This window comes from Nocardioides lianchengensis (assembly GCF_900101465.1).
Taxonomy (GTDB): Bacteria; Actinomycetota; Actinomycetes; order Propionibacteriales; family Nocardioidaceae; genus Nocardioides; species Nocardioides lianchengensis.
Genome location: NZ_FMZM01000003.1, coordinates 1 through 112,239 on the forward strand (window position 1 = coordinate 1; position 112,239 = coordinate 112,239).

Consider the following 112,239-nt stretch of genomic DNA (forward strand, 5'->3'; position numbering starts at 1 on the left):
AGGGCTCGATCAGCTCTCGCGGGCGCCGTCCGCAGCGTCGTACGCCGGCGTGTCGAGGGCTCGATCAGCTCTCGCGGGCGCCGTCCGCAGCGTCGCACGCCGGCGTGTCGAGGCCTCGATCAGCTCTCGCGGGCGCCGTCCCGCCGGCGTCGTACGTCGGCGCGCAGCGAGGCGCCGGAGACCAGCGCCCCGAACGCGGTGAGGACGGCACCCAGACCGCCCACGACCACGCCCACCCAAGCCGAGGCGTCACCGCGACGGGTGCCGCCGCGGCCGCTCACGCCCACCCGGACGCCGCCGTCCTCGGCCAGCGCGAGGGCGGCGTCGAGAGCGCTCCAGGTCAGCAGCACCGCCACCAGGACGCAGAACAGCAGCATCAGGACCCGCCACCAGGGGGCGTGCGGACGGTCCTCGCTCAGAGCGCCATCGCCTGCGCGCGCCGCTTGACCTCGGTGCCGCGGTTCTCGCGCAGCGCGTCGATCGGCCGGCCGGGGTAGTCGTCGTCGGTGAACAGCCAGGCGATGATCTCGCGGTCGTCGTACCGGCCGTCGTGGAGCATCGTCAGCAGGCCACCGAGGCCCTTGACGACCAGGCCGTCCTGGAGGAAGTCGGCCGGCACCTGCTGGCCCGCGCCCGGCCGCGGGACCGCGGCGGCGAGCTCGTGCTCGCGGATCATCGTCTTCACCTTGGCGACGGTGACGCCCAGCAGCTTGGCGGTCGCGGCCCAGTCGAGCCACTCCGGGACCAGGGTGTCGAGGTCGGCGTCGGCGAGTCGGTCGGTCATGGCTCCCACTGTCCCACGCGCGGGCCCGCGCGCCACGCCGGGGACGGGTGAACCGGCCCGGGACGGCGCCCGATCCGTACGATTGGCCCGACGGATCCTTCCCCATCCGTCTCGCAGGAGGGTCGTTGTGGCGTCGGACGGGCACACCCGCACGCCTGCTGGCGCGCCCGCAGACGCCCTGACCGGTCGGCTCCTCGACGGCCGCTACCGCGTCGGGCCCCGGGTCGCGCGCGGCGGCATGGCCAGCGTCTACGAGGCCACCGACATCCGGCTCGACCGCACGGTCGCGGTCAAGGTGATGCACCCCGGACTGGGCGACGACGACGAGTTCGCGGCCCGCTTCGTGCGCGAGGCCCGGGCCGCCGCCCGGCTCTCGCACCCCAACGTCGTCTCCGTCCACGACCAGGGCGAGGACGACGGCGTCGTCTTCCTCGCGATGGAGCTGGTCCCGGGCCACACCCTGCGCGACACCATCGGCAAGGAGAGCCCGATGTCGCCGCTGCGGGCGCTCGCGCTGCTCGAGCCGGTGCTCTCGGCGCTCGCCGCCGCCCACCGCGCCGGGCTGATCCACCGCGACGTGAAGCCCGAGAACGTCCTGATCGCCGACGACGGCCGGGTCAAGGTCGCCGACTTCGGCCTGGCCAAGGCGGTCAGCGCCGACACGCAGCACACCGCCACCGGCGGCGTCCTGATCGGCACCGTGTCCTACCTCGCCCCCGAGCTGGTCGTCGACGGCCGGGCCGACGCCCGCGCCGACGTGTACGCCGCCGGGGTGCTGCTCTACGAGCTGCTCACCGGCCGCAAGCCGCACGAGGGCGAGTCACCGATCCAGGTCGCCTACAAGCACGTCCACGAGGACGTGCCCCCGCCGAGCGCGATCGCGCCCGGGCTGCCGGCGTACGTCGACGCCCTGGTCGCCCGCGCGACCGCCCGCGACCGCGGCCAGCGCCCGGCCGACGCCGCGGTCCTGCTCCACCACGTGCACCGGGTCACCCAGGCCCTGGCCGACGGGGTCCGCGAGGACGACGAGCTGACCGCCGACCTGCTCCCCCGCCCCGTGGTCGCCGACGGCCCCGAGCCGACGGTCGCGCTCGAGCGCCGCCCCGGCGACACCGCCCCCGAGATCTGGGACGCCGAGGAGCTCGGCCGGATCCTGGGCCCCCCGGCCACCGAGCCGACGCGGGTCCGGACCCCGACGCCGCCCGCCGGTCCCCCGACCGCCCGCGCCCCCCGCCCCGCTCCCGAGCCGCAGCCCTCGCGGCCCCGTCGACCGCGCCGCTCCCGGCGCGGGCTGGTGCTGCTGGTCGTGGCTGTCCTGCTCGCCTGCGGCGTCGGCGCGGGCGCCTGGTGGTTCGGCTCCGGGCGCTACACCGCGGTCCCGGGCGTGGTCAGCCTCCAGCAGGCGGCCGCGGTCGAGAAGCTGGAGGCCGCCGGGCTCGAGACCGAGGTCGGCGACCCGGCGTACTCCGAGACCGTGCCGGCCGGCGTCGTCATCGCCACCGACCCCGGCGCGGGCGAGCAGGTCCTCGACGGCGGCACCGTGACGATCACCGTCTCGCGCGGCAAGGAGCGCTACACGCTGCCGGCCCTGGCCGGACTCACCCTCGACCAGGCGACGGCCCAGATCGCCGACCTGAACCTGTCCCTCGGCACGGTCAAGGAGCGCTGGTCCGAGACCGTCGCCGCCGGCACCGTGATCGCCAGCTCCCCGGGCGAGGGCAAGGTGCTCGCCCGTGGCGCGAACATCGACCTCGCGGTCAGCAAGGGCCGGCGGCCGATCAAGGTCGGCGACTGGGCCGGCAGGTCGTACGACGACGCGCGGGCCGCGCTCGAGAAGCGCGGCCTGGTCGCGAAGGTCGGCGACGAGCAGTACTCCGACGACGTGCCCGAGGGCGACGTGATCGGGCAGGACCCCCGCGAGGGCACCCTCTTCAAGGGCGAGACCGTCACCTTCACCGTCTCCCTCGGCCCCGAGCTGGTCGAGGTGCCCAACGTCCGCGCCTCCGGCGTCGAGGACGCCCGCGAGCGGCTCGAGGACCTCGGTTTCGTGGTCCGGACCACCGAGGCGGCCGGCTACCTCGGCCTCGGCTACGTCTTCTCCACCGACCCCGGCGCGGGCGAGATGGTCGCCAAGGGCAGCACGATCACGCTCTCGCTCATCTGAGCGTCTAGCCTCGGGCGGTGCGCACGTCCCACGGCCAGCTCCGCAACCCCGTCGGCACCCACGTCACCGTCGGCAAGGGCCTGGTGGCCGGTGCCCTCGCCTCCGCCGAGGAGCTCGGCTGCGAGGCGTTCCAGATCTTCGTGGGCAACCCCCGCGGCTGGGCCCTGTCGGCCGGCAAGCCCGCCGAGGACGCGGCGTTCCGGGCGGCGACGGCCGAGCGTGGCCTGCGCGTTTTCGTGCACGCGCCGTACCTGGTGAACCTCGGCTCGCCGACCCCGGCGACCTACGAGAGGTCGGTCGCCTCGGTGGCCCACAACCTGCGTCGCGCGGCTGAGATCGGCGCCGAGGGCGTCGTCGTGCACACCGGCTCGTTCGTCGACCCGGGCAAGGGCTCGGCCGAGCGGTACGACGCCGCGATGCGCCAGGTCCGCGAGGGCCTGCTGCCGCTGCTCGACGGGCTCTCCGAGGACTCCCCCTGGCTGCTGCTGGAGCCGACCGCCGGGCAGGGCCGGTCGCTGTGCGCGGGCGTCGAGGACCTGGCGCCGTACCTCGCCGCGCTCGACGACCACCCGAGGGCCGGGATCTGCCTGGACACCTGCCACGTCTTCGCCGCCGGCGCTCCGCTGGACGAGCCGGGCGGCACCACCGCCACGGTCGACCGGATCGTCGAGATCGGCGGCCCCGGACGGCTCCGGCTGGTGCACGCCAACGACTCGATGGACGTGCGGGGTGCGTTCAAGGACCGGCACGAGAGGCTCGGCGAGGGACACATCGGGCTGCTCGCGTTCGAGGAGCTGCTGGCCCACCCGGCCACCGCGGGCGTGCCGTTCGTGCTGGAGACGCCGGGCTCGCGCGACGCGGGCGACCCCGGGATCGAGCTGCTGAAGAAGATGCGGTGACGAACCGCCGTACCTCCCTGCTCGCCACGCTGGTCCTGCTCGCCATGACGGCGAGCTGGGGCTCGACGTTCTTCCTCATCAAGGACCTGCTCGACCGGGTGCCGACGCTGGACTTCCTGGCGGTGCGGTTCGCGATCGCCGGCGTGGTGATGGCCCTGGTCGCACCCCGGGCGCTGGCGCGGCTCTCGGCCGAGTCGCGGCGGCGGGCAGTGGTCCTCGGCGGCGTGTACGGCGTCGCCCAGATCCTGCAGACCGCCGGCCTCGCGCACACCCCGGCATCGGTCTCCGGCTTCATCACCGGCATGTACGTCGTCTGCACCCCGCTGCTCGCCGCCGTGCTGCTGCGGACCCGGATCACCGGCCTGGCCTGGGCGGCGGTCGCGCTCGCGACGACCGGCCTCGGCGTCCTCACCCTGGACGGGCTGTCGATCGGGTACGGCGAGGCGATCACCCTCGTCGCGGCCGTGCTCTACGCGCTGCACATCGTCGCGCTCGGCGCCTGGGCCAACGCCCGCGAGGCGCTCGGGATGTCGATCGTGCAGCTGCTGGTGATCGCCGTGATCTGCCTGGTCGCGACGGCGCCGGACGGGATCGTGCTGCCGTCGACCGGGGCGGACTGGCTGTCGGTCGTCTACATGGCCCTGGTCGCCGGCGCCCTCGCGCTGATCGGCCAGACCTGGGCGCAGTCCCACCTGCCCCCGACCCGCAGCGCGATCGTGATGAGCATGGAGCCCGTGTTCGCGGCGTTCTTCGCCGTACTGCTCGGGGGTGAGGCGGTCACCGGGCGGATGGCCGTCGGCGGGCTGCTCGTGCTCGCCGCGATGCTCGTCGTCGAGGCGGCTCCGCGGCGGAAGGTCGAGGGCGAGGTCCAGCACCTGGCGGTGTGAGGAGGGTCCGCGCGGCACCGGGATCGGCGTCGGAGAAGGTGACCGCTCAGCACGATCCGGCCCCGGCGTGTCGGGGTGCTGGCCCGTCACTTTCTCCCCTCCCGGGCAGGCCCGACCACCCCACCGACCGAGTGGCTGTCCGCACTCTGAAAACCGGCGGCGGCACGAGGCCCGGTCGCCTACGGTTCCTCACGTGGCGCCGACCTACTTCTTTCGACACCTGCCGGGAGCTCCCGTGCAGGCCGTCGTGACGTAGACGCGCCGCACACCACCAACGCCCCCGGCTCACGGCCCGGGGCGTTTCGTCTGTCCGGGGCCGCGCCGGCCAGAGAAGGGAAGCACCAGCATGGTCGTCGTCATGTCCCCGGACGCCACCGACGAGGATGTCGCGCACGTCGTCGCCCGGGTCGAGGGAGTCGGGGGCGAGGCCTTCGTCAGCAAGGGCGTCGTCCGCACCATCATCGGGCTCGTCGGTGACATCGACTCCTTCCACCACCTCAACCTGCGCACCCTGCGCGGGGTGGCGGACGTGCACCGCATCTCCGACCCCTACAAGCTGGTCAGCCGCCAGCACCACGCCGACCGCTCCACGGTCTGGGTGGGTCGCGAGGGCCGCCAGGTGCCGATCGGCCCCGACAGCTTCACGTTCCTGGCCGGTCCCTGCGCGGTCGAGACGGCGGAGCAGACCCTGGAGTCGGCGCAGATGGCCAAGTCGGCCGGAGCGACGATCCTGCGCGGCGGGGCCTACAAGCCGCGGACGTCGCCGTATGCCTTCCAGGGGCTGGGGGTCCCCGGGCTGGAGATCCTGGCCGGCGTCGGCGAGGCCACCGGTCTCCCGGTGGTGACCGAGGTCGTCGACGCGCGCGACGTACCGGTGGTGGCGGAGTACGCCGACATGCTGCAGATCGGCACCCGCAACATGGCCAACTTCGGGCTGCTCCAGGCCGCCGGCGACGCCGGCAAGCCGGTGCTGCTGAAGCGCGGGATGACGGCCACCATCGAGGAGTGGCTGATGGCGGCCGAGTACATCGCCCAGCGCGGCAACCTCGACGTCGTCCTCTGCGAGCGCGGCATCCGCACCTTCGAGCCGTCGACCCGCAACACCCTCGACATCTCGGCCGTCCCGGTCGTCCAGGCGACCAGCCACCTGCCGGTCATCGTCGACCCGTCGCACGCGTCGGGCCGCAAGGACCTGGTCGTGCCGCTGTCGCGCGCGGCGATCGCGGTCGGGGCCGACGGGGTCATCGTCGACGTCCACCCGGACCCCGAGACCGCGCTCTGCGACGGGCCGCAGGCGCTGCTCGGCAGCGAGCTGCGCGAGCTCGCCCAGGCGGTACGACGGCTGCCCCCGATCGTCGGCCGGGTGGACGCGGGGAGCCTGGTCAGGACCGTCTGAGCCGGTTTCGCCTAATCTTTCGCACGCGAGACCCGCGACGGGCCGGCGAAGGAGCGAGATGACCACCTGCACGAGGTGCGGCCACCGGATCGAGGTGGGCAGGTTCTGCACCAACTGCGGCGCGCCGGTCGGCCCGGCGGGCGCCGGGCCGACCGACACCGCCGAGCGGCCCGCCGTACCGACGGCCGGTCCGACGTCGCCCCCGCCCCCGCTGCCGCCCGCGCCGACCACCGCCAGGTTCCCGCTCTTCGCCGACGAGGTCGGGGCGGCCGGACCGCCTCCGCCGCCCCCGCCGCCGCCCTCGGAGCCGCCCAGCGGGCCTCCGACGACGCCACCCGCCGGCCGGCCCGCGCACCGTCGCCGTACCGGCTGGCTGGTGTGGGTGGTGACGGCGGCCGTGCTGGTGGTCGTCGCGCTCGCGGGCGCGAGCCTGCTGCTCGCGGGCGGTGGCGACGACGACGACCGCGCCGACGACCCCGCGGGCTCGTCGAGCACGGAGCCGGCCGAGGAGACGACCCCGGCCGACCCCGGTGCGGACCCACCGACCGAGGAGACCCCGGCCGAGGAGGCACCCGCCGGCGAGCCCGAGGACGTGGCCGGCGCCGCGACGGCCGAGGTCCCCGCGACCGCTCCCCCGGGCACCGACGTCGACGGCGCGCGGATCCGCTACGACGCCGACAAGATGCTGGACGGCGACCCGACGACCTGCTGGCGGATGACCGGCGACGGCACCGGTCGCGAGATCGTCCTGACCCTGGCCGAGCCCACCACGGTCTCGGCGCTGGGGCTGATCAACGGCTACGCCAAGACGGCCCGCGACGGCCGCGACCGCCCGCTCAACTGGTACGCCGGCAACCGCCGGATCCTGGCCGTCGAGTGGGAGCTCGACGACGGCACCGTCGTCCCGCAGGACCTCCGGGAGACCCGCGATCTGCAGGCGGTCGAGATCGACCCGGTCGAGACCTCCCGGATCGTGCTGCGGCTCGTCAAGGTCAGCAGTCCCGGCAAGGGCCGGGCCAAGCGCGACAACACCGCCGTCAGCGAGGTCGCGGTGGTGGGCACGCCGGCCGGCTGAGCCCGGCCTCCGTCAGGAGGTGCGCTGGCGCTGCGGTGCCCGGGCCAGCGCGGCGGTGAGCGCGTCGAGCACGACCGGCTTGCTGAGGTAGTCGTCCATGCCTGCGGCCAGGAACCGCTCCCGGTCACCACCGAGGGCGTTGGCGGTCAGCGCGACCAGCCACGGTCGGTCCTCGCCCGCCTGCTCGCGGATCAGGCTGGCGGCGCGCAGACCGTCCATGACCGGCATCTGGATGTCCATGAGGACCAGGTCGAAGGAGCCCAGGCGTACGGCGTCGACGGCCTGCTGGCCGTTGACGACCACCGTCGGCACGATGCCCAGCCGGTCCAGCATCCGGGTGATGACCTTGCGGTTGACCGGGTCGTCCTCGACCACCAGCACCGCCTGACCGTCGGGCGGCGGCGGGGACTCGATCGTCGCGGGTGGCTCGCGGGTGCAGGAGCCGTGCACCATCCGGATCTCGACGCGGGTGCCCTCGCCGACCGAGGAGGTCAGGTCGATGCGGCCGCCCATCGCCTCGACCAGCCGGCGCGAGATCGCCAGGCCCAGGCCGGTGCCGCCGTGCTCGCGGGTGGGTGAGGCGTCGACGCGCACGAACGAGCGGAAGAGCTCGGGGACCCGCTCCGCGGGGATCCCGATGCCGGTGTCGCGCACCGTGGTGACCACCTCGTGCCGGCCGTCGGGCAGCTCGCGGGCCGAGCAGTCGATCTCGACGGCGCCGTGCTCGGTGAACTTCACCGCGTTGCCGACGACGTTGACCAGCACCTGCCGGAGCCGGGTCGTGTCGCCGCGGAGGCTGGCGGGGATGTCGGCGGCGCAGCGCAGCACCAGGTCGATGCCCTGGTGGTCGGCGGCCGGGACGAACATCCCGACCGTCTCGTCGAGCAGGTCGCGCATCGAGAACGGCTCGTCGGCGTAGGCCATCCGACCGGACTCGAGGCTGGAGTAGTCGAGGACGTCGTTGATCAGGGCGAGCAGGTGGCTGCCGCTGCGGTGCGCGGTGAGCACGAAGTCGCGCTGCTCGTCGTCGAGCTCGGTGAGCAGCAGCAGGTCGGTGAGGCCGAGGACCGCGTTGAGCGGAGTCCGGATCTCGTGGCTCATGGTGGCCAGGAAGGTGGCCTTCTCCTGCGCCGCGAGCTCGGCCGCCTGCCGGGCCGCCGTGTGCAGCTGCTCCAGCTCGTGGCGCTCGGTGATGTCGGTCATCACCGCGAAGTAGCCCTCGGTCGTGCCGTCCGGCGCGTGCAGCGGCGAGGCGTCGACGCTCAGCCACGACTCGCGCCCGTCGGCGCCCTGCAGCACGACCTCGACCTGCATCCGCTCGCCGCGCTCCATCGCCGAGCCGAGGAGCGCGATGCTCCGCGGGTCGGTGGCCGGGCCCTGGAGGAACTCCATGGCGTGTCGCCCGCGCATCACCTCCAGCGTCCAGCCGGAGGCCCGCTCGAAGGCCTCGTTGACCCACAGGATCAGTCCGTGCTCGTCGGTCGCGGCCAACGCGCTGTCGGTGGCCCGGACCACCCGGGAGTAGAACGACAGGTCGTCGTTGACCTCCTGCAGCTCACCGAGCGCCTGCTCACGGTGCCGGTCGACCCGGATCAGCAGCCACGCGCCCACGATCGTGAAGGCGATCCCGGAGAGCAGGATCCCGCAGAGCAGCACCAGCAGCCGCACCAGGTCGCCGACCAGCTCGCCGTCGATCGGCTCGGCGTTGTCGAACTGCCGCTCGTGCTCGCGGGCGTCCATGAGCAGGTCGTGGCCCAGCACCACGCTCGCGGCGATGAGCGCGAGGCCCAGCAGCCCGAAGCCCGCCGCGACCCACTGCCAGCGGCGCGGGGCGCGCCTCAGCACCGCGCCACCGTCGGTCGTACGGCGGCCCGGCGGGCCCGCGAGCGGGCAGCACGGACGTCGAGCATGGCAGTCACGATGTCAGCCGAAGCGCAAGGAAGGCCTGAGACTACGTGTGAATTCGATCAAGGTCGGGCCGCCCCCCCGGTCGGCCGTCCGGGCGGTCAGGCCCCGGACTGGAGACGGTACCCGAGACCGCGGACCGTCGTGATCGGATCGGGTGAGCCGGGGGCGGCGCGGAGCTTGCGGCGCAGGTTGCCGATGTGGACGTCGACGACCCGCAGGTCGCCCTCGTAGGTGCGGCCCCACACGTCCTCGTGCAACTCGCTGCGGCTGAAGACCTTGCGCGGCGAGGCGGTCAGCGCCGACAGCAGGTCGAACTCGATCCTGGTCAGCGCCAGCGGGATCCCGGCGACCGTGACCTCGCGGCCCGCGACGTCCAGCTCCAGCGTGCCGACCCGACGTACCTCCGGGGCACGCGGCGCGCGCGGACGACGTCGTACGGCCTCGATGCGGGCGGCCAGGAGCACCGGCGAGTAGGGCTTGGTGACGTAGTCGTCGGCCCCGAGCCGGAAGCCGATGACCTTCTCGACCTCGGAGCCGTGCGCCGTGACCATCACCACGTGCGCGTCGGTGAAGGTGCGCAGCCGCCGGCAGACCTCGAAGCCGTCCATGCCCGGCAGGGCCACGTCGATCAGGACCAAGTCGTAGTCGTGGACCCGGGCCGCGTCCAGCCCGCGCTCGCCCGACGCGGCCTGGTGCACCTCGTAGCCACCCTGCTCGAGGATGCGCCGGGAGAGCCGGGCGAACTCCTCGGCGTCCTCGATCACCAGCGCGGTCGGCCGGCTCGCGAGCGGCCGCCGGGGCCGGGTGGCGAGCGCGGTCAGGACGGGGGAAGGCATGGGCGACCCATCGGCAGGAGGTCGCCCCGCCTGAGCGTCAGCCGCCCAGCGCGACGATCTTGCGGCGCAGCAGCCGACGCTCGCGCTCCTGCGGGCAGAGGACGACGGCGGCCTCCAGCTCGGCCCGTGCCTCGTCGGCGCGACCGAGTCGGGTCAGCAGCTCGCCGCGGACGCTCGGGAGCAGGTGGGACCCGGCGAGCCGGCCCTCGGCGACCAGCTCGTCGACCGCGGCCAGGGCCGCCGCCGGGCCCTCGGCCATCGCCAGGGCGACCGCCCGGTTGAGGGCGACGACGGGCGACGGGGCGAGGCGGCCGAGCGCCTCGTAGAGCAGCACCACCCGCTCCCAGTCGGTCGCGGCCACCGAGGGCGCGACCGCGTGGCACTCGGCGATCGCGGCCTGGACGCCGTACGCCCCGAGGCCGCGGCCGACCTGGCCGGCCCGGGCCAGCGCCGCCCGGCCGCGACGGATCGCGGCGTGGTCCCAGCGGCGCCGGTCCTGGTCCTCCAGGAGGACCGGGTCGCCGGCCGCGTCCAGGCGCGCGGGGAAGCGGGCCGCGGTGAGCTCCAGCAGCGCCAGCAGCCCGTGCACCTCCGGCTCCTCGGACACCAGCCGGGCCAGCACCCGGGCCAGCCGGGTCGCCTCGACGGCGAGGTCGACCCGGATCAGGTCGCGACCGGACGTCGCCGAGGACCCCTCGGTGAAGATCAGGTAGAGCACGCTGAGCACCGGGCCGAGCCGCTCGCGACGCTCCGCGGCCGGCGGCACCTCGAACGGCACCCGGGCGGCCGCCAGCGTCTTCTTGGCCCGGGTGATCCGCGCCTGCACGGTCGCGGTCGGCACCAGGAAGCCGCGGGCGATCTCGTCGCTGGTCAGGCCGCCCAGGACCCGGAGCGTGAGCGCCACCTGCGACTCCGGCGACAGCGCTGGGTGGCAGGACACGAACAGCAGCGCGAGCGCGTCGTCCTCGATCCGGTCGGGGTCCCAGAGCAGGTCCGGGTCGGCAGGCTGGTCGGCCCCCGGGTCGCGGGCGAGCGCGGCGTACCGCTCGTCGCGGGCGGCGCGCCGCCGGAAGCCGTCGATCGCCCGCCGCCGGCCGACGGTGAGCAGCCAGCCCGCCGGGTTGGCCGGTACGCCGTCGCGCGGCCAGCCGACCAGCGCCTCGGCCAGCGCCTCCTGGGCGAGGTCCTCCGCGAGCGCGAAGTCGCCGGTGTAGCGGGCCAGGGTGGCGACGATGTGGGCCGACTCGATGCGCCACACCGCCGCCACCGCCTCCCTGGTCACGGCCGGGTCACAGCTGGCCGGTGGCCTCGCGCCAGGCCCGCTCCTTCTGGATCCACGGGTTGTCCTGCGGGAACTCGTCGATGCTCGGGACCCGGCGGATCTCCGTCTTGATCCCCGGCCGGGTCATCGGCAGCCGACGGGCCCACTCGACGGCCTCCTCCTGCGAGGCCACCTCGAGGAGATAGAAGCCGCCGAACAGCTCCTTGGTCTCGCCGTACGGCCCGTCGGTGACGACCGGCGGCTCGGAGGAGTAGTCGACGACGACGCCCTGCGCGGCGTCGTCGAGGCCCTCCGCGGCGAGCAGCACGCCGGCGGTGATCAGCTCCTCGTTGAAGCGGCCCATCGCCTCGAGCATCTGGTCGAAGTCGACATCGGCATAACTCGCGACGGCCTCGTCGGTCCCGCGCATGATCAGCATGTACTTCATGGTGCTCTCCTGTCGCATCGGGGTCCCGGTGGGACCCTCTCACCCGTCAGTCGAACGGGGAACGCCGCGATCGACACCGCTCCGGACGTTCTTCTCAGAGGCTCGCGAGGACGCTCGCGGCCCGCTCGGCGTCGGCGCGGCTCACGTCGAGGTGCGTGACGAGGCGTACGGCGGTGGGCCCGACCGTGGCCACCAGGACCCCGGCCTCGCGGGCCCGCTCGACGTACGACGCCGCGTCGGGCCGGTCGACCACGACGATGTTGGTGTCGACCGCGTCCGGGTCGCCGCCCGCGGCCTCGGCGAGCAGCCGGGCGTGGGCGTGGTCGTCGGCCAGCCGCTCGACGTGGTGGTCGAGGGCGTGCAGACCGGCCGCGGCCAGCAGGCCGACCTGGCGCATGCCGCCGCCCATCCGCTTGCGCCACACCCGGGACTCGGCGATCGCGTCGGCCGAGCCGACCACCAGCGACCCGACCGGCGCGCCCAGGCCCTTGGACAGGCAGACGGCCAGCACGTCGGCGACCGCGCCGTACTCCTGCAGCGGCGTGCCGGTCGCGACGTGCGCGTTCCAGACGCGGGCGCCGTCCATGTGCACCTTCGCGCCGGCGGCGGTCGCGAATTCGCGCAGGTCCCGCAGGTCGGCCAGCGGCAGCACCGCTCCCCCGGCGAAGTTGTGGGTGTTCTCGACCGAGATCGCCGCGGTCGGCACGAAGTAGTGCCCCATGTCGGGGGCGAACAGGTCGCGCAGCACCGGCAGGTCGACCTGGCCGCGCGGGTGGATCCAGGTGCGCGAGGTGATGCCGGAGTAGGCACCGTGCGCCCCCAGCTCGGCCCGCACGATGTGGGCCCGCGACTCGCAGAGCACCTCCTGCCCGGGCTGGACGACGGTGCGCACCGCGAGCACGTTGGCCATCGAGCCGGTCGGCGTGAACAGCGCCGCCTCGTGGCCGAACAGCCCCGCGACCCGCTCCTCCAGCGCCCGGACCGTCGGGTCCTCGCCGTACACGTCGTCGCCGACCTCGGCCCGCGCCATCGCCGTACGCATCGCCTCGGTGGGCCGGGTCAGGGTGTCGCTGCGGAGATCGATCATCACTGTCCCTCGGTGGTCGAGTAGCGAGCGCCAGCGAGCGTATCGAGACCGCTGATGGTCTCGACACGCCGCCTCGTTCCTCGACGGCTACTCGACCGACGAGGCGCCCAGAGCGGTCAGGGCTTGGAGGATCGCAGCATGTCCGCGACGAGGAACGCCAGCTCGAGGGACTGGACCCGGTTGAGCCGCGGGTCGCAGACCGACTCGTAGCGAGCGGAGAGGTCCATGTCGGTGAGCTCCTCGCCGCCGCCGACGCACTCGGTGACGTCGTCACCGGTGAGCTCGACGTGCAGGCCACCGGGCCAGGTGCCGAGCGCGCGGTGCACGTCGAAGAAGCCCTGGACCTCGTCGATGACGTCGTCGAAGCGGCGGGTCTTGTAGCCCGAGCTGGCCTCGAAGGTGTTGCCGTGCATCGGGTCGCAGATCCAGGCGACCTGGAGACCCTCGGCGGTGACCTTCTCGATCAGCGACGGGAGACCGTCGCGGATCTTGCCGGCGCCGAAGCGGGTGATGAAGGTGAGCCGGCCGGCCTCGTTGGTCGGGTTGAGCTTGGCGGCCAGCGCCAGGGCGTCGTCGGCCGACGTGGTCGGGCCGAGCTTGACGCCGATCGGGTTCTGGATGTGGCTGAGCAGCTCGACGTGGGCGTTGTCGAGCTGGCGGGTGCGCTCACCGATCCAGACGAAGTGGCCGGAGACGTCGTACGGGAGCTGGGTGCGCGAGTCGATGCGGGTGAGGGCGTGCTCGTACTCCAGCACCAGCGCCTCGTGGCTGGAGTGGAAGTCGACCCGGTGGAACTCGTCGGGGTCGGCGCCGATGGCCTTCATGAAGGTGAGCGCGCGCTCGATCTCGTGGGCCATCGCCTCGTACTGCTGGCCGAACGGCGAGGTCTTCACGAAGTCGGTGTTCCAGGTGTGCACCTGGCGGAGGTCGGCGTACCCGCCGGTGACGAAGGCGCGGACCAGGTTGAGCGTCGCGGCCGAGGAGTTGTAGACGTCGACGAGCCGCTGCGGGTCGGGGACCCGGGAGGCCTCGGTGAACTCGTAGCCGTTGACCGCGTCGCCGCGGTAGGCCGGCAGCGTCACACCGTTGCGCGTCTCGTTGTCGCTGGAGCGCGGCTTGGCGTACTGCCCGGCGATCCGACCGAGCTTCACGACCGGCACCGACGCGGCGTAGGTCAGCACGACGGCCATCTGCAGCAGCACCCGCAGCTTGTTGCGGACGTTGTCGGCGGTGACGCCGGCGAACGTCTCGGCACAGTCGCCGCCCTGGAGGATGAACGCCTCGCCCCGGGTGACGGCCGCGATCTTGTCCTTCAGCTCGTCGCACTCCCCCGCGAAGACCAGCGGCGGCATCGTCCGCAGCCGGTCGACGGCGGCGTCCACCTTCGCGCGGTCGGGGTACGTCGGCTGCTGGGCCGGGCCGAGGGCGTGCAGGTCAGCCAGGGAGGGGATGGTGCTCACCCCACCAGGGTACGGCGGCCCGCCGTACTGCCCCGATTCGTCGCGGGGCGGTGAGACCGCGCTGTGCTCAGTCCTCCAGGTGCTCGATGTCGCGGAAGCCGGTCTTCTTGGCGCGGATGCCGCGGTTGGTCAGCCAGGTGAAGGCCCACAGCACGATGCCGAGGCCGAGCAGGCCGGCGGCGATCTTGTACTGGACCATGTCGGCCTCCAGCCGCGCCCAGGGCCCGAGCAGGAAGGCGCAGCCGATCGCGCCGACGATCGGGATCACCGTGGGCGCGCGGAAGGCGCGCTCGGGCGTGGGGTCGCGGCGCAGGACCAGGCAGCAGACGTTGACGATCGTGAACACCGCGAGCAGCAGCAGCGAGGTGGTGCCCGACAGCGCCGCCACGACCGTGGTGTCCGACTGGGTGCGGACCACGACGATCAGCGCGAGGGCGAGGACCGTCGTGAACAGGATCGCGACCCACGGCGAGCGGCGGACCGGCAGCACCCGGCCGAGGGTGCGCGGCAGCACGTCCTGCTGGGCCATGCCGTAGATCAGCCGGCTGGCCATGAGCATGTTGATCAGGGCGGTGTTGGCGACGGCGAAGACCGTCAGGAACGGGAAGATCTTGTCGATCGGCAGGTCGGGCGCGCCGACGCGGACGACGTCGAGCAGGATCCCGGCCTCGGCGTTCTTCGGGTTCGCGATGTCGCCGGGCGGGATGACCGCGACCACGGTGACGGCGACGAGCATGTAGATGACGACCGCGATGCCGAGACCGGTCAGCATCATCCTCGGGAAGATCTTCAGAGGGTCCTTGGTCTCCTCGACCATGTTGACCGAGTCCTCGAAGCCGACCATCGAGAAGAACGCGATCGCGGTGGCCACGGTGACGGCCATGAACAGGCCCTTGTCGTCGGGGCCCTCGAAGACCGTGACCCGGCTCAGGTCGCCGTCGCCACCGGTCACCGCGTAGAAGCCGATCCCGATGACGATCGCCAGCGCGGCCATCTCGACCAGGGTGAGGATCACGTTGAACTTCACGCTCTCCCCCACGCCACGCAGGTTGATCCCGGCCAGCAGACCCATGAAGAGCAGCGCGACCACCAGGCTGGCGGTGTCGCTGGTGGGGATCCCCGGCAGCAGCTCGTCGAGGCCGATGAGCAGGTTCTCGGCCAGCAGTCCCGACGAGGTCGAGGCGCTGGTGATGCCCGAGCACACCACCGTGAAGGCGACCAGGAACGTGACGAAGTGGATGCCGAACGCCTTGTGCGTGTAGAGCGCCGCGCCCGCCGCCTGCGGGTACTTCGTCACCAGCTCCAGGTAGGAGTACGCCGTCAGCGTCGCCACCGCGAAGGCGACCAGGAACGGCAGCCACGCGATCCCACCCACCTGGCCCGCCAGGCGACCGGTCACGGCGTACACGCCGGCACCGAGGATGTCGCCGACGATGAAGAGCAGGAGGAGCTTCGGTCCCATCACCCGCTTCAGGTCGGGCTCGGCTCCGTTGACGTCGACCTGGTCGCTGCTGGCTGCGGTCATGGGTGGCCAGTTGCCCTCACCCCTCGGGGCGAAACCTCGCCGGATTAGTGGACCGGACCAGAATGAGACACAATTGTCTCATTCGATCCATTCACGTCTCACGGAGGTACGTCGTGGCCACCCGCGACCAGCTGCTCGACGGCGCGCTTCACCACCTGAACGCCCACCCCGCGACCTCGATGTCCGAGCTGGCCGCGGCCATCGGCGTCGGCCGAGCCACCCTGCACCGGCACTTCGCGACCCGGGCCGACCTGGTGCGGGCCATCGGCGAGCGCAGCATGGAGCGCTGGGAGACGACCCAGGCGACCACCGGCGTGCGCGAGGCGACCGTCTCGGACGACGCCGACGTCGTCCGCGAGTGTCTGCGCGGCATGCTGGCCGCGCTGACCCGCGACGCCGAGGACTTCGCCTTCGTGCTGACCGACGACTCGATGATCGAGGACGCCGGGCTGCTCGCGCGGATGACGGCGCTGCAGGCGGTCGAGGTGGAGCTGATGGTTGCCGGCCAGCGGACCGGCGTGCTGCGCTCCGACGTACCGGCCGCATGGTTGAGCCACCTGGTGTACGGCGTGATGGTCTCGGTGCGCGAGGCGCTGCGCGCAGGAGACCTGGCCCCGCGCACCGCCGCCGACGTCGTCGTCAGCACCTTCCTGTCGGGAGCGTCGGCATGAGCAGCTCGAAGCGGTGGGCCGGCCTCGCCGTCCTCTGCGCCAGCCTGCTGGTCGTCGTCATGGACATGACCATCCTCAGCCTGGCCCTGCCGGCCATCGCGGCCGACCTGCGCCCCGGCGCGGTCGAGCAGCTGTGGATGGTCGACGTCTACGCGCTGGTGCTGGCCGGTCTGCTGGTGACCGCCAGTGCGCTCGGCGACCGCTGGGGCCGACGCCGGATGCTGGTGGCGGGCTTCGCGACCTTCGGGGCGGCGTCGGTCGCCGTCCTGCTGGTCGACAGTCCCGAGGGCGTGATCGCCGTCCGGGCCCTGCTCGGGGTCGGCGGGGCGATGATCATGCCGTCGACCCTGTCGATGGTGCGGGCGCTGTTCACCGACCCGCGCCAGCGGGCCACGGCCCTGGGGTGGTGGGGCGCCACCGCCGCGGTCGGCGCCGCCCTGGGCCCGATCATCGGCGGCGCGCTGCTCGAGGCGTTCAGCTGGCACTCGGCCTTCCTGGTCAACGTTCCGGTGATGGCGGTGGCCATGGTGGCCGCCCTGCTCCTGCTGCCCGAGAGCCGCTCGGACCGGCCCGGCACCCTCGACCCGCTGGCCACCGTGCTCTCGGTGGTCGGGATGGTCGCGCTGGTCTACGCCGTCAAGCACACCGGCGAGCACGGGGTCGACGCCGAGGGCGTCGGCACCGCCGTGGTGGCGGTCGCCGCGCTGGTGCTGTTCGTACGGCGCTGCCTGGCCCAGCCCGATCCCGTCCTGGAGGTCCGGCTGTTCCGGAGCCGGGCGTTCACCGCCGGCACCGTGACCGCCCTCTGCACGAGCATCGCCTCGATCGCCGCGCTGCTGCTGCTCAGCCAGTGGCTGCAGCTGGTCCGGGGCTGGTCACCGTTGGAGTCCGGCCTCGCGCTGCTGCCGATGGCGGTCGCGGGGGTCGTGTGCTCGCCCCTCGCACCGGCTCTCGCGGAGCGGATCGGCGCCCGTCCGGTCCTCGCCGGCGGACTCGCGGTCGGCGGCCTCGGCTTCCTGCTGGTCTTCCTGCTCCCCGAGCCGCTGTCGTATGTCGGTGTCGCCGCCTCCCTCGTCCTCGTCGGCGCGGGCAGCGGGTCGCTGGCCGTCGCCTCGGCCGCGATCATGTCCGGCGCGCCCGAGTCCAAGGCCGGGAGCGCGGCCGCGATCGAGGAGTCGAGCTACGAGATCGGCGGCGTGCTCGGGGTGGCGGTGCTCGGGAGCCTGGCCGCCGCGGTCTACCGCGCCGACCTCCCGGCCCGCGATCTCGCTGCGGCCGGACTCGACGCCGAGGCGTCGGGCGTGGTCCGCGACTCGCTCGGCGGAGCCCTCGAGGTCGCGGACGTCGCCGGCCCCGGCCTGGCGGCCCAGGCCACCGAGGCGTTCACCCACTCACTGGCCTGGGCGGGGCTGGCCGGCGGGCTCGTCATGCTCGCCGCCGCGGCGCTGGTCTGGTGGCTGGCGCCGCGCGACCTGGACGTGTCAGCGGGGCACTGAGCTCTCAGCCGAAGAAGACCTGCGCCTCGGCGTACTCCTCGGGGCTGACCAGCTTCAGCGCGCCGGTGCCCTCGATCAGCGGGAGCCGGACGATCTTCGTGCCCTGCAGCGCCATCATGGTGCCGAAGTCGCCCTCGGCGACCGCGTCGACGGCCTGCAGGCCGAAGCGGGTGGCCAGCCAGCGGTCGAAGGCGGTGGGCGTGCCTCCGCGCTGGATGTGGCCGAGGACGACGGTCCGCGCCTCCTTGCCGGTACGACGCTCGATCTCGACGGCGAGCCGGTCGCCGATGCCGCCGAGCCGGACATGGCCGAAGGCGTCGACCTCGCCGGGGTGGACGGTCATCGCCCCGCCCTCGACCGGGACCGCGCCCTCCGAGACCACGATGATCGGGGCGTACTGGGTCTGGAACCGGGTCTCGACGTGGGCGCAGATCGCCTCGATGTCGAACGGCTGCTCCGGGATCAGCACCGCGCTGGCGCCTCCGGCCATCCCGGCGTGCAGGGCGATCCAGCCGGCGTGGCGACCCATCACCTCCACGACCAGGACCCGGTGGTGGGACTCCGCCGTGGTGTGCAGCCGGTCGATGGCCTCGGTCGCGATGTTGACCGCGGTGTCGAAGCCGAAGGTGAAGTCGGTGCCGGACAGGTCATTGTCGATGGTCTTCGGCACCCCGACCACCGCGACGCCGAGGTCGGCCAGGTGGGTGGCGACGCCGAGGGTGTCCTCGCCGCCGATCACGACGAGGGCGTCGACGCCGTCGCGGACCAGGTTCTCGCGGATCCGGTCGACGCCGCCGTCGACCTTCAACGGGTTGGTGCGCGAGGACCCGAGGATGGTGCCACCGCGCGGCAGGATCCCCCGGCACTGCTCGATCCCGAGCGGCATCGTGAGGTCATCCAGCGGGCCCTTCCAGCCGTCGCGGTAGCCCACGAACTCGAACCCGTGGTCGCGGACCCCACGGCGCACGATCGCCCGGATGACGGCGTTCAGGCCAGGACAGTCCCCGCCCCCGGTGAGCACTCCGACGCGCATCTGCACTCCTCCGCTGAGGCGGGTGGGACGGTTCGCAGCGACCCTAGTGCGATGTGGGTCACACGACCAGCAGCCGCGCGCAGACGAAGCCCAGGGCGGCGCCCGCGAGAAGGCCCAGGACCGCGAACCCCACGATCCCCGACCAGCCCCCGATCACCTTCCGGTCGGTCGGCAGCGGCTGCTCCCAGCGAGGGTCGCCGACCGTAGCGGCGACCTCCCCGGCGCTCACCCGGTCCTCCAGGACGGCGACCTCGGCCCGCTCCGGGTGCACGGCCACGAGCAGCGGCGCGCCCGGTGGCAGCACCACGCCGGCCGGGGCCAGCAGCCCCACCCGGCGCGCCGGTCCGTCGCCGACGGCCGTGACGACGAGACCCACCGCGGCGCCCGGCACCCGACCACCGGCCAGACCGAAGGCGGGCAGCGCCGGCTTGCTCCGACCCCGGACGACCCGCGCCGGGACCGGCGCCGCCACCACGGCCCCCTCGACCAACTCCTGCGAGCCGGCGACGACCTCGGCCCAGAAGCGGCGCTCCATCCGGCGCACCGTGACGACGTGCCAGACGGCCCAGGCCGGGATCGCCAGGAAGGCGACGAGCATCAGGCCCAGCTCCCCGCGCCCGACCTCGTCGTTCAGCGGGAAGAGGAAGGCGCCCAGCAGGCCGCCCGTGACGAACCCGGGAGCGAGCATCTGCAGGAGGACGGAGGTGCGAGCGAAGCGGGCCAGGTCGTTGAGCACGTGCGCTCCCTACCCGGACGCCCCGCGCCGCTACCCTCCCGGCATGACGTTCTCGATCGTGGCCCGGTCCGCCGACGGAGAGTCCTGGGGCGTCGCGGTCGCCTCCCGGTTCCTGGCCGTGGGCGCCGCCGTACCCGCTGCGGTCGCCCAGGTCGGCGCGATCGCCACCCAGGCCGACGCGAACGTCGCCTACAAGGGCCTGGCCCTGTCGCACCTCGACGACGGCGCGACCGCGTCGGTCGCGCTGCAGCGGCTGCTGGAGGAGGACGACGGCCGTGACCACCGCCAGGTCGGCATCGTCGACGTCGACGGCGGAGCCGCCAGCCACACCGGGACCGCCTGCCTGGACTGGGCCGGCGGGGTGACCGGCGACGGGTACGCGATCCAGGGCAACGTCCTCACCGGCGAGGAGGTCGTGGTGGCCATGCGCGACGCCTGGGAGGCCTCGGCCCCCGACCTGCCGCTCGCCCACCGGCTGCTCGCCGCCCTCACCGCCGGCGACGAGGCGGGCGGTGACCGGCGTGGTCGGCAGTCGGCGGCGCTGCTCGTCGTCCGCGACGAGACCGGGTACGGCGGGCTCGACGACATCGCGGTCGACCTGCGCGTCGATGACGCGGCCGCGCCGATCCCCGAGCTGGCCCGGCTGCTCGCCCTCAACGACCTCTACCTGACCGCGTCGACCGAGGACGAGAAGGTTCCGGTGACGCCCGACCTCGAGGCCGAGCTGGCCGCTTTCGCCGAGGCCCGGGGGCACCGCGACTTCCTGGCCTGGGTCGGCACCGAGAACTACGAGATGCGGGTCGCGCCCGACCTGTCCTGGATCGACGAGCAGGTCCTCGCGATCGTCCGCGCCTCGGCGTAGACCTCGCTCAGTGCCAGTTCCGGATCGCGATGCGGCGGCTGACCAGCCAGGTCTCCTCCGGCTCGGCCAGGCTCAGCCGGGCCGCGGCCGCCAGCACCTCGTCCTCGGTCGGGCACGCAGCACGGCGCTCGGTGCGCTCCTCCCGCGACCGCGCCACCACCCAGTGCTGCGGATGGACGGCGTAGGCCAGGTGGCCGACGGCGCCCCACTGGCCGAACCAGGTCACCGCGCTGCTCCGAGCGCCGGCGTGCACCAGCTCGCCGTCTCGCATCAGGGCGATGCGCTCCCGCACCTCCACGACCTTGTAGCCCATCGGCACCCGCTGCTCGAAGTCGCCGTACGACCCGAAGTCGCGCAGGTCCCCCGCCGGCCAGGCCCGCCCCCAGTGGCCCGCGCCGTCCGCGAGCAGCCACAGCGGGTCGGGGGCGGCCGCGTCGAACGGGTCGGCACCGTCGGCCGGCCAGTCGTAGGCGATCCAGGGGGTCGCGTCGCTCACCCGACGATCCTGCCCGACGGCCTAGGGTCGGGCGCATGACCGTCCTGGCCCTCGTCGTGGAGCCGACGGAGGTCACCGCGTCGGTGGGCGCCGACGGCCGGGTGACCTCGGCGGCCCGGCTACCCCTCACCCCGCACCCCGCCGGCCCCGGCCGAAGCGAGCTCGTGGCGGAGGACCTCTGGCGAACCGTGCTCGGCGTGCTGCGGACCGTCGCGGACGAGGTCCCCGTCTCCGCCCTCTCCGTCACCGGCCCGAGCACCTCGCTCCTCCTCTGGGACACCGAGACCCTCGGCTCCCCCCGGCCCGCCCTGCTCGCGCCCGACCCCCGGGCCGCCGATCCCGCGGCCGGGCTGGCCTGGGTCGCCGAGCACGAGCCGCACACCTGGGCGCTGGTCCTCGACGAGCGGTACGCCGCCGGCCCGGTCGCGTCGTACGTCGTCGCCCGGATGACCCGGGGCCTCCAGCACGTCACCACCGACCCGGCCTGGTCCGCCGACCGGGCCGCGGAGCTCGGCGTACCTGCTGAGGCGCTGCCGGAGCTCGTGCCGCCCGGCACCGAGGTCGGTCTGACCGACCCGCGGCTGGTCCTCGGGATGCGGCTGCCGATCTCGCTCCCGCCTGCGGGCGGGGCCGCGTGAGTTTTATCGGCTAGCCGACAAAACTCACGCCTGGACGATGAACCTTTGTCGTCCCGGCAGGAGCTTCATCGGCCAGCCGATGAAACTCTCCCCGGCCCTACGACAGCCGGTCCAGCGCGGCCCGGGCCGCGTCCCGCTCCCGGGCCGCCTCCTCGAGGACCGTCTCCGCCTCGGAGCGCGCCTCCTCGGCGTCGGAGAGCTCGTCCTCGACCTCCTCGGCGCGGGTCTCGAGCTCGGCTAGCCGGCGCCGGAGCTCGTCCATCTCGGACTGGACCTGCATGGTCCGGGCCTCGAGCTCGGCGACCGAGGCGGCGACCTCGTCGAGCTCGTCCTGGGCGGCGTCGACCTCCGCCTGCGCCGACTCCAGCAGGTCCTCGGCGGCGGCGCGGGCCTTGGCGTCGGCGTCGGGGTCGGGGACGACGTGCAGCTCGGGCCGCGGCGGCGGCTCGGCGGCGTGGGCCGTCGCCCGGAAGCCCAGCGCCTCGGGGACGGCCACCGCGGCGGCGAGGTCGACCTCGTCGACGCCGGTCGCGGTCAGCGCGGTCACCAGCAGCCCACTGCGTACGGCGGCCGCGCACCCCGCGTCGACCATCGCCGCGGTCAGGGTGGCCTCGACCTGGTCCGCGACCGCCGCGGTCACCTTCAGCCCGTGCTCCTTCGCGACCGCGCGGGACTGGGTGGTCACGGCGGCGGTGAGCTGGCGCCGCTGCTTGGTGAGGGTGCGCAGCTCGTCGCCCGACATCGCCGCCTGGGCCTCGCGCAGCGCGGCCCCGACGGCGAGCACCTGGTCGACCTGCTCGGTCTCGTGACGGACCAGCAGGTTGACCACCCAGGCCGCCGTCGCCGGCTTGCGCAGCGCCTTCACCGGCACCGCGAGGTCGGTGCCCTTCAGCGCCTTGGCCCGCGCGTCGCGGGCCGGCGTGAACGACGGCAGGTCCAGCCCGTAGAGCTCGTCCGCGATCTGCAGCAGCTCGCTCATCGTGACCTCAAGGCCGGCCGGCCGAGGTCCAGGCCTGGTGGGCGGCCAGCGTCCGGTCGAACAGCGCGACCAGCTCGTCGTCCGGCACGTCGTGAAGGGGTACGCCGATCTCCGCGAGCCCGGCCCGCCAGGCGTCGTACGACGTCAGCTCGGACTCGGTGCGGCCGCCCGGCTCCACTCGGCTGCGCACGCATCCGCGGAGCAGGTCGACCCCGGTGGCGTCGCGCCGCTGCACCAGGAGCATCCGGGTGAACCGTCCTTCGGGCGGGGTCGACAGCTCGGCGTGGGCGGCCAGCACGTCGGCCGGGGTGGTCGGCCCGTCGGTGACCTCGATGCCGCCGAAGGAGCCGGCCGGGTCGTGCCGGAAGGACCAGCCGGCCCCGGTCACGTCCGCGAGCTCGTAGCGGAACCCGGCGTCGTCGTACGTGCCGTCGACCAGCGGGAGCGGCTCGGCGAACCCGTCGCCGATGCCCACGTCGGCCCACCAGCGCCCGTCGGGGTTCTCCGGGGTCGGCAGGTCGCGGACCACGAGCACCAGGTGGTTGAGCGCGGGCAGCGCGCCGTCGACGCCGGCGGTCCAGACGTGCCCGTGCCGCCGCTCGACCTCGAAGCCGAGGTCGCGCAGCACCAGCTCGAGCGCGCCGTTGTGGTGGAAGCAGTAGCCGGCGCGTCCGACCGTGGCGATCCGCTCCAGGCTCGCCGCCGGGTCGACCGAGGGCGGGTTGCCGAGCATGATCCCGAGATTCTCGTAGGGCACCCGCGCGAGGTGCCGCGCGTGCACCAGCCGCAGCGTTCCGAGCGTCGGCGGGAGCGCGACGTCGTCGAGCCCCAGCCACCCCAGGTACCTACGCGTCGGCATCGTCGAGCCCCTGTTCGATCGCGTAGCGGGTGAGCTCGACCCGGTTGTGCATCTGGAGCTTGCGCAGGGTGTTCTGGACGTGGTTCTGCACGGTGCGGTGGGAGAGCACGAGCCGGTCGGCGATCTGGCGGTAGGACAGGCCCTTGGCCACCATCTTCAGCACCTCCGTCTCCCGCTCGGTCAGCTCGGGGTTGGCGGGGTCGGCGGCCGCGGGCTCGCTGAGCCGGCGGTACTCCCCCAGCACCAGCCCGGCCAGGCCGGGAGTGAAGACGGTGTCGCCGGCCGCGACCCGTCGTACGGCGTCGAGGAGCTCCTCGCGGGACGCGGACTTCACGAGGTAGCCGGTCGCCCCGGCCTTCACGGCCTCCAGGACGTCGGCCTGCTCGCCGGAGGCGGAGAGGATGAGCACCCGGGCGGACGGGTCGTGGCGAAGCACCTCGGCGGTGACCTCGACGCCGTTGGGCGCGGGGATCTGCAGGTCGAGCACCAGCACCTGCGGCCGGGCCGCCGGGAACCGCGCGACCGCCTCGGAGCCGTTGGCGGCCACGCCGACGACGTCGAAGCCCGCCGCCTGCAGGTCCCGCTCGACGGCGTCACGCCACATCGGGTGGTCGTCGACGACCATCACGCGGATCGGGGGCTCCGTCATGGCAGGACCCTAGAGGGGAGGCGCCGGACGCAGCCAGCGCCCCCGCCGGTGGGCCAGCGGGTCGCGCTCCTCGCCGACCTCGACCTCGTCGACGACGCAGGTCAGCAGGCTCGACCAGCCGACCGTGGTGGTCGACTCGACGCTCAGGCCCACCCACGCGCTGACGCCGACCAGCCGCGGCCCCCAGGCGGTCTGCTCGAAGTCGGCCTGCCGGAACGGACCACCCGGTGCCGGCGCGGTGCCGGCGAAGGCCTCGGCCAGGTCGCGGTGCTCCCACGCGAGCAGCTGGGCCACGCAGCGGCCGGTGTCGGCGACGACGTCGGCGAGGTCGGAGTCCGGGTCGACCAGGGCCAGCAGCCGGGTCGGCTCCCCCGCGGCGACCATCAGCGAGGTCACCGTGAGCCCGGCCCGGCCGTGCTGGTCGGCGAGGTCGCCCGCCGTCCACAACGAGACCGCACCCCCGAGCCGGCCGCGGAGGCGGCGTACCGGGTCGCGGTCGGGGTCGGCGAACGGGTGCGTGCTGTGGATGGTCATCGGCCCTCCCGGGGCACGGAGATCTCCCACTCGGTGCCCTCGGGCCCGGTGGTCAGGGTGGCGGTGCCGCCGAGGTCGGCGACCCGGCCGCGGATCGACTCGCTGACGCCGAGCCGGCCCTGGTCGGCGGCCTCGGACAGCCGGCCCTCGGGGATGCCGGGACCGTCGTCGCGGACCGAGACCTCGATCCGGTCGCCCACCGCCTCGAGCAGGACCCAGGACCGCGCGCCCGGCGCGTGCCGCTCGACGTTGTCGAGGCACGCGCGTACGGCGGCCACCAGCTCGCGGCCCGCCTGCCCCGCCAGCTCGACCGGTACGCCGGGCCCGGCGACCACGACGCCGGGCCGCTCCAGGCGGGCCAGCTCGGCGGCCACGTCGACCGTCCCGGCCACGCCGTCCGCAGGCACCGCGTCCTGGGCGTGGATGAGGCCGCGCAGCACGGTCTCCTGCTCCCCGGCCAGCCGACCCAGCTCGGCCGCGTCGCCGCCGAGCTCGGATCCGCGGCGCTGGACCAGGGCGAGCACCTGCAGCACGCCGTCGTGCACGGCCCGCGCCAACCGGGCCCGCTCGGCCGCGGCCGCGGCCTCCCGCTCCGCGGTGTCGCGCTGCTCGGCCATCCGCTGCAACGACTCGGCCAGTCCGCCGATGACCACGCCGCCGATCACGAGCAGGTAGGCGTTGCCGTAGTTGGTCTGGCTGACGTCCTCGCGGATCGCCAGGTCGGAGACGGCCAGCACGAGCGCGGCGACCAGGCCGCCGCGCCAGCGCCAGTGCACGGCCCAGGCCAGCAGGGCGCCCATCACCCAGAAGCCCGGCACGGTCGCGCTGAAGCCGGCACCCTTGACCAGCGGCGAGGCCAGCAGCAGGGCCAGCGCGACCGCCAGGTCCAGACCGAGGACGACGCGGGTACGGCGCGCGGGGTCGGCGTACGCCCAGACCGTGAAGGCGGTCCAGCCGATCATCACCGCGACCAGGACCAGACCGGCCACCGGGCGCTGGTAGTTGTCGGCGCGGTAGACGTTCAGCCCGACGGCGTTGGCCACCAGCACCACGCGGAGCACCGCCAGGGCCCGGAACAGCCGGTCCTCGACGGTCGTCTCGGGACGGCGCCAGCCGACCGGACGGGGATGGGACTCGCGGCTCAGGACGCCTTCTTCTGCTCGTCCGTCTCGCCCGCGGCCTGCTCGGCCGCCTTCTTCTGCTCCTCCTTGGCGCGGGCGGCGTACTGGTCGACGTACTCCTGCCCGGAGAGGCGCATGATCTCGTACATGATCTCGTCGGTGATCGACCGCAGGATGTAGCGGTCGTTCTCCATGCCCTCGTAGCGGGAGAAGTCGAGCGGCTTGCCGAAGCGCACGACCGGCTGGACCAGCCGGCCGAACTTCTTGCCGGGAGGCGCCACGACGTCGGTGCCGACGACGGCCACCGGGATGACCGGCACGCCCGACTCGAGCGCGAGCCGGGCCACGCCGGTCTTGCCGCGGTAGAGCTTGCCGTCGTGGGAGCGGGTGCCCTCGGGGTAGATGCCGAACAGCTCGCCCTCGGCCAGGATCCGCTTGGCCGCGCTGAGCGCGCCCTCGGCCGCCGAGGCACCGGAGCGGTCGATCGGGACCTGGCCGGAGCCGGAGAAGAACTGGCGCTGGAACCAGCCCTTGATGCCGGGGGTGGTGAAGTACTCGGCCTTCGCCACGAAGGTCACCCGCCGCGACAGGGTCAGCGGCATGAACAGCCAGTCGGCGTACGAGAGGTGGTTGCTCGCGAGGATCGCGGGCCCCTCCAGCGGGACGTGGTCGGCGCCGACGGCCTGGGGGCGGAACACGACCCGGAGCAACGGCCCGAGCGCGATCCACTTCAGGAACCAGTAGAACACCGCACAACCCCTCCCACGACCGATCGAGACACGCGAACTCTAGCCCCACGCGGACCTACAGTGAGCCCATGACGATCCACCCCTTGGCGACCCCCCTCTCGGCCCCCGCCCGCCCCGAGCTCACCGGTGGCCGTCGGGTCGGCGTCCTGGTCAGCCACGGCTTCACCGGCCAGCCCGCCTCGGTCAAGCCGTGGGGCGAGCACCTCGCCGCCCAGGGGTACGCCGTCGAGGTCCCGCGCCTGCCCGGCCACGGCACCACCTGGCAGGAGATGAACCGCACCACGTGGGACGACTGGTACGGCGAGCTCACCCGCGTCTTCGACAAGCTCTGCCTCGAGAACGACGCCGTCGTGGTCGGCGGGCTCTCGATGGGCGGCGCTCTGAGCCTGCGCCTGGCCGCCGACCACCCCGACCGGGTGTCCGGTGTCGTCGTGGTCAACCCGGCGGTCGCGACCAAGCGCCTCGACGTCAAGCTGCTCCCGGTGCTGAAGCACCTCCTCCCCTCGATGCCCGGCATCGTCGACGACATCAAGAAGGAGGGCGTGACCGAGCACGGCTACCCGCGGGTGCCGCTGCGGGCCGCCGCCTCGATGTTCGGCGCCTGGCCGGCGCTGGCGGCCGAGCTGCCGAAGGTCACGGCCCCGCTGCTGTACTTCCGCTCGAGCGTCGACCACGTCGTCGACGAGCTCTCCGAGCCGCTGATCACCGGCACCGTCTCGTCGCGGGACGTGCGCGTCGTACGCCTCGAGGACAGCTTCCACGTGGCCACGCTCGACCACGACGCCCCGGCCATCTACGACGGCACCGCCGAGTTCGTGGCCCGGGTGACCTCGGTCTAGGCCCCGATCCCCCCACGACCTACCCTCGAGGCGTGCAGCGCGACGAGGACGAGGACGCCGTCTGGCGCTCCATCGTCGACAACTACGGGGACCGCCCCGACCTCGAGCCGGAGGCGGCGACGACGGATCCCGAGCCGGTCGATCCCCCGGTCGACGAGGCCGTCGACGACCCCGAGTGGTTCAGCGCTCCGCTGGCCGCACCCGACGAGGACCGCTTCGTGCCGCCGCCCCCGCCGCCCGTCCCGCGGGCGCGCCTGGATCGACGGATCGCCTGGTTCGGCGTCTTCGGCGCCCCGGTGATCCTGCTGGTCTGCCTGATCATCCGCATCGGCATCCCGCGACTGCTCGCCTACGGCTTGGTCGCCGCCTTCGTCGGCGGCTTCCTCTACCTCGTGTGGCAGATGCCCCGCGGGCCGCGCGACCCCTGGGACGACGGCGCGCAGGTCTAGCGAGGCCGCGCCGGCGGACTCGCTGAGGGTGGTCGCGCTCTCAGTCGTCCTCGACGCCGAGGCGCCGCGCGACGCGCGCCCCCACCGACGTACGACGGGCGCGGGCCCGCCGCCCGCCGCTGCGGACGGCCGAGCGGGCCTGGTCCGCGGCGCCGACGACGCCGGCCTCGGGGCCCAGCGTGGCCCGCAGCAGCGGCGGTACGACGCGGTGCCCGGTGCCGACCAGCGAGCGGGTCAGGGCCGCGCGGGCCGGGGCCAGCAGATGCTCGCCAGCGGCGGAGACGCCGCCCGCGATGACGACCACGTCGGGGTCGAAGGCGGCGACCAGGTTGGCCACGCCGACGCCCAGCCAGTCGCCGACCGACGCGAACGCCTGGAGCGCCACCTGGTCGCCGCGGTCGGCGGCCTGGGTGACCATCGGGCCGACCAGGCGCGCCGGGTCGCCACCGCACATCTCGTCGAGCAGCGTGGGGACCCGGCCGAGCTGCGAGCGGGCGTGCCGGGAGAGGGCGTTGCCGCTGCAGTACTGCTCCCAGCAGCCCGAGCCGCCGCACTCGCAGGAGAGCCCGTCCGGCACCACCTGCATGTGGCCGAACTCCCCGGCCATTCCGTTGCTGCCCCGGTGCACGCGCCCGTTGAGGACGACGGCGCCGCCGATGCCGGTCCCGAGGGTGACCACGACCGCGTCGGTCGCGCCCCGTGCGGCCCCGAAGGCGACCTCGGCGCGAGCGGCGCAGTTGGCGTCGTTGTCGAGGACGACGGTGGTGCCCCAGCGCTCCATCAGCCGGGCCCGCACCTGCTCGCCCCGCCAGGGCAGGTGCGGCGCGAACATCACCCGCTCGCCGGCCCGGTCGACGAACCCGGCGGCGGCCAGCCCGACGCCGTCGACGGCCCGCCGTCCGGCGACCTCGAGCACGGCCTCGGTGAGTGCGTCCTCGACGACCGCCGGGTCGACGAGCCGCCCCGGGGTCGAGCGGTGGGCGGTGCGCAGCACCCGGCCCCGGGCGCTGACGGCCGAGGCCATCACCTTGGTGCCGCCGACGTCGACGCCGATGAACAGGGCCATCGGGTCAGCGACGGGCGAGGTCGGCGGCGCCGATCAGCCCGGCCCGGTTGCCGAGTCGTGCCTTGCGGATCTCCAGCGACGGCCGGTGCCCGCGACCGGTGAGCTGGGCGGCGAAGGCGGCCCGGGTCGGGGCGAGCAGCAGCTCGCCCGCCTCGCTGACGCCGCCGCCGATGACCACGACCGCCGGGTCGAGGATCGCGGTGAGCGAGGCGATGCCCTCGCCGAGCCACTTGCCGAGCTCGGCGAGCTGCTCGACCGCGAACGGGTCGCCCGCGCGGGCCGCCTCGGTGATCAGCGGGCCGGTGATCTTGTCGGCGTCGCCACCGGCCAGGTCGAGCACGTGGCGCGCGAGCAGCGAGCCGCCGCGCGCGGAGGTGCGGGCCTCGCGGACCAGCGCGTTGCCGCTGGCGTACTGCTCGAAGCAGCCGTGGTTGCCGCACCCGCACAGGATGCCGTTGGGGACGACGCGCATGTGACCGATCTCCGCGCCGACGCCGAAGGCGCCGCGGTAGAGCTCGCCGTCCAGGACCACGCCGCCCCCGACCCCGGTGCCGACGGTCACCAGCAGCAGGTCGTCGACGTCGTGGCCGGCGCCGTAGCGGAACTCGCCCCAGGCCGCCGCGTTCGCGTCGTTCTCGATCACGACCGGCAGGTCGACGCGTTTCTCGAGCTCGCCCTTCAGGTCGACGTTGCGCCAGGCGATGTTCGGAGCGAACATCACCAGCGCGCGGGCCTTGTCGATGTAGCCCGCCGCACCGACGCCGACGGCCGAGATGTCGTGGCGCGAGCGCAGCTCCAGGACCAGGCCGGCGATGGCCTCCTCGATGGCCTCCGCGTCCGTGGCCGGTGACACCACCCGCAGCTCCTCGACGATGCTGCCGTCCTCGTCGATCACGCCGCCGGCGATCTTGGTGCCGCCTACGTCCACCCCACACGCCAGGGTCATTCGTCCTCCGCCCATCCGTCGTCGGGGACATCCTCGCCGAGGTCGATCCGCTCGACGCCAGCGGCCCGGTCCCGACGCTCCGGCGGCACGTGCGTGGCGAGCAGTCCGGCGGCCGCCTGCACCAGCGAGGAGGCGGCGGAGGCGAGATGCGCCTTCACCTCGGGACTGGTCTCCCGCACCAGGTGGACGGCCCGGCAGACCGGGCACCACGTGCACTCCGGGTCGTCGGCGGCGACGTGCTGGTCGACCTCGCGGAAGGCGTCGGCGAGCGCGCCGAAGAGCTTCGCGGCCTCCTCGCCGACGCTGCCGACCTGGTCGTCCTGGTTCACGCTCGCTCCTTCTCCGGGGCCGCCACGGTGACCTCGCGGAACCGCACCTGCAGCTCGCCCGCCTCGACCCGGGCGCCGCTGACGCGGAGCCGCGCGAGGCCCGCCGGCAGGCTGAGGACGCGACGATACGACCCCACGGTCACCACCAGGTCGTCGCCGTTGCGGGCCAGGTCCACGTCGGCCCGGGTGACGTGCGGCAGCGCGAGGTGCAGCACCGCCCCCGAAGAGGTACGGCGGACCCGGAACGGCCCGTCGCCCGCGGGCGGGGCCAGCGGGTCGCTGCCGTCGTACACCTCGCGGGCGAGGTCGGAGAGCGCCGCGACGCCGACCGGCTCGCGGGGCCGGTAGACCGAGCGCCAGACGGGCAGCCCGTCGAAGGACTGGTCGACCTGCGCGAGCACCTCGTCCTGGGCCAGCACCCAGCCGGCGCGCCAGTCGTCGGCGCCCTCGGCGGGAAAGACCCGGTTGGCGACCACGCCGTCGACGCGGTAGCCGAAGAGCGAGAGGGTCGTGTAGGAGCGGCGGGCCTCGGCGAGCACGATCGTCTCCGGGGTCAGCACCAGGCGCACGCTGGAGCCCGGGCCGGCCAGCAGCCGGTGCACCTCGTCCAGCTCACCGTGCAGCCGCTCGACGGCGTCGAACACGCTGTCGCCGGGCATCGGGACGCCGACGGTGCGGTTCAGCACCGGGCGCAGCGCCTTGACGATGCGCCGCTCGGCCGGGAAGACGCGGTGCATGTACCAGCCCAGGGCCTCGGGCAGCGCGAGCAGGCGCAGCGTCTCGGCCGTCGGCGCGCAGTCGACCACGATCACGTCCCAGGCGCCGGACAGCGCGTGCAGCCGCAGCTCCAGCAGCGCGAGCACCTCCTCGGCGCCGGGGATCACCGTCAGCTCCTCGGCCGCGACCGGGTCGACCCCGGCGACGTCGAGGACGGACAGCAGGTAGCCCTGGATCTCGGCCCACGACTGCTGGAACCGCAGCTGGGCGTCGACCTGCTGGACGAAGAGCCGCTCGGCCACCTCGGTCGGCTCGGCGCCCACGGCGACGCCGTACGCGTCGGCGAGCGAGTGGGCGGCGTCGGTGGAGAGCACCAGGGTGCGCTGCCCGTCCGCGGCGGCCAGCGCGGCGGTCCCGGCCGCGACGGTCGACTTGCCGACCCCGCCCTTGCCGGTGAACAGGAGGATGCGCACCGGGACTACTGCTGCTCGACGCGCTTCTTGAGCCCCTTCAGCGCGGTGTCGATGAGGATCTTCTCGCCCTTGCGCTTGAGCATGCCGATCAGCGGGATCGACACGTCGAGGGCCAGGCGGTAGGTGACCTCGGTGCTGCCGTCGCCGCGATCGCGCAGGACGTAGGCGCCGTCGAGCGCCCGCAGCATCTTGCCCTCGACCAGGGTCCAGGTGACCTCGCGGTCGCCGTCCCAGGTGTAGGCCAGGGTGTACTCGTCCTTGATGGGCGAGACGTCGAGCGCGAAGTAGACCTGCTCGGCGCGCCCGTCGGCCCCGGGAACGGTGACCTCGACGGTCTTCATGCCCTTGGCCCAGGTGGGGTAGGCGTCGAAGTCGGCGATCACCGCCATCACGGCAGCGGGGGCGGCGTCGATCACGATCGAGGACGTGGTCTGCTCTGCCATGGCCGGAGCGTACCGGACCTCGGCCCCGCGAGCAGGCGGCGGTAGCCTGCCCGGGGGCGTCCTCCGACGGCGCCCCGACCGAGCCTGACCCAGCGTGAACGAGGAGGCAGCGTGCGGGAGTTCTCGACGCCCCTGACCATCGAGGTCCCCGCCACCGGGAACCTCACCGACGACGTCGTGACGAACGCCCGCGAGGCGGCCGACACCGTCGGCTTCAGCCGGCACACCGACTCGGGGTGGGAGGACGTGACCTGCGCGGAGTTCCTCGCCGAGGTCAGCGCCGTCGCCAAGGGCCTGATCGCCGCGGGCATCGAGGCCGGCGACCGGGTCGCCCTGGTCTCGAAGACCCGCTACGAGTGGACCCTGCTCGACTACGCGATCTGGTTCGCCGGAGCGGTCACCGTGCCGGTCTACGAGACCTCCTCCGCCGAGCAGATCGCCTGGATCCTCCGCGACTCCGCCGCGCGCGCCGTGATCGCCGAGGACGCCGGCCACATGGCCCGGATCACCGAGATCCGCGGCGAGCTGGAGCACCTCAACCACGTCTGGTCCATCACCGACAACGCCGTCGACGTCCTGGTCAGCCTCGGCGAGGACATCAGCGACGAGGAGCTCGAGAAGCGTCGTACGACGGCGACGCCGCTCGACCTGGCGACGCTGATCTACACCTCGGGCACCACCGGCCGCCCCAAGGGCTGCGTGCTGACCCACGGCAACTTCATGTTCGAGCTGGGCGTGGCGGTCGACGAGCTGGAGAAGCTCTTCGACACCGAGGGCGCCTCGACGCTCCTCTTCCTGCCGCTGGCCCACGTGTTCGCCCGGATCATCCAGGTGGGCTGCGTGAAGTCCCGCACCCGGCTGGGCCACAGCGCCGACATCAAGAACCTGCTGCCCGACCTGCAGGAGTTCAGGCCGACCTTCATCCTCGCGGTCCCGCGGGTCTTCGAGAAGGTCTTCAACACCGCCTCCCAGAAGGCCACGGCCGACGGCAAGGGCAAGATCTTCGACCGGGCCGCCGAGACCGCGATCGCCTACTCGCGCGGCCTCGAGAAGGGCCGGCCCTCGCTGGCCGTCCGCGCGCAGCACGCGCTCTTCGCCCGGCTGGTCTACGGCAAGCTGCTCACCGCCCTCGGCGGCGCGTGCACCTTCGCGGTGTCCGGCGGGGCGCCGCTGGGCGAGCGGCTCGGCCACTTCTACCGCGGCATCGGCCTGACCGTCCTCGAGGGCTACGGTCTCACCGAGACCACGGCCGCACTCACCGTCAACCTCCCCGACGCCCAGAAGGTCGGCACCGTCGGTCGGCCGCTCCCCGGCACCGCCGTCCGGGTCGCCGACGACGGCGAGCTGCTCTTCCAGGGCGGTCAGGTCTTCGCCGGCTACTGGGACAACGAGGCCGCGACCGCCGAGGTGCTCGAGAGCGACGGCTGGTTCCACACCGGCGACGTCGGCGAGGTCGACGACGAGGGCTTCGTCCGGATCACCGGGCGCAAGAAGGAGATCATCGTGACCGCGGGCGGCAAGAACGTCGCCCCCGCCGTGCTGGAGGACCGCCTCCGCGCGCACCCGCTGGTCAGCCAGTGCCTGGTCGTCGGCGACGGCCAGCCCTTCATCGCCGCCCTGGTCACGATCGACCCCGAGTCCTTCCCCACCTGGGCCGAGACCCACGGGAAGAGCGGCTCGATCGCCGACCTGGTCGACGACCCCGACCTGCGCGCCGCGGTCGAGGAGGCGGTCGAGGACGCCAACAGGGCCGTCTCGAAGGCCGAGTCCATCCGCAAGTTCACGATCCTCCCCGAGGACTGGACCGAGGAGGGCGGTCAGCTCACGCCGAGCCTGAAGCTCAAGCGCTCGGTCGTGATGCGCGAGCAGCGCCAGCAGGTCGAGGCGCTCTACTCCTGAGGGGCTCTACTCCTCACTGCTGTGACGCGCCTCACCCCTGCGGTTGAGGTTTAAGCAAACCTCTTCCGCCGAACTGTCCCACTGACGGGCCGATATCCTCAGTTTCGTTCCGGTCGCGCCGAGATTTCTCTACAGTTCGCATCGGGGTGGACAGAGTCCCCGGGGGTATGTGCGGGCCGCGCGGTGCACGACGCCGTCGGCTGCGCGAGTGGAGAGGCTCTTCATGGACCGTCGCAGGATCCTGCTCGTCTCGGCCGTGCTGGTGGCCGCGCTCGGAACCGTCCTCGTCCTCCTCTACGCGCGCGGCGCCGACGCCCGCGCCGAGGAGCGCTTCGAGACCGCTCGCGTGCTCCAGGCGACGGCGCTCATCGAGGCCGGAGAACCGATCGCCGACGCCCTGGCCGCCGGCAAGGTCGCGCCCGTCGACGTGGCCGTGGGCTCGCGGCTGCCCTCGGCCGTCGTCGACAGCAGCGCACTCGCCGGCGCATCGGTCGCCCTGACGGCCATCTACCCGGGCGAGCAGATCATCGCCGAGAAGCTGGGCGACGCCGCGGCGACGGGGCCGCAGCTGCTCATCCCCGACACCGGCGAGCTGGCCATCTCGGTCAACCTCACCGACCCGGCCCGGGTCGCCGGGTTCGTGACCCCGGGCTCGGAGGTCAGCGTCTTCGTGACGACCTCGTCGTACTCCCGGGTCCTGCTGACGCGGGTCCGGGTGCTCGGCGTCGGCTCCACGACCCCGGTCTCGACGGCCACGACGGACGAGACCGGACAGGAGACGGTCGAGCAGCTGCCGCGCACCCTGGTGACCCTGTCCCTGACCCAGAAGCAGGCCGAGAAGGTCCTCTACGCCCAGTCCATCGGCGAGCTCGCGGTCGCGCTGCTCACCGACCAGAGCGACGTCGAGCCCGGTCCCGCGACCGGCGCCGGCAGTCTGTTCAGGTGACCTGACATGCCCGTCGTCGTCGATCCCGATCCGACCACCCTCGCCACGCTGCTCAAGCCGCTGCCGCCCTGCTCCCACGGCGTCGTCTCCGTGGACGGGATGCTCGCCTGGCTCGACCAGCACCCCGACGAGTACGTCGTGGTCCTCGGCCCTGGTCTCGAGCTGGGCGTCGCCGTCGACGCCTGCGAGCAGCTGCGCACGGCCCGACCCACGACCAGCGTCGTGCTGGTGCGCACCGAGGTCGACACCCCGACCCTGACCCGGGCGATCAAGGCCGGCGCCCGGGACGTCGTCCCCCACGACGACCCGCACGCGGTCGAGTCCGCGGTCGCCCGGGCCCACGAGCTGTCGCTCGCCCTGCGCGGTCCGGCCGGCACGCCCCAGCGCGGCCGGATCGTGACCGTCTTCTCGCCCAAGGGCGGCGTCGGCAAGACCACCGTGGCGGTCAACCTGGCCCTGGCGCTGGCCGAGGGCGGGGCCCGCCACGTCTGCCTGGTCGACCTCGACCTGGCGTTCGGCGACGTGGCCATCACCCTGCAGCTGTTCCCGACCCACACCGTCGAGCACGCGATCGGCTCCGAGGACAGCCTGGACCTGCCGCAGCTCGAGGGCCTGCTGACCCGCCACACCGACGCCCTGTCGGTGCTGGCCGCCCCGGCCCACCCGGACGTCCGCGAGCGCGTCACGCCGGTGCTCGTCGCCCGGCTGCTCCGGACCCTCACCGAAGGCTTCGACCACGTCGTCGTCGACACCGCGCCCGCCTTCGACGAGGCGACCCTGGCCGCCCTCGACGAGACCGACGACTGCGTCGTCGTGGCGACCCTCGACGTCCCGACCCTGAAGAACGTCAAGGTCGCGCTCGAGACCCTCGAGATGCTCGCCGTCGCCCGCGGCCACCGGCACCTGCTGCTCAACCGCGCCGACGACGCCGTCGGTCTCGGTCCCGACAAGGTCGAGGCGATCCTCCGGATGGGCATCGCCGCGGAGGTGACGACGGCGATCGAGATCGCCGCGGCCACCAACGCCGGCCGGCCCATCGTCGCCGACTCCCCCGACCATCAGGCGAGCGTCGCGATCCGCGGCCTGGCCGCCCGGATCACCGGCGACCAGGTGCCCGTCGACGACGGCTCCCCGGCGCCCGTGGCCCGGTCCGCCCGTCGCTTCCGGATCCGGAGGTAGCCCGTGTCCAGCCTCTCCGACCGCCTGGCCGCCGTGCGCGGTGACGACGACGCGGCCCACGACCACCCGGCTCCCGCCCCGCAGCCCGAGCCGCGCCGCAGCCTGCTCCCCCAGCACGACCGGATCGAGGAGTTGAAGGCCCGGGTCCACGGCGAGCTGGTCACCGAGCTCGGCCCGCATCTGTACGACGCCGACATGGACCAGGACGAGCTCGACGGGCGGGTCCGCACCGTGCTCGCCGCGGTGCTCGCCGCCCAGGACCGGCCGCTCAGCAGCAGCGACCGGACCCGGGTCACCCAGGAGATCAGCGACGACATCCTCGGCTACGGCCCGATCGAGCCGTTCCTGCGCGACCCGGCGGTCTCCGAGGTGATGGTCAACGGACCCGCGAGCGTCTGGGTGGAGCGGGGCGGCCGGCTGGAGCCGGTCGACGCCCACTTCACCGACGAGGCGCACCTGCGACGCACCATCGACAAGATCGTGTCGCGGATCGGGCGCCGCGTCGACGAGTCCAGCCCGATGGTCGACGCCCGGCTCCCCGACGGCAGCCGGGTCAACGCGGTCGTCCCCCCGCTGGCCGTCGACGGCTCGGCGCTGACCATCCGCAAGTTCGCCGTCGAGGCGTTGACGGTCGAGGACCTGGTCGCGCTCGGCTCGCTGACCGCGGGCGCCGCCGAGTTCCTGCGGGCCTGCGTGCGCGGCCGCCTCAACGTCGTCGTCTCCGGCGGCACCGGCGCCGGCAAGACCACGACCCTGAACGTGCTGTCGTCCTTCATCCCCGGCGACGAGCGGATCGTCACCATCGAGGACGCCGCCGAGCTGCAGCTGCGCCAGGAGCACGTCGTCCGGCTCGAGTCGCGTCCTGCCAACATCGAGGGCCGCGGCGCGATCACCATCCGCGACCTGGTCCGCAACAGCCTGCGGATGCGGCCCGACCGGATCGTCGTCGGCGAGGTCCGCGACGCATCCGCGCTCGACATGCTCCAGGCGATGAACACCGGCCACGACGGCTCGATCTGCACCCTGCACTCCAACGGTCCCCGCGACACGCTGGCCCGCCTCGAGACGATGGTGCTGATGGCGGGCATGGACCTGCCGGTCCGCGCGATCCGTGAGCAGGTCGCCTCGGCCGTCGACCTGATCGTCCACCAGACCCGCTTCAAGGACGGCACCCGCCGGGTCACCCACCTGACCGAGGTCGATCGGATGGAGGGGGACGTGATCACCCTCCAGGACGTCTTCGTCTGGGACGGCTCGGCCGGCTTCGACGCCGACGGTCGTGCCCTCGGCCGGCTGGCAGCGACCGGGCTGCGGCCGCGGTTCGTGGAGCGGCTGACCCAGGCCAACGTCGAGGTGGACCCGCTGGTGTTCGTCCCGGGAGCCGGCCGGTGAGCGGCGGCTGGCTGCTGTACGCCGGCCTCGCCGCGGTCGGGCTCGGGCTGACCGGCGTGCTGGTGCTCCTGGTCCCGCGCCGTCGTACGACGATGGCTCCGGGCGAGCGGGTCACGGCGTACGCCGGCCTTGACCCGCGGGAGCGGCCCGTCGCCGCTCCGCACGAGCAGGAGGCGGCGCTCGCGCAGGCGACCGGTGCCGCCGGCCGCGTGCTGCACCGCAACCGCGGGCTCGAGGAGCGGATCGCCACCCGCCTGGACGCCGCCGGCAGCGGGCTCCAGCCCGCCGAGTGGCTGCTGGTGCACACCGGCGTCCTGGTCGGTGCCGGCCTGGTCGGCCTGCTGGTCGGCCGCGGCAGCCTGGTGCTCGGCCTGGTCTTCCTGGTCCTGGGGGCCCTCGGACCGTGGGTGGTCCTCGGGCTGCGCCGCTCGCGCCGGCGTCGGACCTTCGAGGCGCTGCTGCCCGAGACCCTGCAGCTGATGTCCGGTTCGCTGGCCGCCGGGCTCTCCCTCGCCCAGTCGGTCGACACGATCGTCCGCGAGGGCTCCGAGCCGGTCGCCGGCGAGTTCCGACGGGTGCTGGTGGAGACCCGGCTCGGGGTCTCGCTGGAGGATGCCCTCGAGGGTGTCGCCGACCGGTTCCGCAGCCGCGACCTGGCCTGGACGGTGATGGCCGTCCGGATCCAGCGCGAGGTCGGCGGCAACCTCGCCGAGCTGCTCGACACGGTGGCCGCGACCATGCGCGAGCGGGAGTACGTCCGCCGCCAGGTCAACGCGCTGGCCGCCGAGGGCAAGCTGTCGGCGATCGTGCTGGCGGCACTGCCGCCGGTCTTCCTCCTCTACCTCCTGTTCGCCAACCGCGACTACGTCGAGGTGCTCTTCACCGACGTGCGCGGCCTGGTGATGCTGGTCGGGGCCGGGCTGTGGCTCGCGGTCGGGGCGTTCTGGATGAGCCGTCTGGTCCGGGTGGAGGTCTGAGATGGTGCTCCTGCTGGTGCTCGGCGTCGTCCTCGTGCTCGTCGCCCTCGTGCTGCTCGGCCAGGCCCTGCGCCCGGCCGGCGACCTGACCGGCGTCGGCCGGTCGCTCGCCGTGCTCGAAGCGATGACGAGCGCCCCCGCCGAGCTGCGCCAGGATGCCGACCGCCCCTTCTCCGAGCGGGTGGCCGGGCCGCTGCGCGCCCGGGCCGCCCGGATCGGGCGACGCCTGGTCGGCGCCGACCGCACCGAGCGCTACCGGCACCGTCTGGACCTCGCCGGCAACCCCGCGGGCTGGGGCGTGGACCGCGTCCTGACGACCAAGGTGATCGGCGCGGCCGCCGGCCTGGTGGCCGGCCTCGGGCTCGGGCTGCTGCTCACCGACGCCACCACGCTGCGAGTCGTCGCGCTGGGGGTCGGGCTGGCCGTCGGCTTCTTCGCCGTCGATCTCTACCTCTACCAGCGCGCCTACGACCGCTCTGAGCTGGTCCAGCGCGCCCTCCCCGACGCCATCGACCTGCTGACGATCAGCGTCGAGGCCGGCCTCGGCTTCGACGCGGCGGTGCGTCAGGTCGCCCGCAACACCGACGGCCCGCTCGCCGACGAGCTGGCCCGGGTGCTCCGCGAGATGCAGCTCGGGCAGGGCCGCTCGGAGGCCCTCCGCGGACTCGCCGAGCGCACCAACGTCGCCGACCTGCGCACCTTCGTCTCGGCCATGGTCCAGGCCGACCAGTTCGGCATCCCGGTGGGTCAGGTGCTCCGCGTGCAGTCGCAGGAGATCCGGGTCAAGCGCCGCCAGAGGGCCGAGACCCGCGCTCAGCAGGTGCCGGTCAAGATCACCGTGCCACTGATCTTCTTCATCCTGCCCGCGCTCTTCGTCGCCGTGCTCGGCCCGGCCGCGATCACCATCATGGACAGCGGGATCTGATGCTGGTCGAACGTCATCCGCTCGGCTACCTCGCCCTGGCCGGGCGCGTCTTCGGGCTGCTGGTCATCGGGGCGCCGGTGCTGTGGTCCAAAGACCACTGGGCGGTCGCGAGCCTGGTCCTGCTCGGCGCGATCATGGTGGCCTGCGCCGGCCTCGACCACGTCTCAAGTCGGTTCGACCAGTTCTCACCGGCCCCGGAGGCCGTGCTCGTCGCGACCGTCTGCAGCCTCTGGGTGCCCGCCCAGTCACCCCTGGTCGCGGCCCTGGCCCTCCCGGCGCTGAGCGGGGGCCTGCGCCGCGGCCTGCGCGGGGTGCTGGTGGCCCTGACGGCCGAGATGGTGGTGCTCACCGTCATCACCGTCCCGGGGTGGCTGCCCGACGTGAACCCCGACGAGGCTCTCGCGACCAGCACCTGGCTGCTTGCCGGCCTCGGCCTCGGGCTGATCGGGGCCTTCCTGCACAGCGTCGTCCGCCGCGAGCCGTCGCCCTCCGAGCCGTACGTCTACGCCCGCAGCCTGCTGCGCCAGCTGCTCGACCTGTCGTCCGGCCTCGACTCGGGCCTCGACCCGCAGGTGCTCGGCGGCCGGATCCTCGCCGAGGTCCGCGACGAGCTGCCCACCTCCACGCTGGCCCTGTACGTCGCCCGCGAGCACACGGTCACCCCCCTCGTCACCACGTCGGTCGGCGAGCCCCGTGACCTCGAGGAGTGCGGGATGGTCGCCGTCCACGCCTGGTCCCAGAGCCACACGATCGTGGACGGTCACGTCTTCGCCTTCCCGCTCACCACCGGCATGGACACACCTGCCGTCATCGCCGGTGTCCTCTCGGGACGTCTCGACAACCAGCGCTTCGGCCTCGAGGAGCGGCTCCGCCGACTGTCCCGCCGGCTCGAGCCCAGCGCCCTGCACCTCGACACCGCGCTGCTCTTCCTGGCCTTCCGCGACGCCGCCAGCGCCGAGGAGCGGCGCCGGCTGGCCCGCGAGATGCACGACGGGGTCGCCCAGGACATCGCCTCGCTCGGCTACCTGGTCGACGTCCTGGTCGCGAAGCCGGACGCCCCCGAGGTGCCCGAGCGGATCGACGTGCTCCGCGACCGGATCAGCTCGGTGGTGTCCGAGGTCCGGCAGACCGTCACCGACCTGCGCACCGACGTCGGCACCAGCGCGAGCCTGGGCGCCGCGATCAGCGCCCTGGCGCGCAGCCTGAGCGAGGTGTCCGGGATCCCGATCCGGGTCACCCTCGACGAGCACCCCGCCCGGCTGAGGTCCGACGTCGAGGCCGAGCTGCTGCGCATCGCCCAGGAGGCGATGAACAACGCGGTCAAGCACGCGCGGGCCAGCACCATCGACGTCCGCTGCCAGGTGCACGCGCCCCAGGCCCTGATCTCGGTCTCCGACAACGGCCTCGGGCTGCAGCGCGGCCGCACCGACTCCCACGGCCTGAAGATCATGCGGGAGCGCGCCATGCTCCTCAACGCCGACCTCTACATCGAGGAGGTCCCCACCGGAGGCCTCCGCGTCTCGGTCTGGGTACCCGGCGCCGCCCGGCACGACGACCAGACCGAGACCGACCCCAGCGAGACCAGGACGGTGACCGCATGACCGAGTCCACCAGCCCCACCCCCCTTCTCCTCGTGGACGACCACGAGCTGGTCCGCGAGGGCCTGGCCAGCGTGCTCGACCTCGAGGACGACCTGGCGGTGGTGGGCACGGCCGCGAACGTGGCCGAGGCGCTCACCCTCTTCAACCAGCTCCGACCCCGGGTCGTGGTCACCGACCTTCAGCTGCCCGACGGCACCGGTCTCGACGTGGTCCGCGCGCTGCGCCGGCTCGACGAGAACGTCGGCCTGGTCGTGCTCACCATGCACTCCGGCGACGACCAGATCTTCGCGGCGATGGAGGCCGGCGCCTCCGGCTTCGTCGGCAAGGACGCGCCCTCGCGCGAGGTGGTCCGGGCCGCCCGGCACGCGGCCGTCTCGCCACGGTCGTTCGTGTGCGCCGGGCTGGTCGAGGCGATGATGCGCCGTACGTCCTCGGAGTCGACGCGGCTGACCGACCGCGAGCAGGAGGTGCTGCTGCTGCTCGCCGAGGGCCTCGGGGCCGGCGCCATCGGCGACAAGCTCTACATGAGCGAGTCGACCGCCAAGTCCCACATCGCCCGGATCTACCAGAAGCTGGGCGCCTCCAACCGCGCCCAGGCGCTGGTCACAGCCATGCGGATCGGCCTGCTCTCCAGCGTTCGGCGCGCGGAGTAGCCCGAACGGACTACCCCGGGTCCGGCCGCTCTCCCGTACCGCGGCCGGCCCCTCTCGCGGATCCTTGATGGTGTGAGGGAGGGACCTCTCACCCCGTCAGCCCCGAGAGGACACGCCATGCTTGAGAACCTGCGCACCTTCATCGAGAACCTCCGCGACGCCCGTGCCGAGCGGCGCGACGAGCGCGGCGCCTCCGCGGTCGAGTACGGCCTGCTGGTCGCCGGCATCGCGGCGCTCATCGCCGCCCTCGTCTTCGTCCTGGGCGGGCACATCCAGGGAGCGTTCCAGGACACCTGCAGTGCAGTCTCGAAGGGCACCGGTGCCGCCGGTGACCCGAAGTGCACGACCCCCTGATCCCGCTCCCCCCACGGGACGGCTACCGGCCCTCGCCGATCCGCTCGGCGAGGGCCGTCCGCTGCAGCACGGTGGGATGGCTGCCGAACCAGAAGTGCTCCCAGGCCGGTCGCTCGGGGTCGGCCACGGAGCGCAGGGCGAGTTGGCGCTGCAGCTCCACGAAGGCGGCCGGGTCCTCGGTGGCCCGCAGCGCACCGACATCGGCGCGCAGCTCGATCTGGCGGCTGATGGTGTTCTGCACCGGGCTGCTCAGCACCAGCGCGACGGCGTACAGCGCCAGCACCAGCGGTACGACGGCCGGGTCGGCGGGCGATCCGCCCCGGCGTCGTAGCGCGCCGAGCACCACGCCCAGCAGCCCGATCGCGAAGCAGGTGCCGGCCGCGCCGAGCACCGTCCCGGTGACCACGTCGTCGTGCTTGGCGTGGGTCAGCTCGTGGGCGACCACGGAGAGCGCCTGGTCCTGCGGCAGGTCGTCGACCAGGTTGTCGTAGAGCACCACCCGGCGGCTGCCGGCGATGCCGGAGACGTAGGCGTTCAGCGTCGTCGTACGACGGGACGCGTCCGCGACGAGCACCTCGTCGACGTCGACCCCCTCGCGCTCGGCCAGCGCCAGCACGCCGGTCCTGAGCGAGCCGTCGGGCAGCGGCTCGAAGTTGTTGAACAACGGCTCGACGACCAGTGGGTAGGTGAACGAGCCGAGCACGACCAGCACCGCCGCGATCGATCCGGCGACCGCCGGCCAGGCCCGGCGCCACCGGCGCGCGCAGGCGACCAGGACCAGCAGCGCGAGCGAGACGCCGACGACGTCGACCGCCTCGCCCTTCGCGAGGTCGACCGCCCAGGCCGGCCAGGACTGCGTGCTCAGGCCGTAGGCCAGCAGCTGGCGGCGCATCAGCACCGCGAACGGCAGGGTCAGCAGCCGCAGGCCGACCTCGAAGACCGCCACCGCCAGCACGACCGCCACCCACCAGGGTCCCGGCAGCCGCGCGAAGAGTGCCCGGCCGCGACGGGAGAACCCCAGCCAGCAGGCGGCGGCCAGCCGGACGGCCAGCGAGGCCCAGCCGATCCAGTCGGTCCGGCTCGCGAACCCGGCCGCCCGGTCGAGCTGCTCGGGCGTGAAGAGCGTCGCCGGGTCGGTCGGCGTCAGCGGGCCGCCGGGGACCGGGTCCCACGGCACCAGCAGCACGGCCAGGACGACGAACGCGACCCCGCCGACGGCCGTCGTGACGAGAGCGGTGGTGCGGGCCGGAGGGGTCACCCGGCCAAGTCTGACAAACGGTCCCGCCAGGCCCGGACCAGCTCGGCCTCGGAGAGCCCGGCGTCGTCCCGCAGGGCCTCCGCGACCGGGGTGCCGGCGGCGACGTCGTCGTACAGCTCGACGAGCGCGGCCTCCCCCGCCCGCTCGGCCAGGACCACGCAGGCCAGCCAGGCGCTCTCGTAGACCGCGCCCAGGTGGGTGGCCTGGAGGTCGAACTCCGTCGCGCCGGGCAGGGCGTCGGGCGGACCGTCGCGGCGGACCTGCTCGATGATTTGCGCGGCCGCCGTCGTCTCCGGGATCCGGACGTCGCGCAGCGCGACGTAGTCGGCGAAGCCCTCGAGCAGCCACAGCGGCGTGCTGCTGCTGGACGGCGCGTCGGTCGCGACGTGGGTCGCCTCGTGGCTCATCACCACCTGGGCGCCGGTGGCCCGCAATCGGCCGAGCTCGGCGGGGTTGACCATCACGTGCACCGGGGCGTCGGGGGCCAGCGAGCCGTCGACGCTCGTGGTGACCGCGGCGATGCTCGCGTAGGTGCCGGGCTCGGCGTCGAGGGCCCGGTCGAGGTCGTCGGCGGTCGCGGGGATCTCCACGACCAGTCGCGGCCGCCACCCGGTGACCACCCGGCGCACGACCGGCACGGCCCGCTCGGCGAGCCGCGCATAGCGGTCGGCGTCCTCCGCCCGGGCGGCCAGCACCAGCGTCTCGGGCGTACGACGGACCGCGACCGGTCCGGCGAGCCACAGCGGCGACCGTGCCTCACCGCCCCCGAACGAGACCAGGGCCACCTCGCCGTCGACCGACCGGAAGGTCACCTCCACCTCGGCCAGCGCGGGGGCCCGGTCGAAGCCCGCGAAGCGCCAGCCGAGGTCGGCGCGGGCCGACCAGCTGCCGTCGGCGGCCGCCGGTCCGGTGGCGTCGACGTAGCGGGCGGAGAGGTCACGGACCTCGAGCTCGCCGGCGTTGGTCGCGATCGCGGCCAGCCGGTCCCCGGCCGCCGGGTCGTCAGCCGGCGCCAGGGCGCGGGCCGCCTCCGGGTCGGCCGACGCGGCGGCCGCGACGAACTCGCCGAGCACCCGGCCGGCGCCGGCCGGGTCGACGGCGGCCGCGGACGGGCCCGCGGGCGGCGCGGCGACGTACGGGTCGTCGGCGAGGGTCTGCCAGGTCACCACCCCGACGACGAGGAGCAGGGACAGCGAAAGGCCGGCCACCCACCAGAGGGGGCGACCGGCCTTCGGCCGAGGAACGTGGGCCAGCGTCGTCAGCCGGGCCGGACGGCGCCGACGTACGGCATGGAGTGGAGCTCGGAGACGCGGACGCCGGCACCGGGGTTGGCGGCGTGCACGATGAGGCCGTTGCCGATGTACATGCCGACGTGGCTGATCGGGCTGTAGTAGAAGACCAGGTCGCCGGGCTGCAGGTCGCCCTCGGCCACGTGCGGGCCGGAGGAGTACTGGGCCGCGGACGAGTGCGGCAGCGCGACGCCGGCCTGGGCCCAGGCCATCATCGTCAGGCCGGAGCAGTCGAAGGCGTTGGGGCCGGCCGCGCCGTAGACGTAGGCGTCGCCGACCTGGGCCATCGCGTAGGAGATGGCCGCACCCGCGCGCCCGGAGGCGGGGACGTCGGACGGGACCCGCTGCGAGCCGCGCGACAGCAGCTCCCTGCGCTCCTCGGCCTTCAGCTCGTCGAGCAGGTCCTTGGCCTCGGCGAGCTTGCCGTCGGCGGTCTTCTTCTCGGCCGCCAGCGCCTCCTCGGTCTGGGCGACCTGGTCGGCGCGGGCCTCGGTGGCGTCGCGGCGAAGGTCGAGCGCCTCGACCTCGGCGGTGTAGCCGGTCAGCAGGTCGCCCTGCAGGTCGTTGTAGGTCGATATCGTCGACAGCTGGGTGAGGAAGGCGCTCGGGTCGTCGGAGACGAAGAGCTGCCCGGCCGCGGACGTCGCGGAGCCGGAGTACTCGCGGACGAGGGAGTCGGCGACCTGGTCGCGGATCACCTCGAGCTTGGCGTCCTGACGCTTCTCGTCGGCGCGCAGCGCGTCGAGGTCGCTGCGCAGCTCGCCGAGCTCCAGCTTGGCGTCGTTGTAGCGCTCCGAGGCCTGCTCGGCCTCGTGGAAGAGCCGGTCGACGCGTGCCTGCACGTCGTCGATGTCGGGCTCCGCCTGCGCGGGCGAGGAAGGGACGAAGCCGACGGATCCGGCGAGGGCGAGGCCCGTGAGGGCGGTGATGAAGCGCTTGCGACCGTTGAGCACGAGCGGTCTGGTCCCCTTGTGGTGTCGTACGCCTACCGGGTGAGCTGACGGGTTCGGGCACGACTTGCCCTACTCACGCTCCTCGTACGACGCCCGAGAACGCCACACGCCTTGCGAGAGATTCACCCCAGAAGTGGTGGGTCCCCGGCTCCCGGTCCGCACGCGGACCGGAACTCGACGCGGTGCCCGCGCGAACCATGGGCGGTCCACTTCCACGAGCACCTGAGTGCGACAGGCTAGTCGCCCGTGACGGGCTGGCAAAACCCGCTCGGGGTGTCGCGGTCGTTTCTTTACCCACCCCGGCCCTCAGGCGGACTCGACCACCGGGGGGTCGACCGGCCGGACCAGCCGCAGCGGCGGCACCAGCCCGCTCTCGGCCAGCACGTCGAGCGCCCGGCGCTCGTCGTCGTCGAAGGTCAGCTCGGGCGGCGGGCCCAGCAGCACCGTGACCACGCAGTCGTGGCACGCCAGACCTCGCACCACGCAGGTGTCGCAGTCGATTCTCGTCGTCATGGGAGGAACCGTGGCACCCCCCACCGACAGTCCGCCTGTGGACCGGGTCAGGAGGTGCGGGCGAGGAGGCCCAGGAGGACCTCGGCGGCGACGGCGCGGGCGCCGGCGCGGGTGACGTCGGTGGCGACCTGGCGGTCGCTGGAGACGACCAGGACCATCCGCCCCGGGGGCTCGGCGGCGACCAGGTCGCGCAGCACGTCGTCGGCGATCACGCCCTCGGGGCTGAAGAGCACCTTCACGCCGCGCGGCGCGCGCACCACCGGGCGTGTCGCGCTGGCGGCGGCGTCGAAGACGACGGTCGTCTCCGCGCCGGTGCGGGCCGCCACCGGGGCGATCGCGCTCAGCAACCGGGTGCGCTGGGCCTCCAGCGACGAGTCCGGCCATGCGGTCTTGCTGACGTTGTAGCCGTCGACGAGCAGCCGGGCGCGCGGCATCGCGAGGTACTGCTCCAGCAGGGCCGGCGTCGCCCCTCCCGGTACGGCGGCTGCAGGCGCGGCCGGCGCCCCCGCGTCGGCGACCTCCTGCTCGACCCGGTCCCCCGGCGCGCCGGAGGCCGGCGGCAGGCCCAGTTCGCGCTGCAGGCCGGCGGCCGCCTCGAGCACGGTGTCGAGGAGCACCCGGGCCCGCAGCGTGCCCTCGTCGCGCTCGGCCCGGGCCGCCCGGCGACCGGCGCTCAGGTCGGCCTCGGCCCGCTCGAGCTGGGCGCGCAGGCGTCGTACCTCCTTGTCCTGGGCGGCGACCGCCGCCTCGGACTCGGTACGGCGCTCCTCCGCGGACCGGGTCGCCGCCTCGGACTCCTGGCGCGCCGAGCGCTCGGCGGCCCGCGCCTCGCCCAGCTTGCGCCGCAGGGCGGCGACCTCGGCCTTGTACTCGTCGACCTGCACCCGGTGCGCCGCGCGCACCTCGCGCAGCGTCTGCTCGGTCTGCTCCAGCCGCTGGCGCAGCCGGGCTGCCTCCCCGTCCTCGCGCTCGGGGTCGCCGTCGCGCGCGGTCAGCTCCTCCGCCGCCGCCACGACGACCGCCTCCCAGCCCTCCGGGCGCAGCAGCCAGGCCAGCGCCACGCGCTGGGCCGCGTCGTCAGGGTCGGCCGCGGCCCGGGCCGCCACCTGGGTGGCGACCCGCTCGCGGAACTCGTCGTCGGCCAGCGCCGCGGTGATCGCGCCGGTGCCGAGCCGGGCACGGCGCGCCGGCGCGAACTCCGCCACCCGCCGCAGCGACGGCGGCAGCCGGATCACGGCCGGCAGGGCGTCGGCCGTCAGGGCCACGACCCGCACGCGGGCCGCAGCCGGCAGCGCGTCGAGAGGGCCCGTCGCCATGGCGGTCTAGCCGGCCGCCGGGTCGTCGGCGACGGCGGCGTCGTTGCGGGAGACGACCTCGATGGCGTCGGCCCGGCCGCACCAGCGGCAGGTCACCGACCCGACGGTCTCGCCGTCCACGGCCGTCTCCTCGACCCGGTGGTCGCCCGCCAGGTCGAAGTGCCAGTACTCCGTCGTACGACGGGTGCGGGTGACGTCGAAGCGGGTGAGGTTGCCGCAGCCGGCGCAGCGCCAGCGGTGCGCGGCGTCGGGGATCACGGTGCTCACAGGGGTTCTCCTCGTCGGTGGTGCTGCTCGGGACGCGACAACCCTAGGACCGACCCGGCTGGCGCTGGCGCGCCGCCCACGGATTGTCGGTGGCCCGACCTACGTTCGTGGTCATGAGCAGCGCCACCCACGGTGCGCGCTCCCGCTGGGAGTCGCAACGCAGTTTCGACGAGCTGGGCCGACGGCTCAGCGACGTCACCTTCTGCGTGGTCGACCTCGAGACCACCGGCGGCTCGGCCCAGGGCGGGTCGATGATCACCGAGATCGGGGCGGTCAAGGTCCGCGGCGGCGAGGTGCTCGGCGAGTTCCAGACCCTGGTCGACCCCCACACCGAGATCCCGCCGTTCATCGCCGTCCTCACCGGCATCAGCAACGGCATGGTGGCCGGAGCGCCGTCCATCGAGTCGGCGCTGCCGGCGTTCCTGGAGTTCGCGCAGGGCAGCGTGCTGGTCGCCCACAACGCCCCGTTCGACGTCGGCTTCCTCCAACACTTCGCGGCCCAGCAGGGCCGGGCCTGGCCGACGTTCGAGGTGCTCGACACGGCCCGGCTGGCCCGCCGGGTGATCACCCGCGACGACGCACCCAACTGCAAGCTCTCGTCGCTCGCCAAGCTCTTCGGGGCCACGACGACGCCCAACCACCGCGCGCTGTCCGACGCCCGCGCCACCGTCGACGTGCTGCACGGGCTGATGGAACGCCTGGGCGGGCTCGGCGTGCACACCCTGGAGGAGCTGCAGACCTTCTCCTCCCGGGTCAGCACCGCCCAGCGCAAGAAGCGCCACCTCGCCGAGGGCCTCCCGCACTCCCCCGGCGTCTACCTCTTCCGCGACGACAGCGAGCGGGTCCTCTACGTCGGCACCTCCAAGGACCTGCGCACCCGCGTCCGCAGCTACTTCACCGCCTCCGAGACCCGCTCGCGGATGGGCGAGATGGTCGGCCTCGCCGAGAGGGTCGTCGGCATCGAGTGCGCCACCGCGCTGGAGGCGGAGGTGCGCGAGCTGCGGCTGATCGCCGAGCACAAGCCCCGCTACAACCGCCGTTCCCGGTTCCCCGAGAAGGTCCACTTCGTCAAGCTCACCCGCGAGCCGTGGCCGCGGCTCTCGCTGGTCAAGCGGGTCCTCGACGACGACGCCGACTACCTCGGCCCGTTCGGGTCCCGCAAGGCCGCCGAGAAGTGCCTCGCTGCCCTCCACGACACGTTCCCGGTGCGCCAGTGCTCCGAGCGGATGGGCCGCTCACCGTCCCGGACTGCCTGCGTGCTCGCCGAGCTCGGCCGCTGCCTCTCCCCGTGCGACGGCAGCGTCGACGAGGCGACGTACGCCGCCGTCGTGCGCCAGCTGCGCGACACCCTGCTGAGGCGGCCCGACGAGGTCGTCGAGGCGATCAACACCCGGATGGAGGCGCTCGCCCGCGACGAGCGCTTCGAGGAGGCCGGCGCCCACCGCGACCGGCTCGCGGCGTTCATCCGCGCCGCAGCCCGCACCCAGCGGCTCTCCGCGCTGACCCGCTGCCCCGAGGTGGTGGCCGCCCGGCGCGAGGACGACGGCCGCTGGGCCGTCCACGTCGTCCGCTTCGGCCGGCTCGCCGCCGCCGGGGTGATCCCCTCCGGGGCCGACGCCCACCAGTTCGTGCGCGAGCTGCGCGCGACCGCCGAGACCGTGCACGGCGCACCCGGACCGGTCCCGGCCGCCACCGCGGAGGAGACCGAGAAGGTGCTGCGCTGGCTCGAGTCGCCGGGCATCCGGCTGGTCGAGGTCGACGGCGAGTGGGTCTGCCCGGTGGCCGGTGCGACCCGCCACCTCGCGGTCCACGACGCCGTGGCCGAGTCGCGCCGCTCGCTGGTCCCCTTCGGCGAGCGCCGGGACCTCGCGACCATCCACCGACCGACCCGATAGCGTCGCCCCATGATCACCGCCATCGTGTTCGTGAAGGCCGACGTCGCCCGCATCCCCGAGGTGGCCGAGGCGATCGCCGCGCTCGACGGCGTCAGCGAGGTCTACTCCGTGACCGGCCAGATCGACCTGATCGCCCTGGTCAGGGTCCGTGAGCACGACGACATCGCGGCCGTGGTCGCCGACCGGCTCAACAAGGTCCCGGGCGTCACCGCCACCGAGACCCACATCGCGTTCCGCGCCTACTCCCGCCACGACCTGGAGTCCGCGTTCTCGCTCGGGCTCGACTGACCTCCCGACGAGCGACGACCGTGCTCGACCGGGCCCGGAGGCTCGCCCCGCTCGGCCTCGTGCTGGTCGTCCTGGGCATGCTGACGTTCCGCGCCGCCGGCCCGATCCACAACCAGGACACCTACTTCCACCTCCGCTTCGGCCACGAGTTCCTCAGCGGCTGGTCGCTGCGCGACCCCGGCAGCGTCAGTACCTTCGCGACCGCCGACTGGGTCCCGACCCAGTGGCTGCCCCAGGTGACCATGGCCGCGGTCGAGGACCGGCTCGGCCTCGCGGGCGTCGCCTGGCTGAGCGGTCTGGCCTTCGTCGCCCTCGCCCTCACCTGGTACGCCGTCGCCCGCCGCTGGGCCGAGCCGCTGGTCGCCGCGCCCGTCGTCGGCCTGGGCCTGGTCGCGGCCAGCTCCGGGCTGTCCGCGCGGCCGCAGGTGCTCAGCTACCTGCTGGTCGCGGTGACCGCCGCGGCCTGGCTGGCCTGGAGCCGGGAGGGCCGGACCCCGTGGTGGCTGGTGCCGCTCACCTGGCTGTGGGCCTGCTGCCACGGCATGTGGCCGATCGGCCTGGTGGTCGGGGGCGTGGCCGTGGCCGCGGCCGTCGTGACCCCCGGCCGATCCTGGGCCCGGGTGGCCCGCGGCGCCGCCGTGGTCGCGCTCGGCGCGGGCGCGTCACTGGTGACGCCGGTCGGGCCGCGGCTGGTCGGGGCGGTCGTCGCGGTCGGCGACCGCCGCGAGTTCTTCGGCGAGTGGGGCCGACCCGACCCCACCGACCCGCGGCTGCTCGGCCTGGTCGCGCTGGTCCTGCTCGCCGCGGCCGCCTGGGCCAAGCGGCCGTCGTACGACCCGACCTGGCTGGGACTGTTCGTCCTGGCCCTGGCCTGCTCGGTCTCCTCCACCCGCACCGTCCCGGTCGCGGTCGCGCTGCTGGTCCCGCTCACGGCGATCGCGGTCCAGCCCCTCCTCGGCGCCCGACCGACCTGGACGCGGCCCGAGCGCGGGGTGGTGCTCGGCGGGGCCGCGCTCGCGCTCGCGGTGCTCGCGGCCGTCGTACCCCTCACGGCGGACGAGCCGCCCGCCCAGCCCGCCTGGGCCGACCCTGCCCTCGACGCGCTCCCGGCCGGCACGACCGTGCTGAACGACTGGAACCTCGGCGGCTGGCTGATGTGGCGCCACCCCCAGCTCGACCCGGTCATGCACGGGTACGGCGACACCTTCACCACCGCCGAGCTGCGCCGCAACACCGACATCCTCGTCGTACGACGGGGCTGGACCGACCTGGTCCGCGAGACCGGTGTCGACTACGCCCTGGTGCGGACCGACTCCGCCCTGGGCCGCGCCCTCGTCGACGAGGAGGGCTGGCTGCCGGTGCACCGCTCCCCCGCCCTGGCCCTGCTCGAACCGCCACCCGGCTGGATGTGACCGCACGCCGCGGCCCGCCGTAGCCTCCACCGGTGACCTGGATCGACGTCCTCGGCTGGGGCGGCAGCGCGCTGCTGGTCTACTCCCTGCTGCAGGCCCGGGTGCTGCGCTTCCGCACCCTCAACCTGGTCGGCTGCCTCGTGCTGCTGACCTTCAACGCCATCATCGGCGTCTGGCCGATGGTCGGCATGAACACGGTGCTGGCGGCCATCAACGTCTGGTTCATCGTCCGGCTGCTGCGCGAGCGCCACGACGAGCAGGTCTTCGAGGTGCTGCCCGTCGGCACCCGCGACGCCTACCTCGCCCACGTCCTGCGCCAGCACCAACCCGACATCGCCCGGTTCCAGCCCGACTGGGACGGCGTGCACGACGAGGACCACGCGTTCGTCGTCCAGCACGGCGACGAGACGGTCGGCGTCGTCGTGGTCCGCCCGGACGGCGACGTCGCGCGGGTGCGGCTCGACTACGTCACGCCGAAGTACCGCGACTTCACCCCGGGCGAGTTCGTCTGGCGGCACAGCACGGTGCTCCGCGACCTCGGCTTCCGGCACGTGATGACCGCCCCGGGCATGGTCGGCGCCTACTACGCCCACGTCGGCTTCCGCCCGAACGGTCGCGAGTTCGTCCTCGACCTCTGAGCGATCGAGCGTCAGGCCGAGCTGGCCGCGACCCACCGGTCCAGCAGCGCCGCCGCGGCACCGGAGTCGACGGCCTCGCGGGCCCGCTCCAGCCCGGCGGCCAGCGCGGTGTCGACCGGCTCGCCCGGCGCCCCGTGCACAGCCAGCGCCGCCCCGGCGTTGAGGAGTACGGCGTCCCGCACCGGGCCGGTCTCGCCCTCCAGCACCCGCCGTACGACGGCCGCGTTGTGCGCCGCGTCGCCGCCGCGCAGGTCCTCGGTCGTCGCCGGCGCCAGGCCGTACGCCGCCGGGTCGACCGTCGCGGTCGAGACGGTGCCGCCGTGCACGACCCACACGGCCGACGTCGTGGTGGTGGTCAGCTCGTCGAGCCCGTCGTCGCCACGGAAGACCCACGCGTCGACGCCGCGGGCGGCGTAGACCCCGGCCATCACGGGTGCCGTCCGGGCGTCGGCGCAGCCGATCGCCTGGGCGGCGGGGCGGGCCGGGTTGGTGAGCGGGCCGAGGAAGTTGAAGGTCGTGCCGATCCCGAGCTCGCGGCGCGGCACCGCGGCGTGCCGCATCGCCGGGTGGAAGGCGGCGGAGAAGCAGAAGGTGATGCCGGCCTCGACCGCCACCTCCGCGACCCGCTCGACGGGGAGGTCGAGCCGGATGCCGAGCGCCTCGAGGACGTCGGCGGAGCCGGACTTGGACGAGGCCGAGCGCGCACCGTGCTTGACGACGGGTGCGCCCGCACCCGCGGCGACGATGGCCGCCATCGTCGAGATGTTGACCGACATCGAGCGGTCGCCCCCGGTCCCGACGATGTCGAGCAGGCGGCCGGGCACGGAGATCGGGTTGGCCCGCGCCAGCATCGCGTCGGCCAGCCCCGTGATCTCGTCGATGGTCTCGCCCTTGGCGCGCAGCGCCACCGCGAAGCCGGCGATCTGCACCGGGGTCGCCTCGCCGGCGAGCAGTTCGCCCATCGCCCATGCGGTCTGGTCGCGCGACAGGTCCGCCCCGGCGACGAGCGTGCCGAGGACCTCGGGCCAGGTGGTCACCTCGGCCGGGATCAGGCGGTGGCGGGGACCCGTGCGCGCAGCAGCGCGATCACGGTCTCCGCCAGCTGGATCGGGTCGATCGGGTGCGGCACCGCCGCCTCCGCTCGCGACCAGGTGGCCAGCCACGCGTCCTGGGGACGCCCGGTGAGCACGATCACCGGCGGGCACTGGTAGATCTCGTCCTTGAGCTGCTTGGCGATGCCCATGCCCCCCGCGGGCACGGCCTCGCCGTCGAGGATGACCAGGTCCATCCGGCCGGAGTCCATGTTCTGGATGACGACCGGCTCGGTCGCGACCTCGACGTACTCGAGCTCCGGCAGGTCGGGGTGCGGTCGCCGGCCGAGGGCCAGGATCACCTGCTGCCGGGTGTTGACGTCGTCGCTGTAGACCAGCACCTGAAGGGGCTTCGTCGTCTCGCTCACGCTCGGATCGTACGACGTCCCGGGGGCCGCTGCCCATGCACCTCCTACGATCCCTACGTCACACCGACCGGCACCACGAGCCGCCCCAGGAGTGAACCGCCCTGATCGACGCCCAGACCTTCCTCAACCTCGCGCTCGTCGTCGTCTTCGTCCTGGTGGGCGGGGTCTTCGCCGCGACCGAGATCGCGCTGGTGTCGCTGCGCGAGAGCCAGCTCGTCCAGCTCGAGCGCACCGGATCGCGCGGCGCCAAGGTCGCGTCCGTCGCCCGCGACCCCAACCGCTTCCTGGCGGCCGTGCAGATCGGCGTCACCGTGGCCGGGTTCTTCTCGGCGGCGTACGGCGGCTCGACCCTCGCACCCGACATCGCGCCGTACCTCGTGGACCTCGGGCTGGGCGACGGCGCCGCCGACACCGTGGCCCTGGTGGTGATGACGCTGCTGATCGCCTACCTCTCGCTGGTGCTCGGCGAGCTGGTCCCGAAGCGGCTCGCGCTCCAGCGCTCGGCCGGGCTGGCGACCCTGGTCGCGCCGCCGCTGGACCGGTTCGCGACGGTGATGCGGCCGGTCATCTGGCTGCTGTCGCGCTCCACGGACGTGCTGGTCCGCCTCCTGGGCGGCGACCCGTCCGCGACCAGCGAGGAGCTCAGCGAGGAGGAGCTGCGCGACATCGTCTCGACCCACGAGGGCCTGGGCGAGCAGGAGCGACGCATCCTGCGCGATGTCTTCTCGGCGACCGACACCTCCCTGAAGGAGGTGATGCGCCCACGCGGCGAGGTCGCCTTCGTCGCGGCCGACACCCCGGTCACCGAGGCCCGGGACCGGGTCGGCTCGCTGCCCTACTCGCGCTACCCCGTCACCGGCGACGACTTCGACGACGTCGTCGGGTTCCTGCACGTGCGCGACCTGCTCGGCGTCCGCGACGAGGATCCCCGCCTGGTCCGAGACCTGGTCCGCGACGTGCTGGTCCTCCCGTCGACCAACCAGGTGCTGCCGACGGTCGCGACGATGCGCCAGTCGGGCATCCACCTCGCCGTCCTGGTCGACGAGTACGGCGGCACCGACGGCATCGTCACGCTCGAGGACCTGGTCGAGGAGATCGTCGGCGACATCCGCGACGAGTACGACGCCCCCGCGCACCCGCCGGCCTCCGTCGACGGGCCGCACGAGGTCGACGCCGGCCTGAGCATCGAGGACTTCGCCGAGACGACCGGGCTGGAGCTGCCCGACGGCGACTACGAGACCGCCGCGGGCTACCTCGTCGCCCGGCTCGGGCGGATCCCCGAGGTCGGCGACGGCGTCGACGTCGGCGACCACCGCCTCGAGGTCACCGCCATGACCGGGCGCCGGGTCACGGCTCTGCGCGTGTCGCCGCCCGCTCCCTAGCCTCCCTCGCCTCCTGCAGGTCCAGGCGCCGGTCCTCGCGCGCCGCCTCCTTCATGGACGAGCGCACCCACTGCACGAAGAGCACCCCGAAGAACACCAGTCCGATCAGGTCGCCCGAGCCCCAGAGGATCCCGCCGGCCAGGTGCTGGTCGTCGGCCATCGACGGCAGCCACGAGGCCATCGGCCCCTCCCGCAGTTCGGCGTAGTGCTCGCCGCCGATCAGCTCGGACTGGCCCATGATCGTGACACCCAGGAAGGCGTGGAACGGCAGTGTCAGCACGGTCAGCAGCACCCGGAACGGGTAGCCGACGCGACCCGGAAGCGGGTCGATGCCCATCAGCGGCCAGAAGAAGAGCGAGCCGACGAGCACCAGGTGTACGTGCATCATCTCGTGCACGTACGTCGAGCTCAGCGACGCGTCGTACCAGCCGCTGAAGTAGAGCGCCCACGGCGAGATCACGTAGAGCAGGAACGTCAGCGGCGGGAAGGACAGCACCCGGGCGACCCGCGAGTGCAGGACGGCGAGCAGCCACCGTCGCGGCGCGGGCGGGAGCGTGCGCAGCGCCAGGGTGATCGGCGCGCCGAGCGCGAGGGCCAGCGGCACCACCATCGACAGCACCATGTGCTGGACCATGTGCACGCTCAGCAGGGTCGTGTCGTACGCCGCCAGGCCGGACGCCGTGGCGACGTAGAACGACCCCATCCCGACCCCGACGAAGGCGATCGTCCGCCCCACCGGCCAGCGGTCGCCGCGGCGCCGCAGCACGATCACGCCGGCGACGTAGAGGCCGACCACCCAGACCGTCACGACGAACGGCAGCGGGGCCAGCGACCACTCCGAGAAGAAGGTGCCGAAGGACGGCTCCGGGAGGTCCGGGGCGGTCGTGAGAGCGGTCGGCACCGCGAGGTTCAGCACTCCATCAACTTTAGGTCCCCCGGTAAGGGGGGTCGTTGGTGGCCACGGGACCGGGTCGGGACATAATGATCGGGTGGCGACAGCAACGACCATTCCGGCATCCCGTCTGCACGGGCACCACGACCGACCCAGCATGGTCAGCGTCGGGACGATCATCTGGCTCTCCAGCGAGCTGATGTTCTTCGCGGCGCTCTTCGCGTCGTACTTCACGATCCGCTCGGTGAGCCCCGACCTGTGGTCGCAGAACACCGAGATCCTGAACATCCCGTTCGCCGCGGTGAACACCACGATCCTGGTGCTGTCGTCACTGACCTGCCAGCTCGGCGTGTTCGCGGCCGAGCGTGGTCAGGTCGGCCGGACCGGCTCGGTGCTCCACGTGAAGGGCTGGGGGCTGCGCGAGTGGTTCATCCTGACCTACCTCATGGGCGCGGTCTTCGTGGCCGGCCAGGCCGTCGAGTACGCCACGCTCGTGCAGGAGGGCGTGACCATCCAGGACTCGGCCTACGGCACGATGTTCTACCTCACCACCGGCTTCCACGGGATCCACGTGACCGGTGGCCTGATCGCCTTCCTGTTCGTCCTCGGACGCACCTACATCGCCCGCCGGTTCACCCACGAGCAGGCGGTCAGCGCGATCGTCGTCTCCTACTACTGGCACTTCGTCGACGTGGTCTGGATCGGGCTCTTCGCCACGATCTACCTCGTCAAGTAGCCCGCCCGCCGACTCGCAAGGATCTTTCGTGCGTCTCCTCAACCGCTCCGCCGGTCGACTGTCACGGCACCGCCGTAGCCGTCTCGCCGGGCTGGTGCTGCTCCTCATCGGACTCCTCACCACCGGGGGCATCACGTACGCCGTGATGCCCAGCTCCTCCGCCGGTGACGCGCAGAGCAACGCCGTCCAGGTCGAGGAGGGGCGCAAGCTCTTCCTCCAGGGCTGCTCGTTCTGCCACGGTCAGAACGGCGAGGGCATCACCACCATCAACGGTGACAACTACGGCCCGTCCCTGGTGGGTGTCGGCGCCGCCGCCGTGCACTTCCAGGTCGAGACCGGCCGGATGCCGCTGGTCCAGCCCGGCGTGCAGGGTCAGGCCAAGCCCGAGACCTACTCCGCGGAGGAGGTCGAGCAGCTCGCCGCGTACGTCGCCTCGCTCGGCCCCGGCCCGGCCCGGCCCGACGAGGCCGAGTGGACCACCGCCGGCCTGACCGAGGAGGAGCGCGAGGCCGCGATCAGCCGCGGCGGCCAGATCTTCCTCACCAACTGCACCGCCTGCCACAACTTCAACGGCAAGGGCGGCGCCATGCCGCAGGGCGGCTACGCGCCCGACCTCAGCAACACCGAGGCCGTGCACATCTACGAGGCGATGCTGACCGGCCCCGGCCAGATGGACAGCTTCTCGAACGGCAACCTCTCCCCCGAGGAGAAGCGCGACGTCATCGCCTACCTCTACTCCCTGCGCGACCAGCCGGCGTACGGCGGCTTCTCGCTCGGCGGCCTCGGCCCCGTGTCCGAGGGCATGTTCGCCTGGCTGCTCGGCATCGGCGGCCTCGTGGGCTTCGCCGTGTGGATCGCCGCGCACACGACCCGCACCAAGAAGAAGAAGGTGGAAGCGTGAGCGGCCACAGCGACAACCTGCCGGTCGCCGACGACGGCAACCCCGGCCTGCCGGAGCACACCTGGCGTCCCACCGACGTCGACCCGAAGGCCGAGAAGCGCGCCGAGCGCCAGGTCGCGGCACTCTTCGGCCTCTCCGCGGTCTGCGCCGTGCTGTTCGTGGTGGCCTACTTCAGCCTGCAGGTTGGCGACAACCATGACACCGTCCTCGGCCTCGGCGCCTCGAACGTCGCGCTCGGCAGCGCCCTGGGTGGCGCCCTGCTGTTCATCGGCATCGGCATCATCCAATGGGCCCGCAAGCTGATGGCCGACCACGAGATCAGCGAGCTGCGCCACCCCGCCGCGTCCAGCGACGAGGACCGCGCCGCCACCGTCGCGGCCCTGCAGGCCGGCCTCGAGGAGTCGGGCATCGGCCGACGCCCGCTAGTGCGCAACTCGATGCTCGGCGCCATCGGCCTGCTCGGTGCACCCGTCGTCGTCCTGCTCCGCGACCTCGGCCCCACCAACGCCCAGGTCGCCGACGCCGCGACCGGTCAGGGACTCGAGCACACCGTCTGGAAGCAGGGCGTGCGGATCGTCCGTGACGTCGTCGGCACCCCGATCCGGCCCTCCGACATCGAGATCGGCGACCTCTTCAACGCCGAGCCCGCCACCATCTTCGAGACCGACGAGGACGGGGAGCCGCTGATCGAGGGCGTCCCGCTCCAGGTCGCGAAGTCCAAGGGCGCCGTCGTCCTGATCCGGATGGATCCGGCCGACAACACTCCCGGCCGCGGCCGGAAGAACTGGAGCGTCGACGGAATCCTGTGCTACTCCAAGATCTGCACCCACGTCGGGTGCCCGATCTCGCTCAACGAGCGCAAGACCCACCACCTGCTGTGCCCGTGCCACCAGTCGACCTTCGACCTGGCGGACGCGGGCCGGGTGATCTTCGGCCCCGCGGCCCGGGCTCTGCCCCAGCTGCCGATCGCGGTCGACTCCGAGGGGTACCTGGTCGCTCAGAGCGACTTCACGGAACCCGTCGGCCCGAGCTACTGGGAGCGTGACTACTGATGGCCATCGACACGAGCAAGGTCGCGACGAGCAACAGCTCGGCGGCGACCCCGGCCAAGCCCGGCCGGGCCGGCGCCGTGGCCACGTGGGCCGACGAGCGGCTCGGCCTGGCCGGCATGGCCAAGAAGAACCTGCGCAAGGTCTTCCCGGACCACTGGTCCTTCATGCTCGGCGAGATCGCGCTCTGGAGCTTCGTCGTCCTGCTGCTCAGCGGCGTCTTCCTGACGCTGTGGTTCACCCCCAGCATGAGCGAGATCCACTACGAGGGCTCCTACGACCAGATGCGCGGCATCGCGATGTCGGAGGCCATGGCCTCGACCCTCGGCATCTCGTTCGACGTCCGCGGCGGTCTGCTGATGCGGCAGATGCACCACTGGGCCGCGATGCTCTTCATCGCCTCGATGATGATCCACCTGCTCCGGGTGTTCTTCACCGGCGCGCACCGCAAGCCGCGCGAGCTCAACTGGGTGATCGGCTCGCTGCTGCTGCTGCTCGGCACCCTGGAGGGCTTCACCGGCTACTCGCTGCCCGACGACCTGCTCTCCGGCACCGGCGTCCGCGCGGCCGACGGCTTCATGAAGTCGATCCCGGTGGTCGGCTCCTACATGTCGTTCTTCCTCTTCGGAGGCGAGTTCCCGGGCGACTCGATCATCCCGCGGCTCTACATCATCCACGTGCTGCTCATCCCGGGTCTGCTGCTGGCCCTGATCGCGGCCCACATGCTGCTGCTCGTCTACCACAAGCACACCCAGTGGCCCGGCCCCGGCCGCACCGAGGAGAACGTCGTCGGCTTCCCGATGCTCCCGGTGTACGCCGCCAAGGCCGGCGGGTTCTTCTTCATCGTCTTCGGCGTGACCGCGCTGATGGGCGGCCTGATGCAGATCAACCCGATCTGGCTGTACGGCCCCTACGACCCGTCGAAGGTGACGGCCGGCTCCCAGCCGGACTGGTACATGGGCTGGCCGGACGGCGCACTGCGCATCATGCCGGGCTGGGAGACCCACCTGTTCGGCAACTTCACCATCGCCTGGAACGTCTTCCTGCCGATCATCGTGCTGCCCGGCCTGATGTTCACCATCTTGATGCTGCTGCCGTTCCTGGAGGCGTGGATCACCGGTGACAAGCGGGAGCACCACCTGCTCCAGCGGCCGCGCAACGCGCCCACCCGCACCGCGCTGATGGTGGCGCTGATGACGTTCTACGGCCTGCTCTGGATGGCCGGCGGCAACGACATCATCGCGATCAAGCTGAACTCGTCGATCAACACGATCACCTACATGCTGCGATTCCTGGTGTTCGTGGGGCCGATCATCGCCTTCGTGATCACCCGTCGCTGGTGCATCTCGCTGCAGCGCCACGACAACGAGAAGCTGCTGCACGGCTACGAGACCGGCATCATCATGCGCTCCCCGGAGGGTGGCTACTCCGAGAAGCACCTGCCGATCAACCCCTCGGCGGCCTACGTCCTCAGCGCGCGGGAGCGCGACGAGGTCTACACGGTGGAGCAGGAGACCGACGAGAACGGCATCCCTGCCCCGGCCAGCCGGGCCAAGGCGCTGCGCGCCAAGCTGTCGACGCTCTGGTTCGCCGACAACGTGCAGGCACCGACGGCGGCCGAGATCGAGGCGGCCCACCACCACGCCGACCACGAGCACGAGCTCCAGGCGGCGCTGGACGGCCACGCGGCCGACGGACACCAGTTCGACGGCCACCACTCGGTCGAGGGTGACCCGCTCCGCGGCAGCGACCAGCACTAGGCAGCACCAGCAGCACACGTGACGAGGGCCCCGGGATCTTCCCGGGGCCCTCGTGCGTTCCCGGGTCGGAATGCCCACGCCCGGACAGTGGTTGAATCGGCAACGACCTACGGAAGGCGGCATCATGACCACCGGAAACCAGCCCGGAATCCTGCTCGGCCTCGACACCTTCGGCGACGTCACCGTCGGCCTCGACGGCGCCCCCCTTTCGCACGCCGAGGTGGTCCGCAACACCGTCGAGCAGGGCGTGCTGGCCGACCAGGTCGGGGTCGACGCGTTCGGCGTGGGCGAGCACCACCGCGACGACTACGCCGTCTCCGCGCCGGACGTCGTGCTGGCCGCGATCGCCGCCCGGACCGAGCGGATCGTGTTGGGCACCGCCGTCACCGTGCTCAGCTCCGACGACCCGGTCCGGGTCTACGAGCGCTTCGCGACCCTCGACGCGATCTCCCACGGCCGGGCCGAGGTCACCCTCGGACGCGGATCGTTCACCGAGTCCTTCCCACTCTTCGGCTTCGACCTCGCCGACTACGAGCGGCTCTTCACGGAGAAGCTCGACCTGTTCGCCGCGCTCCGTGCCGAGGGTCCGGTCTCCTGGGAGGGGTCGGTACGACGTCCGCTGGTCGACGCCGAGGTCTTCCCGAAGACCGAGCGCGGCACCCTTCCGGCCTGGATCGGCGTCGGCGGGTCCCCCGAGTCGGTCGTCCGGGCCGCCCGCTACGGCTTCCCCCTCGCGTTGGCCATCATCGGCGGTGAGCCCGCGCGGTTCGCGCCGTACGCCGACCTCTACCGCCGCGCCCTCGACGAGCTGGGCCAGGAGACGCAGCCGATCCTGGTGCACTCCCCCGGCTTCGTGTTCGACACCGACGAGGAGGCCCGTGAGCTGCTCTTCCCGCACTTCAAGGCCAACCGGGACCGGATCGGTCGCGAGCGCGGCTGGCCCCCGGCCTCGCGCCTGGACTTCGACCGCGAGGTCGCCGGCGGCTCGCTCTACGTCGGCTCCCCGGAGACCGTCGCACAGAAGATCGCCGCCACCGTGCAGGTCCTCGGGATCGATCGGTTCGACCTGAAGTACAGCAACGGCCCGATGCCGCACGAGCACCTGATGCGCTCCGTCGAGCTCTACGGCACCCAGGTCGCCCCGCGGGTCCGCGAGCTGCTGGCCGGCTGAGGGAGCCGGACGGCCCCGGACGCGTCGTACCCGCGCCCGACGGGATGCGGGACGGAGGCGACCACCGCACCTTCGTGACGGGCAGCCTGCTCGCGGTCGAGCCCGCGCCGGGCGCCGTCGTCGAAGCCGGCAGCACCGTCACCCCCTCGGTCTCGGGGCGCTCGCTCAGCTGAGCGCGGACCCCGAGCGGTAGTCGGCGAACGACGCGTTCCAGTCGCCGTAGCCGTTGTCGAGGGTCATCGGGCGGTCGGTGCCGACGTACTCGACGACATCGCCGCGCTTGCTGCGGGCGTAGAGCCAGCCCGCGTCCTCGGTGCTCATCCCGGTGCACCCGTGGCTGACGTTCGCATGACCCTGCGAGCCGACCGACCACGGGGCGGCGTGGATGAACTCGCCCGAGTTGGTCAGCCGCATCGCCCACCGCACGTCGTCGATGTCGTAGGCCTCGGCGCTGCCCGCGGAGATGCCGACGGTCTCGGAGTTCATCCGGCGCTTCTCGAACTTCTCCATGATCACCTTGGTGCCGGAGCGGGTCGTGAAGCCGGCCTTGCCGGTGGTGATCGGGAAGGTCCGCACCTTCTTGCCATTGGTGAAGACCTGCATCTGGTGGGTCTTCGCATTCACCTTGTAGATGTTGGCGTCGCCCACGTGGAACTGGACCCGACGGCTCTCCTGGCCGTAGACCCCGCCGCCGGCCGGGACCGAGTTGATGTCCACGTCGACCGTGACGTCGGTGCCGGCCTGCCAGTAGCGCTTCGGCCGCCAGTGCACCTCCTGGTCGCTGAGCCAGTGCCAGCTGCCGGCCTGGACCGGGCTGGAGGTGACCTGCAGGTGCTTCTCGATCGAGGCCCGGTCGGTGACCGGCACGTCGAAGGACACCACCACCGGCATGCCGACGCCGACGGTCTCACCGCCCAGCGGGGCGACCGAGGCGTAGGTCTGCTCGGCGAGCGTGAGGGCCTGCGTGGTGAACCGGACGTTGCGCTTGGCGGCCTGGCCGTCCTCGCCCGTCCCCCGGGCCTTCAGGACGTACGTCGTGCCGGGCTCCAGCCGTCCGGACGCGGTCCAGGTCGTCTGGTCGCCGCTCAGCTCGCCGACGACCTCGCCCGCCTCGCCGGACGTCGCGGTGACCGAGACGCGGGACAGGCTGGCGTGGGTGGCCCGCACCTTCAGCACCTGGTCCACCGGGACCCCGGTGGCGCCCGAGCGGACGTTGGCCCGCACCTTCCCCGCCGGGAGGCTGGCCGCGGGCGAGGTGGCCGCGCTCGGGTCGTCGTCGGACGCACCCGGCAGCGCGGACTTGGCGTCGCAGGCGGTCAGGCCGGCGGCCAGCAGCAGGGCGGTGCCGGCAGCGAGGGCCGAGTGCGCACGGCGCAGGGTCATGCGTAACTCCCGGGAACGACGTTCAATGGCGAAGCCGCCGGACCCCAGGCCCGACGGCTTCACCAGCGTAACCGCGCCCACCCCCCGTTCCGGAAACCGACGGGTGCGGCGCGCGTCACGTGTGCGTCAGTGGGCGTGCTCTCCGCGGTAGTACTCGAAGACCAGGCCGCTCAGGGCCACCGCGCCGAGCACGCCGCCGATGATGACCAGCCACCAGGCGGCCATCGCCAGGGCGAAGACCATGACGCTGAGCGTCAGGGCGCACCACAGCGGCCACCAGGAGTACGGCGGGAAGAACCCGAGCTCACCCGCGCCGTCGGCGATCTCCGCCTCCTTGCGGTCCTCCGGACGGGGGTCCATCCGGCGGGCGTGGAAGCCGAGGTAGAGCGTGACCATCGCGGTCAGCAGCGTGGTCATGAACAGCGCGGACGTGCCCGTCCAGTCGCCCCCGTGGTCGCTGGCGTCGGTCACGAGCCAGTAGGCGGGCGTCACCAGCACCAGGAAGATGGTGCAGGCCGCGAAGATCCAGGCCTCGGCCTTCATCAGTGCTTGCCCTCCGGGTCGTCGTCCTGGGTGCGCTCGTTGATCAGGTCCTCGCGCCCCTCCATGTCGGGTGCGTCGGCGAAGCCGCCGTCGCGCGCGGCCTGGTTCTCCTCGAGCTCGATGGCCGCGATCTCCGGGTGGTGGAGGTCGAAGGCCGGCGACTCGGACCGGATCCGCGGGATGGTCACGAAGTTGTGGCGCGGCGGCGGGCAGCTGGTGGCCCACTCCAGGGAGCGGCCCCAGCCCCACGGGTCGTCGACCTCGACCTTGGGGGCCCGGCGCGAGACGTAGACGTTGTAGAAGAACGGCAGCGTCGACGCGCTCAGCAGGAAGGCACCGATCGTCGAGACCTGGTTGAGGGTCGTGAAGCCCTCACCCGGCAGGTAGTCGGCGTAGCGACGCGGCATGCCCTCGACGCCCAGCCAGTGCTGGACCAGGAAGGTCGTGTGGAAGCCGACGAACAGCAGCCAGAAGTGCAGCTTGCCGAGGCGCTCGTCGAGCATCCGGCCGGTCATCTTCGGCCACCAGAAGTAGAAGCCGGCGAACATCGCGAACACCACCGTGCCGAAGACGACGTAGTGGAAGTGCGCCACCACGAAGTAGGAGTCGGACACGTGGAAGTCGAGCGGCGGGCTGGCCAGGATGATGCCGGTCAGACCACCGAACAGGAAGGTGGTGAGGAAGCCGATCGACCAGAGCATGGGGGTGTCGAAGGACAGAGATCCCCCCCACATCGTGCCGATCCAGTTGAAGAACTTCACTCCGGTGGGCACCGCGATCAGGAACGTCATGCCGGAGAAGAACGGCAGGTCGACCGCGCCGGTGACGAACATGTGGTGCGCCCAGACCGCGACCGAGAGGATCGCGATGCCGAGCGTGGCGCCGACCAGGCCCACGTAGCCGAAGAGCGGCTTGCGGCTGAAGACGGGGAGGATCTCGGTCACGATGCCGAAGAACGGCAGCGCGATGATGTAGACCTCCGGGTGCCCGAAGAACCAGAACAGGTGCTGCCACAGGATGGCGCCGCCGTGGGCGGTGTCGAAGACGTGCGCGCCGAGCTGGCGATCGGCCTCGAGCGAGAGCAGCGCGCCGGCGAGCACCGGGAACGCGATGAGCACCAGCAGCGAGGTGATCAGCGTGTTCCAGACGAACAGCGGCATCCGGAACATGGTCATGCCGGGGGCGCGCATGCAGATGATGGTGGTGATGAAGTTGACCGCACCGAGGATGGTGCCGAGACCGGCCATCCACAGGCCCATGATCCACAGGTCACCGCCGACGCCCGGCGAGCGCACCGCGTCCGAGAGCGGCGTGTAGGCGAACCAGCCGAAGTCGGCTGCGCCCTGCGGGGTCAGGAAGCCGGAGGCGGCGATCAGACCGCCGAACAGGAACAGCCAGTAGCTGAACATGTTGAGGCGCGGGAACGCGACGTCCGGCGAGCCGATCTGCAGCGGCATGATCACGTTGGCGAAGCCGAAGAACAGCGGCGTCGCGAACAGCAGCAGCATGATCGTGCCGTGCATCGTGAACAGCTGGTTGTAGAGCTCGTCGTTGACGATCTGGTTGCCCGGGTAGGCCAGCTCGGAGCGGATCAGCAGGGCCATCAGGCCGCCGATCAGGAACCACGCGAACGACGTGATCAGGTACATCTTGCCGATCAGCTTGTGATCGGTCGTGGTCATCAGCCGGACCAGCTCCTGGCCCAGCGGCTTGCGGGTCGACACGACGGTCGGCCGGCTGGCGGTGGCGGTCACTCTGCTGCTCCCTCGTGCTCGGCGGACTCCTCGGTGTCGAGGCCCACCTGCGTCCTGGTGTAGTCGCCGCCGATCAGGGGCTTCTCGGAGCTCGCGCGGGTGGCGAGGTCCTCGACGTACGCGTCGTACTCCTCGCCGCTGACCACGTGGACCTCGAAGAGCATCCGCGAGTGGTAGACGCCGCACAGCTCGTAGCACTTGCCGGCGTAGACGCCCTCGGTCTTGGGCGTGACCTCGAAGGTGTTCACCCGACCGGGGATGACGTCCATCTTCATCAGGAAGCCGGGGACGCCGAAGTCGTGGATCACGTCGGGCGAGTGCAGGTTGAACCGCGTGGTGCGGTCGACCGGGAGGTAGAGCGACGGGATGTCCGAGCCGGTGCCCGAGACGTACGCGTACTCCGAGTAGGGGAACTCGTCGTCGTCGTTCTCGCCCTTCTCGTCCTTGGTGTAGTCGACCTCGCCGACCCCGTGGTTGAACGCCCAGCTCCACTGCTGCGCGGTGACCTCGACGATGTTGTCGGGCTCCGCGGAGCGGTGCAGCATCACGTTCTGGGTCTCGACGGTCTGCTGGAAGAAGACGACGACCATCATGATCGGCGCGATCGTGTAGAAGATCTCGAGCGGCAGGTTGTAGCGGGTCTGGATCGGGATCTCGTCGTCGCTGCGGCGGCGGTAGCGGATGACGACCCAGGCGATCAGGCCCCACACCACCACACCGGTGATCAGGGCGGCGATCCACGCGCCCTGCCACAGCGCGAGGGTGCTCTCACCCTGCTTGGTCGCGGGCTCTGGCATCGCCAGCCGCTTCCACTCGCTCTGGCTTTCCGAACCACAGCCGGCGAGGGCCACGACGCTGACACCGAGCACGGTAAGCAGGATCAGGCGGCGGACGGAGCCGCGCCCTCCGGTCCCGCGCCTGGGGAGTTGCAGACTCAACGCTGGAGCCTTCCTCTCGGGCGTTCACAAGTACCGTCGAACAGTATCCGAATCGAGCGCCGAGGTTGGGAGCGGGGCACCCGGTAGGTTCCCCGTGTGACAAATGCCGCGGACCGGTCCGGGGTACCCCTCCCCCGCTACTTCGACACTGCCTCGGCCGAAGCACTGCACCCGGCGGCCCGCCAGACCCTCCTCGCGGCCCTCGACCAGGGGTACGCCGACCCTCGCCGGCTGCACGGTCCGGCTCGGAGCGCGCGGCTCCTCCTCGACAACGCGCGGGCCGTCGTCGCCGAGTGCCTGGGCGTGCGCCCCGACGAGGTGTCCTTCACCTCCTCGGGCACCGAGGCCGTCCACCGCGGGCTCCTGGGCCTGCTCGCCGCCCGCCCGGAACGCGGGGACCGGGTGGTGCTGAGCGCCGTCGAGCACTCCGCCGTCGTCCACGCCGCCACCTGGCGGCGCGCCGAGGGACACGTCGAGGTCGGGGTCGACCACCTCGGGCGGGTAGACCCGGACGCCGTCGCCGAGGCCGCCCGGCAGCCGGAGGTCGGCGCCGTGGCGGTGCAGACGGCCAACCACGAGGTCGGCACGGTGCAGCCGGTCGCCGCCGTGGCGGCCGCACTGGACGGCGTACCGCTGGTCACGGACGCGTGCGCCTCGATGGGACGGCTGCCGCTGCCCGAGGGCTGGTCGGTCGCCGCGGGCTCGGCCCACAAGTGGGGCGGCCCGGCCGGGGTGGGCGTGCTGGTGGTCCGCAAGGGCGTGCGGTGGACGACGCCGTTCCCGTCCGACGACCGGGTCGACGAGCGGGTCGCCGGCTTCGAGAACGTCCCGGCCGCCCTCGCGGCGGCGGCGGCCCTGCAGGCGGTCGTCGGCGAGCGCGACGAGGTGAACGCCCGCCAGACGGCGCTGGTCGACCGTGTGCGGGCCGGCGTGGCCGCGATCCCGGACGTGGAGGTCGTCGGCGACCCGGTCGACCGGCTCCCGCACCTGGTGACGTTCTCGTGCCTCTACGTCGACGGCGAGGCGCTGGTCGACGGCCTGGCCCGACGCGGATTCTCGGTCGCCAGCGGCTCCGCCTGCACGTCCTCCACGCTCGAGCCGAGCCGGGTGCTGGCCGCCATGGGCGCGCTGACCCACGGCAACGTGCGACTGTCGCTCACCCGCGACGCGAGCGCCGACGACGTCGACGGCTTCCTGGCCGCGCTGCCCGAGGTGGTCGCGGCGATCCGGGCGGACGCGGGCCTGTGACGGTCGACCTCGAGCTCGACTGCCGGGGGATGCTCTGCCCGCTGCCGGTCATCGAGCTCGGCCGCCGGTACGCCGAGGTGCCGCCCGGCGGCGTGGTGGCCGTGGTGGCCACGGACGTCGCCGCGCGGCACGACGTACCGGCGTGGTGCCGGATGCGCGGACAGGAGTACCTCGGCGAGGACACCGCCGCCGACGGCGTCCCGCGCTACCTGGTCCGGGTCAGCGCACCAGGCTGAGGTGCGGCTCGACGTCCTTGGCGGAGTCCGCGCCGTACGACTCCTCGAGGCGGGCCAGGAACTGGTCGCGGGTGAAGGTGTACTCCTGGGTGCCGACGGTCTCGACGACGTACGCCGCGAGGACGCACCCGACCTGGGCCGCCCGCTCCAGGCTGACGCCCCAGGTCAGACCGGCCAGGAAGCCGGAGCGGAACGCGTCGCCGACGCCGGTCGGCTCGACCGCGGTGACGTTCTTGGCGGCCGGCAGCACGATGTCGGGCTCGCCGGAGCGGCTGACCTTCACGCCCTGGGCCCCGAGGGTGGTGACCTGGGTGCCCACCCGCGAGAGGACCTCGTCGGCCGACCAGCCGGTCTTCTGCTCGATCAGGTGCGACTCGTACTCGTTGGAGAACAGGATCGCCGCGCCGTCGACGAGGTCGCGGATCAGCTCGCCCCCGCTGAACGCCAGCTGCTGGCTGGGGTCGGCGATGAACGGGTAGCCGCGCTGGCGGCACTCCTCGGTGTGGCGCTGCATCCCGTCGGGGTCGTCGGCGCCGATCAGGACGTACGTCGGCTCCCCGACCCGCTCGACGATCGGCCCCAGCTCGATCAGCCGGGCCTCGCTCATCGCCCCGGGGTAGAACGAGGCGATCTGCGCGCCGGTCGGGTCGGTGGTGCACACGAACCGGGCGGTGTGGCGGGTCTCGGAGATCCGGACGTGGGAGCAGTTGACGCCGTGCCGCTCCAGCCAGGAGCGGTAGTCGGCGAAGTCCTCGCCGGCCGAGCCGACCAGCACCGGACGGAGCCCGAGCCGACCCAGGCCGAAGCACATGTTGGCCGCGACGCCGCCCCTGCGGATCTCGAGGTCGTCGACGAGGAAGGACAGGGAGATCTTGTCCAGCTGCTCGACCACCAGGGAGTCGGCGAACTTGCCGCCGTACCCCATCAGGTGGTCGGTGGCGATGGACCCGGCGATCAGCAGTGACATGGGACCGAACACTACTAGTCGGTACCTGTAGGACTACCCCGGAGTAGCCCCTAGCGTCGATCCCATGACTCAGCTCTCCCACGACGACCTGGGCTCGGTCCAGGAGATGCACGCCGACTGCGAGGCCGCCGTGCGTGCCCTCCCCACCGCGGCCCCGTCGCTGCGCTACGAGGACTACCCCCGCGACACCCCGAAGTCGGAGATCCAGATCACCGAGGCTGCGACGCGGATCGCGAACGCGCTGCAGCTCCACCTGGACTGACCGACCGGTCGGTCCCCCTCAGACGGCGGCCAACCCTCCCACGGCCGTTCGACGCCAACAGCCCCCGCCGGGATCGGCGGGGGCTGTTGTGTTTGGCTTCGGTGTCTATCGGTCCGCGACAGCAGATCGGTCTCGACACGCGCCTTCTGACTTCGCAGGCTCAGTCAGAGCGCTTGCTCGACCACCTTCTTCGAGGCCGCTGGCGCGTCCTCGATCAGTGGAACGAGTCGCCGCAGGCGCAGGAGCCCGTGGCGTTGGGGTTGTCGATCGTGAAGCCCTGCTTCTCGATGCTGTCGACGAAGTCGATCATCGCGCCGTTGAGGTAGGGGACGCTCATCCGGTCGACCACGACGGCCACGCCGTCGAAGTCGGTGACGACGTCACCGTCGAGGGTGCGCTCGTCGAAGAACAGCTGGTAGCGCAGGCCCGAGCAGCCGCCCGGCTGCACCGAGATCCGCAGCTGCAGGTCGTCGCGGCCCTCCTGGTCGAGGAGGTTCTTCACCTTGGTCGCGGCCACCGGGCTCAGGTTGATCTGGTCGGTACGACGCTCCGTGGTCGTGTCCACCTGCTCGGTCATGTGTCTGCTCCAGTGAGGTGCGGGGGTGTGGGCTACAGGATCAATCGTCGCACACCGGGGGTTATTCCCCCGCGCTCAGCGCGACCAGGTGCGGGCGACCCGGGCGGCGAGGTCGGCCAGCGAGCCGGCCGGTTCCGCGAAGGCGCGCTCCTCCCCCACCAGGTCGACCAGGGCGTACGCCGACTCGACGCCCAGCGCCCGCATCTCGCGGGAGCCGACCAGCACCTGGCCGGCCAGGGCGACGCAGGGCCGGAGCGCGGCCTCGGCGATCGCGGCGACGCCGTACGGGACCTTGCCGGAGCGGCTGGAGAAGTCGAAGGCGCCCTCGCCCGTGAGCACCAGGTCGGCGGCCCGGGCACGCTCGGCCAGCCGGACGGCGTCGGCGACCAGCGCGATGCCGGGTTCGCGCGTGCCGCCCAAGGCGAGCAGGGCGAAGCCGAGGCCGCCCGCGGCACCGGCGCCCTTCTCAAGGGAGGTACGGCGGTCCGTGGCGAGGGCCAGCTCCTCGAGCCAGCCGTCGAGGACCGGCAGCCGGTCCTCCGGGACGCCCTTCTGCGGGCCGAAGGTCTTCGTCGCGCCGAACAGCCCGGTCAGCGGGTTGTCGACGTCGCTGGCGGCGACCAGGCGCACGTCGACGGTCGGGAGGGTGACGGTCGTGATGCCGGCGAGCGCGGCCACCCCGGCGTCGAGCGGCCGGTCGGCGGTCGCCCCGAGGGCGGCGAGCAGGCCCGCTCCGCCGTCGTTGGTGCCGCTGCCGCCCAGCCCGACCACCACCGTCGTCGCGCCGGCGTCGCCCGCGGCACGGACCAGCTCGCCCACGCCGTACGTCGTGGCCTCCTCGGCGCGCTCCGCTCCCGTCAGGTGCAGTCCGCAGGCCTGCGCGCTCTCGACGTACGCCGTGTCGCCGACGACCAGCACCGTCCCCGGCACCGGGTCCCCGAACGGTCCGCGGACCGTTACGGCCAGCAGCTCGCCGCCCAGCGCCGCGTGCAGCACGTCGACGAAGCCCGGTCCCCCGTCGGCCATCGGGGCCAGGTCGAGCTCGTCGTCGGGGGCGTGCCGGCGCCAGCCGGCCGCGATCGCCTCCGCGGCCTCGACCGCCGTCAGCGTGCCCGCGAACTTGTCGGGGGCGACCAGGATCCGCATGGCCTCACCCTAGGGTCGACCCGTGAGCGAGGTGCTGCTGCGGCCGATGCGGGTCGAGGACGTGCCGGTGGCGGAGCGGCTGAGCGCGGAGAGCTTCTACGAGCTCGACGTGCGGCTGCACCGGCCCGGCCTGCCGGTCCCGGAGCGGCGCCCGCCGACCCGCGCGGACAACTGGATCACCCGGACCACCCACTTCCTCGACACCGACCCGGGCGGCTGCTGGGTGGCCGAGGTGGACGGCGAGCTGGTCGGGTTCGCAACGTCCTTCGTGCGCGAGCTGACCTGGTTCCTCGCGACCTTCGCCGTACGCCCGGGCCTGCAGGGTCGGGGCCTCGGCAAGCGGCTGCTCGACGCGGCGATGGAGCACGGGCGCGGCTGCCTGCGCGGGATGCTGTCGGCCTCGTCGGACCCGAAGGCCGTGCGCCGCTACCGCCTGGCGGGCTTCTCGTTGCACCCGCAGATGTTCCTGTCCGGCACCGTCGACCGCTCCGCGATCCCGGTGGTGGGCAAGGTGCGGGAGGGCACGGCCGGCGACGTCGACCTGCTCGACTCCCTCGACCGCCGGACCCGCGGGTCGGCGCACGGGCCCGACCACGCGCTGATGCTGGCGTCCTGGCGGCTGCTGGTCTCCGACACCTCGACCGGGTCGGGCTACGCGTACGCCGGCCCCGACGGCAGCCTGGCCCTGCTCGCGGCCAGCGACCGCCGTACGGCGAGCCGCCTGCTCTGGGCCGTCCTGGCCGACACGACCGGCGAGACGCTCGTCCCGCACCTCACCGCGGCCAACGAGTGGGCGGTGGACGTGGGCCTGGCGGCACGCCTCGACCTGCACCAGGAGGGCTACCTGGGACTTCGCGGGATGAAACCGCCCGCGCCGTACGTTCACAACGGCGCCCTGCTGTGACGTTTACGGCCCCGCACGAGCACAGGAATACGATCCCGACATGACGACCGTCGACCTTCCGCTGCTGCCGCTCGGCCGTGGCACCGACATCGCCTCCGAGCGTGGCGTCGACTGCCCCGGGGACCTGCCCGCAGCGTCCGACCCCGACCTGGTGGCGCGGGCGCAGGCGGCCAAGGCCGCGCTCGGGGAGCGGGTCTTCGTGCTCGGTCACCACTACCAGCGCGACGAGGTCATCCAGTTCGCCGACGTGACCGGCGACTCCTTCAAGCTGGCCCGCGACGCGGCCGCCCGGCCGGACGCCGAGTTCATCGTCTTCTGCGGCGTGCACTTCATGGCCGAGTCCGCCGACATCCTCACCGGCCCGGACCAGAAGGTGATCCTCCCCGACCTCGCCGCCGGCTGCTCGATGGCCGACATGGCCCGGATCTTCCAGGTCGAGAAGACCTGGGACGCCCTGACGGCCGCCGGGATCGCCGACTCGGTCGTCCCGGTGACCTACATGAACTCCAGCGCCGACATCAAGGCGTTCTGCGGCCGCAACGGCGGCGTCGTGTGCACCTCCAGCAACGCCGAGACCGCGCTGGAGTGGGCGTTCGACCAGAAGCCGGACGCCAAGATCCTGTTCCTGCCCGACCAGCACCTCGGCCGGAACACCGCCGTGCTGAAGATGGGCATCCCGCTCGACCAGTGCGTCGTCTGGAACCCGCTGAAGCCCAACGGCGGCCTGACCGCCGAGGAGCTGCAGAACGCCCGGATGATCCTGTGGAAGGGCCACTGCTCGGTGCACGGGCGCTTCTCCCCGGAGGTCGTCGACGAGCTGCGCGCGACCATCCCGGACGTCCAGATCCTGGTGCACCCCGAGTGCCAGCACGAGGTGGTGCTCAAGGCCGACCTGGTCGGCTCGACGGAGTTCATCATCCAGACCATCGAGGCGGCCCCGGCCGGCTCCAGCTGGGCGATCGGCACCGAGCTCAACCTGGTCCAGCGGCTCGCGAAGGCCCACCCGGACAAGCACATCACGTTCCTCGACAAGACGGTCTGCTACTGCTCGACGATGAACCGGATCGACCTCCCCCACTTCGTGTGGGCGCTGGAGTCGCTGGTCGCCGGGACGGTGCCCAACCAGATCACCGTCGACCCCGAGACCGAGAGGTGGGCGCTGACCGCGCTGGAGCGGATGCTCGCCCTCCCGGGGCGCACCCACAAGGACTGAAGGCGCTCCTCCGGCGTTTTACCTACGCCCGGCGCGGGAATGCCCGCAGGTGACCTCATCTGCTGACGAAAGGGCGTTCTCGTGGCCGACACAGGCACCGAGCTGGGCGTGGACTGCTACGAGCTGTGGAACGCCGGCAACAGCCTCTACCCGACGATGGCCGCGGAGTTCGACAGCGCGGCCGAGAGCATCGACTCCACCTCGGTCGAGTGGGCGTTCAACCGCGACGCCAGCATCGGCCTCGGGGCGAACGGTCCGTTCGCCATCTGGTCGGCGTGCGCCAACATGCTCGACGACCGGCTGGCCGAGACCGGGCGCAACCTGCGCGACACCGGCACCGCGCTGGTGCTGGCGGCGAACACCTACGCCGCCAGCGACGAGGCGGCCCGGGCCGAGTTCGAGAAGCGCAAGGCGGAGCTGGGCTGATGAGCTACGAGGAGCTGGGCGCGCACGCGACCGAGATCGTCCGCAAGGCCAAGGAGTGGGAGCTGACCCGCCTGGGCTACACCGACATGGGCGACGGCACCTGGATGCCCCCGGCGGGCTACAGCTACGCCGACAATCAGCCCACCAACTACGGCGACCCCGGCGGGACGGCTACCCAGACGACGTCGTCGCAGGACATGGTCGACCGTGACATGGCCGAGATCGACGGCAAGTACGACGACATCCCCGAGCTGTTCTCGCCCTTCACCTGGCTGCCCGACCCGACGTCCTTCGACGGCGCGATCACCGGGATGGAGAACGTCCAGGCCCGCCTCTCCGCGGGCGCCGAGGACACCACCGACCCGGCCAGCGGCTCCCCCGTGCCGGCCAACCTCGTCCTCGACGGGATGGACACCAGCTCCGACTACCTCGCCCGCTGGACCGGCGTCGCCGCGATGGCCTTCAAGCAGAACTTCGTCGACACCTTCGAGTCGATCACCACCAACCAGTTCCTGGCCGCCAGCTACGTCAAGGGCGCGCTGGAGGCCGAGAAGTCGCTGTGGCACGCCGCGCGCGCCAACGTCGACCAGATCGCCGAGGACACCCTCACCGCGCTGGAACACATGGACGACTGCGGCAAGAACGAGTGGTCGATGGCCTTCACGGTCGCGGGGGCCGTGGTGGCGATCGCCGCCATCCCGTTCACCGGCGGCGCCTCCACCCTGGCCTTCACCGCCGTCGGCGGTGCGCTGTCGATCGGCGGCGCCGCCATCGGCAACACCGATGACCCGCCCGAGCTGCCGATGGCCGGCGAGTCGCCCGAGGCCGTCTGCGACGCGATGCGCGAGGCGCTCCGGGAGCTGAAGTCCGAGATCTCGAAGGCCGAGCAGAAGGTCTACGACTCCATGGTCGACCTCAACAACATCCTGGCCGTCAACCGCAGCCTCTTCGTCGCGCCCCGGCCCGACCTGGCGGACTCCGGTCCCGGTGACATCCGCGACGACATGGGCGTGCCGCGATGAACCAGCCTGCTCCCGTCGTCCTCGGCACACCACCCGGCGGCCGGCGCGACCCGCTCGCCGACCTCGACGCCCATGCGTCGACGCCGGACGGTCGGGTCGGCGTCCGGATCCGGGGCCGCAGCAGCCTGACCGTGACCCTGGCGCCCGGCTACTACGACCAGGTCACCGAGACCGAGCTGTCCCGCCAGCTCACCCAGCTCGCCCGGCTCGCGTTCGTGCAGCGCACCCGCGCCTACTACGAGCTGCGCAGCCGGGCGTTCGGTCGGACCGTCACCCGCGAGTCCTCGTCGTACGGCGCGCGCGACCTCTCGTTCACCGCCGGGCGGGCGAGCATCGTCGCCTCCGGCAGCTCGCCCGACGGGCGGATCCGGGTGACCGCGGCCGGGATGGAGTCCTGGACGGTCGACCTGGAGCCCGGCACGCTCGCGGCGTACGACGAGGCGGGGTTCTGCGCCGCCGTCGCCGCCGCCGGCCACGACCTCATCGAGGACCAGTTCCGCCAGATTCGGCGACTCAAGGACGAGATCTACGGGTAGGCCTCATCGCCGGCCACCGCGTCGCGAAACCCTTGGGTCGCTCGGCACCCGTCGAGTAGGTCACCACCTGATGCCAGGCTCGACTCCCCCACGGAACGGGCGGTTACCGGCTGAAGGTGGTGCGATCATGACGTGTGCTCCGAACCGCCCGGGTCGTCCTCTGCAGTGACGACCCACGCGCGTCTCGCCTCACAGCGCTCACGCCGGCGAGGGACGGCGAGGGGCTCATGGTCTTCGAGACGGACAGCCGCTCGGCGATGTGGGAGGAGTTCCTCGCCTTGACCGCGGAGCTGGGGATCACTGTCCAACGAGGAGTGAAGTTCAGCGCCCAGGAAATCGCGCGGGCCGAGTGGTGTCATCTCCTGGGCACCTCGACCAACGGCTACCCGCAGCCGGAGAGCACCTATCGCGAGCGCACCTACGACCTGACGTCCGCCTGCCCCACCTGCTGGATCGGGACGAGACAGGCGGCGCCCTTCCGCATGAAGGTCGCCCCGAAATGGGGTCGTCGCTCGCTCACTCAGATGGTGTGGGTCTACGACGCCTGGTTCGTGGAGCCGCAGGCCTACCGCGAGGTCTTCGAGCCGTTCGGTATCGGCAGCCGGGAGGTGCTGATGCGTGGCGGCTCGACGATCGGCAACGCCGTGCAGCTCGTGATCGACGAGGTGGTCGCGCTGGACGAGTACCGCCAGGCCGGTGAACGGTGCGAGACCTGCGAGCAGTTCAAGTGGCGTGTCGGACTGACCGACTTCGCTCCCGGTCCCGTCGCGCCACCCCAGGGACCGATCGCGATGAGTGAGCAGTGGTACGGCTCCGGGGGCAAGGCCTTCCGGGCGACGCTGGTCAGACAGGACCTCGTCGCGGCGATGAGCGCCGCCCGGTTGAAGGGCGCGGACCTTCATCCGTGCATCCCCCGCGTCGATCCCGACGCATGGCTCCGACTCGGCGAGAACGGCTAGCCGCGCAGGGCGGCCGAGTCGGCGACGGCGTGAGCGACCTCAGCCGAGGGTCCGGGTCAGGGTCACCGAGCGGTCCCGCGGGCCGGACGCGCCATCGTCGGCCTTCTCGAGCCCCTGGGTGACGCTCACGGTCAACGCGCCGCTCGAGCCCGCCGGCACGTCCCAGACACCGAGGCCGCCCGAGGCGTCCGCGCGCACCGTGCGGGCCGCGGCCTCCCCGTCGAGGGTCAGCTCGACCTCGGCGGCCCCACGCGGGAGGTAGGCGACCGGGGTGCCGTCCACCGGCAGCTGGACGGCCTGCAGGGAGAGGTCGAGGCCGGCGACCAGCCAGGCGCGGCCGTCCTCGGCCCAGCCGAGCTCCGGGTCGTAGGCGGTCAGCTGCGGTCCGGCTGTGCTGCAGGTCAGCCGCAGCTGCGTCCCGGCGGGCTCCCAGCCGGTCGCGGGGCAGTCCGCGGAGGGGATCTGGTCGGGGACGTCGTACAGCGCGGCGGCACGGCCGGGGTCGAGCTCGCCCGAGTCGACGTCGACGCTCTGCGCGACCCCGTCGTACGTCACCTCGAGGCGGGTGCCGTCGGCGTCGTCGACGGCCACGTAATAGCTGCGGGCGGTGCCGGAGGTGGTGCCGGGCCCGCTGACGGCGTACGGCGCGGGGAGCTCGTGACGCTCGTCGCCGGCGACCAGCGTCAGCGAGGTGGGCAGCGGGGTGCCACCCAGCACCCCCAGCAGGCCGGCCGGGGCCGAGCGGGCGTCGAAGGATATCCGGACCGGCACCAGGCCGCCCGAGCGCGGCGCGGCATGGTCCTCGCCGTCGGAGGACGCATCGGCGGACACCGACTCGACCGAGTCGCCCACGGTGAGCTCGATCGCGCCGACCGGGACCTGGACCGTCACGGTGCGCCCGTCGACGTCGCCGGCCGCCGGGATCACGGTCCCTGCGTCGGCGCGCTCGACACCCGTGAGCCGCAGGAGCAGCAGGACGAGCACGGTCAGCACGGTCACCACCGCGATGCCGAGGACCACCGGACGACGTCGCGCGCTACTCACCGTCGGGGTGTTCCCGGGGCCCGTCCGGGACAAACGCACCGGCGCTCAGGCGGGGAGCTCGAACCAGGCGCAGGTGCCGCCGTACGCCGCGTCGTTGAGGCCGATCCGGCCCCCGTGCGCCTCGACGATGCGGCGGCAGGTGGCCAGGCCGATGCCGGACCCCTCGACCTCGGTGCTCACCCGCGCCAGCGGCTGGAAGACCCGCTCCTGCTGGTCGGCCGGGATGCCGGGGCCGCGGTCGCACACCTCGACCCGCCAGTGGTCGCCGAGACGGGTGCTGTCGATCTCGATGTGGGCCGGCTGGCCCGCGCGGACGAACTTCGCGGCGTTGGCGATCAGGTTCTGCAGAACGGCGCGCAGCTGCACCGGGTCCCCGGTGACGACCGGAAGGTCGCCGACCTCGACGGTCGCGCCCGCCAGCGCGGTGGCGAGGTCCTCGCGCACGTCGCCGAGGACGGCGGCGAGGTCGACCGGCACCCGGCTGAGCTCGCCTCCGAGCCGGGCGAAGCTGAGCAGGTCGTCGATGAGGTCCTGCATCCGCTGGGCCCCGCTCGTGGCCCGGTCGATGAGGAAGGTGTCGCCGCCCTCCTCCTCGCTCTCCTCGGCGATCAGGCTCAGCGACATGGTCACCGCCGACAGCGGGTTGCGCAGGTCGTGGGCCACCTGCCCCGCGAACGCAGCCAGCACCTCGTTGGACCGCTCGAGCTCGGCCTGGGTGTCGCGCAGGTCCTCGACCGTGGTGCTGAGCTCGCGGGTGCGCAGCTCCAGCTCCAGCAGGTCGACCACCCGGTCGGCCAGATGGACCAGCGCGGCCTCCTGGGCGTCGGAGAGCGAGCGGACCACGGTGTCGAACACGCAGAGGGTGCCGATCAGCGTGCCTTCGGGGGTCCGCAGCGGGTGGGTCGCGTAGAACCGGACGTCGCCGATGACGCCGGTCACGAAGGGGTTGTCCCGGAACCGATCGTCCTGGCTCGCGTCGGGGACGATCACCGGGACGCCGCCCTGGAAGACGACGTTGCACATCGAGTCCTCGCGGGCGCAGACCGAGGCCGCGAAGCCGGCCGTGGCGATCTGGTGCTGCTCGGTGTCGGTGATCAGGTTGATCGTCGCCATCGGCACGTCGGCCACCTGGGCGGCGATCTCGACCAGGGAGACGAGGTCGCTGCGTGGCGGTCGCGTGACCACCTGGTAGCGCCCGATCTGGGCGACGCGCACCTCGTCCGTGGTGACGCTCAGGGTCACGGGCCGGCTCCTTCTGCTGTCGACGCCCTCCGGCCCGGAGTGTAGCCAGGCCGGACCGGGGTCCGGATCAGCCGCCCGGCCGCACCGGCATCCCGCTGCCTCCGCCGAAGCCGCCGCCCCCGGCGCCGCGGCCTCCGCCCAGACCGCCACCGGTTCCGAACGTCGTCTCGCTGTCCGTGTCCCCGCTCGGCAGGGCTGCGGAGAGATCGGCGAGCGAGACCCGCTGCCCTTCGTCGAGCCCGGAGGTCACCTCGGTCCGGGCGGTCCCGACCAGACCCGTCTCGACCCGGGTCCGGGTCGCGGTGTCGCCGTCGACCACGAGCACGCTGCCCGAGGACAGGGCCGAGGTCGGCACGGTGAGGACGCCCTCGGCCGTCCCGACGACCACGGCGACCGCCGCGGTCGCCCCGGTGGGCAGGCCGAGGTCCTCGCCGTCGAGCGTGACGGTGACGGGGTACGTCGTAGTGCCGGACGACGTGTCGGGCAGCGCGCCGACGGCCGTGACCTGGCCGGCCAGCGCGTCCTCGGCGCCGGCCGGCAGCACGGTCGCAGCCTGGCCGACCTCGAGCTGGCGCATCTGGGCCTCGGTCGCCGCCACCTCGACGGTGGTGGTGCCGTGGGCGACCACCGTCAGGACGGTCGTCCCGGCCGTCGTGTCGGCGCCGCGCTCGGTGGCGACGTCGACCACCGTCCCGTCGTACGGCGCCCGCAGGGTGGCCGAGGCCAGCGCCTGCCGGGCGGCCACCAGCTCAGCCCGAGCCTCGTCGATCGAGGCCTGATCGCGGGCCAGGGTGGCCGCGGTGACGGTGCCGGACGGACCGGACGAACCACCGGAGGCACTCCCCCCGGCCCCGCCGGTCGCGCCCGTGGAGCCGGTCGAGCCGGTCGTGGGCTGCTCGGCCTGCTGGGTCTGCTGGGTCTGCTGGGTCTGCTGGGTGGTCGGGGTGGTCGGGGTGTCGCTGTCGGCGTCGTCGTCCTCGCTCGCCTGCGCAGGCGACCCGCCGGTCCCGGAACCGCCGGACGAGCCGTCGGCGGCATCGACCGTGTCGGCCAGTGTGTCGACCGCCCCAGTCAGGGTGCCCGCCAGCGTCTCGAGCGCGGCCTGCAGGTCGACCTGCGCGGTCGCGACCGTGTCCTGGGCCGTCTGGACGGTGGCGAGCGCCGCGGTGCAGGCGGCGTCGGCCGGGTCGGGTTCCTCCTCCGCTGGAGCCTCGGTCGAGCCGTCGGTGGGCTCCGGACCGTCGGTCGGGTTGGCCTGGAAGGCGTCGGCACAGGCCGTCGTCTGGGCCGCCAGCGCGGTCTGGGCGTCCGCGAGGGCCGCCGACGCGGTGGACTGGGACGAGGTGACCGCCTGCTGCTGCTTCGCGAGCCGGGCGAGGGCCGCGGCCATCGTGTCGCTCACGTCGGGGCCGGCCGGCGTCTGCTCGTCGGCCGGCTCCTCGGACTGCTGCGCGGTCGGGGACGGGGTCTCCTGCTGGGTCGGCTGGTCGGCGCCGCCGCCCGAGGCCGTGGTCCCCGACGAGGAACCGTCCGACGACGCCGCCGCCGTGGTCGCGGCGCTCACCGTGTCGGACTGGGCGTCCTCGTCGGATTCCAGCTGGGCCTTCGCCGACGCGACCGACGAGGCGGCCTGGCGCACAGCCCGGCGCAGCGCACTCCGGTCGAGCCGGGCCAGGACGTCCCCGGCCTCCACCGTGCTGCCGGTCTCCGCGGTCACCGACGCGACGGTGCCGTCGGTGCCGAAGGCCAGGTCGGCGCGTCCGGCGGGCGCGAGGGTGCCGGACAGCGCCAGCGTCTCCTCGACGTCGGCGACGCTCACGGCAGCGGTCCGGTAGGCCGCCGCCGGCTCGGCTGCGGCGGCGTAGGCGGCGTACCCGCCCCCGACGACCGCGAGCGTGACGGCGGCGGCGCCAGCGCGTCGTACCGCCCTCACGAGTCGGTCCCGTCGGCCGGGGGGCCGCCGAAGCCGCGGCCGCTGCTGCACGCGCCGTCGACCGGGTCGCTGACACTGATCCGGGTCGCCGTCACGGCGCCGGTGTCGTCGGCCTCGCCCTGGGCGGTGGCGCAGCGGCCGACCTCGACGGCCGAGGCGTCAGCCGTCGCCGTCGTGGCGTACGTCGTCGCCGCGGCGACCGTGACCTCGACGCTGCTGTCCGGGGCCTCGACGGTGAACCCGGTGGCGCTGACCGCGGTCACCGCGCCGAAGGTGCCGCCGCCGAAGCCACGTCCTCCCCCGGGCATGTCGGTCGGCCGGTCAGTCGGCAGGTCAGTCGGCAGGTCCGTGGGCATGCCCTCGGGACGCTCGCCGCCGCCCGGTCCACCGCCGAAGCCGCCCGTGCACTCGCCGTCCTGGGCCTCGGAGATCCGGACCGCCGTGGCGGTGACCGGGGACCCCTCCTCCGCCTCGGCGTCGGACTGGACCATCACGCAGCTGCCGACCGCGACGTCGGCCAGCGTCCCGGCGACCTGCTCGGAGAAGGTGGTGGCGTCGGTCCAGCTCACCGCCACCTGCCCGCTGCTCTCGCTCTGCACCTGCAGCGTGCTGCCGCTGACCGCGGCGATGGTGCCCGAGGCGCCGGGAGCCCCGGGCATCCCCCCGCCGGCGCCGCCGGCACCCCCGGCCGGGGCCGCGGCCGCCGACTCGGTCGGGGTGCTGTCGGTGGCCGACATGCTCCCGCCGCCGCAGGCGGCGAGGGTGACCAGGACGAGCACGGAGCAGGCGGTGCCGCGGGCGGCCCGGGAGACACGGTGGAGCAACATGTGACGGGGTTCCTCTCGGTGGGGACGCACGCTGCTCATTCGCTGCGCAGCGCGTCGATGGGGGTGAGTCGGGCCGCCCGGCTCGCGGGGTAGACACCGAACCCGATGCCGAGCGCCAGGGCGGTGCCGATGGCGCCGAGGGTGGCGACGAGCGAGATCGAGACCGGCTGGTCGATGAGGCCGGGCAGCACCTGGGCGCCGACGACGCCGACCAGGACGCCGACCAGGCCGCCGGTGAAGCCGAGCAGCGAGGCCTCGACGAGGAACTGCCGCCGGATGACCCGGGGCGTCGCGCCGAGCGCCTTGCGCAGCCCGATCTCGCGGACCCGCTCGGTGACGGAGACGAGCATGATGTTCATGACGCCGATGCCGCCGACCAGCAGGGAGATCGCGGCGATGCCGCCGAGCAGCACGGTGAGCGTCTCGTTGGTCGAGTTCGCGGTCTCGACCAGCGAGTCCTGCGTCGAGATGGAGAAGTCGGCCTCGTCGGCGCCCACCCCGTGCAGGGTGAGTAGCAGCGCGTTGATCTCCTGGTACGCCGCGGTCAGCGCGTCGGCCGACGCGGCCTCGACGTAGATCGTGGAGACCGAGGAGGTCGCCGTACCGGTGAGTCGCTTGGCCGTGCTGATCGGCACGACCGCCTGGTCGTCCTCGCTGGTGCCCGACGACGAGGCGCCCGACGACTCCAGGACGCCGATCACGGTCATCGGGGTGCTGTCGACGGTGACCGTCTGACCGACCGGGCTACCACGCTCGAACAGCTCGCTGGCCGTGTCGGGGCCGAGGACGACGACGTCGGCGGCCTGCTCCACCTCGGCCTCGGTGAAGAAGCGCCCCGCCGACAGGTCGCGGGCCCGGACGTCGAGCCAGCTGGTCGTCGTCCCGACCACGGAGCTGGTCCAGTTGGTCTCCCCCGCCGCCAGCGCGGTCGAGGTCGAGGTGGTCGGCGCGACCCGCGCCGCGTCCGGTACGACGCTGTCGTCGCCGATGGCGGTCGCGTCCTGGAGGGTCAGCGTGGACGCGGAGCCGAAGCCGCCGCGCAGGCCGCTGGAGTCGGTGCTGCTGCCGGGCGAGACGATCAGCAGGTTGCTGCCGAGCGCGCTGATCTGCTGGCGCACCTGGTCCTGGGCCCCCTGCCCCAGCCCGACGGTGAGGATCACCGACGAGATGCCGATGACGATGCCGAGCATGGTCAGGACCGACCGCAGCCGGTGGGCGCGCACCGCCTCGGCGCCGGCCCGGAAGGTCTCGAACCAGTTCATGCCAGAGCCCCGACCGGCTCGTCGGAGGTGATCGCGCCGTCGCGGATGACCAGGTTGCGGCTCGCCCGCGCCGCGACCTCGTGCTCGTGGGTGATCAGGACGATCGTGCGGCCGGCCGCGTGCAGCTCGTCGAGCAGGGCGAGCACGTCGGTGGTCGACTGCGAGTCGAGGTTGCCGGTGGGCTCGTCGGCCAGGATCATCGCGGGCTCGGTGACCAGGGCCCGGGCGACGGCGACGCGCTGCTGCTGGCCGCCGGACAGCTCACCCGGGCGGTTGTCGATCCGGTCGGCCAGGCCGACCCGGCCCAGGGCCGCGACGGCGCGCTCGCGGCGCTCGGCTCGGGGCACGCCGGCGTACACGAGCGGGAGCTCGACGTTGCGCCAGGCGGGCAGCATCGCCAGCAGGTTGAACTGCTGGAAGACGAAGCCGATCCGCCGGTTGCGGACCTCGGCGAGCTGGGCCTCGCCCATCTGGGACACGTCCTCGCCGGCGAGCAGGTAGCGGCCCTCGGACGGGGTGTCGAGGCAGCCCAGGATGTTCATCAGCGTCGACTTGCCGGAGCCGGACGGGCCGATGACGGCGACGTACTCGCCCTCGGCGATGGTGGTGTCGATGCCGCGCAGGGCCTCGAACTCGATGCTGCCCGAGCGGTAGGTCTTGCGGACCCCCTCGAGCTCGATGATGCCGCTCACGAGGGGGCCCCGGGGAAGCTGCCGCCGGGCATCTGGCCACCGCCGAAGTCCGGCATCTGGCCGCCGCCGAAGTCCGGCATCTGCTGGCCGCCGTCACCCTCGCCGCCGCCGGTGGGGCGGGTGAAGCCCGGGATCTCGACGACGTCACCCTCCACGAGACCGGAGACGACCTCCGTCGTCATGCCGTACGCCGTCCCGGTCTCGACCTCGGTCTTCACCTCCTCGCCGTCGACCACCTTGGTCACGTACGTCGCGTCGTCCTCGGTCGTGAGGGCCCGGCTCGGGACGGTCAGCACGCCCTCGGTCTGCTTGACGATGATCGAGACGTCCGCGGAGGTGCCGGCGTAGAGGCCGTCCTGGGTCCCCGTGACCTCGACGCTGACCGGGAAGACCGCGGCGCCGCTGCTGTTGGCCTCGGCCACCAGCCCGACGTCGCTGACCGTGCCGTAGACGACCTCGGTCGCGCCGTTGGGGGTGATCTCGGCCTGCAGGCCCTCCGTCACCTTCTCGACGTCGGCCGCGGCGACGGTCGCCTCGACCACGAACCGCTTGGTCGACACGATGCTCACCGCACTGGTGGTCGTGGTGACGGTGGTGCTCGACCCCGTGCTGGCCCCACCGCCTGCCGACGACCCGCCGCCCGAGCCGACGACGTCGCCCTTCGCGAGGTCGAGACTGACGACGGTGCCGCCGATCGTGGCGCGCAGGGTCGCGTCTCGGACGGCCGCACGGGCCTCCTCGGCCGAGCCCTCGGCGGCGACGATGGCGGCCTGGTCGGCCGCGAGCTGGGTGTCCGAGGCGCCGGCGTCCTGGTCCTCGTCGAGCTGGGTGTACGCCGCGTCGAGGGTCGCGATCGCCGCGGTCCGCTGGGCCACCAGCGCGCTGGCGTCGACCCGGGCCAGGGCCTGGCCCTTCCTCACCCGGTCGCCCTCGGCGACGAAGACCCGGGTCACGGTCCCGGAGACCTCGAAGTCGAGGTCGGCGCTGCGGGCCGGACTGACGGTGCCGGTCGCCGCGACCGTCTCGCGGACGGTCTCGGCCGAGACCGTCGCCGTGGTCGGCTCGACCGCGGCCGACTCCTCCCCCCGCGTCAGCAGCCAGGCACCGGTAGCGCCGGTGGCGAGGAGCAGTACGACGGGGACCGCGAGCCAGTGCCGCGTCCTCCCCCGCCAGATCCTGCGGAACAACCTGGGCACGTGCGATCCCTCCGACGAGCGTCCGCGGACCCTGGGCGGGCCCGTCAGGAGGAGGCTCGTCGGCGGGACTGTGCCGGCGGTGGGCCGAACCTAGGAGGAGCCTGTGAGCCCCGGGGCGCCCCAGACGGCCAGCCAGCGCGACAGGTCGGGTTCGATCGGGAGCTCGCCGCGCAGCGCGTCGCGGATCTGGATCTCGGTGAGGTTGTCGCGCTGCTGCGGACCGGTCGGCACGAACGGGTAGAACGTGCCCTGCTTGTAGAGGTAGACCAGGCCGACGTGGCGGCCTGCGGGGTCCTCGAAGGTGACCAGGGTGCACAGCAGCCCCGGCCCGAAGCCCTGGGCCTCCAGGCTGGTGTTGACCGCGTGCAGGCTGGTGCAGAGACCCTCGACGCCGGAGCCCGGCTCGCGGTCGACCTCGACCCAGGTGAAGCCGAACCCGTCGCCGGTGACCCGCACCTCGGGGGCGTCGCCGGTGCTGCGGATCAGCTCGACCAGGTCGCGCTCGGTCTCGGCGAAGGCCACCCCGGAGGCGCCGCGGTAGCAGACCGAGCCGTCGCCGGTCGGCACCAGGCCGAGCGTGGTCTCGAGCGTCACGGCAGCGTTCGGGACGCCGAACAGCGCGTCCAGGTTGGCCTGCTTCGGCTTCGTCCGGCCGAGGAGGGAGTCCCAGAGGCCCATCAGGGAGTACGCCGGCTCAGGTCCGCCTGGATCTCCGCGAGCTGCTCGAGCCGCTGCTCCAGCGTCGGGTGGGTCGAGGTGAGGGTGCGCAGCGAGACGCCCTTGATCGCCGGAGCGATGAAGAAGGCGTTCATGGCCTGCGAGGCGCGCAGGTCCTTCTGGGGGATCGCGTTCATCTCGCCGGTGATCTTCTGCAGGGCCGAGGCGAGGGCCTGGGGCTTCATCGTGAGGTAGGCGCCGGCCCGGTCGGCGGACATCTCGCGGTAGCGCGAGAGCAGCTTCAGCAGCACGAAGCTGACGGCGTAGACCAGCATGCTGACGATCAGCACGAGCAGCCAGACCGGCAGTCCGTTGTTGTTGTTGTCGCGGCGGCCGCCGCCGAACAGCGCGCCGTACTGGGCGCCCTGGGTGAGCATGCCGGCCGCGATGCCGGCGCTGGAGGCGACCGTCATCACCAGCACGTCGCGGTGGGCGACGTGGGACAGCTCGTGGGCGAGGACGCCCTCGAGCTCCTCGGCGGTGAGCGTGTTGAGGATGCCGGTGGTGACGCAGACGACCGAGCGCTCCGGGGAGCGACCGGTGGCGAACGCGTTGGGGATCGCCATGTCGGCGATGCCGACGCGCGGCTTCGGCATGTCGGCCATGGCGCAGAGCCGGTCAATCATGCCGTGCAGCTCGGGCGCCTGCTCGGGGGTGACCTCGCGGGCCCGCATGGCCTTCATGGCGACGGTGTCCGAGGAGTACCACTGGTACCAGGCGATCCCGAGGCCGACGAGACCCACGATCACCGCCAGCCCCGGCGAGCGGACCGCGAGCATCACGCCCACGATCAGCACGACGAACAGGCCGCCCAGCAGGAACATCACAAGGGTCATCCGGGCGGTGAGCCCGCGGTCGGGGAGGAAACGGCTGTGTGCCATGCCCCTATTCTCCGGGGTCTTCCCAAGAGGTTCCTGTGAGCGTCAGCGGGGTTCCTCGGTGGGCCGCTCCGTGGCCTCGTAGGCGATGCCGTTGCCGGCGGTGCCGGGCTCCTCGCCCGCCTCGAGGGCGGCCGGCGGGCTCGAGGGTCCGCCCTTGAGCCGGGCCAGCTCGGCCTCGACCTCGGACTGGGAGCTCATCGCCTCCAGCTCGCGGGCGATGTCGTCGCCGCGGTTGACCGAGCTCGCGTCGTCGAGCACGCCGGAGGCGATCAGCTCGTCGATGGCGCCGGCCCGGGCCTGCATCTGCTGGGTCTTGTCCTCGGCCCGCTGGATCGCCTGGCCGACGTCGCCCATCTCGTCGCCGATGCCGGACATGGCCTCGTTGATGCGGGTCGACGCCTCGGCCGCGGTGTAGGTGGCCTTGATCGTCTCCTTGCGGGTGCGGAAGGCCTCGACCTTCGCCTGCAGCTGCTGCTGGGCGCGGGTGAGCTTCTCCTCCTCGCCCTGGAGCTGCTCCAGCTGCACCGTGAGGTCGTTGATCTGGCCGGTCAGGCCCGACTTGCGGGTCAGCGCCTCGCGGGCCAGGTCCTCACGGTTCATGTCGATGGCCTGCTGCGCCTGCGTCTGCAGCTTGGCCTGCTGCTGCTCCAGCTGCTTGATCTGGAGCTCGACCCGCTTGCGGCTGGTGACCACGTCGGCAACACCGCGGCGCACCTTGGACAGCAGGTCGAGCTGACGCTGGTAGCTGTAGTCGAGGGTCTCGCGCGGGTCCTCGGCGCGGTCGAGGGCCTTGTGGGCCTTGGACTTGAAGATCAGGCTCACGCGCTTCATCAGGCTCATGGGGGTCCCTCTCGGTGGTGTTCAACGCTGCCGCCACGTTGCCCTCACCCTATGACCGATCGCCAAGGTCGGGCGACCCGGCACCGGAGGCGCCGGTAGAGTGGCCGAGCCCGTCGTACCGCCCGACAGACCCTCAGAAGGCCAGCGTTGTTCCGTCGCAGCAAGATCGAGTCCCCGTCCCCCGAGTCCGCCGAGGTCAAGCCCGGCGGCAAGGGTCGACCCACCCCCAGCCGCAAGGAGGCCGAGGCCGCCGCGCGGGCTCGCGCCAAGACGCCCCGCACCCGCAAGGAGATCGCCGCGGCCCAGCGCCTCGCTCGGGCCGAGTCCAGCCAGCAGGTGCGGACGGCGATGAAGACGGGCGACGAGCGCTACTACATGCCGCGCGACAAGGGGCCGATGCGCCGGTTCGTCCGGGACTTCGTGGACTGCCGGTTCACGTTCCTCGACATCCTGTTCCCGCTGCTCATCGTCTCGATGATCCTCGGCTACACCGGCGTCGACAGCCTGATGGAGCTGAGCAGCTTCCTGCTGCTCGCCACCCTGCTGATGCTGGTCTTCGACATCTTCCGGCTCCGGCTGCGGCTGCGCCGCGAGCTGGCCGCGCGGTTCCCGGAGGAGAGCACCAAGGGCACCAGCTACTACGCGATCAGCCGCGCGCTGAACCCGCGCTTCCTGCGGATGCCGAAGCCGCAGGTCAAGATCGGCTCGCAGCTCCCCGAGACCTACCGCTGACGCGCACCCGGTGACCACCGACCAGGTCTACGGCCTGGCGGCCGGGCTGCTCAGCGCCTTCGTCTTCGGCGTCGCCGCGGTCGCGCAGGCCCACGGCGTACGGCGCACCTCCGCGTCGCCCGACCGGCTCGCGGAGTTCGTGCGCACCTCGGTCCGCGACGCGTGGACCTGGGCGGTCCTGCTCGCCTACCTGCTCGGCTTCCTGCTGCACGCGGTCGCCATCTGGCTGCTCCCTCTCTACCTGGCCCAGGCCACCATCGCGATGTCGCTCCCGGTGACCGCGTTCGCCTCGCGGCGCCTCGCCGAGCATCTCGACGGCGCCCAGTGGTCGTCGATCGGCCTGGTCACCGGCGGGCTGGTGCTGCTCTCGCTGGGCTCGGGCGAGGCCGGCTCGGTCCGCACGGACGCCGAGTTCGTGCTGTCGCTGTGGGCCGGCGTCGCGCTGCTCGCGGCGGCCTCGACGCTCGGCGGACGCCTGGGCGGTGCCGGGCTCGGCACCCTCGCCGGGCTGGGGTACGCCGGCTCCGCGATCGCGGTCCGCGGGGTCGGAACGCCGATCGACGCGGGCACGGTGCTGGCCGCGCTCGCCGTACCGTCGCTGAGCCTGGTGGCCTTCTGGCTCTACTCCCGCGGCATGGCCGGCAGCTCGATCTCCGCCACGACCGCGCCGATGATCGTCGGCCAGACCTTCGTGCCGGCGTTCATCGGCGTCGCGCTGCTCGGGGACGGCGTGCGCGAGGGGTGGTGGTGGTCGGTCGTGCTCGGCCTGGTGCTCTCCTGCGTCGGCGCGGTCCGGCTGACCCGCGCGCAGGCGGGCCAGCCGGTCGGCTGATCAGCCGAAGTCGCGCCGCTGCGGCGACTGCGTCTTGGCCGGGTCGCGCTCGACGACCGGGCCGACCACGTCGTCGATGGCGGCCAGCACGTCGGCGTCGAGCCGCACCCCGGCGGCCTTGACGTTGTCGGTGACCTGCTCGGGCCGGCTGGCGCCGATGATGGCCGACGACACGTTGTCGTTCTGCAGCACCCAGGCCACAGCGAGCTGGGCCATGGTGAGCCCGGCGTCGGCCGCGATCGGCGCCAGCCGCTGCACCCGCTCCAGGACGTCGTCACGCAGCCAGCGGCTGATCATGTCCGCGCCGCCCTTGTCGTCGGTCGCGCGCGAGCCCTCGGGGTGGGGCTGGCCCGGCTGGTACTTGCCGGTCAGCACGCCCTGCGCGATCGGCGACCAGACGATCTGGCCGATGCCGAGCTCCTCGGAGGTCGGCACGACCTCCTCCTCGATGACCCGCCAGAGCATCGAGTACTGCGGCTGGTTGGACACCAGCGGGATCCGGAGCTCGCGGGCCAGCGCGTGCGCGGCCCGGAGCTCCTCGGCCCGCCACTCCGAGACCCCGATGTAGAGCGCCTTGCCGGAGCGGACGACGTCGGCGAAGGCCTCCATCGTCTCCTCCAGCGGCGTCTCGTGGTCGTAGCGGTGCGCCTGGTAGAGGTCGACGTGGTCGGTGCCGAGCCGGCGCAGCGAGCCCTCGATCGACTCGAGGATGTGCTTGCGCGAGAGGCCGTGGTCGTTGTGCGCCTTCGGACCGGTCGGGAAGAAGACCTTGGTGAAGATCTCCAGGCCCTCGCGCCGCTCCCCCTTCAGGGCCTTGCCGAGCACCGTTTCCGCGGCGGTGTTCGCGTAGACGTCGGCGGTGTCGAAGGTGGTGATGCCCTCGTCCAGGGCCTGGCGGACGCAGGCGGTGGCCGCGTCCTCCTCGACCTGGGAGCCGTGGGTGAGCCAGTTGCCGTACGAGATGGCCGAGATCTTCAGGCCACTCCTGCCGAGGTTGCGGATCTCCATGTCGGCGAACCTAGCCCGCCTGACAAGATGCCCCGGTGACCACTCCCGGCCCCGACGTCTCCGTCCGCGTGGCCTGGGCGGACGACGCCCCCGCGATCGCCGACCTCCAGCTCCGCGCCTGGCCCGAGATGTACGGCGGGCTGGTGCCCGCGGACGCCCTCCCGTCCGGACCGGAGGCCACGGCGCAGGCCGCCGAGCTGTGGCACGGGGCGCTCACCCGCCCGCGCGACGCCCGCCACCGGGTCCTGGTCGCCCTCGAGCGCAACCGCGTCTGCGGCTTCGCGATCACCGGCCCGGCCGCGGACCCCGACTGCGACCCGGTCGCCGACGGCGAGCTGAGCGAGCTGACCGTCGACGCCGCCGAGCGCGGCAAGGGACACGGCTCCCGGCTCCTGCAGGCGGTGGCCGACACGATGGTCGCCGACCGGTTCACCCGGGCCGTGACCTGGGCGGTCGCGTCCGACGACCGGCTCCGCGGCTTCCTCGTCGAGGCGGGCTGGGCCGCGGACGGCGCCCACCGCGAGCTCGACCTGGACGGCGAGGGCAGCACCCTGGTCAAGCAGGTCCGGCTGCACACCGCACTGGTCTGAGCGGGCCCTTGATTTCGCAGCCGACGGGGGCACGATGGAGCACATGATCGGCCCGTTGCCCCGGTTGCACAGCCTGCTCGTCCTGGTCACCGTCCTGCTCGCCGGCGTGACCGGCGGCGCCTGGGTGGCGCACTTCTCCCGCGTTCCGGTCGCCATCGGTGCCGGCGCGCTCCTCGGCGCCCTCCTGGGCGCGGCGGCGTCGTACCTGCTCCTCCACGACTTCCACCAGCGCACGCCCGCGCACGTCCGCGCCCGGTCCCGTCGCTGAGCCCCGCCCGGACGGTCCCGACCCGCAGCGCGCCGGGATCGTCCGCGACAGCCTCGGCGTCGGGATCGCCACCGGCCTGTACGGCGTCTCGTTCGGCGCGGTCGCGGTCGGCTCCGGGCTGAGCGTCGCGCAGACCTGCGTGCTGTCCCTGCTGATGTTCACTGGCGGCTCGCAGTTCGCGTTCGTGGGCGTGCTCGCCGGCGGTGGGACCCCTGTCTCCGGCGCCGCCACCGCGCTGCTGCTGGGCACCCGCAACACCCTCTACGGACTCCGGCTCGCTCCCCTGCTGGCCTGGACCGGCGTACGACGCCTCGGCGCGGCCCAGCTGCTCATCGACGAGTCGAGCGCGATGTCGGTCACCCGCGACACCACCGCGCGGGCCCGGACCGGGTTCCTGGTCACCGGCTGGTCGGTCTTCGTGCTGTGGAACCTCTTCACCCTCGTCGGCGCGCTCGCCGGTCAGGCGCTCGGCGACCCGCGCACCTACGGACTCGACGCCGCGGTCGGCGGCGCCTTCCTGGCACTGCTCTGGCCCCGCCTCGCCGAGCCGCGCAACCGAGTGATCGCGGTCCTCGCTGCGGCCGTCGCGCTGGGGGTCGCCCCGTCCGTGGCCGTCGGCGTCCCCGTGCTCGCGGCCGGTGGGGTCGCCCTGCTCGCCGGCGTGCTCTCCCGGAGCCCGCGATGAGCGTCTGGGCGGCGATCCTCGCGGCCGGCCTCGGCTGCTACCTGCTCAAGCTCGCCGGACTCTCCGTCCCCGCGGCCGTCCTCGAGCGGCCCGTCGTACGGCGGGTCGCGGACCTGATCCCCGTCGCGCTCCTCGCGGCTCTCGTCGCCGTCCAGGTGTTCACCGAGGGTCAGCGCCTGGTGCTCGACGCCCGTGCCGCCGGGCTGGGCGCGGCCGTCGTACTGCTGCTGCTCCGCGCGCCGTTCCTGGTCGTGGTGCTCGGCTCCGCCGCCACCGCCGCCCTGCTCCGGCTCTGGGCCTGACCTGGTTCGGAGCGGCCGCGGTGAGTTTTATCGGCTAGCCGATAAAACTCACGCCGGGACGACAAAGGTTCATCGTCCAGGCGTGAGGTTCGTCGGCCAGCCGATGAAACTCTCACCGGCCCACCCGGAGACGCACCGCGGCCCCGACCCGGCTCGTGGGAGCCGGCCCGGGGCCGCGGAGTGGAGGGTCAGACGGGCTGGACCGCGCCCAGGACCCGGAGCACCTCGTCCGGGGTGGCCGCCGCCTCCAGGCGGGCGACCTGCTCCTTGTCGAGGAAGATCTCGGCGATCCGCCCCAGGAGCTTCAGGTGGTCGTCACCGAGGGCGGCGATGCCCACGACGAAGGTCACCTGCTTGTTCTTCCACTCGACCGGCTCGGAGTAGCGCACGAACGAGATCGCGGTCCGCTGCACGGCGGCCTTGGCCTCGTTGGTGCCGTGCGGGATCGCCAGGCCGTTGCCCATGAAGGTCGAGACCGACTCCTCCCGCGTGTGCATCGCGTCGACGTACGACGCTTCCGCGGCACCGGCGGCGACCAGCAGCTGACCGGCCCGGGTGATCGCCGCGTCGCGGCTCTCGGCCGGGGCGTCGAGCACGATCGACTCGGCGTCGAGGAGCCCGCCGGTGTCGATGCCCGGCACCTCGTCGGCGACGGGTGCACCGGCTCCGGCGCCGTTGCGCTCCTGGACCAGTTCGACGATCTCGTCGTACCGGGGACTGCCCATGAAGTTGTCGACCGACACGTGGATGGCCGACCCGGTCCGCTGCTGCGCCCGGGCGGTGAGGTCCTGGTGGGTGACCACCAGGTCGTAGGTGTCGGTCAGGTTGGAGATGGCCTTGTTGACGACCACGACCTCACCGAAGCCAGCGGCCTGGATCTTCTTGCGAAGGACCGAGGCCCCCATCGCCGACGAGCCCATGCCGGCATCGCAGGCGAAGACGATCGAGCTGATCGGACCCGAGCCCGCGGCCGCGCCGCCGGTCAGCATCGAGGAGACCGACGACTTCTTGCCCTTCGTGGCCTCCATCTGCGCAGTGGCCGCCGACAGGTCACCCTCGTCGTCCGCCTTGTCGGTCTTCAGCAGCGCGGCGGCGACCACGAAGGTCACTGCCGCGGCGAGCACGACCGAGAGGGTGACGCCGAAGATCGAGCTGGGCGGCGAGGAGAGCCACACCGAGATGATCGAGCCGGGGGACGCGGGTGAACGCAGGCCGGAGTCGAAGATCAGGTTGGTGCCGATGCCCGTCGCGCCGCCGAGGATCAGAGCCAGGATCAGCTTGGGCTTCATCAGCACGTACGGGAAGTAGATCTCGTGGATGCCGCCCACGAACTGGATGATCGCCGCCCCGGGGGCCGAGGCCTTGGCCGCACCCTTGCCGAAGAACATGAAGGCGAGGAGCAGACCGAGACCCGGACCCGGGTTGGCCTCCAGCAGGAACAGGATGGACTTGCCCGACTCGGCGGCCTCGTTGGTGCCGAGCGGAGTGAGCACGCCCTGGTTGATGGCGTTGTTGAGGAACAGCACCTTGGCCGGCTCGATGAAGACCGAGGCCAGCGGCATCAGGCTGTGGTCGACGAGGAAGTCGACGACGTTCTCGGCAGCGTCGCTGAACGCCTCGACGAACGGACCGGCGACCAGGAACCCGACGATCGCCAGGAACATGCCCCAGATGCCGGCCGAGTAGTTGTTCACCAGCATCTCGAAGCCCGGCCGGATCTTGTGAGCCCACATGGCGTCGAGCTTCTTCATCGACCAACCGCCGAGCGGGCCCATGATCATCGCACCGAGGAACATCGGCACGCCCGCGCCGGCGATGGCGCCGAAGGTGGCGATCGCGCCGACGACACCGCCGCGGATGTTGTCGTCGTACATCATCCGGCCGCCTGTGTAGCCGATCAGCAGCGGCAGCAGGAAGCGGATCATGAAGCCGACGATGCCGTCGTCCTCGCCGTTCCAGCCGCCCAGCATCGACACGAAGCCGTAGTCGTACTGACCGGCCTCCACCCCCGGCGTGTAGCCGAAGAGCTTGTCGCCGATCAGGGTGATCCAGCCGGTCTGGATGAACAGGGCCGTGATCAGGCCCCATGCGATGAACGCCCCAATGTTCGGCAGGACCATGTTCGAGAGGAACGTGCCGAAGCGCTGCACGCGCAGTCGCATGCTCGGGCCTCCGGTGGAAACCGGATCGACCGTGGATGTGGTGCTGGCCATGAGACCTCTTTCCAGAGCTGAACTGCTCGTGTGACCCCAATCACGAGCATCTTTGAATGCCTTTATATTCCTCGATGTCGGCGGCGTCAAGACTTCCAAAACAACACGTTCGGAAGAACAACCACATGGATGCGCTACGCTGGAGCGTCGCTTCGCGATCGCCGCCAAGCGTCGCCACCAGTCGTCACAGGAGGACAAGCGAATGAAGGCCCTGCGGTTCTACGCACCCGAGGACGTCCGGCTCGAAGACGTGCCGGAGCCGGAGTGCGGACCCGACGAGATCAAGCTGAAGGTCAAGAACTGCTCGACCTGCGGCACCGACGTGAAGATCTTCCACAACGGCCACCAGAACCTCACGCCGCCGCGGACCATCGGTCACGAGATCGCCGGCGAGATCGTCGAGGTCGGCAGCAACGTCAACGCGACGTACGGCTCCGACTGGAAGCCCGGCGACCGCACCCAGGTCATCGCCGCCGTGCCGTGCGGCGACTGCCACGAGTGTCGCAAGGGCTGGATGGAGGTCTGCCAGAACCAGACCTCGGTCGGCTATCAGTACGACGGCGGCTTCGCCGAGTACATGATCGTCCCCCAGCAGGTGCTGAAGGTCGACGGCCTGAACCGCATCCCCGACAACGTCGGGTACGACGAGGCCTCGGCCGCCGAGCCGTTCGCCTGCGCGATCAACGCCCAGGAGCAGCTCGGCATCGAGGAGGGCGACTTCACCGTCGTCTTCGGTGCCGGCCCGATCGGCTGCATGCACATCCGGATCGCCCGCGGCGTCCACAAGGTCGGCAAGATCGTCCTGGTCGACATCAACGCCGAGCGGCTGAAGATGTCCGCCGACGCCGTCTCCCCCGACTACGTCATCAACGCGAGCGAGGAGGACGTGGTCGCCAAGGTCATGGAGCTGACCGACGGCCGCGGCGCCGACGTGATCATCACCGCCACCCCGGCCAACGTCACCCAGGAGCAGGCCATCTCGATGGCCGCGCGCCAGGGCCGGATCTCGTTCTTCGGCGGCCTGCCCAAGAACGACCCGTTCATCAAGGCCGACTCCAACGTCATCCACTACCGCCAGCTGCACGTCCACGGCGCCAACGGCTCCTCCCCCGCCCACAACAAGCGGGCGCTGGAGTACATCTCCACCGGCCAGGTCCCGGTCAAGGACCTGATCACCAAGCACATCCCCCTCGACGACGTCCTCTCCGCCTTCGACATCGTCAAGTCCGGGCAAGCCATCAAGGTCACCGTCGAGCCGTGAGCGACGGAGTCGCTCACGGCGTCCGACGGGGAGGTTGAGCAGCCCCACGACTGAGCCTGCGAAGTCGTGATAGGGCGTGTCGAAACCCCGACCGAGGGTCGCGAACAGACGAGTAGCCGACGAGGCCCGCACCGGAAAGCTCCGGTGCGGGCCTCGCGTCGTGGGCCGAGTCAGCACCAGTAGTGCTGACTCGGCCCACCATTTCTGCTGACTCCGCGAATCAGCCGACGCTGACCGCGCTCCACGCGGCGGCCACGGCGGCGCGCTGGGTGCTGCTGGCGCCGTACAGGTCGCTGGCGGCGCTGAGCGTCGCCGTCCGGGCCTGGGCGTAGGTGGTGCCCGAGGTCATGTAGACGGTCAGGGCGCGGAACCAGATCTTCGCGGCGGCGTCCCGGCCGATGCCGGCGACGGTGGAGCCGTTGCAGGTCGGCGAATTGTGCGCCGTGCCGCCGATCGTCTTGGCGCCCGAGCCCTCGGCGAGCAGGTAGAAGAAGTGGTTGCCGACGCCCGAGGAGTAGTGGACGTCGAGGTTCTTCGTGTTGGAGCTGTAGCAGTTGGGCGAGCTGCCGTCGGCGATCGGGTTGTCCATCCGGCGGAAGCCGGAGTGCGACGCGAGGTCGAACTCCTCGCCGATCAGGTAGTCGCCCGGGTCGTTGCCGTTGGCGGCGTAGAACTCGACCATCGTGCCGAAGATGTCGGAGGTGGCCTCGTTGAGGCCGCCGGACTCCCCGGAGTAGGTGAGGTTGGCGGTGTTCTCGGTGACGCCGTGGCTCATCTCGTGGCCGGCGACGTCGAGGGAGACCAGCGGACCGAACTCGGTGCCGTCACCGTCGCCGTACGTCATCTTCGAGCCGTCCCAGAAGGCGTTGACGTAGCCGTTGCCGTAGTGGACCCGGCTCGGCGCGCCCGTGCCGTTGCCGAAGATGCCGTTGCGGCCGTGGACCAGCTTGAAGTAGTCGAAGGTCTTCGCGCCGCCGTAATGAGCGTCGACGGCGGCCGACTCGCGGTTGGCGTTGCTGCCGGTGCCGAACGAGGTGTCGGTGCTCGTGTAGGCGACGCCGTTGGTGCAGCCGGCGCGGAAGATCTGACAGAGGATCGAGTCCTCCTTGTTCTGCATGTCGGTCGTCTTGGCGTTGCCGCGCGTCGCGTCGGTCAGGGTGTACGACGAGCCGGACTGCGTGACCTGGATCGGCACGGTGCCGCTGTAGAGCGACTGCCCCGACCCGTCGGCGGTGTGGATGCCCTCGACGCGACGGATGACCTTGCCGGTGCGGGCGTCGACGTACGTCGCCAGCTCGCTCGGCGTGCCGTCGGCCTGGGTGCCGTGGGTGGTGACCTCCCAGGCGAGGCGGGGCTCGGCGCCGAGCGAGTCGACGACCAGCTCCGGCTTCCCCTCGGTGCGCAGGCCGGCGATGTCGGCCGTCGCCTTCGCGGGCGCCAGGGTGCGACTCGCGGCGGCGGTGGCCGCCACCGCGGGCGCGGTCGTGAGGGTGAGCGCGTCGTCGAGGGTCCGGCTGACGCCGCGCCAGGTGCCGGCCGCGCCGCGGTGGACGACCAGGTCGCCGCCGACGACGCGCAGGCCGCGGTAGCTCCGGTCGAGCCGGACGTGGGTGGCGCCATCGGCGTCGGTGACGGTGTCGGTGACCGCGAACGCGGTCCCGTCGGTGGCCTGGGCGGCCGCCGGGTGGGCCAGCAGCGCGGAGACGGCCGCAGCGCCGATCCCCTTCTCCGTGGCCGACGGCGCGGCCGTCGCCGTGTCACCCCCGCCCGTCATCCCGAGCGTGCCGATCGCGAGTGCCGCCAGTGTGGCGGTCCCCCAGCTTCTGCGCATGGTGCGTCCCTCTCGTCGTCGCCGCTCCGAGTGGGCGGCCCGACGAGCCAACGACAGGCGAGGGGCCCGGGCTATCCGCAGGTTTGTGCAGTGCAACAACCTGCAGCCCGGCGCGACACCTCAGTCGAGGTCGAGGAAGTGCTCCAGGCCCACGGTGAGGCCCGGGTGCGCGGCGATGCCCCGAAGGCCGGTGAGCACGCCGGGGGTGAAGGAGGCCCGGTCGAGGGAGTCGTGGCGGATCGTCAGCGTCTCGCCGACGCCGCCGAGGATCACCTCCTGGTGCGCGACCAGGCCGCGGATCCGCAGTCCGTGCACCCGGATGCCGTCGACGTCGGCGCCGCGGGCGCCGTCCAGCGAGGTCGAGGTGGCGTCGGGCACCGGCGGGCTGCCGGCGGCACGGCGGGCCGCCGCGATCAGCTCCGCCGTACGACGGGCCGTGCCGGACGGGGCGTCGGCCTTGTCGGGGTGGTGCAGCTCGACGACCTCCACCGACTCGTAGAACGGCGCGGCCGCGGCGGCGAAGCGCATCATCAGGATCGCGCCGATGGAGAAGTTGGGGGCGATGAGGACCCCGGTGCCCGGGGAGGAGTCCAGCCAGCCGCGGAGGGTGGCGAGCCGGTCGTCGTCGAAACCGGTGGTCCCGACGACCGCGTGGATGCCCTGCGCGACGCAGAACTCGAGGTTGCCCATCACCACGTCGGGGTGGGTGAAGTCGACGACGGCCTCGGCGCCGGCCTCGACCAGCGCCTCGATCGGGTCGCCCGCGTCGACCGCGGCCACGAGCTCCGTGTCGGCGGCCGCCTCGACCGCCCGGCACACCTCGGCGCCCACCTTGCCCCGCGCGCCCAGCACGCCCACCTTGATCACGTCGGCCACGTCACCACCGTAGTGGGAGGGTCAGTCCCACCATCGCCCCACCCGTTCTGGCAGGCTGGACCCCATGGTGGCGCAGGCGATTCCCGCCCGGATCCGGTGGGCGGTCGAGTTCATGGACGTCCAACCCTCGGATCATGTCCTCGAGATCGGCTGCGGACCCGGGGCCGGGGCCGAGGCGATCTGCAGCAAGCTGGAGACCGGCAAGCTGTTCGCGATCGACCGGTCGGAGTCGGGGGTCGACCGCACGAAGCGCCGCTGCGCGAAGTACGTCGACGCCGGCCGGCTGACGGTCCGCCAGATCGACCTGGCGACGCTGCGGGTGCCGGTGAAGCGGCTGACGAAGGTCTACGCCTTCAACGTCAACCTCTTCTGGGTGCGCGACTGCGCCGACGAGATCGCGCTGCTCCACGAGCGGGTGCTGCCGGGTGGCGCAGTCTTCCTGTTCTACGAGGTCAAGTTCCCCGACCAGATGCCGACCGTGGTCGAGAAGGCCTCGGCGGCCCTCGCCGGTGGCGGCTTCCGGGTCTCGGTCGTCGAGCAGAAGGCACCCGCCGTCGTCGGCATCATCGGGCGTCGGTGAAGGCTTTCGCCTAATAGATTCCTTCCATAAGGCTATTTCCTGATCTAGTCTGTCCATCAGGGACCAGCCGAGGAGGAGGCACCGTGACCGTCCTGGTGCTCACCATCGACCAGCGCGACAGCCGGCACGGCGTCGACCGCGTGCCCGCCGCGCTGGAGCTGCTGGCCGACATCCCGGTGCTCCGCGGCTTCGAGCGGACCGCCGGCGACGAGCTCCAAGGAGTCCTCGACGATCCCGCCGCCCTGCCGCGGGCGGTCGAGCCGCTGCTGCGCGACGCCGGCTGGAGCATCGGCGTGGGCGCCGGGCCGGTGGACCAGCCGCTCCCCGCGCACGCCCGCGCGGGGTCCGGCCCGGCGTACCTCCACGCGCGCAACGCGGTCACCGCCGCCAAGACCGGGCCCTGGCACCTGCGGGTCGTCGGCGACCACCCGGGCGCCCGTCAGCTGGAGTCGGCCCTGTGGCTGTGGGCGGCCGTCCTTGCCCGCCGTACGGCGCGGGGCTGGGAGGTGGCCGACCTCGTCGACACCGGCCTGTCGTACGACGAGACCGCCCGCCGCCTCGGCATCAGCCAGTCGGCCGTCAGCCAGCGCGCCCAGGCCGCCGGCCTCGTCGAAGGACGCCGCGCGCGCGAGCTGGTCACCCACCTCGCCGCCACCGTGCTCGCCCCTCAGGAGGTCTCGTGACCACGGACACCGCCGGCCTGGTCGTCCTCGTCCTGCTGGGCGCGGCCCTGGTCGCGGCCGCCGTAGGGTGGACGGCCGCCGGCCGCGCCGTCTGGGTGCCCTCCTCCGTCGCCCTGCTGGCGGCGACCACGATCACCGCGGCCGCCGCGCCCGAGGTGGAGGTGGCGGGCCGCGGCGGCACGACCCTGCTCGTCGTCCTCGCCGGCGCCGTGGCCGTGGTCGGCGGCGGACCGCTGACCTCCCTCGTCTTCGCCTGGGTGGACCGTCAGGACCACCCAGCGACCGGCGACCAGCAGCCGATCCACACCGCCGGCTCCGTGCTGCGCGGCGGCGCCTGGATCGGGGCGCTCGAGCGCACCGCCGTCTTCGCCAGCCTGGTCGGCGGCCTGACCGAGGGCCTGGCCATCGCCCTGGCGGTCAAGGGTCTGGGCCGCTATCCCGAGCTGCGCAGCGGCGCGTCCGCGGGCGCCGCCGAGCGGTTCATCATCGGCACCTTCACCAGCGTCCTGTGGGCCTGCGCCTGCGCGGGCGTCGTCTGGCTGGTCGGCACCGGCTGAGCGGCCGGGCTGACACCGTACGCCGGACACGACCAGCGGCCTCGTGCGATCCTGACCCCGTGGAGACCCTGGCCGCCCGGCTCACGAACGCCGTCGAGCGACGGGCCGAGTCCGGCTGGGACCAGGCCGCGACCGCCCGGGCGGCGCTGGCCGCGATCACCGTCGACGGCAGCGACCCCGACCTGGACGCCGCCCTCAAGACCGTCCGCCACCAGTTCGGCCTGAGCGACCCCGACGCCGCCCTCCTGGAGGTCGCGGCCACCGCCGAGCAGAGCGTCAGCGGCCACCTGGTCCTCGGGCTGCTGGCCGGCGACGGCCACCCCGGCCGGCCGACGGTCGCCGTCGCGCTCGAACTGGCCGGGCTGCCCGCCGACGCGCGCTCCGCGCGCGCCCACTTCGGCGAGCGCTCGCCCCTGGTCCGCTTCGGCCTGGCCACGGTCGCCGGCACCGACGTCCTGCTCAGCCGACGGGTCGTCGTCACGGAGCGGGTCTCCGCCTTCCTCGCGGGCGACGACCTGCCGGCCCGGTCGGTGCTCGGTCTCCTGCTCGACGGCGTGCCGGTGGCGGTCGAGGGCACCGACCTGCTGGTCTCGGCGCTGCAGGCCGGCCAGCGCCTGGTCTGGGTGCACGCGCCCGGCGGCGGCGCCGGCGCCGCGATGGCCACCGCCGCCTGCCACCAGCTCGGCGTGTCGTGCCTGATCGCCGACCTCGGCCGCCTCGACCCGTCCGCCTCGGTCCAGGACGCCGTCCTCGACCTGCTCGTGGAGTGCGGGCTCTCCGGCACCGTGCTGGTGCTGGTCGGCGCCGAGAAGGCCCGGGCCGACGCCTACACGCGCTCGGTCGTCCCGGTGGTGGCGGTCAGCACCGAGCCCTGGGACCCGGCCTGGCCGGCCGACCTGCCGCTGACCGTGCCCGCGCCGCGCCTGTCGGTCGCCGAGCGGCAGGCGGTCTGGGAGCCGATGCTCGGCGGGTTGTCGGCGAGCCGCGAGATCACGGGCATGCCGCTCTCCCCCGAGCAGATCGTCGCCGTCGGCCGGCACGCCGCGACCACCGCGACCCTGCACGGTGAGGACGGCGTCTCCGCCGAGCGGGTGCGGCACTCCGCCCGCGAGCTGAGCCGCGGCCGGTCCGTGCGCGCCAACGCCGGGTCCTCGGTCGGCCTGAACGACCTCGTGCTCCCGCCGGCCGCCCTCGGCGAGGTGACCCGGATGCTCGACTGGGCCCGCTTCCGCGACGAGGTCGTGGCGATGGGTCCGCTGCACGGCAAGGGCGGCAAGGGCATCGGCATCTGCGCCCTGTTCTCCGGCCCGCCCGGCACCGGCAAGACCCTCGCGGCCCACGTCGTGGCCGACTCGCTCGGCATGGACCTCTACCAGGTCGACCTCTCCACGATCGTCGACAAGTACATCGGCGAGACCGAGAAGAACCTGGAGAAGGTCTTCGCCGAGGCCGAGGCCACCAACGCCGTGCTCTTCTTCGACGAGGCGGACGCGCTCTTCGGGTCCCGTTCCGAGGTCAAGGACGCCAAGGACCGCTACGCCAACCAGGAGATCGCCTACCTCCTGCAGCGGATGGAGCAGTTCGACGGCATCACCGTGCTGGCCAGCAACCTGCGGGGCAACCTCGACCCCGCGTTCGCCCGGCGGCTGCACTTCATGGTCGCCTTCCCGGACCCCGACCAGCCCACCCGGCACCGGCTGTGGACCCACCACCTCGCCGACGTCCCGGTCGACGCCGACGACCCGGTCGACGTCGAGTGGCTCAGCAACTCGGTCGAGCTGGCCGGCGGCGACATCCGCAACATGGTCCTCGCGGCCGTCTACGCCGCGGTCGCCGAGGGCGGCGCGGTCGGCATGCGGCACGTCTACGACGCCGTACGACGCGAGCACATCAAGCTCGGACGGCGCCCTCCCGTTCGCTGAGACCGGCGAACGCCGTCGGCAAAAGGTCGGCGGTTCGCCGGACGTACGGGTCCGCAGGGTCCAGACTTCATCCATGAGCACGGAGCGCGATCACGTCGCGCAGCCCGCCCCCGCCCCGACCGTCCAGCGCGCGGCGGCCGAGGTCGCGACCCCTGCGGCGCCCGTCCCGCTGCCCGCGGCCGGACCGGCCATCGGCAGCCTGGTCGTGGGCCACGCCGAGGACCGTGCTGAGGCCGACGCCGACAAGATGGCCGACGTCGCCCTCTCCCGCCTGCGGCGCCTCGAGATCGGTGGCGCGCCTGCTGACTCCGCTCCTGACGTCCACCAGCACGGTCCCGGCTGCGATCACCTGCGTCGCTCCCCCGCCCCCAGCGGCAGCCCGGTCGTCGGCTACGAGGGCGGTGCCCTCGACTCCGGCACCAGCTCGGCCATCGAGAGCCGCCGGGGATCCGGCAAGCCGCTCGACGCCGAGGTGCGGCGCCGGATGGAGGGCGCTTTCGGCGCCAGCTTCTCGGGCGTTCGCATCCACGCCGACGACTCCGCCGCCAAGCTGAACACCGCCGTCTCCGCCCGCGCGTTCACCACCGGCAAGGACGTCTTCTTCGGCAAGGGCCAGTACGCGCCCGGCACCGCCTCGGGCGACAAGGTGCTCGCCCACGAGCTGGCCCACACGCTGCAGCCGTCCGGTGGCGCGCAGCGGTTGGTCTCGGAGCGCTCGCGCGCCGCCGTCTCCCGCGGAGTCGCGGTCTCGGACCAGATCCGGCGGGTCAACTGGAAGTTCTGGAAGAAGACCCCCGAGGAGCAGGCGGCCGCCGACCAGAAGAAGCAGGACGCGGCGGACAAGAAGGCGAACACGGCCTACTCCGGGCCCTCCGGCGCCGTTCCCTCGCTCGGCAAGGAGGTCGGCAAGGGCGTGGCCGGCGTCGGCCTCGTCGCGGGGGCCACGGTGGCCAGCATGGTGACCGGCCAGGCCGCGCTGAGCGGCCTGAGCGGCCAGACCAGCGGCGGCCTGGTGAGCGGCGACTCCGGTGTCGTCGGCAGCCTGTCCGGTAGCACCCTGCGCGACGAGGGCCAGGAGTTCGGCGACCAGGGCGCCACGGCTCTCGGCAACCGCAAGGGCAAGTCCCAGGGCATGAGCGGCGCGCTCGGCGCCGCGGGTGCCGCCAAGGCGGGCGTCGAGACGGCGTACGTCGTCAGCGCGGCCGGCGGCAGCTCCGCAGCCAAGCTCGGCATGAAGGGCGCGCTCGAGCTCGGCAAGGGTGCGGGCGACGCCGCCCTGCGCGGCGCCGCCGGCGGCCTCGGCATCGCCACCGGCGCGGTGACGACACTCCAGGGGCTCTGGAAGGGCTACAAGGCGGGCAAGAAGCTCTGGGCGCTCACCCGTGGCAAGGGCCGCAGGATGCTCTCCGGGCAGGGCCCGTTGTGGAAGCAGGCGATCGTCAAGGCGCAGCGCTACAAGCTGGCGATCGCGGCCGCCAAGACGGCCCTGGGCGTGCTCGGCATCGCCGCGGGCGCGCTCGTCCTGGCCAGCAACCCGGTCGGGTGGGGCATCGGTCTCGCCGCGGCCATCGTCGGCGGCGGGATGGCGATCGCCAAGATCGTCGGCAAGGTCAAGGACGCCAAGAAGCGGGCTCAGATCTCCGAGGACATCAAGGCCGGCAAACCGCTCGAGAGCGCGGTGCTGCCCGAGATCCCGAAGAAGGAGCTGCCTGGCGCTGCCGCACCGACCGTGCGCGAGAAGTCCCGCAAGGAGGCGATCGAGCACGCCAACACGGTCGCCCGGGAGGCCTCCGACCTGGGCGCGCTGGCGGGCACCATGCGACACGCGCTGGCGGCCGGCGGCGACTGGGCGATCGTCCCGGCTGCGGCCGAGCTCGACGAGGAGCACGGCGTCCCGATCGAGCAGACCCTCGCCACCGACGGGCAGCAGCAGATGCACGACAGCTTCATGCTCCTCGCCTCCATCGGCGTGAAGGCCGAGGAGGCGCTCTCCGACTCCGGGCAGGACCTGATCGAGAAGAAGATCTCGCTGGTCGAGGCCCTGTGACGGAGCAGGATCCCGCCCACCGGCTGTTGGGCCTGCTCGCCGACGAGCTCCACGCCGCCGACATTCCCGGCTGGGTGCTTCCCCCCGTCGGTGACGCGCCCGCCCAGCTGGTGGTGCCCATCGGCGACGGCGACGCGCCCGAGGAGCCGACCGTCCTCGTCTGCTTCCTGCCCGGGCACGACGACCCGGCCGTGCTGCAGTACATGACCGTGCTCGACCACGACGTTCCCCTGGCCGCCGTGCCGACCGTGGCCCGGCTGCTGCACCTGCTCAACACCAACCTGGTGGTGACGGGATTCGAGGTGGGTGAGACCTTCTCCTCCGTCGTCTTCCGCCACAACCAGGCGGTCTCGGTCGACCCGCTCGACCCGGCCGTCGTCGCCTGGACGCTGACCATGGTCGCTCACGCAGTCGTGCACTACGACGCGCTGGTCGCCGCGGCCTGCGCCGGCACCGAGATGGCGGAGCTGTCCCGGTCCTTCGCTGGGATCCAAGCCGCGATCTTCGCGCCCGACGCGCCGGAGTAGAGCGCCGGGCGAGGGGCGGCGAGACACCGGCAGCGTCGGGTCCCGCGGCGCCCGCCGTACTAGGCCGGACCGACCACCGCGAGGATCTCGCGCTGGCCGAAGATCTCGGCCGCGATGGCCCGCACGTCCTCGACGGTGACGGCGTCGATGCGGGCCATCACCTCGTCGATGCTGAGCAGCTCGTCGTAGACCAGCTCGGCCTTGCCGATCCGCGACATCCGGGAGCCGGAGTCCTCGAGGCCGAGGACCAGGCCGCCGCGGAGCTGGCCCTTGCCGCGGGACAGCTCCTCGGCGGAGATGCCCTCCTCGGCGACCTTGGCCAGCTCGGCCCGGACCACCGAGAGCACGTCGTCGAGCTTGCTCGGCAAGCAGCCCACCGAGACCCCGACCAGACCGGAGTCGGCGTGGTGGCTGGCGAAGGAGAAGACCGAGTAGGCCAGGCCCCGCCGCTCGCGCACCTCCTGGAACAGGCGGCTCGACGTACCGCCGCCGAGGGCGGTGTTGAGCACGCCCAGCGCGAAGCGCCGGTCGTCGTTGCGAGGCAGGCCCTTCATCCCGAGGACCACGTTGACCTGCTCGAACGGACGGGTCGCCTCGACGGTGCCCGGGTGCACGCGCAGCGCCTTGCCGGAGCCGCGGGGAGCCACCGGGGCCTCGTCGCCGCTGAGGAAGTCGCGACGGGCGAAGGAGCGCTTGACCTGGCGCACCAGGGCGGCGTGATCGACGTTGCCGGCGACCGCGACGACCATGTTGGCCGGCCGGTAGTGCTTGCGGTAGAAGCGGAGGATCTGCTGGCGGGTCAGCGCGCCGATCGAGTCGACGGTGCCGCCGATGTCGCGCCCCAGGGGCGACGTCGCGCCCCAGGCCTGCGCGGCGAAGAGGTTGTGCACCACGTCGTCGGGGTCGTCGTCGTGCATCGCGAGCTCGTCGAGGATGACGTCGCGCTCGGCCTCGACGTCCTCGTCGGTGATCTCGGAGCTGGTGATCATGTCGCCGAGCACGTCGACGGCCAGCGGCAGGTCCTCGTCGAGGACCCGCGCGTGGAAGACGGTGTACTCCTTGGCGGTGAAGGCGTTGAACTCGCCGCCGACCGCGTCGAGCGCGATCGAGATGTCGAGCGCGGAGCGCTCCGCCGTGCCCTTGAAGAGCAGGTGCTCCAGGAAGTGCGAGCAGCCGTGCAGGGTCGCACTCTCGTCGCGCGAGCCGACGCCGACCCAGACCCCGATCGCGGCCGAGCGGGCACCGGCGAGGTGCTCGCTGATGACCCGCAGCCCGCCGGGCAGGACGGTACGACGCACCAGCGACGTCACCTGGCCGTCGGCGTCGCGGACGGTCTGCAGGGTCTTCGTCGAGCCGGTCCTGCGGGGCGACTTCTGGGGAGAACGGGCCGACCGGCCAGCAGTTGCCTGCTGGCCGGTCGGCTCGGTGCGGGGTGCCACGTGGAGGTCAGGCCTCCTCGGAGGCAGCCTCGGTCGCTTCAGCGGCCTCGGTCTCCTCGACGACCGGGACCAGCGACAGCTTGCCGCGGTCGTCGATCTCGCCGATCTGGACCTGGATCTTCTGGCCCACGGAGAGGACGTCCTCCACCGCGTCGACGCGCTTGCCGCCGGCGAGCGGGCGCAGCTTGCTGATGTGCAGCAGGCCGTCCTTGCCGGGCATCAGCGAGACGAACGCACCGAAGTTCGTCGTCTTCACGACGGTGCCGAGGTAGCGCTCGCCGACCTCGGGCATCGTCGGGTTGGCGATCGCGTTGATCGCCGAGCGGGCGGCGTCGGCGGACTCGCCGTTGGTGGCACCGATGTAGATGGTGCCGTCGTCCTCGATCGAGATCGACGCGCCCGTGTCGTCCTGGATCTGGTTGATCACCTTGCCCTTCGGGCCGATGACCTCGCCGATCTTGTCGACGGGGATCTTCACGGTGATGATGCGCGGCGCGGTGGCCGCCATCTCCTCGGGCTCGTCGATGGCCTCGGCCATGACGTCGAGGATCGCCAGGCGGGCGTCCTTGGCCTGGTTCAGCGCGGCGCCCAGGACCTCGGCGGGGATGCCGTCGAGCTTGGTGTCGAGCTGCAGCGCGGTGACGAACTGGCGCGTGCCGGCGACCTTGAAGTCCATGTCGCCGAAGGCGTCCTCGGCTCCGAGGATGTCGGTCAGCGCGACGTACGACGTCTGGCCGTCGACCTCACCGGAGATGAGGCCCATCGCGATGCCCGCGACCGGCGCCTTCAGCGGCACGCCGGCCTGCAGCAGCGACATGGTCGAGGCGCAGACCGAGCCCATCGAGGTCGAGCCGTTGGAGCCCATGGCCTCGGAGAGCTGGCGGATCGCGTAGGGGAACTCCTCGCGGGTGGGCAGCACGGGGAGCAGCGCCCGGCGCGCCAGGGCGCCGTGGCCGACCTCGCGACGCTTCGGGGAGCCGACGCGGCCGGTCTCGCCGGTGGAGAACGGCGGGAAGACGTACTTGTGCATGTAGCGGCGGTGCTTCTCCGGGGACAGCGTGTCGAGCTGCTGCTCCAGCTTCAGCATGTCGAGGGTGGTGACACCCAGGATCTGAGTCTCGCCGCGCTCGAACAGCGCCGAGCCGTGCACCCGCGGGATCACGTCGACCTCGGCGTGCAGCGGGCGGATGTCGGCCAGCCCGCGACCGTCGATGCGGACCTTGTCGCGCAGCACCTGGCTGCGGATGGCCTGCTTGGTGACGGCCTTGTAGGCGGCGCCGACCTCCTTCTCGCGACCCTCGAACTTGTCGGCGAGCTGCTCCAGCAGGGAGACCTTGATGCGGTCGCCCTCGTCCTCGCGCTCCTGCTTCGACAGCACCCGCTCGCGGTCGCCGCCGACGCTGTAGAGGCCGGTCACCGCGTCGCCGACGGCGGCCTGGACGGCCTCGAAGACGTCGTCTTCGAAGTCGAGGAAGATCGGGAACTCCTGGATCGGCTTCGCCGCGACGTTGGCGAGCTCCTGCTGCGCCTCGACGAGCTGCTTGATGAAGGGCTTGGCGGCGTCGAGGCCACCGGCCACGACCTCCTCGGTCGGCGCGGTGGCGCCGCCGGCGATCAGCTCGATGGTCTGCTCGGTGGCCTCGGCCTCGACCATCATGATCGCGACGTCACCGGTCTCGGTGACCCGGCCCGCGACGACCATGTCGAACACGGCGTCCTCGAGCTGGCTGTGGGTCGGGAACGCGACCCACTGGCCCTTGATGAGCGCGACGCGGACGCCGCCGACCGGGCCGGAGAACGGCAGGCCGGAGAGCTGCGTCGACATCGACGCGGCGTTGATCGCGAGGACGTCGTACGGCGCGTCGGGGTTGAGCGCCAGCACGGTGATGACGACCTGCACCTCGTTGCGCAGACCCTTCTTGAAGGTCGGGCGCAGCGGGCGGTCGATGAGGCGGCAGGTGAGGATGGCGTCCTCGCCCGGACGACCCTCGGAACGGAAGAACGAGCCGGGGATCTTGCCCGCGGCGTACATCCGCTCCTCGACGTCGATCGTCAGGGGGAAGAAGTCGAAGTGGTCCTTCGGGTGCTTGCCGGCGGTGGTCGCCGACAGCAGCATCGTGTCGTCGTCGAGGTAGGCGGTCACGGAACCGGCCGCCTGGCGGGCCAGCAGGCCCGTCTCGAACTTGACAGTGCGGGTGCCGAAGGTGCCGTTGTCGAGAACAGTCTCGACGGCGTGGATGACGGGATCGGTCAAGGATTCGTCCTTGTCTTGCTCGCGGAGCGAACCACTGCGTCCCGCGTGAGGCGAGGCCGGTCTTCGATCGAGGCCCGCAGCACGGAGCCGACGTCGTCGGCGTCCTGAGAGCCACTACCGAGGACCGAGCCAGAACGGGCGGGTCGCTCCTGTGGTGGGGTGTTCAGTTGGAATCTAGCGCAGCGCAGGGGCAGCGCTGTGAAAAGCGTGAAGGGCCCACCGGGGTGAGCCCTTCACGGGGTGTCAGCGGCGCAGGCCGAGACGCTCGACGATCGAGCGGTAGCGCGCGATCTCGGTCTTCTGCAGGTAGTTCAACAGCCGGCGGCGCTGGCCGACGAGCAGCAGCAGACCACGACGGCTGTGGTGGTCGTGCTTGTGGGTCTTCAGGTGCTCGGTCAGGTGGCTGATCCGGTGGCTGAGCAGCGCGATCTGCACCTCGGGCGAACCGGTGTCGCCCTCGGTCGTCGCGTACTCGGCGATGATCTTCTTCTTGGTCTCCGCGTCGGTGCCGATAGACATGCGGGGGCTCCCTCTCTGGTTCGCTGCGCGGCGCGCCGGGGCCTGTTCACCCGGGCACTCTGGATCCGCGGCCGTTGTACGGCGATGGTCGTGACGTGCGGTCGTCCGTGACGGACAACCGATCAAGGCTATCGCGAGGCCGGACAGGGCCCAAATGCAGACCTGCCGCCCTCCCTCGCGGGACCGGCGGCAGGCCGTGGTGGTGCGGCAGGTCAGATCGGGGCGCCGGGGTCGGCGTGCGTGCTGCGGCGCTCCTGGACGGTCTGCGAGCCGTCCGCGTGGGTCGTGGTGGCGACCGTGCCGGTACGACGGCTGCTGGCGCTGGTGGCGGCCGTGATCACGAGTGCGAGCACCCCGACCCCGGCCAGGATGTAGCCGGCGGTGGTGAGGTCGACGCCGGAGATGGAGTCCTGCACCGCGAAGGACAGGATCAAACCGGCGGCCAGGAGGAAGATCCCCAGTCCGTAGCCCATGACAACTCCTTGCTGCTCCGGCCGTCCCCGGTGGACGGTCCACCGGTCCCAGTCACCGTTGTCCGACCTCCGCAAACGCCCGATCGGTCTCGACCACCGGCTCGCCCCGGGGCGGGGTCGGGCGGCTGGGCCACCAGGCCCGCTCCCCCAGCAGCACCAGCGCCGCCGGCAGCAGCACCAGCCGGACCAGGGTCGCGTCGAGCAGGATCGCGGCGGAGAGCCCGACGCCCATCATCTTCATCTCCAGCATCGACAGGGTCGCGAAGATGGCGAACACCGAGACCATCACCGCGGCGGCGCTGGTCACGACCCCGGCGGTGTCGGCCACGCCGCGCTGGACCGCGACCCGGGTCGGCAGGCCCTGGTCGACGTACTCGCGGACCCGGCTGACGACGAAGACGTGGTAGTCCATCGACAGGCCGACCAACACGACCAGCACGAACAACGGCAGCCAGTCGATCACGAAGCCGGAGCTCTCGAAGCCCAGCAGGGACTCGAACCAGCCGTGCTGGAAGACCAGCGTCATCAGCCCGAAGGCCACGCCGACCGAGCCGAGGTTCAGGGCCGTCGAGACGAGGGCGACCGGCAGGCTGCGGAAGGTCGTGGCCATGATGATCAGGGTCAGCAGCAGGACGAAGCCGATCACCAGCGGCAGCCGCTCCTGCAGCCGCTCCACGAAGTCCAGCGACTCGGCAGCGCCGCCGCCGACGACCGCCTCCGCACCCGGTACGTCGACCGCGGCCGGCACCAGGTCGGTCCGCAGGTCGCGGAGCGCCTCGTCGACCCGCTCGTCGGACTCCGCGAACGGCATGGCCAGCTCCAGGACCGACGTACGCCCGTCGTCGGAGACCTCCACGTCGGAGCCGCTCGCGACGAACGCCCCGGTCGCGACCGCGTCGTCCGCCAACTGCTCCAGGGCCGCACGGACGTCGTCCGCGTCGTCGGCCCCGGCCCGGACGACGACCTCGGCGGTGGTGCCCTCGGACGGGAAGGCGGCCGTCACGTCGCGCATCGTCTGCACCTCGGGGATCGAGGCGGGCAGCGTCTCCAGGTTGGCCTGGTGGGTCTTCATCCCGAGGGCCGGTACGGCGAGCGCCACGACGACCGTGCCCGCCAACGCGAGGGCCGCCACCGGGTGGGCCACGACCGGGCCGAGCAGGCGACGGCTGATGCCGCCGCGGCCGATCCGCGCGTTCAGCCGCCACAGCAGCGGGACGCGGGGGCGGTCGACCCGGTGACCGAGGCCGCCGAGCAGGGCGGGCAGCACGGTGATCGAGCCGAGCACGGCGATCGCGACCACCAGGATCGAGCCGACGGCCAGCGAGTTGAAGGTGCTGTCACCGACCAGGAACAGCCCGGCCATCGCGGCGATCACGGCGCCCCCGGAGACCAGGATCGAGTGGCCGGAGGTCTGGGCGGCGATCTCGACCGCGTCGATCGTGCTCCGGCCCTTCGCGCGCTCCTCGCGCTCGCGCTTGAGGTAGAACAGCGAGTAGTCGACACCGACGGCCATCCCGATCAGCACGATCATGCTCGCGACGGTGTCGTCGAACGGGACCAGGTGTGAGAGCGGGGCGCTGATGCCGATGGTCGCGGCGACGCTGGTCGCGGCCAGCAGGACCGGGAGCCCGGCGGCGACCAGGGCCCCGAAGGCCACCAGCATCAGGACCAGGGTGATCGGCAGGCTGATCAGCTCGGCCGAGCCCAGGTCCTCGGCGACCCGCTCGTCGATGGCGGCGTCGAGGGTGAGGTCGCCGGACTGGCGAATCCGCAGATCCGGGTGCTCGGCGGCGACCCGGTCGGTCACCGCGACCAGCGGGTCCGCGTCGTCGCCGTGGTCGAGCGCGAGCCGGACGGCCAGCAGCAACGCCGTACGGTCCGGGCTCCACTGGGGCTCCGCGACGCCGGCCACGTCGTCGAGACCGGCCAGGCCGTCGGTGAGCTCGGCGGCCGCGGCGGTCATCGCCGCGGCGTCCTGGCCGGTGACCAGCACCAGCTCGGAGTCGGGGTCGTCGAGGCCGGCCTGCTCGACCAGCTGGTCGGCGCGGCCGGACTCGCCGAGCCGGTAGTCGGCGTCGGACGCCTCGTGGGTCGGGACCATCATGGCGAGGCCGACGGCCACCGCGACCAGGGCGAGCCAGCCGAGGACGGCGCGCCAGGGGTGGGCCGCGCTCCAGCGGGCGGCCCGGATGGGGACGGAGGTGAGGGGGTTCGTCATGGCTCCAGCCTCGTGACCCGCGACCCCCGCGGCAGGGGCGTGCGGACCCCGACCGGAGGTGGTGCCAGCACCACCGCGCGGACGTCGTACGTCGGCGAGGATGTGGGGGTGAGTGACGCCGCCGCCCCTGCCCCCGCACCCGCCCCACCGGGGCGGCTGCTGATGACCGGGTACGCCGGCCTGCAGGTGCTGCTGCTCGTGCCCGCCGTGCTGCTGTTCGTGCTCTGGGTCGTCGGCGGGGTGCTGATGGTCGTCTGGGTCGGCGCGCTGCTGCTGGCCGTGGCCGTGCCGGGCACCCGGGCGCTCGCCAACCTGCACCGCCGGATGGCGTCGCGGGTGCTGGGCCACCCGCTGCCCGCGCCGTACGCGCCGCTGGCGGGGCTCTCCCCGATCGCCCGGCTGCGGGCGGTGGCCCTGGACCCGATGACCTGGCGCGACCTGGGCTGGCTCGTCGTGACCTCGACGGTGGGCTTCGCGCTGTCGCTGCTCGTGGTGCTGCTGCTCGTCTGCGTCGTCACCTGGTGGGTGTGGTGGTACGCCTCGGCGCCGCTGATGCGGCTGCGCAGCGCCATCGACCGCACCCTGCTCTCCCCCGGCACCACCGAGCGGCTCTCGCAGCGGGTGCAGCAGCTGACGGAGACCCGGGCCGACCTGGTCGACCACTCCGCCGCCGAGCTGCGGCGCCTCGAGCGCGACCTGCACGACGGCGCGCAGGCCCGGCTGGTCGCGCTGTCGATGAGCCTCGGCATGGCCGACTCGATGTTCGCCTCCGACCCCGAGAAGGCGCGCCGGATGGTGAGCGACGCACGCGAGACCACCACGGCCGCGCTGGGCGAGCTGCGCTCCGTCGTACGAGGGATCCACCCGCCGGTGCTCGCCGACCGCGGCCTGGCCGGCGCGGTCGAGGCGCTCGCGCTCGACATGGCCGTGCCCGTCGACGTGACGGCCGCGCTGCCCGGCCGCCCGCCCGCGCCGGTGGAGTCCGCGGTCTACTTCGCGATCGCCGAGTGCCTGGCCAACATCGGCAAGCACGCGGCGGCGCAGCACGCGTGGATCCGGCTCGACCACGCGGCCGGGGTGCTGCGCGCGGAGGTCGGCGACGACGGACGCGGAGGTGCGTCCGCGGAAGCCGGGACCGGGATGCGGGGTGTCATGCGTCGCCTCGGGGCCTTCGACGGCACCATGATGGTCTCCAGCCCGGTCGGCGGGCCCACCATCATCACCCTGGAGGTCCCGTGCGGCTTGTCCTCGCCGAGGACCACGCCCTCCTCCGGGCCGGTCTGACCCAGCTCCTGGAGGCGAACGGCTTCACCATCGTCGCCGCGGTCGACAACGCCGGCGACCTGGAGCAGGCCCTGCGTCGGCCCGACGCCGAGGGCGCCGTGCTCGACGTCCGGATGCCGCCGACGCACACCGACGAGGGCCTGCGGGCGGCGATCGCCGTACGCGCCGAGCGGCCGGCGTTCCCCGTCATGGTCCTCTCGCAGTACGTCGAGCACCTCTACGCCCGCGAGCTGCTGGCCAGCGGCGAGGGCGCCGTCGGCTACCTCCTCAAGGACCGGGTCTCCGACGTCGAGGAGTTCGTCGAGGGCGTACGACGCGTCGGCGCCGGCGGCACCGTCCTCGACCCCGAGGTGGTCGCCACGATCATGGCCCGCCGCCGCGAGGAGCCGATCGACCGGCTCAGCCCGCGCGAGCGCGAGGTGATCGCGCTGATGGCCGAGGGCCGCTCGAACACCGCCATCGCCACCCAGCTCGTCGTCACCGAGAAGGCCGTCGCCAAGCATATCAACAGCATCTTCACCAAGCTCGACCTGCCGCTCGACACCGACGCCCACCGGCGGGTGCGGGCGGTGCTGGCCTGGCTGCGGCTCTGAGGACCCGCTTCGACCCCGTCCCCCGATCAGCAGGCGTCGACGTTCATCGGCAGGGTCCGCTCGCCGGTGGCGTCCCACACGTAGGCGCCCTCGATCACCCGGCCCTGCAGGTCGCGCACCTCCAGCACGCAGGCCTGGCCGCCCTGATAGGTCACGGCGTTGCCGTCGTCGACGGCCACGTCGCCGTAGACCTGCCACCCCCGCTCCTCCGCGACGTGCCAGGCCAGGTTGTCGGCCGCACCCGGGAGGAGACCCACGGCGCTCAGGTTCAGGCCGACCAGCAGCAGCCGGGCCGCCACGGACGTCGTGAGCAGGCGGTCGACCCGCCAGGCCCGCCGACCCAGCTGGACGCTGACGACGACGTACGCGGCCAGGACGACCAGCCAGAGGCCGTCGAGGAAGACGTAGGGGCCACGGAGGTCCTGGGTGACCATCCAGGCCACCCAGGCTCGGGCCACCCACCAGGCGGGCCGGAGCGCGGTGAGGAAGCCGCGCAGGTCGCCGGGCAGCGAGTCCAGCAGCCGGTCCCAGTGAGCGTGGGCCGCGTCGAGCGCCTCCATCGCCGCGGCCGGTAGCGCCCACTCCCGCACCCGACGGACCGCCACCGGCGGGTGGCCGGCACCCGTCCGCAGCTCGCGCGCATAGTCGCCCGGGTCTCCGAGCGCCTCGGCCCCGTGCTCGGCGACCAGCTCCGACAGGTCGGCCTCGAGGCCCGCCGTGAGCTCCTGCCGCTCGTCCGGCGGCAGGTCGGTCATCAGGTCGCGGACCCGCGCAACGAACGCGAGCACCTCCGAGCGGACGTCGGTGCTGTGCTCGCTCATGCGATCGCTCCCTGCGGGTGGTCGAGGAGGGTGGTCACCGACGTCGCGAAGCGTCG

At 72.8% G+C, this 112,239-nt stretch carries 115 protein-coding genes and 1 riboswitch (1 of these 116 only partly in view); of the genes, 55 read left to right on the forward strand and 60 right to left on the reverse strand.

Annotation, left to right across the window (positions count from 1 at the left end):
* Positions 1-119 precede the first annotated feature (119 nt).
* Complete coding sequence (locus BLT76_RS05875) at positions 120-377, reverse strand: hypothetical protein (RefSeq protein ID WP_090852223.1); 258 nt, start codon at positions 375-377, stop codon at positions 120-122.
* Between the two features lie 38 nt (positions 378-415).
* Positions 416-784: an Rv2175c family DNA-binding protein gene (locus BLT76_RS05880; RefSeq protein ID WP_090852226.1), complete on the reverse strand. Its 369-nt coding sequence runs from the start codon at positions 782-784 to the stop codon at positions 416-418.
* Between the two features lie 127 nt (positions 785-911).
* On the opposite strand from BLT76_RS05880, the gene pknB reads away from it, so the two are divergent.
* The 5 genes from pknB to BLT76_RS25610 all read left to right on the forward strand — a co-directional run bounded on the left by pknB (position 912) and on the right by BLT76_RS25610 (position 7,205).
* Positions 912-2,948: a Stk1 family PASTA domain-containing Ser/Thr kinase gene (pknB, locus tag BLT76_RS05885; RefSeq protein WP_244509277.1), complete on the forward strand. Its 2,037-nt coding sequence runs from the start codon at positions 912-914 to the stop codon at positions 2,946-2,948.
* A 17-nt stretch (positions 2,949-2,965) separates the two neighbouring features.
* Entirely contained in the window at positions 2,966-3,847 is an 882-nt protein-coding gene (locus tag BLT76_RS05890) for a deoxyribonuclease IV (protein WP_090852232.1), read from the forward strand.
* A complete protein-coding gene (locus BLT76_RS05895) occupies positions 3,844-4,734 on the forward strand; it encodes a DMT family transporter (protein WP_090852235.1) in 891 nt (296 codons plus the stop codon). The genes BLT76_RS05890 and BLT76_RS05895 overlap by 4 nt, the downstream gene beginning before the upstream one ends.
* A 358-nt stretch (positions 4,735-5,092) precedes the next feature.
* The gene (gene aroF, locus BLT76_RS05900) at positions 5,093-6,130 is read left to right on the forward strand and encodes a 3-deoxy-7-phosphoheptulonate synthase (RefSeq protein WP_244509278.1); all 1,038 of its coding nucleotides are present in this window, start codon (positions 5,093-5,095) and stop codon (positions 6,128-6,130) included.
* Positions 6,131-6,188: 58 nt separating this feature from the next.
* On the forward strand, positions 6,189-7,205 hold the full coding sequence (locus tag BLT76_RS25610) for an NADase-type glycan-binding domain-containing protein (protein WP_090852241.1): 1,017 nt from the start codon (positions 6,189-6,191) through the stop codon (positions 7,203-7,205).
* Between the two features lie 12 nt (positions 7,206-7,217).
* Here the strand turns inward: BLT76_RS25610 and BLT76_RS05910 are convergent, their stop codons facing one another.
* The 7 genes from BLT76_RS05910 to BLT76_RS05940 form a co-directional block, all read right to left on the reverse strand.
* Positions 7,218-9,050, reverse strand: coding sequence for a hybrid sensor histidine kinase/response regulator (locus BLT76_RS05910; RefSeq protein WP_090852246.1), 1,833 nt, complete (start codon positions 9,048-9,050; stop codon positions 7,218-7,220).
* Positions 9,051-9,211: 161 nt separating this feature from the next.
* Entirely contained in the window at positions 9,212-9,949 is a 738-nt protein-coding gene (locus BLT76_RS05915; protein WP_090852249.1) for a response regulator transcription factor, read from the reverse strand.
* A gap of 37 nt (positions 9,950-9,986) precedes the next feature.
* Positions 9,987-11,231, reverse strand: coding sequence for an RNA polymerase sigma factor (locus BLT76_RS05920; RefSeq protein WP_090852252.1), 1,245 nt, complete (start codon positions 11,229-11,231; stop codon positions 9,987-9,989).
* A 7-nt stretch (positions 11,232-11,238) separates the two neighbouring features.
* Entirely contained in the window at positions 11,239-11,658 is a 420-nt protein-coding gene (locus BLT76_RS05925) for a YciI family protein (RefSeq protein WP_090852255.1), read from the reverse strand.
* A 94-nt stretch (positions 11,659-11,752) separates the two neighbouring features.
* The gene (locus BLT76_RS05930) at positions 11,753-12,745 is read right to left on the reverse strand and encodes a threonine aldolase family protein (protein ID WP_090853373.1); all 993 of its coding nucleotides are present in this window, start codon (positions 12,743-12,745) and stop codon (positions 11,753-11,755) included.
* 116 nt (positions 12,746-12,861) lie between these two features.
* A complete protein-coding gene (locus tag BLT76_RS05935; protein WP_090852258.1) occupies positions 12,862-14,205 on the reverse strand; it encodes a class II 3-deoxy-7-phosphoheptulonate synthase in 1,344 nt (447 codons plus the stop codon).
* A gap of 67 nt (positions 14,206-14,272) precedes the next feature.
* Entirely contained in the window at positions 14,273-15,730 is a 1,458-nt protein-coding gene (locus BLT76_RS05940) for an APC family permease (protein WP_090852261.1), read from the reverse strand.
* Positions 15,731-15,843: 113 nt separating this feature from the next.
* Between BLT76_RS05940 and BLT76_RS05945 the strand changes: the two genes are divergently transcribed.
* Both BLT76_RS05945 and BLT76_RS05950 read left to right on the forward strand, forming a co-directional pair.
* Positions 15,844-16,401, forward strand: coding sequence for a TetR/AcrR family transcriptional regulator (locus BLT76_RS05945; protein WP_170866958.1), 558 nt, complete (start codon positions 15,844-15,846; stop codon positions 16,399-16,401).
* Complete coding sequence (locus tag BLT76_RS05950) at positions 16,398-17,897, forward strand: MFS transporter (RefSeq protein ID WP_090852267.1); 1,500 nt, start codon at positions 16,398-16,400, stop codon at positions 17,895-17,897. The genes BLT76_RS05945 and BLT76_RS05950 overlap by 4 nt, the downstream gene beginning before the upstream one ends.
* Before the next feature lie 4 nt (positions 17,898-17,901).
* On the opposite strand, the gene BLT76_RS05955 is transcribed toward BLT76_RS05950, so the two are convergent.
* Entirely contained in the window at positions 17,902-18,930 is a 1,029-nt protein-coding gene (locus BLT76_RS05955; protein WP_090852270.1) for a 6-phosphofructokinase, read from the reverse strand.
* 58 nt (positions 18,931-18,988) lie between these two features.
* The gene (locus tag BLT76_RS05960) at positions 18,989-19,666 is read right to left on the reverse strand and encodes a hypothetical protein (protein ID WP_090852273.1); all 678 of its coding nucleotides are present in this window, start codon (positions 19,664-19,666) and stop codon (positions 18,989-18,991) included.
* A gap of 43 nt (positions 19,667-19,709) precedes the next feature.
* Here BLT76_RS05960 and BLT76_RS05965 point away from each other — a divergent pair, with 43 nt between their 5' ends.
* Positions 19,710-20,528: a DUF1028 domain-containing protein gene (locus BLT76_RS05965; RefSeq protein WP_090852277.1), complete on the forward strand. Its 819-nt coding sequence runs from the start codon at positions 19,710-19,712 to the stop codon at positions 20,526-20,528.
* A 7-nt stretch (positions 20,529-20,535) separates the two neighbouring features.
* Here the strand turns inward: BLT76_RS05965 and BLT76_RS05970 are convergent, their stop codons facing one another.
* Complete coding sequence (locus tag BLT76_RS05970; protein WP_090852280.1) at positions 20,536-21,024, reverse strand: hypothetical protein; 489 nt, start codon at positions 21,022-21,024, stop codon at positions 20,536-20,538.
* Positions 21,025-21,059: 35 nt separating this feature from the next.
* Here BLT76_RS05970 and BLT76_RS05975 point away from each other — a divergent pair, with 35 nt between their 5' ends.
* Positions 21,060-21,662: a hypothetical protein gene (locus tag BLT76_RS05975; RefSeq protein WP_090852284.1), complete on the forward strand. Its 603-nt coding sequence runs from the start codon at positions 21,060-21,062 to the stop codon at positions 21,660-21,662.
* Between the two features lie 97 nt (positions 21,663-21,759).
* Here BLT76_RS05975 and BLT76_RS05980 read toward each other — a convergent pair whose 3' ends face one another.
* The 6 genes from BLT76_RS05980 to BLT76_RS06005 all read right to left on the reverse strand — a co-directional run bounded on the left by BLT76_RS05980 (position 21,760) and on the right by BLT76_RS06005 (position 26,553).
* On the reverse strand, positions 21,760-22,641 hold the full coding sequence (locus tag BLT76_RS05980) for a hypothetical protein (protein ID WP_090852287.1): 882 nt from the start codon (positions 22,639-22,641) through the stop codon (positions 21,760-21,762).
* A 7-nt stretch (positions 22,642-22,648) separates the two neighbouring features.
* A complete protein-coding gene (locus tag BLT76_RS05985; protein ID WP_090852291.1) occupies positions 22,649-23,500 on the reverse strand; it encodes an arylamine N-acetyltransferase family protein in 852 nt (283 codons plus the stop codon).
* Complete coding sequence (locus tag BLT76_RS05990) at positions 23,487-24,149, reverse strand: response regulator (RefSeq protein ID WP_090852294.1); 663 nt, start codon at positions 24,147-24,149, stop codon at positions 23,487-23,489. The genes BLT76_RS05985 and BLT76_RS05990 overlap by 14 nt, the downstream gene beginning before the upstream one ends.
* A gap of 9 nt (positions 24,150-24,158) precedes the next feature.
* Entirely contained in the window at positions 24,159-24,683 is a 525-nt protein-coding gene (locus BLT76_RS05995; RefSeq protein WP_090852298.1) for a flavin reductase family protein, read from the reverse strand.
* Positions 24,680-25,744, reverse strand: coding sequence for a MacS family sensor histidine kinase (gene macS / locus BLT76_RS06000; protein WP_244509279.1), 1,065 nt, complete (start codon positions 25,742-25,744; stop codon positions 24,680-24,682). Before macS ends, BLT76_RS05995 begins: the two co-directional genes overlap by 4 nt.
* 80 nt (positions 25,745-25,824) lie before the next feature.
* On the reverse strand, positions 25,825-26,553 hold the full coding sequence (locus BLT76_RS06005; protein WP_090852301.1) for a lysophospholipid acyltransferase family protein: 729 nt from the start codon (positions 26,551-26,553) through the stop codon (positions 25,825-25,827).
* 68 nt (positions 26,554-26,621) lie between these two features.
* Between BLT76_RS06005 and BLT76_RS06010 the strand changes: the two genes are divergently transcribed.
* Entirely contained in the window at positions 26,622-27,392 is a 771-nt protein-coding gene (locus tag BLT76_RS06010) for an alpha/beta hydrolase (RefSeq protein ID WP_090852304.1), read from the forward strand.
* A 32-nt stretch (positions 27,393-27,424) separates the two neighbouring features.
* The gene (locus BLT76_RS06015; protein ID WP_090852307.1) at positions 27,425-27,841 is read left to right on the forward strand and encodes a hypothetical protein; all 417 of its coding nucleotides are present in this window, start codon (positions 27,425-27,427) and stop codon (positions 27,839-27,841) included.
* 40 nt (positions 27,842-27,881) lie between these two features.
* On the opposite strand, the gene BLT76_RS06020 is transcribed toward BLT76_RS06015, so the two are convergent.
* Genes BLT76_RS06020 through BLT76_RS06040 form a run of 5 tightly spaced genes read right to left on the reverse strand, consistent with a single transcriptional unit; the run spans position 27,882 to position 31,815 of the window.
* A complete protein-coding gene (locus tag BLT76_RS06020) occupies positions 27,882-28,907 on the reverse strand; it encodes an ROK family protein (RefSeq protein WP_090852310.1) in 1,026 nt (341 codons plus the stop codon).
* 4 nt (positions 28,908-28,911) lie between these two features.
* A complete protein-coding gene (locus tag BLT76_RS06025) occupies positions 28,912-29,835 on the reverse strand; it encodes an ROK family glucokinase (RefSeq protein ID WP_373366987.1) in 924 nt (307 codons plus the stop codon).
* 14 nt (positions 29,836-29,849) lie between these two features.
* The gene (locus BLT76_RS06030) at positions 29,850-30,182 is read right to left on the reverse strand and encodes a hypothetical protein (protein WP_090852316.1); all 333 of its coding nucleotides are present in this window, start codon (positions 30,180-30,182) and stop codon (positions 29,850-29,852) included.
* Entirely contained in the window at positions 30,179-31,372 is a 1,194-nt protein-coding gene (locus BLT76_RS06035) for an ArsA family ATPase (RefSeq protein ID WP_090852319.1), read from the reverse strand. The genes BLT76_RS06030 and BLT76_RS06035 overlap by 4 nt, the downstream gene beginning before the upstream one ends.
* A 5-nt stretch (positions 31,373-31,377) precedes the next feature.
* Positions 31,378-31,815 carry an SRPBCC family protein gene (locus tag BLT76_RS06040; protein ID WP_090852322.1) on the reverse strand — a complete coding sequence of 146 codons (438 nt, stop codon included), beginning with the start codon at positions 31,813-31,815 and terminating at the stop codon, positions 31,378-31,380.
* 111 nt (positions 31,816-31,926) lie between these two features.
* Between BLT76_RS06040 and BLT76_RS06045 the strand changes: the two genes are divergently transcribed.
* From BLT76_RS06045 to BLT76_RS06085, 9 genes are all read left to right on the forward strand, one after another.
* Positions 31,927-33,714, forward strand: coding sequence for an AMP-dependent synthetase/ligase (locus BLT76_RS06045; RefSeq protein WP_090852325.1), 1,788 nt, complete (start codon positions 31,927-31,929; stop codon positions 33,712-33,714).
* Between the two features lie 223 nt (positions 33,715-33,937).
* Positions 33,938-34,660, forward strand: a complete 723-nt coding sequence (gene cpaB, locus BLT76_RS06050; RefSeq protein WP_090852328.1) for a Flp pilus assembly protein CpaB — start codon at positions 33,938-33,940, stop codon at positions 34,658-34,660.
* Between the two features lie 6 nt (positions 34,661-34,666).
* Complete coding sequence (locus BLT76_RS06055) at positions 34,667-35,839, forward strand: CpaE/TadZ family protein (protein ID WP_090852331.1); 1,173 nt, start codon at positions 34,667-34,669, stop codon at positions 35,837-35,839.
* A gap of 3 nt (positions 35,840-35,842) precedes the next feature.
* Positions 35,843-37,231, forward strand: coding sequence for a TadA family conjugal transfer-associated ATPase (locus tag BLT76_RS06060; RefSeq protein WP_090852334.1), 1,389 nt, complete (start codon positions 35,843-35,845; stop codon positions 37,229-37,231).
* Positions 37,228-38,208 carry a type II secretion system F family protein gene (locus BLT76_RS06065; RefSeq protein WP_090852337.1) on the forward strand — a complete coding sequence of 327 codons (981 nt, stop codon included), beginning with the start codon at positions 37,228-37,230 and terminating at the stop codon, positions 38,206-38,208. Before BLT76_RS06060 ends, BLT76_RS06065 begins: the two co-directional genes overlap by 4 nt.
* A 1-nt stretch (position 38,209) precedes the next feature.
* Positions 38,210-39,133 carry a type II secretion system F family protein gene (locus BLT76_RS06070; RefSeq protein WP_090852340.1) on the forward strand — a complete coding sequence of 308 codons (924 nt, stop codon included), beginning with the start codon at positions 38,210-38,212 and terminating at the stop codon, positions 39,131-39,133.
* Complete coding sequence (locus tag BLT76_RS06075) at positions 39,133-40,734, forward strand: sensor histidine kinase (protein ID WP_090852343.1); 1,602 nt, start codon at positions 39,133-39,135, stop codon at positions 40,732-40,734. The genes BLT76_RS06070 and BLT76_RS06075 overlap by 1 nt, the downstream gene beginning before the upstream one ends.
* Positions 40,731-41,387, forward strand: a complete 657-nt coding sequence (locus tag BLT76_RS06080) for a response regulator transcription factor (protein ID WP_090852346.1) — start codon at positions 40,731-40,733, stop codon at positions 41,385-41,387. The genes BLT76_RS06075 and BLT76_RS06080 overlap by 4 nt, the downstream gene beginning before the upstream one ends.
* 117 nt (positions 41,388-41,504) lie before the next feature.
* Positions 41,505-41,741, forward strand: coding sequence for a Flp family type IVb pilin (locus BLT76_RS06085; RefSeq protein ID WP_090852349.1), 237 nt, complete (start codon positions 41,505-41,507; stop codon positions 41,739-41,741).
* 22 nt (positions 41,742-41,763) lie between these two features.
* On the opposite strand, the gene BLT76_RS06090 is transcribed toward BLT76_RS06085, so the two are convergent.
* From BLT76_RS06090 to BLT76_RS06115, 6 genes are all read right to left on the reverse strand, one after another.
* On the reverse strand, positions 41,764-42,999 hold the full coding sequence (locus tag BLT76_RS06090; protein ID WP_090852352.1) for a M48 family metallopeptidase: 1,236 nt from the start codon (positions 42,997-42,999) through the stop codon (positions 41,764-41,766).
* Positions 42,996-44,207 carry a hypothetical protein gene (locus BLT76_RS06095; RefSeq protein ID WP_090852354.1) on the reverse strand — a complete coding sequence of 404 codons (1,212 nt, stop codon included), beginning with the start codon at positions 44,205-44,207 and terminating at the stop codon, positions 42,996-42,998. The genes BLT76_RS06090 and BLT76_RS06095 overlap by 4 nt, the downstream gene beginning before the upstream one ends.
* 50 nt (positions 44,208-44,257) lie before the next feature.
* Positions 44,258-45,241, reverse strand: a complete 984-nt coding sequence (locus BLT76_RS06100; RefSeq protein WP_090852357.1) for a C40 family peptidase — start codon at positions 45,239-45,241, stop codon at positions 44,258-44,260.
* 31 nt (positions 45,242-45,272) lie between these two features.
* Positions 45,273-45,407, reverse strand: a riboswitch (cyclic di-AMP (ydaO/yuaA leader).
* 140 nt (positions 45,408-45,547) lie between these two features.
* Entirely contained in the window at positions 45,548-45,754 is a 207-nt protein-coding gene (locus tag BLT76_RS06105; protein WP_090852359.1) for a hypothetical protein, read from the reverse strand.
* Between the two features lie 47 nt (positions 45,755-45,801).
* Entirely contained in the window at positions 45,802-47,070 is a 1,269-nt protein-coding gene (locus BLT76_RS06110) for an NYN domain-containing protein (protein ID WP_090852362.1), read from the reverse strand.
* Between the two features lie 6 nt (positions 47,071-47,076).
* Positions 47,077-47,337, reverse strand: coding sequence for a hypothetical protein (locus BLT76_RS06115; RefSeq protein WP_090852365.1), 261 nt, complete (start codon positions 47,335-47,337; stop codon positions 47,077-47,079).
* Between the two features lie 113 nt (positions 47,338-47,450).
* Between BLT76_RS06115 and BLT76_RS06120 the strand changes: the two genes are divergently transcribed.
* Genes BLT76_RS06120 through BLT76_RS06135 form a run of 4 tightly spaced genes read left to right on the forward strand, consistent with a single transcriptional unit; the run spans position 47,451 to position 51,570 of the window.
* Positions 47,451-49,232: a DEDD exonuclease domain-containing protein gene (locus tag BLT76_RS06120; RefSeq protein WP_090852367.1), complete on the forward strand. Its 1,782-nt coding sequence runs from the start codon at positions 47,451-47,453 to the stop codon at positions 49,230-49,232.
* Between the two features lie 9 nt (positions 49,233-49,241).
* Complete coding sequence (locus BLT76_RS06125) at positions 49,242-49,520, forward strand: Lrp/AsnC family transcriptional regulator (RefSeq protein ID WP_090852370.1); 279 nt, start codon at positions 49,242-49,244, stop codon at positions 49,518-49,520.
* 20 nt (positions 49,521-49,540) lie between these two features.
* Positions 49,541-50,932 carry a hypothetical protein gene (locus BLT76_RS06130; protein ID WP_090852373.1) on the forward strand — a complete coding sequence of 464 codons (1,392 nt, stop codon included), beginning with the start codon at positions 49,541-49,543 and terminating at the stop codon, positions 50,930-50,932.
* Between the two features lie 32 nt (positions 50,933-50,964).
* Positions 50,965-51,570, forward strand: coding sequence for a YgjV family protein (locus tag BLT76_RS06135; protein ID WP_090852376.1), 606 nt, complete (start codon positions 50,965-50,967; stop codon positions 51,568-51,570).
* A gap of 11 nt (positions 51,571-51,581) precedes the next feature.
* Here BLT76_RS06135 and trpD read toward each other — a convergent pair whose 3' ends face one another.
* Together trpD and BLT76_RS26305 are read right to left on the reverse strand one after the other, a co-directional pair.
* Positions 51,582-52,607: an anthranilate phosphoribosyltransferase gene (gene trpD / locus BLT76_RS06140; protein ID WP_244509280.1), complete on the reverse strand. Its 1,026-nt coding sequence runs from the start codon at positions 52,605-52,607 to the stop codon at positions 51,582-51,584.
* Between the two features lie 11 nt (positions 52,608-52,618).
* The gene (locus tag BLT76_RS26305) at positions 52,619-53,029 is read right to left on the reverse strand and encodes an Rv3143 family two-component system response regulator (RefSeq protein ID WP_244509281.1); all 411 of its coding nucleotides are present in this window, start codon (positions 53,027-53,029) and stop codon (positions 52,619-52,621) included.
* A 104-nt stretch (positions 53,030-53,133) separates the two neighbouring features.
* Here BLT76_RS26305 and BLT76_RS06145 point away from each other — a divergent pair, with 104 nt between their 5' ends.
* On the forward strand, positions 53,134-54,411 hold the full coding sequence (locus tag BLT76_RS06145) for a hemolysin family protein (RefSeq protein WP_090852383.1): 1,278 nt from the start codon (positions 53,134-53,136) through the stop codon (positions 54,409-54,411).
* Here BLT76_RS06145 and BLT76_RS06150 read toward each other — a convergent pair.
* Positions 54,377-55,327: a cytochrome c oxidase assembly protein gene (locus BLT76_RS06150; RefSeq protein ID WP_244509283.1), complete on the reverse strand. Its 951-nt coding sequence runs from the start codon at positions 55,325-55,327 to the stop codon at positions 54,377-54,379. The genes BLT76_RS06145 and BLT76_RS06150 overlap by 35 nt on opposite strands.
* Positions 55,328-55,400: 73 nt before the next feature.
* Here BLT76_RS06150 and ctaE point away from each other — a divergent pair, with 73 nt between their 5' ends.
* The 6 genes from ctaE to BLT76_RS26545 all read left to right on the forward strand — a co-directional run bounded on the left by ctaE (position 55,401) and on the right by BLT76_RS26545 (position 61,093).
* Positions 55,401-56,039 (forward strand): aa3-type cytochrome oxidase subunit III, encoded by a 639-nt coding sequence (gene ctaE / locus BLT76_RS06155; RefSeq protein ID WP_090853383.1) that lies wholly within the window; start codon positions 55,401-55,403, stop codon positions 56,037-56,039.
* Positions 56,040-56,067: 28 nt separating this feature from the next.
* Positions 56,068-56,940, forward strand: coding sequence for a cytochrome bc1 complex diheme cytochrome c subunit (gene qcrC / locus BLT76_RS06160; protein ID WP_170866959.1), 873 nt, complete (start codon positions 56,068-56,070; stop codon positions 56,938-56,940).
* Positions 56,937-57,992, forward strand: a complete 1,056-nt coding sequence (gene qcrA, locus BLT76_RS06165; RefSeq protein WP_090852386.1) for a cytochrome bc1 complex Rieske iron-sulfur subunit — start codon at positions 56,937-56,939, stop codon at positions 57,990-57,992. The genes qcrC and qcrA overlap by 4 nt, the downstream gene beginning before the upstream one ends.
* A complete protein-coding gene (gene qcrB / locus BLT76_RS06170) occupies positions 57,992-59,749 on the forward strand; it encodes a cytochrome bc1 complex cytochrome b subunit (RefSeq protein WP_090852392.1) in 1,758 nt (585 codons plus the stop codon). The genes qcrA and qcrB overlap by 1 nt, the downstream gene beginning before the upstream one ends.
* Before the next feature lie 124 nt (positions 59,750-59,873).
* Positions 59,874-60,920 (forward strand): LLM class flavin-dependent oxidoreductase, encoded by a 1,047-nt coding sequence (locus tag BLT76_RS06175; RefSeq protein ID WP_090852395.1) that lies wholly within the window; start codon positions 59,874-59,876, stop codon positions 60,918-60,920.
* Positions 60,921-60,964: 44 nt separating this feature from the next.
* Positions 60,965-61,093 (forward strand): hypothetical protein, encoded by a 129-nt coding sequence (locus tag BLT76_RS26545; protein WP_257024088.1) that lies wholly within the window; start codon positions 60,965-60,967, stop codon positions 61,091-61,093.
* On the opposite strand, the gene BLT76_RS06180 is transcribed toward BLT76_RS26545, so the two are convergent.
* The 4 genes from BLT76_RS06180 to ctaC all read right to left on the reverse strand — a co-directional run bounded on the left by BLT76_RS06180 (position 61,086) and on the right by ctaC (position 65,538).
* Positions 61,086-62,303 (reverse strand): L,D-transpeptidase, encoded by a 1,218-nt coding sequence (locus tag BLT76_RS06180; protein WP_090852398.1) that lies wholly within the window; start codon positions 62,301-62,303, stop codon positions 61,086-61,088. The two genes, BLT76_RS26545 and BLT76_RS06180, sit on opposite strands and share 8 nt — an antisense overlap.
* 126 nt (positions 62,304-62,429) lie before the next feature.
* Positions 62,430-62,846, reverse strand: a complete 417-nt coding sequence (locus tag BLT76_RS06185) for a cytochrome c oxidase subunit 4 (protein ID WP_090852401.1) — start codon at positions 62,844-62,846, stop codon at positions 62,430-62,432.
* Positions 62,846-64,600: an aa3-type cytochrome oxidase subunit I gene (gene ctaD / locus BLT76_RS06190; protein WP_090852404.1), complete on the reverse strand. Its 1,755-nt coding sequence runs from the start codon at positions 64,598-64,600 to the stop codon at positions 62,846-62,848. The genes BLT76_RS06185 and ctaD overlap by 1 nt, the downstream gene beginning before the upstream one ends.
* Positions 64,597-65,538, reverse strand: coding sequence for an aa3-type cytochrome oxidase subunit II (gene ctaC, locus BLT76_RS06195; protein ID WP_090852408.1), 942 nt, complete (start codon positions 65,536-65,538; stop codon positions 64,597-64,599). Before ctaC ends, ctaD begins: the two co-directional genes overlap by 4 nt.
* Positions 65,539-65,634: 96 nt before the next feature.
* Here ctaC and BLT76_RS06200 point away from each other — a divergent pair, with 96 nt between their 5' ends.
* Both BLT76_RS06200 and BLT76_RS06205 read left to right on the forward strand, forming a co-directional pair.
* Complete coding sequence (locus BLT76_RS06200) at positions 65,635-66,786, forward strand: cysteine desulfurase family protein (protein ID WP_090852412.1); 1,152 nt, start codon at positions 65,635-65,637, stop codon at positions 66,784-66,786.
* A complete protein-coding gene (locus tag BLT76_RS06205; RefSeq protein WP_244509285.1) occupies positions 66,783-67,022 on the forward strand; it encodes a sulfurtransferase TusA family protein in 240 nt (79 codons plus the stop codon). The genes BLT76_RS06200 and BLT76_RS06205 overlap by 4 nt, the downstream gene beginning before the upstream one ends.
* Here the strand turns inward: BLT76_RS06205 and BLT76_RS06210 are convergent.
* Positions 67,006-67,989, reverse strand: a complete 984-nt coding sequence (locus tag BLT76_RS06210) for a carbohydrate kinase family protein (RefSeq protein ID WP_090853393.1) — start codon at positions 67,987-67,989, stop codon at positions 67,006-67,008. The two genes, BLT76_RS06205 and BLT76_RS06210, sit on opposite strands and share 17 nt — an antisense overlap.
* Positions 67,990-68,053: 64 nt before the next feature.
* Here BLT76_RS06210 and BLT76_RS06215 point away from each other — a divergent pair, with 64 nt between their 5' ends.
* Positions 68,054-68,251, forward strand: a complete 198-nt coding sequence (locus BLT76_RS06215; RefSeq protein ID WP_090852417.1) for a hypothetical protein — start codon at positions 68,054-68,056, stop codon at positions 68,249-68,251.
* Positions 68,252-68,465: 214 nt separating this feature from the next.
* Here the strand turns inward: BLT76_RS06215 and erpA are convergent, their stop codons facing one another.
* Positions 68,466-68,828 (reverse strand): iron-sulfur cluster insertion protein ErpA, encoded by a 363-nt coding sequence (erpA, locus tag BLT76_RS06220; RefSeq protein ID WP_090852420.1) that lies wholly within the window; start codon positions 68,826-68,828, stop codon positions 68,466-68,468.
* A 75-nt stretch (positions 68,829-68,903) separates the two neighbouring features.
* Positions 68,904-69,974 carry a glycerate kinase family protein gene (locus tag BLT76_RS06225; protein ID WP_090852423.1) on the reverse strand — a complete coding sequence of 357 codons (1,071 nt, stop codon included), beginning with the start codon at positions 69,972-69,974 and terminating at the stop codon, positions 68,904-68,906.
* 22 nt (positions 69,975-69,996) lie between these two features.
* On the opposite strand from BLT76_RS06225, the gene BLT76_RS06230 reads away from it, so the two are divergent.
* The 6 genes from BLT76_RS06230 to BLT76_RS06255 all read left to right on the forward strand — a co-directional run bounded on the left by BLT76_RS06230 (position 69,997) and on the right by BLT76_RS06255 (position 75,034).
* Positions 69,997-70,878: a GNAT family N-acetyltransferase gene (locus BLT76_RS06230; RefSeq protein ID WP_090852426.1), complete on the forward strand. Its 882-nt coding sequence runs from the start codon at positions 69,997-69,999 to the stop codon at positions 70,876-70,878.
* A gap of 40 nt (positions 70,879-70,918) precedes the next feature.
* Positions 70,919-72,091, forward strand: coding sequence for a quinolinate synthase NadA (gene nadA, locus BLT76_RS06235; protein ID WP_090852429.1), 1,173 nt, complete (start codon positions 70,919-70,921; stop codon positions 72,089-72,091).
* Positions 72,092-72,172: 81 nt separating this feature from the next.
* Positions 72,173-72,517, forward strand: a complete 345-nt coding sequence (locus tag BLT76_RS06240) for a hypothetical protein (RefSeq protein ID WP_090852431.1) — start codon at positions 72,173-72,175, stop codon at positions 72,515-72,517.
* Positions 72,517-73,539, forward strand: coding sequence for a hypothetical protein (locus BLT76_RS06245; RefSeq protein WP_090852434.1), 1,023 nt, complete (start codon positions 72,517-72,519; stop codon positions 73,537-73,539). The genes BLT76_RS06240 and BLT76_RS06245 overlap by 1 nt, the downstream gene beginning before the upstream one ends.
* Entirely contained in the window at positions 73,536-74,075 is a 540-nt protein-coding gene (locus BLT76_RS06250; RefSeq protein ID WP_090852437.1) for a hypothetical protein, read from the forward strand. The genes BLT76_RS06245 and BLT76_RS06250 overlap by 4 nt, the downstream gene beginning before the upstream one ends.
* Before the next feature lie 227 nt (positions 74,076-74,302).
* Entirely contained in the window at positions 74,303-75,034 is a 732-nt protein-coding gene (locus BLT76_RS06255; protein WP_139175431.1) for a hypothetical protein, read from the forward strand.
* A gap of 39 nt (positions 75,035-75,073) precedes the next feature.
* On the opposite strand, the gene BLT76_RS06260 is transcribed toward BLT76_RS06255, so the two are convergent.
* The 10 genes from BLT76_RS06260 to BLT76_RS06305 form a co-directional block, all read right to left on the reverse strand.
* The gene (locus BLT76_RS06260) at positions 75,074-76,078 is read right to left on the reverse strand and encodes a hypothetical protein (RefSeq protein ID WP_139175432.1); all 1,005 of its coding nucleotides are present in this window, start codon (positions 76,076-76,078) and stop codon (positions 75,074-75,076) included.
* Positions 76,079-76,123: 45 nt separating this feature from the next.
* Positions 76,124-77,320, reverse strand: a complete 1,197-nt coding sequence (locus tag BLT76_RS06265; protein ID WP_090852446.1) for a sensor histidine kinase — start codon at positions 77,318-77,320, stop codon at positions 76,124-76,126.
* Positions 77,321-77,387: 67 nt separating this feature from the next.
* A complete protein-coding gene (locus tag BLT76_RS06270; RefSeq protein ID WP_139175433.1) occupies positions 77,388-79,253 on the reverse strand; it encodes an efflux RND transporter periplasmic adaptor subunit in 1,866 nt (621 codons plus the stop codon).
* A complete protein-coding gene (locus BLT76_RS06275; RefSeq protein WP_090852453.1) occupies positions 79,250-80,080 on the reverse strand; it encodes a DUF5666 domain-containing protein in 831 nt (276 codons plus the stop codon). Before BLT76_RS06275 ends, BLT76_RS06270 begins: the two co-directional genes overlap by 4 nt.
* A 35-nt stretch (positions 80,081-80,115) precedes the next feature.
* Positions 80,116-81,342 carry an ABC transporter permease gene (locus tag BLT76_RS06280; RefSeq protein ID WP_090852457.1) on the reverse strand — a complete coding sequence of 409 codons (1,227 nt, stop codon included), beginning with the start codon at positions 81,340-81,342 and terminating at the stop codon, positions 80,116-80,118.
* Entirely contained in the window at positions 81,339-82,034 is a 696-nt protein-coding gene (locus BLT76_RS06285) for an ABC transporter ATP-binding protein (RefSeq protein WP_090852460.1), read from the reverse strand. Before BLT76_RS06285 ends, BLT76_RS06280 begins: the two co-directional genes overlap by 4 nt.
* A complete protein-coding gene (locus tag BLT76_RS06290; protein ID WP_139175434.1) occupies positions 82,031-83,230 on the reverse strand; it encodes an efflux RND transporter periplasmic adaptor subunit in 1,200 nt (399 codons plus the stop codon). Before BLT76_RS06290 ends, BLT76_RS06285 begins: the two co-directional genes overlap by 4 nt.
* 90 nt (positions 83,231-83,320) lie before the next feature.
* A complete protein-coding gene (gene pspAB, locus BLT76_RS06295) occupies positions 83,321-83,908 on the reverse strand; it encodes a PspA-associated protein PspAB (RefSeq protein WP_090852466.1) in 588 nt (195 codons plus the stop codon).
* The gene (htpX, locus tag BLT76_RS06300) at positions 83,908-84,828 is read right to left on the reverse strand and encodes a zinc metalloprotease HtpX (protein WP_090852469.1); all 921 of its coding nucleotides are present in this window, start codon (positions 84,826-84,828) and stop codon (positions 83,908-83,910) included. Before htpX ends, pspAB begins: the two co-directional genes overlap by 1 nt.
* Before the next feature lie 42 nt (positions 84,829-84,870).
* Positions 84,871-85,668 (reverse strand): PspA/IM30 family protein, encoded by a 798-nt coding sequence (locus tag BLT76_RS06305; RefSeq protein WP_090852472.1) that lies wholly within the window; start codon positions 85,666-85,668, stop codon positions 84,871-84,873.
* A 147-nt stretch (positions 85,669-85,815) separates the two neighbouring features.
* On the opposite strand from BLT76_RS06305, the gene BLT76_RS06310 reads away from it, so the two are divergent.
* Together BLT76_RS06310 and BLT76_RS06315 are read left to right on the forward strand one after the other, a co-directional pair.
* Positions 85,816-86,400 carry a DUF3043 domain-containing protein gene (locus BLT76_RS06310; RefSeq protein WP_090852476.1) on the forward strand — a complete coding sequence of 195 codons (585 nt, stop codon included), beginning with the start codon at positions 85,816-85,818 and terminating at the stop codon, positions 86,398-86,400.
* Positions 86,401-86,410: 10 nt separating this feature from the next.
* The gene (locus BLT76_RS06315; protein WP_090852480.1) at positions 86,411-87,232 is read left to right on the forward strand and encodes a hypothetical protein; all 822 of its coding nucleotides are present in this window, start codon (positions 86,411-86,413) and stop codon (positions 87,230-87,232) included.
* Here BLT76_RS06315 and BLT76_RS06320 read toward each other — a convergent pair whose 3' ends face one another.
* Positions 87,233-88,240: an aldo/keto reductase family protein gene (locus BLT76_RS06320; protein WP_090852483.1), complete on the reverse strand. Its 1,008-nt coding sequence runs from the start codon at positions 88,238-88,240 to the stop codon at positions 87,233-87,235.
* A 35-nt stretch (positions 88,241-88,275) separates the two neighbouring features.
* Between BLT76_RS06320 and BLT76_RS06325 the strand changes: the two genes are divergently transcribed.
* From BLT76_RS06325 to BLT76_RS06340, 4 genes are read left to right on the forward strand one after another with little or no spacing between them, the layout of a single operon-like run.
* On the forward strand, positions 88,276-88,830 hold the full coding sequence (locus tag BLT76_RS06325; RefSeq protein ID WP_090852486.1) for a GNAT family N-acetyltransferase: 555 nt from the start codon (positions 88,276-88,278) through the stop codon (positions 88,828-88,830).
* 34 nt (positions 88,831-88,864) lie between these two features.
* On the forward strand, positions 88,865-89,098 hold the full coding sequence (locus BLT76_RS06330) for a hypothetical protein (RefSeq protein ID WP_170866960.1): 234 nt from the start codon (positions 88,865-88,867) through the stop codon (positions 89,096-89,098).
* A complete protein-coding gene (locus BLT76_RS06335) occupies positions 88,989-89,783 on the forward strand; it encodes an AzlC family ABC transporter permease (protein ID WP_090852493.1) in 795 nt (264 codons plus the stop codon). The genes BLT76_RS06330 and BLT76_RS06335 overlap by 110 nt, the downstream gene beginning before the upstream one ends.
* Positions 89,780-90,085, forward strand: a complete 306-nt coding sequence (locus BLT76_RS06340) for an AzlD domain-containing protein (RefSeq protein WP_090852496.1) — start codon at positions 89,780-89,782, stop codon at positions 90,083-90,085. Before BLT76_RS06335 ends, BLT76_RS06340 begins: the two co-directional genes overlap by 4 nt.
* A 188-nt stretch (positions 90,086-90,273) precedes the next feature.
* Here BLT76_RS06340 and BLT76_RS06345 read toward each other — a convergent pair whose 3' ends face one another.
* Entirely contained in the window at positions 90,274-92,247 is a 1,974-nt protein-coding gene (locus BLT76_RS06345) for a PTS mannitol transporter subunit IICBA (RefSeq protein ID WP_244509287.1), read from the reverse strand.
* A gap of 253 nt (positions 92,248-92,500) precedes the next feature.
* Here BLT76_RS06345 and BLT76_RS06350 point away from each other — a divergent pair, with 253 nt between their 5' ends.
* Positions 92,501-93,559, forward strand: coding sequence for a zinc-dependent dehydrogenase (locus BLT76_RS06350; protein WP_090852502.1), 1,059 nt, complete (start codon positions 92,501-92,503; stop codon positions 93,557-93,559).
* Between the two features lie 220 nt (positions 93,560-93,779).
* Here the strand turns inward: BLT76_RS06350 and BLT76_RS06355 are convergent, their stop codons facing one another.
* Together BLT76_RS06355 and dapB are read right to left on the reverse strand one after the other, a co-directional pair.
* Positions 93,780-95,390 carry a M4 family metallopeptidase gene (locus BLT76_RS06355; protein ID WP_090852505.1) on the reverse strand — a complete coding sequence of 537 codons (1,611 nt, stop codon included), beginning with the start codon at positions 95,388-95,390 and terminating at the stop codon, positions 93,780-93,782.
* 120 nt (positions 95,391-95,510) lie between these two features.
* On the reverse strand, positions 95,511-96,257 hold the full coding sequence (gene dapB / locus BLT76_RS06360; RefSeq protein ID WP_090853397.1) for a 4-hydroxy-tetrahydrodipicolinate reductase: 747 nt from the start codon (positions 96,255-96,257) through the stop codon (positions 95,511-95,513).
* Between the two features lie 73 nt (positions 96,258-96,330).
* On the opposite strand from dapB, the gene BLT76_RS06365 reads away from it, so the two are divergent.
* The 6 genes from BLT76_RS06365 to BLT76_RS06390 all read left to right on the forward strand — a co-directional run bounded on the left by BLT76_RS06365 (position 96,331) and on the right by BLT76_RS06390 (position 102,582).
* Positions 96,331-96,846 carry a class I SAM-dependent methyltransferase gene (locus tag BLT76_RS06365; RefSeq protein ID WP_090852507.1) on the forward strand — a complete coding sequence of 172 codons (516 nt, stop codon included), beginning with the start codon at positions 96,331-96,333 and terminating at the stop codon, positions 96,844-96,846.
* Between the two features lie 83 nt (positions 96,847-96,929).
* Positions 96,930-97,529, forward strand: coding sequence for a helix-turn-helix domain-containing protein (locus BLT76_RS06370; protein ID WP_090852510.1), 600 nt, complete (start codon positions 96,930-96,932; stop codon positions 97,527-97,529).
* A complete protein-coding gene (locus BLT76_RS06375) occupies positions 97,526-98,086 on the forward strand; it encodes a hypothetical protein (RefSeq protein WP_090852512.1) in 561 nt (186 codons plus the stop codon). The genes BLT76_RS06370 and BLT76_RS06375 overlap by 4 nt, the downstream gene beginning before the upstream one ends.
* A gap of 59 nt (positions 98,087-98,145) precedes the next feature.
* Entirely contained in the window at positions 98,146-100,008 is a 1,863-nt protein-coding gene (locus BLT76_RS06380) for an ATP-binding protein (RefSeq protein WP_090852515.1), read from the forward strand.
* 73 nt (positions 100,009-100,081) lie between these two features.
* The gene (locus BLT76_RS06385) at positions 100,082-102,055 is read left to right on the forward strand and encodes an eCIS core domain-containing protein (protein WP_090852518.1); all 1,974 of its coding nucleotides are present in this window, start codon (positions 100,082-100,084) and stop codon (positions 102,053-102,055) included.
* Positions 102,052-102,582 carry a type III secretion system chaperone family protein gene (locus BLT76_RS06390; RefSeq protein ID WP_090852521.1) on the forward strand — a complete coding sequence of 177 codons (531 nt, stop codon included), beginning with the start codon at positions 102,052-102,054 and terminating at the stop codon, positions 102,580-102,582. Before BLT76_RS06385 ends, BLT76_RS06390 begins: the two co-directional genes overlap by 4 nt.
* Positions 102,583-102,641: 59 nt before the next feature.
* On the opposite strand, the gene BLT76_RS06395 is transcribed toward BLT76_RS06390, so the two are convergent.
* The 5 genes from BLT76_RS06395 to BLT76_RS06415 form a co-directional block, all read right to left on the reverse strand.
* On the reverse strand, positions 102,642-104,021 hold the full coding sequence (locus tag BLT76_RS06395; protein ID WP_090852524.1) for a M16 family metallopeptidase: 1,380 nt from the start codon (positions 104,019-104,021) through the stop codon (positions 102,642-102,644).
* 7 nt (positions 104,022-104,028) lie between these two features.
* The gene (locus tag BLT76_RS06400; protein ID WP_090852527.1) at positions 104,029-106,275 is read right to left on the reverse strand and encodes a polyribonucleotide nucleotidyltransferase; all 2,247 of its coding nucleotides are present in this window, start codon (positions 106,273-106,275) and stop codon (positions 104,029-104,031) included.
* Positions 106,276-106,518: 243 nt separating this feature from the next.
* Positions 106,519-106,794 carry a 30S ribosomal protein S15 gene (rpsO, locus tag BLT76_RS06405; RefSeq protein WP_090852529.1) on the reverse strand — a complete coding sequence of 92 codons (276 nt, stop codon included), beginning with the start codon at positions 106,792-106,794 and terminating at the stop codon, positions 106,519-106,521.
* A 212-nt stretch (positions 106,795-107,006) separates the two neighbouring features.
* Positions 107,007-107,267, reverse strand: coding sequence for a DUF6458 family protein (locus tag BLT76_RS06410; RefSeq protein ID WP_090852533.1), 261 nt, complete (start codon positions 107,265-107,267; stop codon positions 107,007-107,009).
* 52 nt (positions 107,268-107,319) lie between these two features.
* Positions 107,320-109,485 carry an MMPL family transporter gene (locus BLT76_RS06415; protein WP_090852536.1) on the reverse strand — a complete coding sequence of 722 codons (2,166 nt, stop codon included), beginning with the start codon at positions 109,483-109,485 and terminating at the stop codon, positions 107,320-107,322.
* Positions 109,486-109,593: 108 nt separating this feature from the next.
* Here BLT76_RS06415 and BLT76_RS06420 point away from each other — a divergent pair, with 108 nt between their 5' ends.
* A complete protein-coding gene (locus BLT76_RS06420; protein WP_211752756.1) occupies positions 109,594-110,769 on the forward strand; it encodes a sensor histidine kinase in 1,176 nt (391 codons plus the stop codon).
* Positions 110,721-111,362 carry a response regulator transcription factor gene (locus tag BLT76_RS06425; RefSeq protein ID WP_090852541.1) on the forward strand — a complete coding sequence of 214 codons (642 nt, stop codon included), beginning with the start codon at positions 110,721-110,723 and terminating at the stop codon, positions 111,360-111,362. The genes BLT76_RS06420 and BLT76_RS06425 overlap by 49 nt, the downstream gene beginning before the upstream one ends.
* 26 nt (positions 111,363-111,388) lie before the next feature.
* Here BLT76_RS06425 and BLT76_RS06430 read toward each other — a convergent pair whose 3' ends face one another.
* Positions 111,389-112,183, reverse strand: coding sequence for an HAAS signaling domain-containing protein (locus BLT76_RS06430; protein ID WP_090852544.1), 795 nt, complete (start codon positions 112,181-112,183; stop codon positions 111,389-111,391).
* A protein-coding gene (locus BLT76_RS06435) for a PadR family transcriptional regulator (protein WP_090852547.1) crosses the window boundary here: on the reverse strand, positions 112,180-112,239 show its end. It continues 276 nt past the right edge of the window; only the last 60 of its 336 coding nucleotides appear in the window; the start codon falls outside the window, past its right edge; it ends in the stop codon at positions 112,180-112,182. The genes BLT76_RS06430 and BLT76_RS06435 overlap by 4 nt, the downstream gene beginning before the upstream one ends.

Coding starts and splice junctions, on each gene's coding strand:
- BLT76_RS06415 (WP_090852536.1), bottom strand. CDS start 109,485: ATGACGAACCCCCTCACCTCCGTCCCCATCCGGGCCGCCCGCTGGAGC.
- BLT76_RS06385 (WP_090852518.1), top strand. CDS start 100,082: ATGAGCACGGAGCGCGATCACGTCGCGCAGCCCGCCCCCGCCCCGACC.
- BLT76_RS06120 (WP_090852367.1), top strand. CDS start 47,451: ATGAGCAGCGCCACCCACGGTGCGCGCTCCCGCTGGGAGTCGCAACGC.
- BLT76_RS06430 (WP_090852544.1), bottom strand. CDS start 112,183: ATGAGCGAGCACAGCACCGACGTCCGCTCGGAGGTGCTCGCGTTCGTT.
- BLT76_RS05925 (WP_090852255.1), bottom strand. CDS start 11,658: ATGAAGTACATGCTGATCATGCGCGGGACCGACGAGGCCGTCGCGAGT.
- BLT76_RS06105 (WP_090852359.1), bottom strand. CDS start 45,754: ATGACGACGAGAATCGACTGCGACACCTGCGTGGTGCGAGGTCTGGCG.
- htpX (WP_090852469.1), bottom strand. CDS start 84,828: ATGGCACACAGCCGTTTCCTCCCCGACCGCGGGCTCACCGCCCGGATG.
- BLT76_RS06365 (WP_090852507.1), top strand. CDS start 96,331: ATGGTGGCGCAGGCGATTCCCGCCCGGATCCGGTGGGCGGTCGAGTTC.
- BLT76_RS06210 (WP_090853393.1), bottom strand. CDS start 67,989: ATGTCACTGCTGATCGCCGGGTCCATCGCCACCGACCACCTGATGGGG.
- BLT76_RS06110 (WP_090852362.1), bottom strand. CDS start 47,070: ATGGCGACGGGCCCTCTCGACGCGCTGCCGGCTGCGGCCCGCGTGCGG.
- BLT76_RS06215 (WP_090852417.1), top strand. CDS start 68,054: ATGACTCAGCTCTCCCACGACGACCTGGGCTCGGTCCAGGAGATGCAC.
- BLT76_RS25610 (WP_090852241.1), top strand. CDS start 6,189: ATGACCACCTGCACGAGGTGCGGCCACCGGATCGAGGTGGGCAGGTTC.
- BLT76_RS06350 (WP_090852502.1), top strand. CDS start 92,501: ATGAAGGCCCTGCGGTTCTACGCACCCGAGGACGTCCGGCTCGAAGAC.
- qcrB (WP_090852392.1), top strand. CDS start 57,992: ATGGCCATCGACACGAGCAAGGTCGCGACGAGCAACAGCTCGGCGGCG.
- BLT76_RS05955 (WP_090852270.1), bottom strand. CDS start 18,930: ATGCGCGTCGGAGTGCTCACCGGGGGCGGGGACTGTCCTGGCCTGAAC.
- BLT76_RS05985 (WP_090852291.1), bottom strand. CDS start 23,500: ATGCCGACGCGTAGGTACCTGGGGTGGCTGGGGCTCGACGACGTCGCG.
- nadA (WP_090852429.1), top strand. CDS start 70,919: ATGACGACCGTCGACCTTCCGCTGCTGCCGCTCGGCCGTGGCACCGAC.
- BLT76_RS05975 (WP_090852284.1), top strand. CDS start 21,060: ATGACCGTCCTGGCCCTCGTCGTGGAGCCGACGGAGGTCACCGCGTCG.
- BLT76_RS06275 (WP_090852453.1), bottom strand. CDS start 80,080: ATGTTGCTCCACCGTGTCTCCCGGGCCGCCCGCGGCACCGCCTGCTCC.
- pspAB (WP_090852466.1), bottom strand. CDS start 83,908: ATGGGCCTCTGGGACTCCCTCCTCGGCCGGACGAAGCCGAAGCAGGCC.
- BLT76_RS06080 (WP_090852346.1), top strand. CDS start 40,731: ATGACCGAGTCCACCAGCCCCACCCCCCTTCTCCTCGTGGACGACCAC.
- BLT76_RS05995 (WP_090852298.1), bottom strand. CDS start 24,683: ATGACCATCCACAGCACGCACCCGTTCGCCGACCCCGACCGCGACCCG.
- BLT76_RS06040 (WP_090852322.1), bottom strand. CDS start 31,815: ATGGCAGAGCAGACCACGTCCTCGATCGTGATCGACGCCGCCCCCGCT.
- BLT76_RS05915 (WP_090852249.1), bottom strand. CDS start 9,949: ATGCCTTCCCCCGTCCTGACCGCGCTCGCCACCCGGCCCCGGCGGCCG.
- BLT76_RS05965 (WP_090852277.1), top strand. CDS start 19,710: ATGACGTTCTCGATCGTGGCCCGGTCCGCCGACGGAGAGTCCTGGGGC.
- BLT76_RS06305 (WP_090852472.1), bottom strand. CDS start 85,668: ATGAGCCTGATGAAGCGCGTGAGCCTGATCTTCAAGTCCAAGGCCCAC.
- BLT76_RS06180 (WP_090852398.1), bottom strand. CDS start 62,303: ATGACCCTGCGCCGTGCGCACTCGGCCCTCGCTGCCGGCACCGCCCTG.
- BLT76_RS06185 (WP_090852401.1), bottom strand. CDS start 62,846: ATGAAGGCCGAGGCCTGGATCTTCGCGGCCTGCACCATCTTCCTGGTG.
- BLT76_RS06070 (WP_090852340.1), top strand. CDS start 38,210: ATGGTGCTCCTGCTGGTGCTCGGCGTCGTCCTCGTGCTCGTCGCCCTC.
- BLT76_RS05875 (WP_090852223.1), bottom strand. CDS start 377: ATGCTGCTGTTCTGCGTCCTGGTGGCGGTGCTGCTGACCTGGAGCGCT.
- cpaB (WP_090852328.1), top strand. CDS start 33,938: ATGGACCGTCGCAGGATCCTGCTCGTCTCGGCCGTGCTGGTGGCCGCG.
- BLT76_RS06020 (WP_090852310.1), bottom strand. CDS start 28,907: ATGGCCCTGTTCATCGGCGTCGACGTCGGCGGCACCAAGGTGATGGCC.
- BLT76_RS06225 (WP_090852423.1), bottom strand. CDS start 69,974: ATGCGGATCCTGGTCGCCCCCGACAAGTTCGCGGGCACGCTGACGGCG.
- BLT76_RS05980 (WP_090852287.1), bottom strand. CDS start 22,641: ATGAGCGAGCTGCTGCAGATCGCGGACGAGCTCTACGGGCTGGACCTG.
- BLT76_RS06175 (WP_090852395.1), top strand. CDS start 59,874: ATGACCACCGGAAACCAGCCCGGAATCCTGCTCGGCCTCGACACCTTC.
- BLT76_RS05930 (WP_090853373.1), bottom strand. CDS start 12,745: ATGATCGATCTCCGCAGCGACACCCTGACCCGGCCCACCGAGGCGATG.
- BLT76_RS06320 (WP_090852483.1), bottom strand. CDS start 88,240: ATGGAGATCCGCAACCTCGGCAGGAGTGGCCTGAAGATCTCGGCCATC.
- BLT76_RS06280 (WP_090852457.1), bottom strand. CDS start 81,342: ATGAACTGGTTCGAGACCTTCCGGGCCGGCGCCGAGGCGGTGCGCGCC.
- BLT76_RS06355 (WP_090852505.1), bottom strand. CDS start 95,390: ATGCGCAGAAGCTGGGGGACCGCCACACTGGCGGCACTCGCGATCGGC.
- BLT76_RS26545 (WP_257024088.1), top strand. CDS start 60,965: ATGCGGGACGGAGGCGACCACCGCACCTTCGTGACGGGCAGCCTGCTC.
- BLT76_RS06330 (WP_170866960.1), top strand. CDS start 88,865: ATGGAGCACATGATCGGCCCGTTGCCCCGGTTGCACAGCCTGCTCGTC.
- BLT76_RS06125 (WP_090852370.1), top strand. CDS start 49,242: ATGATCACCGCCATCGTGTTCGTGAAGGCCGACGTCGCCCGCATCCCC.
- BLT76_RS05880 (WP_090852226.1), bottom strand. CDS start 784: ATGACCGACCGACTCGCCGACGCCGACCTCGACACCCTGGTCCCGGAG.
- BLT76_RS05950 (WP_090852267.1), top strand. CDS start 16,398: ATGAGCAGCTCGAAGCGGTGGGCCGGCCTCGCCGTCCTCTGCGCCAGC.
- BLT76_RS05940 (WP_090852261.1), bottom strand. CDS start 15,730: ATGACCGCAGCCAGCAGCGACCAGGTCGACGTCAACGGAGCCGAGCCC.
- BLT76_RS06055 (WP_090852331.1), top strand. CDS start 34,667: ATGCCCGTCGTCGTCGATCCCGATCCGACCACCCTCGCCACGCTGCTC.
- BLT76_RS06085 (WP_090852349.1), top strand. CDS start 41,505: ATGCTTGAGAACCTGCGCACCTTCATCGAGAACCTCCGCGACGCCCGT.
- BLT76_RS06075 (WP_090852343.1), top strand. CDS start 39,133: ATGCTGGTCGAACGTCATCCGCTCGGCTACCTCGCCCTGGCCGGGCGC.
- BLT76_RS06410 (WP_090852533.1), bottom strand. CDS start 107,267: ATGGGCTACGGACTGGGGATCTTCCTCCTGGCCGCCGGTTTGATCCTG.
- BLT76_RS06345 (WP_244509287.1), bottom strand. CDS start 92,247: ATGCGACTGCGCGTGCAGCGCTTCGGCACGTTCCTCTCGAACATGGTC.
- BLT76_RS06255 (WP_139175431.1), top strand. CDS start 74,303: ATGGTCTTCGAGACGGACAGCCGCTCGGCGATGTGGGAGGAGTTCCTC.
- erpA (WP_090852420.1), bottom strand. CDS start 68,828: ATGACCGAGCAGGTGGACACGACCACGGAGCGTCGTACCGACCAGATC.
- BLT76_RS06010 (WP_090852304.1), top strand. CDS start 26,622: ATGACGATCCACCCCTTGGCGACCCCCCTCTCGGCCCCCGCCCGCCCC.
- BLT76_RS06250 (WP_090852437.1), top strand. CDS start 73,536: ATGAACCAGCCTGCTCCCGTCGTCCTCGGCACACCACCCGGCGGCCGG.
- BLT76_RS06340 (WP_090852496.1), top strand. CDS start 89,780: ATGAGCGTCTGGGCGGCGATCCTCGCGGCCGGCCTCGGCTGCTACCTG.
- BLT76_RS06245 (WP_090852434.1), top strand. CDS start 72,517: ATGAGCTACGAGGAGCTGGGCGCGCACGCGACCGAGATCGTCCGCAAG.
- BLT76_RS05990 (WP_090852294.1), bottom strand. CDS start 24,149: ATGACGGAGCCCCCGATCCGCGTGATGGTCGTCGACGACCACCCGATG.
- aroF (WP_244509278.1), top strand. CDS start 5,093: ATGTCCCCGGACGCCACCGACGAGGATGTCGCGCACGTCGTCGCCCGG.
- rpsO (WP_090852529.1), bottom strand. CDS start 106,794: ATGTCTATCGGCACCGACGCGGAGACCAAGAAGAAGATCATCGCCGAG.